This is a genomic window from Fibrobacterota bacterium (assembly GCA_019509785.1).
Classification (GTDB): domain Bacteria; phylum Fibrobacterota; class Fibrobacteria; order UBA11236; family UBA11236; genus Chersky-265.
Window position 1 is genome coordinate 1 of sequence record JAEKLQ010000069.1, and the last position, 84,777, is coordinate 84,777.

At 62.2% G+C, this 84,777-nt stretch carries 60 protein-coding genes and 1 pseudogene; 26 read left to right on the forward strand and 35 right to left on the reverse strand.

The annotated features are described in order from the left end of the window. From JF616_19680 to JF616_19690, 3 genes are all read right to left on the reverse strand, one after another. A partial coding sequence (locus JF616_19680) for a hypothetical protein (protein ID MBW8889982.1) occupies positions 1-628 on the reverse strand: 628 nt, incomplete at its 3' end. 19 nt (positions 629-647) lie between these two features. Continuing rightward, complete coding sequence (locus JF616_19685; GenBank protein ID MBW8889983.1) at positions 648-2,153, reverse strand: hypothetical protein; 1,506 nt, start codon at positions 2,151-2,153, stop codon at positions 648-650. Between the two features lie 47 nt (positions 2,154-2,200). Next, positions 2,201-3,880: a hypothetical protein gene (locus JF616_19690; protein MBW8889984.1), complete on the reverse strand. Its 1,680-nt coding sequence runs from the start codon at positions 3,878-3,880 to the stop codon at positions 2,201-2,203. 223 nt (positions 3,881-4,103) lie between these two features. On the opposite strand from JF616_19690, the gene JF616_19695 reads away from it, so the two are divergent. Next, positions 4,104-5,867, forward strand: coding sequence for a tetratricopeptide repeat protein (locus JF616_19695; protein ID MBW8889985.1), 1,764 nt, complete (start codon positions 4,104-4,106; stop codon positions 5,865-5,867). Positions 5,868-5,921: 54 nt separating this feature from the next. On the opposite strand, the gene JF616_19700 is transcribed toward JF616_19695, so the two are convergent. From JF616_19700 to JF616_19715, 4 genes are all read right to left on the reverse strand, one after another. Further along, positions 5,922-7,820, reverse strand: coding sequence for a hypothetical protein (locus tag JF616_19700; protein ID MBW8889986.1), 1,899 nt, complete (start codon positions 7,818-7,820; stop codon positions 5,922-5,924). Between the two features lie 44 nt (positions 7,821-7,864). After that, positions 7,865-8,746 carry a TIGR02147 family protein gene (locus JF616_19705; protein ID MBW8889987.1) on the reverse strand — a complete coding sequence of 294 codons (882 nt, stop codon included), beginning with the start codon at positions 8,744-8,746 and terminating at the stop codon, positions 7,865-7,867. 104 nt (positions 8,747-8,850) lie between these two features. Then, positions 8,851-10,572 (reverse strand): endoglucanase, encoded by a 1,722-nt coding sequence (locus tag JF616_19710; GenBank protein MBW8889988.1) that lies wholly within the window; start codon positions 10,570-10,572, stop codon positions 8,851-8,853. Positions 10,573-10,687: 115 nt separating this feature from the next. Continuing rightward, a complete protein-coding gene (locus JF616_19715) occupies positions 10,688-14,239 on the reverse strand; it encodes a fibro-slime domain-containing protein (GenBank protein ID MBW8889989.1) in 3,552 nt (1,183 codons plus the stop codon). 295 nt (positions 14,240-14,534) lie between these two features. Between JF616_19715 and JF616_19720 the strand changes: the two genes are divergently transcribed. Further along, a complete protein-coding gene (locus JF616_19720; GenBank protein ID MBW8889990.1) occupies positions 14,535-15,509 on the forward strand; it encodes a hypothetical protein in 975 nt (324 codons plus the stop codon). A gap of 2 nt (positions 15,510-15,511) precedes the next feature. On the opposite strand, the gene JF616_19725 is transcribed toward JF616_19720, so the two are convergent. After that, positions 15,512-17,956, reverse strand: a complete 2,445-nt coding sequence (locus JF616_19725) for a DNA polymerase II (protein ID MBW8889991.1) — start codon at positions 17,954-17,956, stop codon at positions 15,512-15,514. Positions 17,957-18,279: 323 nt separating this feature from the next. Between JF616_19725 and JF616_19730 the strand changes: the two genes are divergently transcribed. Continuing rightward, complete coding sequence (locus tag JF616_19730) at positions 18,280-20,403, forward strand: hypothetical protein (GenBank protein MBW8889992.1); 2,124 nt, start codon at positions 18,280-18,282, stop codon at positions 20,401-20,403. Between the two features lies 1 nt (position 20,404). On the opposite strand, the gene mgtE is transcribed toward JF616_19730, so the two are convergent. The 10 genes from mgtE to JF616_19780 form a co-directional block, all read right to left on the reverse strand. Continuing rightward, positions 20,405-21,787: a magnesium transporter gene (mgtE, locus tag JF616_19735; GenBank protein MBW8889993.1), complete on the reverse strand. Its 1,383-nt coding sequence runs from the start codon at positions 21,785-21,787 to the stop codon at positions 20,405-20,407. A gap of 428 nt (positions 21,788-22,215) precedes the next feature. Then, a complete protein-coding gene (locus JF616_19740) occupies positions 22,216-22,857 on the reverse strand; it encodes a dihydrofolate reductase (GenBank protein MBW8889994.1) in 642 nt (213 codons plus the stop codon). Beyond that, the gene (locus JF616_19745) at positions 22,854-23,669 is read right to left on the reverse strand and encodes a thymidylate synthase (GenBank protein ID MBW8889995.1); all 816 of its coding nucleotides are present in this window, start codon (positions 23,667-23,669) and stop codon (positions 22,854-22,856) included. Before JF616_19745 ends, JF616_19740 begins: the two co-directional genes overlap by 4 nt. Positions 23,670-23,739: 70 nt before the next feature. Continuing rightward, the gene (locus JF616_19750) at positions 23,740-24,558 is read right to left on the reverse strand and encodes a hypothetical protein (protein MBW8889996.1); all 819 of its coding nucleotides are present in this window, start codon (positions 24,556-24,558) and stop codon (positions 23,740-23,742) included. 150 nt (positions 24,559-24,708) lie between these two features. Further along, positions 24,709-25,401 carry a phosphate signaling complex protein PhoU gene (gene phoU, locus JF616_19755; protein MBW8889997.1) on the reverse strand — a complete coding sequence of 231 codons (693 nt, stop codon included), beginning with the start codon at positions 25,399-25,401 and terminating at the stop codon, positions 24,709-24,711. Between the two features lie 60 nt (positions 25,402-25,461). After that, positions 25,462-26,232, reverse strand: a complete 771-nt coding sequence (locus JF616_19760; protein MBW8889998.1) for a phosphate ABC transporter ATP-binding protein — start codon at positions 26,230-26,232, stop codon at positions 25,462-25,464. 71 nt (positions 26,233-26,303) lie between these two features. Next, on the reverse strand, positions 26,304-27,119 hold the full coding sequence (gene pstA, locus JF616_19765; GenBank protein MBW8889999.1) for a phosphate ABC transporter permease PstA: 816 nt from the start codon (positions 27,117-27,119) through the stop codon (positions 26,304-26,306). A gap of 29 nt (positions 27,120-27,148) precedes the next feature. Beyond that, positions 27,149-28,228: a phosphate ABC transporter permease subunit PstC gene (gene pstC / locus JF616_19770; GenBank protein MBW8890000.1), complete on the reverse strand. Its 1,080-nt coding sequence runs from the start codon at positions 28,226-28,228 to the stop codon at positions 27,149-27,151. A 167-nt stretch (positions 28,229-28,395) separates the two neighbouring features. Continuing rightward, complete coding sequence (locus JF616_19775; protein MBW8890001.1) at positions 28,396-29,217, reverse strand: phosphate ABC transporter substrate-binding protein; 822 nt, start codon at positions 29,215-29,217, stop codon at positions 28,396-28,398. 62 nt (positions 29,218-29,279) lie between these two features. Further along, positions 29,280-30,638: a hypothetical protein gene (locus JF616_19780; protein MBW8890002.1), complete on the reverse strand. Its 1,359-nt coding sequence runs from the start codon at positions 30,636-30,638 to the stop codon at positions 29,280-29,282. A gap of 498 nt (positions 30,639-31,136) precedes the next feature. Here JF616_19780 and JF616_19785 point away from each other — a divergent pair, with 498 nt between their 5' ends. The 4 genes from JF616_19785 to JF616_19800 all read left to right on the forward strand — a co-directional run bounded on the left by JF616_19785 (position 31,137) and on the right by JF616_19800 (position 37,810). Next, the gene (locus tag JF616_19785; GenBank protein ID MBW8890003.1) at positions 31,137-33,551 is read left to right on the forward strand and encodes a hypothetical protein; all 2,415 of its coding nucleotides are present in this window, start codon (positions 31,137-31,139) and stop codon (positions 33,549-33,551) included. After that, positions 33,544-36,327, forward strand: a complete 2,784-nt coding sequence (locus tag JF616_19790; protein MBW8890004.1) for a glycosyltransferase — start codon at positions 33,544-33,546, stop codon at positions 36,325-36,327. The genes JF616_19785 and JF616_19790 overlap by 8 nt, the downstream gene beginning before the upstream one ends. An 832-nt stretch (positions 36,328-37,159) precedes the next feature. Next, entirely contained in the window at positions 37,160-37,339 is a 180-nt protein-coding gene (locus tag JF616_19795; GenBank protein MBW8890005.1) for a hypothetical protein, read from the forward strand. A gap of 120 nt (positions 37,340-37,459) precedes the next feature. Continuing rightward, positions 37,460-37,810 carry a hypothetical protein gene (locus JF616_19800; GenBank protein MBW8890006.1) on the forward strand — a complete coding sequence of 117 codons (351 nt, stop codon included), beginning with the start codon at positions 37,460-37,462 and terminating at the stop codon, positions 37,808-37,810. 142 nt (positions 37,811-37,952) lie between these two features. Here JF616_19800 and JF616_19805 read toward each other — a convergent pair whose 3' ends face one another. The 3 genes from JF616_19805 to JF616_19815 form a co-directional block, all read right to left on the reverse strand. Beyond that, positions 37,953-40,283 carry a penicillin acylase family protein gene (locus tag JF616_19805; GenBank protein MBW8890007.1) on the reverse strand — a complete coding sequence of 777 codons (2,331 nt, stop codon included), beginning with the start codon at positions 40,281-40,283 and terminating at the stop codon, positions 37,953-37,955. Continuing rightward, positions 40,280-41,005: a 1-acyl-sn-glycerol-3-phosphate acyltransferase gene (locus JF616_19810; protein ID MBW8890008.1), complete on the reverse strand. Its 726-nt coding sequence runs from the start codon at positions 41,003-41,005 to the stop codon at positions 40,280-40,282. The genes JF616_19805 and JF616_19810 overlap by 4 nt, the downstream gene beginning before the upstream one ends. Positions 41,006-41,121: 116 nt before the next feature. Next, positions 41,122-41,979 carry a GNAT family N-acetyltransferase gene (locus JF616_19815; protein MBW8890009.1) on the reverse strand — a complete coding sequence of 286 codons (858 nt, stop codon included), beginning with the start codon at positions 41,977-41,979 and terminating at the stop codon, positions 41,122-41,124. A gap of 257 nt (positions 41,980-42,236) precedes the next feature. Between JF616_19815 and JF616_19820 the strand changes: the two genes are divergently transcribed. The 9 genes from JF616_19820 to JF616_19860 all read left to right on the forward strand — a co-directional run bounded on the left by JF616_19820 (position 42,237) and on the right by JF616_19860 (position 58,284). After that, positions 42,237-42,683, forward strand: a complete 447-nt coding sequence (locus tag JF616_19820; protein ID MBW8890010.1) for a hypothetical protein — start codon at positions 42,237-42,239, stop codon at positions 42,681-42,683. Between the two features lie 102 nt (positions 42,684-42,785). After that, positions 42,786-45,023, forward strand: coding sequence for a polyphosphate kinase 1 (ppk1, locus tag JF616_19825; protein ID MBW8890011.1), 2,238 nt, complete (start codon positions 42,786-42,788; stop codon positions 45,021-45,023). Beyond that, the gene (locus JF616_19830; protein MBW8890012.1) at positions 45,023-45,529 is read left to right on the forward strand and encodes a histidine phosphatase family protein; all 507 of its coding nucleotides are present in this window, start codon (positions 45,023-45,025) and stop codon (positions 45,527-45,529) included. Before ppk1 (JF616_19825) ends, JF616_19830 begins: the two co-directional genes overlap by 1 nt. Positions 45,530-45,580: 51 nt before the next feature. Further along, the gene (locus JF616_19835) at positions 45,581-46,552 is read left to right on the forward strand and encodes a hypothetical protein (protein ID MBW8890013.1); all 972 of its coding nucleotides are present in this window, start codon (positions 45,581-45,583) and stop codon (positions 46,550-46,552) included. Further along, complete coding sequence (ppk1, locus tag JF616_19840) at positions 46,552-48,834, forward strand: polyphosphate kinase 1 (GenBank protein ID MBW8890014.1); 2,283 nt, start codon at positions 46,552-46,554, stop codon at positions 48,832-48,834. Before JF616_19835 ends, ppk1 (JF616_19840) begins: the two co-directional genes overlap by 1 nt. A gap of 114 nt (positions 48,835-48,948) precedes the next feature. After that, on the forward strand, positions 48,949-53,859 hold the full coding sequence (locus tag JF616_19845) for a chitobiase/beta-hexosaminidase C-terminal domain-containing protein (GenBank protein MBW8890015.1): 4,911 nt from the start codon (positions 48,949-48,951) through the stop codon (positions 53,857-53,859). A gap of 77 nt (positions 53,860-53,936) precedes the next feature. Beyond that, entirely contained in the window at positions 53,937-54,659 is a 723-nt protein-coding gene (locus JF616_19850; protein ID MBW8890016.1) for a response regulator transcription factor, read from the forward strand. Positions 54,660-54,727: 68 nt separating this feature from the next. Beyond that, on the forward strand, positions 54,728-56,536 hold the full coding sequence (locus tag JF616_19855) for a PAS domain-containing protein (protein MBW8890017.1): 1,809 nt from the start codon (positions 54,728-54,730) through the stop codon (positions 56,534-56,536). Further along, complete coding sequence (locus tag JF616_19860) at positions 56,533-58,284, forward strand: response regulator (protein MBW8890018.1); 1,752 nt, start codon at positions 56,533-56,535, stop codon at positions 58,282-58,284. Before JF616_19855 ends, JF616_19860 begins: the two co-directional genes overlap by 4 nt. 24 nt (positions 58,285-58,308) lie before the next feature. On the opposite strand, the gene JF616_19865 is transcribed toward JF616_19860, so the two are convergent. Then, positions 58,309-59,316, reverse strand: coding sequence for an inorganic phosphate transporter (locus JF616_19865; protein ID MBW8890019.1), 1,008 nt, complete (start codon positions 59,314-59,316; stop codon positions 58,309-58,311). Next, complete coding sequence (locus JF616_19870) at positions 59,309-59,929, reverse strand: DUF47 domain-containing protein (GenBank protein ID MBW8890020.1); 621 nt, start codon at positions 59,927-59,929, stop codon at positions 59,309-59,311. Before JF616_19870 ends, JF616_19865 begins: the two co-directional genes overlap by 8 nt. Positions 59,930-60,037: 108 nt before the next feature. On the opposite strand from JF616_19870, the gene JF616_19875 reads away from it, so the two are divergent. Beyond that, the gene (locus JF616_19875) at positions 60,038-60,364 is read left to right on the forward strand and encodes a hypothetical protein (protein ID MBW8890021.1); all 327 of its coding nucleotides are present in this window, start codon (positions 60,038-60,040) and stop codon (positions 60,362-60,364) included. Positions 60,365-60,844: 480 nt separating this feature from the next. Here JF616_19875 and JF616_19880 read toward each other — a convergent pair whose 3' ends face one another. Further along, positions 60,845-61,828 (reverse strand): hypothetical protein, encoded by a 984-nt coding sequence (locus JF616_19880; protein ID MBW8890022.1) that lies wholly within the window; start codon positions 61,826-61,828, stop codon positions 60,845-60,847. Then, positions 61,825-62,781 (reverse strand): SGNH/GDSL hydrolase family protein, encoded by a 957-nt coding sequence (locus JF616_19885; GenBank protein ID MBW8890023.1) that lies wholly within the window; start codon positions 62,779-62,781, stop codon positions 61,825-61,827. Before JF616_19885 ends, JF616_19880 begins: the two co-directional genes overlap by 4 nt. A 420-nt stretch (positions 62,782-63,201) precedes the next feature. On the opposite strand from JF616_19885, the gene JF616_19890 reads away from it, so the two are divergent. The 3 genes from JF616_19890 to JF616_19900 all read left to right on the forward strand — a co-directional run bounded on the left by JF616_19890 (position 63,202) and on the right by JF616_19900 (position 66,741). Next, positions 63,202-64,347 carry a hypothetical protein gene (locus JF616_19890; GenBank protein ID MBW8890024.1) on the forward strand — a complete coding sequence of 382 codons (1,146 nt, stop codon included), beginning with the start codon at positions 63,202-63,204 and terminating at the stop codon, positions 64,345-64,347. A 110-nt stretch (positions 64,348-64,457) separates the two neighbouring features. Further along, entirely contained in the window at positions 64,458-65,549 is a 1,092-nt protein-coding gene (locus tag JF616_19895) for an alpha/beta hydrolase (GenBank protein ID MBW8890025.1), read from the forward strand. Between the two features lie 112 nt (positions 65,550-65,661). Continuing rightward, positions 65,662-66,741, forward strand: coding sequence for a prolyl oligopeptidase family serine peptidase (locus JF616_19900; GenBank protein ID MBW8890026.1), 1,080 nt, complete (start codon positions 65,662-65,664; stop codon positions 66,739-66,741). A 138-nt stretch (positions 66,742-66,879) separates the two neighbouring features. Here JF616_19900 and JF616_19905 read toward each other — a convergent pair. Beyond that, a pseudogene (locus JF616_19905) lies at positions 66,880-66,963 on the reverse strand (PEP-CTERM sorting domain-containing protein). Between the two features lie 719 nt (positions 66,964-67,682). Next, positions 67,683-69,512, reverse strand: a complete 1,830-nt coding sequence (locus JF616_19910; GenBank protein ID MBW8890027.1) for a carbohydrate-binding protein — start codon at positions 69,510-69,512, stop codon at positions 67,683-67,685. A gap of 434 nt (positions 69,513-69,946) precedes the next feature. Here JF616_19910 and JF616_19915 point away from each other — a divergent pair, with 434 nt between their 5' ends. The 4 genes from JF616_19915 (at position 69,947) to JF616_19930 (ending at position 73,359) form a co-directional block, all read left to right on the forward strand. Then, entirely contained in the window at positions 69,947-70,522 is a 576-nt protein-coding gene (locus tag JF616_19915; protein ID MBW8890028.1) for an AAA family ATPase, read from the forward strand. Between the two features lie 236 nt (positions 70,523-70,758). After that, complete coding sequence (locus tag JF616_19920) at positions 70,759-72,108, forward strand: InlB B-repeat-containing protein (GenBank protein ID MBW8890029.1); 1,350 nt, start codon at positions 70,759-70,761, stop codon at positions 72,106-72,108. Positions 72,109-72,166: 58 nt separating this feature from the next. Continuing rightward, on the forward strand, positions 72,167-72,598 hold the full coding sequence (locus JF616_19925; GenBank protein MBW8890030.1) for a hypothetical protein: 432 nt from the start codon (positions 72,167-72,169) through the stop codon (positions 72,596-72,598). 545 nt (positions 72,599-73,143) lie between these two features. Beyond that, entirely contained in the window at positions 73,144-73,359 is a 216-nt protein-coding gene (locus JF616_19930; protein ID MBW8890031.1) for a hypothetical protein, read from the forward strand. A gap of 73 nt (positions 73,360-73,432) precedes the next feature. Here the strand turns inward: JF616_19930 and aspS are convergent, their stop codons facing one another. From aspS to JF616_19950, 4 genes are all read right to left on the reverse strand, one after another. Beyond that, positions 73,433-75,280: an aspartate--tRNA ligase gene (aspS, locus tag JF616_19935; protein ID MBW8890032.1), complete on the reverse strand. Its 1,848-nt coding sequence runs from the start codon at positions 75,278-75,280 to the stop codon at positions 73,433-73,435. A 168-nt stretch (positions 75,281-75,448) separates the two neighbouring features. Next, positions 75,449-77,035, reverse strand: coding sequence for a caspase family protein (locus JF616_19940; GenBank protein ID MBW8890033.1), 1,587 nt, complete (start codon positions 77,033-77,035; stop codon positions 75,449-75,451). Beyond that, positions 77,032-77,769 (reverse strand): hypothetical protein, encoded by a 738-nt coding sequence (locus JF616_19945; GenBank protein ID MBW8890034.1) that lies wholly within the window; start codon positions 77,767-77,769, stop codon positions 77,032-77,034. Before JF616_19945 ends, JF616_19940 begins: the two co-directional genes overlap by 4 nt. A 3-nt stretch (positions 77,770-77,772) precedes the next feature. Next, a complete protein-coding gene (locus JF616_19950) occupies positions 77,773-78,342 on the reverse strand; it encodes a sigma-70 family RNA polymerase sigma factor (GenBank protein MBW8890035.1) in 570 nt (189 codons plus the stop codon). A gap of 128 nt (positions 78,343-78,470) precedes the next feature. On the opposite strand from JF616_19950, the gene JF616_19955 reads away from it, so the two are divergent. Beyond that, a complete protein-coding gene (locus JF616_19955) occupies positions 78,471-79,820 on the forward strand; it encodes an HlyC/CorC family transporter (protein ID MBW8890036.1) in 1,350 nt (449 codons plus the stop codon). On the opposite strand, the gene JF616_19960 is transcribed toward JF616_19955, so the two are convergent. The 4 genes from JF616_19960 to JF616_19975 all read right to left on the reverse strand — a co-directional run bounded on the left by JF616_19960 (position 79,756) and on the right by JF616_19975 (position 84,188). After that, on the reverse strand, positions 79,756-81,333 hold the full coding sequence (locus JF616_19960) for a DUF342 domain-containing protein (protein MBW8890037.1): 1,578 nt from the start codon (positions 81,331-81,333) through the stop codon (positions 79,756-79,758). The genes JF616_19955 and JF616_19960 overlap by 65 nt on opposite strands. Positions 81,334-81,655: 322 nt before the next feature. Then, a complete protein-coding gene (locus JF616_19965; protein MBW8890038.1) occupies positions 81,656-82,831 on the reverse strand; it encodes a hypothetical protein in 1,176 nt (391 codons plus the stop codon). Continuing rightward, entirely contained in the window at positions 82,828-83,631 is an 804-nt protein-coding gene (locus JF616_19970; GenBank protein ID MBW8890039.1) for a hypothetical protein, read from the reverse strand. Before JF616_19970 ends, JF616_19965 begins: the two co-directional genes overlap by 4 nt. After that, the gene (locus JF616_19975; GenBank protein ID MBW8890040.1) at positions 83,628-84,188 is read right to left on the reverse strand and encodes a CoA pyrophosphatase; all 561 of its coding nucleotides are present in this window, start codon (positions 84,186-84,188) and stop codon (positions 83,628-83,630) included. Before JF616_19975 ends, JF616_19970 begins: the two co-directional genes overlap by 4 nt. Positions 84,189-84,293: 105 nt before the next feature. On the opposite strand from JF616_19975, the gene JF616_19980 reads away from it, so the two are divergent. Continuing rightward, positions 84,294-84,777 (forward strand): 23S rRNA (adenine(2503)-C(2))-methyltransferase RlmN (locus tag JF616_19980; protein ID MBW8890041.1); only part of this gene is annotated, 484 nt, incomplete at its 3' end.

The following is an 84,777-nucleotide window of genomic DNA, read 5'->3' on the forward strand; positions in this document are numbered from 1 at the left end:
GGAACTCCCCCTGCTGAACCACGGTGGTGTCCTTGCCGTTGAAACTGATCCCTTCCATCACCGGATGGGTTTTCATGGCGGCCGGGACGAATATCGGCGCGCTCACGTCGGTGCGCGAGGATTCGCCCGTATAAATGCAGGGATGCCAGGTGCTATAGAACCAGGGCCAATTCGTCGATTGGCGCGAATCCCCGGATGAATGCATGACGAACGCGCCGTTCCCCCCGACTTCCACGAAATCCTGGACCGCTTTTTCGCCCTTGAACGACCCCGACTGCGCGATGCTGGAAATGAAGTTGGCGAAGAAGACCTGGTAGCCGCCCAGCTTGGCCGCGGTGACATCATCACCGTTGGTGGCAACATCCACCGTCCAGCCTTCGGCCGTGCCGATGCGCTTCAGGGTGGACTCCAGGTTGGGAGACCCGACAGTATGGTTGAAGCCGTAAGTGAAGCTGCCGATCAGAATGGCCTTCAGCCTGGACTTGAGCAAGTAGGACTTGCCATTTGCCGTAATGGTCCGCTCCTTAGCCAAAGGCGTAGTCTGCGCCATCGCCGTCCCTGTGGCCGCGACCACCAATGCGGACGCGAGGACGAAGCGCCCTATCCTTTTAATTTCCTTGCTTGCCATCAAACCCTCCTTAAACCCCTTACATTGCCCATTGGAACTGGAATAGGTAGTACCAACCCGATTTGGTATGGGTGACCGGCGTGAACGAAGGCCCCGCGTTCACGTCCTGTATCCGGAAATGATCATTCGCCGCCTGAACGAATAAATCCAACCCCGCATAGAGGTTTCTCCGCAAATACACCGACCACTTCACATCATCCTCGGAGTACAAACCCGCATCCCGATTTCTCGCATACAACGCCGGATTCCCCGCAGGGAATGCCGGCTGCGGAAGGCTATTAACATATTGCTGCATGCTGTTTTCCGGGTACGGATTTTTGAAGTATTCCATCTGCACCGAGGCCAGGCTCAATAAGCCAAAGGTGGGAATATGCATCCCGAGCATGAGCGGGATGCGCTGATTGATATTTTCGTAGAAATAGGGCTGGTTCTGCACGCCCAAGACGGCGGCTTCGGCGAAGATCTTGAAGGGTCCGACGGATTGCGCGTCCAGCCCGAGTAGGGCATCGAAGTCCACCGAAGCGCGCGCCATCAGTTCAATCGCCTTGAAGGTTAATTTCTCCGTTTTCCTGGGTCGCAAGGTATCTCCGGCCTGGGTCACGAAAAAACTACCGCGGCTATCCTGGCCCGTTTTCACCAAGGGCGTTCCGGCTTCATCGGTGTAATTTCCGATGAAGCCTTCCATATCCTTCAAGGTTCCGCCCGCGAAACCAAGCTGGTCCCGTTGGGCGACCGTATCGTGGATGGCCGGGATGGCGGGGAAATTATCGATCTCGACATACCGGTTGGCAGCGCGCCCGGGAGTGGTCGTGCTGGGCTTCACGGGCAAAAACCGATGCAAGGAGAAGCCCGCGCCGAATTCGAACGCCTGTCCGGCTTTGAAGGTCGCCACGTACGAAGGCGAGAAGTCGAAAATGGGTACTTCATTGAATTCGCTGAAGATGACCAGATCCTGCCGGAGCTTTCCGTCCAGCAAATCCCAGGTGACCTTGGTACCCATGGATTTGTACTTGTTGTCGTTCATCCACACCCAGCCGCCCGAGCCGGCCGTACGGACCAGGCCCGGATAGGCCTCGCTCCGGAGAAGATATTCGCCCAGGTTCATGGCATCAGGATTGTAATCGTATCCGAAAAACCCGAATTTCCAATTCAGGTTCTTCTGGAAATCGTACTGTACCGAGGCCTCCGAAATGCCCGGGCCGAATTGGATACGGGTGCTGGCGGGATTCGAGGTTTCCGGAATGGGCTTCCAGAACAGGCCGCCCACTCCGATGTTCACATGCAGGCGATCTTTCAAGGTACCGGAATAGGTCAGCGCAATGCCGTCACGATTCAGAAAGGCGCCGTCCAGCCCCAGGGCCGGGCGCGCTCCATCGTCCGTGACGAAGGAACCTTTCACGACCTGCCCAACGTCTACGAAGCCCATCACGGAAATCTTCCGGGTGATGTCGGAAGGGTTCGGCTCTTCACCATGGGCGCCGGCCACGAGCAAGGCTACGCATAAAGGCCAAAGGTTCGCCTTCATATTCCGCGCTCCCGCGGCTGCCATACCTGATTCATGCGTGTTGCTCCTCATAGCGCCCATTCCAAATGGGCCATGAAATACCATTGATCCTTCTTCGCCGTTTGCGGGTATGACGAAGGCAGGATTCCGGCGACATCGAAATTCTTGAGCCGCATATGATCATTGGCGACTTGAACCTTGGCCTTAAGGCCGGGGGTCAAGGTACGGACGGCATGCACGCTCCATTTCCAATCATCGCCATGGATAGCGGTTGGCTGGAAGCGAGGAGCGTCGTAGGCCCCTTGCGGCAGGTCCGGAAGGGGCATGCTCGGCCCCACCAGGGATTCATTCAGGTTGATGCTGAGCTCTTGCTGGCTGTCCTGATAGGGATTGGAGAGATATTCCGTTTCCACCGCGAGGAGATCCAAGAGGCCGAAGGTAGGCACGTGCAAGCCGACCATCACCGGCATCCGCTGCAAGCGGTTTTCATAGTACACGGGCTGGTTCTTGACCCCGAGCAAGGCGATCTCGGAATACAGCTTGAAGGGTCCCGTGGTCGCGCTCACCCCGAGCATTTCCCCGATATCCAGTTCCACGTGGCCCATGACATTGACGGCCGAACGCGTCAATTCCTCGGAACGGGTGATTTGGGCTGCTTGTTCGGACGCGGGGTCGGAGACGACATTGCCGTTGGCATCGGTTTGGACGACCATCCCGGATGTATCGTAATAGGACACGCAAGTCTGGGTCTGACCGTCATAGCAATCGCTGCCGTCGGACCATTTCGTGTTCATCAGGAAGCGCTGGATGCCTGAACGCGCGCCGGCGGGGCTGCCGTCTTGGATCATATCCACTTTCGTGACCTGCGCCCCGGTTTTGCCTCCAAGCAAGGTGCTCTGATCGAGGGCGGCGCCCCCACGCCAAACCGCGAAGGTATCCGCGCTGGCAAGCTGGCCGCTCCCATTGGTATAGGTATAATGGACCCGGGCCTGGTTTTGGACCTCTGGGAAGTTCGCTACCGTTACGTATCGGGTGGCCGTAAGAGCGCTGCGCGCTTCGGCCTTATTCCCGAAATAAGCGCGATTGTTTGAAATCCAACGGCGCAAGGCAATCCCGCCCCCCAATTCCAATCCTTTGGCCGGACGCCATGCGAAAAGGTAGGCCGGCGTAATGTCCCACAGAGGGGCATTCTCAAACTCAAGAAATAGTCCCAGCTCATGCCGGAAGGCGCCGCCGAAATGGGTGCCCATGAGACGCACGCCGAGTACCCGGGTATAGGCACTATCCACCCATTGCCATCCGCCCGTCGTGATGTAGGTAGGATAGGATTCCGAGCGCACCAGGTATTCACCCAGGTTCATGGCCGGAGAAGAATACTTGAGGGGGAAATATCCCCCTTCCACCGCAAAGCTCGACCCGAAACGGAGTTTGGTAGAGGCCTCGTTGATACCCGGCCCGAACTTGATGAAGTTTTGCCAGAAATCCCCTTCCGGAAAGGAATTCCAGAAAATGCCGCCGACGGTAATCCGCAAGGAAAGCCGTCCCCCTACGGTATCGCTCACTGTCAGGTTCGCGCCCAGGCGGTTCAGGTAGGTATCCTCAACCGGGACGCCCCCGGCATTGCCCTTAACGAGCTGCCCTATGTCGGTGTAGCCTTGTCCTTGTAGTTTGTCGATGGAGATGTCCGCCATAGCCGTTCCCGCCCACAGGGCCATGAACAACCAGGCGCATCCACTTTTACGAACCATCAGGTGATCTCCGCTCGCGACAATAGTAATCGCTCGCGCAAAAATGGAAAGGGCGCGGCATTTACCGCGTCCGGAGAAAACTTAAAGCTGAAAAGACTAAAATAGTGAAGGCCTCCCGCCAACTTCGTTGCCCTATGTGGTTCCCATGCTTTTACGCGTGAGAGAGGGGGAAGGCGATTAATCCGGAGATCCCAGGCCGAAGCGCGGCTTTGCTTGTACCTTTGTGCATAACTCCATGAATGCCAATGCCTTCAACGTTTCGCGGCCTTCGCCCTGGATCGTTTCAGCGAAATGGGACTTGCCCTTGTTCGTGCTCGCTCCTTTGTGGATTCTGCCCCTGGGTTTCGCCCTGATAAACCGGATATCGGTGGATACCGTCGGCCTCTATGTGCTGGGCATAGGGGGCTTTGGACATCATTTGCCCGGATTCATCCGGGCCTATATGGACCCGGGTTTGTTCCGAAGATTCAGGTTGCGATTCACGGTGGTACCCGCGGCCCTATTGCTCTTGGCGGCTGGTTTCGGCCGGCTGGATCTGAACGCCTTGGTCTGCGCCACCGTGATGTGGGGGGTTTGGCATGGCGCGATGCAAGTGAACGGGTTCCTGCGTATCTATGACTCCAAGGTAAACTCCGTCTCTCCTATCACGGCTCGTCTTGACTGGCTGATGTGCCTGGCTTGGTTCGGATTGGCGGTTTTCCACTCGCCGGCCAAGGAATTCTCGCTAGTGTCGCAGTACTATGCCTCCGGCGGACCCCTCATCCCACCGGCGGTCTTGCATTTCATGCGAACGGCGTGGGACCTCGGCACCGCCGGCATTACCCTCGTCTTCGCCGCCAACATCTGGCGGCAGTCCAAAGCGGGGTATCGGCCCGCAACCGGAAGCCTGTTGATCGGGATCGTGCTTTGGGAAATTTTCCATGATGTGCAATACAACGCCCTGGTCTGGGTATACCAGCGCCGTAGGGTGACGGCGAACATGCGGCCTTCCCGCCTGGAGGCCTGGATATTCGGACCCGGCGCCCTGGGATTCATCGCCTATGCGGCGGCCATAGCGGCCTACGGATGGATCGGCGTTGCCACATCCTTTAATTCTCTCCAGCAAACCGAATCGACTTTACTGAACGGAGCCGCCCCGCCCTGGATCATCCATCTCACCGTCGCATCGGCGCTTTTGCATTTCTATTTCGACGGCTTTATCTGGAAGGTGCGCGAGACCGAACTACGGCAAGGGCTCGGCCTGGGTAAGGGTGCGCCGCCAACCCCATCCACGCCGGCTTCCGCGCCTCGGGGCCTGGAGTGGCAATGGGCCTTCTTCCTCTTGCCTGTCCTATGGTTGGGCTTTTCGCAGCATGCCGGCAAAGCCCCTCCCTTTGAATCCCAGGTGGTGAACCTGTCCGAAGGCATCCCCGGCAGTTGGCTGGCCCATTTCCTGAGCGGCACCTACTTCAAAGGCAGGGCCGAATGGGAGCGGGCGGAAAGCGAGTACCGCGCTACGGTCGCCGCCAATCCCGGCTTGGCAATCGGCCACCTGTTCCTGGCCGATATCCTTAAGCGCAAAGGCGACGCCTCCGGGGCACTGGATGAGTTCCGCCGCACAACGGAACTCGATCCGTCTTCCCAGGAAGCACGCATCAATCTGGCCTTCGGCTATCTCCAAGCCGACCGACCCGAAGCCGCCGCGGAACATTTCGCGATCCTGGTAGCGGCGGAACCCGATGATCCCGATATGCAATTCGGCCTGGGTTCCGCCTTGGTGCGGGCACACCGTTTCAGCGAGGCACGCCCCCATTTGGAATCCACCTTACGCCTACATCCCGGGCATTCCGGCGCGCTGAACTACCTTGGGATGATCCAAGACCTTTCCGGCGATCCGGCCGGCGCCGCCGCCTTGTACCGGCAGGCCCTCGCGGCCGATAGCGGCAACGCATCCGCGCGCGCCAACCTCGCGGCGGTTTTGCCCAAGCTGAACTCCTCCCTCCCTTAACGGTTCCGGACGGGCCGGAGACGCGGCTTCGGCCCATTGTCCGAAGAAACGATCTTATGGAGGATTCAGTTCGATCCAATCCAACGAGGCCGATCCGCCGCCAATCGTAACGCGCAACACATGGTCGCCGGGATCGAGCGTCAAGGCGGGCACATCCGCCTCCGTCCAGTCCGACGCCGCCGGCAGGGTGAACGTGGCCGCGGGCGCGGTGGCATGGTCGAGGAACAGATCGACCTTGGCCCCCCCGGCGGAGTGGTACCGGAGCTTGGCCGCCAAGACGCCTCCCGCCGAAGTGATGCGATGATCGGTGTAGCCGCTGTCGGCATAGGTGGCCGACTCGTTACCGGTGGTGGAATCCGCGAACTGGACGGTCACTTTGGACATGGCGGTATAGGCTTCCGCCTCGACCCGGCCCGGAAGCGCGATCGGATGATAGGCTCCCGGACGGATCAGGGAGGCGTAGAATTCCGATTGGTAGCCGGCCCAATTATTGGCGGCCAGGGGGATGTCCACGAAATCGAAGGTGATGTCGGAGGCGGGCTGGACCTCCATGGAGCGGCTCACCTTCACTATGTTGGCGCTTTTCCAAACCGAAGGATTGAACAGGAAAGCCACGGGGGCGATATCGCCGTAGGGCAGGCTCTTGGCGTTCTGGAATAGGTAGCTGCGAAGGCGCTCGCCCATCAGCGTCGTGGGGATGGAACGGATTTGGGAGGTGTCCGCCTGGCCGCCCCAGACATAGCCCCGTCCCCATTGCACGAACCTGCATTTGCGGGCCACCAGGTAATTGGCGACCGTATCCTCGGGTTGCATGCTGTAGGTGAAGATGCCCGCCACGATCATGCGCGGGGCGATGGAAGGATCGGTCAGCCAGGCATTGGCCACCGTGGTGAGGGGGCCGCCCACCACCACCAGCAAAGGCTTTTCGGGCGTCGCCTTGCGGGCCTCCGCCACGATCAATTCGCTGCCGGCGCTCGGCGAGGGGACGATGTTCTCCAGATACCCGGAGTCGGGCCAGGAGAGCTTGGCCGAGGCCCCGGGGGTCATATCGGGCAGGTTGACGAAGCCGGCCGCGCGCGCTTCCCACAGTTCCTGGCGCGCCTTCCGCAATTGCGCATCCATGGCGCTCCCGTAATGGAAATCGCGCGTTACGATGGCGCCGCGCAGGTTGAGGGAGCCCGCCGAAGCTTTGGCCCATACGTATTCGTCATCCGGGCCGTTATCCCATTTCTCGTTATCGAAGATGACGGGATTGGTCGAATCGAGCCCGTCGATGCGGACCGCGCCGGAATCGGTGCGGAAGGTGAGCTTGGCTTCCTTGGCCAAGACGACCGAATCGAGCATCGTCCGCTGGCCCGCCGCCACCGGGACTTTGCGGCGGATGGCTTCGCGGCGGAACGGTTGCAGGCTGCTGAAGCGCACGTCGTAAGAGCCCTTGGGCATGCCGTACAGGATGAAGTTCCCTTCGGGGTCGGCCTGGACCAGCCTTTCCAACCCGTAGACCTGCACGAATCCGGAGGAGTGCGAATCGGTATCGGCCGCGATGGAGCCGGCGATGCTTCCGCGCGTCCGCAAGGTATCGGGGATCAGGACCTTGCCTTTGCCCGATTCGGGAAGGAAAAAGTCGGTGACCGCGCCGCCCGATTCCGTACCGCCTAATTCGACCCGGTAAGTCCCCGAAGGCAAGCGGGCGAAGCCATAGCGTCCCTGGCCATCGGTCACGGTATCGCGCACCCCCGGCGCGGCATGCTCGGAGGAAACGAGATCGGTCAGGTAATCCGCGGGACGGAGCTGCACGCGGGCATAGGCCACGGGTTCGCCGTTCTCGTTCACGGCCCTCCCGACCACCTTGTCCTCGGTCTCGGTCCCGCCGCCTCTGCCGTCGAGAAGGCAACCGGCAGCCAGGCCAGCAACGCACAACGCCCCGAGCCAGGCGGATAAACGGATCCGCACAGACCGCCGCGGCCGGCCGCTCGCGCGGGTCCGGGCGCGGCCTGTCATTCGTCCTTACCCTTCTTCGGAAGGGTGCGCAAGGGGGCCCGCGCAGCGGCGGGCGCGGCCGGCGGCAAGGCCGAGATCGGGAAGACGTGGAAGTTCATCTGGTACACGCGATCGACGTTCTCCGACTCCTGGGCCATATCCAAAAGCCGCCGGCGAAAGGCCCGCAGCTCTTCCAACATAGCCTCGTAAGTCGGACCCGACACGCTCATAGTGAGGGTGGAGAAGTTACGGGTGCCGCCGGGAAGGCTGTCCATCGCGTATTTCGCCAGCTCCATCGCCTGTATTTGGAAGGCCCCTATCAGCGCCTTGCTGATGGCGTCGCCGGCGGAGATGGCCGCATCGGTCCTTTCGTAGGTCCCATCGCTCCCTTTGCGGATCAAGCCCAAGCGTTCCAGCAGTTCGACGGACTTGCGCGTTTCCGGTACGGTGATGGGCGGATTCACCATGGCCGCCAAGGCCCGGAAATCCCCCCGGAAAGGCTTGATGGCGATCAATTCCCGCACCACCGCATGATGCCACTTCTCGAAATACTCCCACTGATGGGCTTCTACGCTTTTGACGCGCGTACCGCGTAAAGCCAGCAGGCGATCCAAGTACTCCTTCTTCTCCGAGGCTCCCGTCGACTTGTTGAAAAGCACCAGGGTTTCGAAGTATTCCCTTTCCTTGCGGCCTAGCTTGAACAGTTCCGCGAACTTGAGGACCAGCTTGAGGGAGATGTCCTTCTTGCCGGAAAGCACGTTGGCGAAAAAGCCGGGGGACGAGAACCCCACTTTACCCGCGATAAAGCGATAAGAAAACTTGGAGTTTTCCTTACGCCGTTCATCGTAGGCATCGCGCAGGTAGCGCCGGTAATCGATATACTCAAAAATGTTGGGCACGACGGATTTCCATCCCCAAGTTACCCTTCGGGGGCCGGCCTGGCCCAGGGAAATCGGGAAGGGGACGGATGAAACCGTTTACCGAGGGTATACGAAGGGCGTGCCTACTGCTTCCGGAAGACCGGAAGCGAAGCGGCTTTTTCCTTCAAAGCAGGCAAGAAAACCCGGCCGTCGGGCAGATAGGCCGGTCCCGTTACGGCGGACGCGGGACGGAGGAGCGGGGTCCGGATGGCTACCGAAGGCAATGCGCCGTCGGTCTTAAGCACGAAATGGGTCGCCGACCACGGAGGCAGGCTATAGGTGAAGCCGCTCCCGCTTGCCGTGACCGCGGTCTGAGCCGATACCTTGGTTGAGGATTGATCGAATCCATAGGCTTTGATGCCGGCGAGGGGAACCGGGCTGGTGACCGCGAAGGTGCCGGTAACGGTTTCGGTGGGACTCTTGTTGATGGCGATGATGTGGATCTCATCCCCGCCGGGATTGAAGGACGCGAAAACCGAGGCGGCGTCGCGGCTGGAAGCGGTCGCTTGCGCGGAAGCCGATCCGAAGGCGCCTTTTTGCCCGTCGTAATTGCGGAAGAGCCGGAAGGCGGTGGCCACGTAGGGGGACTTCGAAGTCAGGGGCCATATGGCCGATGCGTAAACGCCCTTGGAACCCATCACTCCCAGGAAATCGGCTTCGGCCAGGCCTCCGGTGACATGCGTAGGCTCGCCGTAATTGTATTCCGTGATGGCGATGCGGGTGCCGGGGAAATACTTGTCGATGGAGGACTGGATGCGGGGCAGCAGGTTGATGGGGCCGCCGGTGGATTGGGTGATCCAGCTCTTTTCCTTGTAGGTACTGTCCCATAGCGAGCGGGGCGCTTGCAGGCGTGCGGCGCGATCCTCCGCCGACGTCGCGGCGCCATCGGTGATGCGGGCCGTGCCCGTGGCTTCGGGATACCAATGGATGTCGAGCACGTCGATCAGCCGCTTGCCCGCCTGATCGGATTCTTTCTTCATGGCGTCGAGGAAGTAGTCGATATACCAATTATACTTGTTACCCGTATTGACCGTTCCCCAGTCCTTGGCGCTTTGCATGTTGGCGTACTCGGCGTAACCGTAGAACACGCCTCCGAAGATCTCGCATTGCGGATCGACTTTCTTGACGGCGGTGGCGAGGGCGGTCGTCTTCTGGACGAGTTCGGCGGCGCCGGTCGCGGCGGGATGGATACGCGGATGGGTATACGGCCACAGCGCCGGTTCATTATCCACTTCCCAACGCTTCACCCCGTTCTTGGCGGTGGCGTCCCCGTATTTCCCGTTCATGAAGGACACGAATTCGTCGGTATAGACCGCATCGTCGGTCGTATCGGGCGTTGTCGCGAAAGCGGATCCTTTTTCGAAAGCCACCTTGACCCAACGCGCCGAAGGCGCGGTTTGGCTCGAATCGACCGTGCCTTTCTTGTCTTTGGCGACGTACCCGGCAGCCTGCAGGGTGAGCACCGACTGTTGCCCCGCGGCCACCGACTTGTCATGGAAATCCGTCATGGCCTTGCCCGGAACCAGCCCTCCCCCGAGAAAGCTGTCGCTGGAGTTGAGGTAATCCGTGCCCGCGCTGGAAGCGTTGTTCTCCCAATTGTATCCCGTCAGGCGGTTGCCCCCGTAGCGCCGGAGGGTTACCCCGTCATCCGCGGTGATGCTGTCGTCGTTGCTCCCGTAGATCAGGGGGCTGATGAGTTTGACGTCCTTGGAGATGTCGATGTTGAATTGGACGGCGACGTCCGCCCCCGCCGCGGCGGCAAGCGCCGCGAAGGAGAGAATGAAAAAGCGATAACCGTTCAGCATGCTTTCCCCCGTATGCGGCCCCCGACCAGGCGGGCGCCGCTCCTATTGACTTCCGATATTATACAGCTGAGGGGCCGGCACTGGCCCCGTTCAAACGGGAAAAATCCCGTTCGAATCAGTGCCGCCGCAATACGCCCCAAATCTGGTCCAAGGTGCGGCTCTCCTTCACCTGGCCCGCGACCCGGATGACGTAATGGATACGCGCCACGTAGGCGCCGGTCGCGACTTTCTGGCCGTCCTTCGCGGTGCCGTTCCATCCGATGAACAGGAACCCGCGATGGGTCACGCAATCCCCCTGGAAAATCGCATCGGTACAGGCGACCGCGCGTTGCCCATCGGCCACGGGTTCCCCGTGATTGGTGAAGTAACTGACATGGTACTCCAGGACCACTTGGGCCGGGGTCACCTTGTTGAAGTCATCGCCAACCGCATAGGCCCCGAGATCGGTCTTGAGCAGATGCCCCATGCGGCCGGTACGATCCACCACTTCGGTCGCCACCGCGGTGGTCGGCTGCAAGGAGGGTTCGATGACGCCCTGGGGCCCGTTCATCCCGGGCAAGAGCTTATAGTAGGTCACCGTTTCGATATCCGACCGTTTGTCCCCGGTGATTACACGGAAGCGCGAGGCCGGCCCGGCGGTATTGCCGCTCTCATCGGCGACGAGGCCTTTGCCATCCTCGATGCGGACCAGGTTGCCCGCCCGCGGAACGCTGGCGGAGGTGTTGGAATAAATCAAGGTGATTCCATTTCGATCGTCGTCCATTTTCCCCGAGAGGGGGGCCACGTGCTCGATCGCCCCGTCGGAGGCGCGCTTGATCGCGAACCACAGCGCGGGGTCGCCCGTGGGTCCCGACTGGGAGAGGGCCTCGCTGAAGCGGATGCGCAAAGTATCCGCGGTCTTGCCGAGGCTGATCACCGCCTCCTTGATGATGGGCCCGATATGATCATCGAGATTCACGGTCTGAACCGAGTCCGCTTTGCGGGGATGATAAATCGCGGAGAAGGAGCCCACGCCCGCGGTCTGGATGCCGGAGGAGAAAAGCCCCTTGAGGGTCAGATTCTTTCCGGCCACGGCCTTGGCGACGTCGGCCCCGCTCACGTTGACCGCGGTACCGGTCGACGGCCACTTGTAGGCCGCCCCGGTGGGCAGGGCGGCGGAGATGTCCCGATCGAAAACGGCTTCGATGCGGTCGCCGATCCCGTCCCCGTCGTCATCATAAATGCCGGCCGAAACGAGCTTGGGCAAGTCGATGCCGGGCATATGGAAGTTGAGGGTGACGGTCGGGGCCGAGGTGGTGATCCCGAGGACATAGCTCTTATCGACCGGATCGGTGGAATCGGCGGTGGCGTAGATGATAGCCGAACCATCGGCCCCGGTGGTTCCCGAAGTGATCGGCACCGTTCCCGCGGCGTCGGAGAAGACTTTCAGGCCGGCGGGGATTTTCAAGGTATAGGGAAGCGGTTTGGCCTGCGGGCCGGTCTTGTCCACGGTTTGGAGTTTGATGGCGACGATCTTGCCGACCAAGGTATCGCGCGTCAGCGGCGGCTGGATTTCGACCCGGTCCGTTGGGACCGTGAAGGTCAGGGTGGGCGTTAGCTTGGCCGGAGCGGGCAGGGAAAGGATATAGGTCTTATCGGCCGTAGCTGCGGGATCGCCTGTGGCCCAAAGGGTATCCAGCCCGTCCGCATTGGTGGACAAGGTGGCAGGGACCGCCACGGTCCCGGCCGCATCGGTGTAGACCTTCAGACCTGGCGGGATATTGGGCGTATAGTTAATGGCCCCGGCCGTCTTCGCCCCGAGTTGATCTCGATTCGAAGCGATGATCATGACGAGCTGGCCGACGGGAACGGTGGCGGTGGGGGGCGAGTCGAAGTCCACGTAATTGCGGACAGGAACCTTGAACGGCACTTCTACCTTAAGCGTCGAGTTGCTGGGCTCGAAGGCAACCACGCGATAGGTGGCGCCCGGAATCAATACCGTAGTGGTGAGCTTGCTGGTGTCGATGGTGATCACGGGGGTGGCGATGGTGATGCCCCCGTAAACGGTCTTGCCGTTCTCCAAGGTCTCCACCAACTTGCCGGAGGCATCCAGCAACTGATAGGTTAAGTTGGTCGCCTTCGACGAATCATTGGTGTTTCCGACGGAGGCGCAGGAACCGGTTCCGCCGGTACGCTTCCATATCTCAAGATTGATGCTGCCCGGATCGGCGCCCGGGATATCGATTCCGTACAAGGCGAGCTGCTGCTTGAAATAGATGGAGGTCTTGATGCGGAGCGACGATCCGCAGGGCTGGCGATCGCAGTAGAATAGATCCCAATTGTAAGAATTGCCGGCTGTAAGGCCTTGCGTGGCCATGTTCACCGTAGCGGATTTGGGAACATGGACGCCGCCCAGATCCACCACCAGCTTGTTGTTGATGAAGACCCAGACATCGTCATCGCCGCGGAACTCGAAAGTCTGGCCCGGCTGGTAGATGAATTTGGCATGGGACTCCATGCAGAAATTCCCGTTGCGCTTGGGCCCGCCGGTCACCCAACTGGTGCTGTCCGGCGGAGGCTTGACGTAGCAGGACGCCATGGTTTCATTGAAGCGATTCTTGGTTCCCTCTACCGGCCAGAAGCCGTGATCGGGGCTGTCGCGGTAGCTATCATATTCCCAACCGCCATCGCTGGCTTTGCTCATGGTGATGTCATAACAGCTCTCGTAGTTCTGCAAGGGCGCGGGCCGCGTGGAATCGGTGACCCACCAATCGTTGAAGTGGGCGAAGGAGATGGTCGGATCCGGTTTGGGAATGGTTGCGCTGAGGACGGGCTTGCGACCGGGGTCCGGCCCGATGGTCGATTGCACGACGCCCAGGACGGAATGGTCTCCCGTCACGCTCCCGAAATCGAAATCCGGATGGGCCGACGAGAAATCCCGGACCGTCACGGCCATTTGATAAGTGCATTGGCCGACGACGCCCGGGAAGACGGCGGTCCACGCATTGGCCTGGGTGTTGAGCCAAATCAAAGGCCCGTTGGCGGTGAATAGGGTGGTGAAATCAAAAGGATCCTTGGAACCCAGGCCGCCCTTTCCGTAGGAATCGGTGTTGTTCACTTCCTCGAAATAGCCTTGGGTCATGGTGGTATCGAGGAGCATTGCCGAAAACCAGCCGCAGCGTCCATCCACCGTGGTCATGTTGCGGGTCTTGGCGCCCGAAATCAGTTTGGGGGCGGTGGTCGTCCAGGGATTCAGAACATTGATCGTATTCGGAGCATGCAGCATGATGACGGGCGGGGCCGTGGAGGGACCGGCAGGATCCACGATGATCCAGATTTCCTTCGCTCCCTTGAAATCGGCCAGGAGGAAACGAGGAGCCTCGGTGCCGCCTAGTCCCGACTTGGAAAAGAAGATGCGATGCTGGACGTCGGTGAAATAGAAGCCGTCGATGTTGTCGTACAGGCCCGACTTGGTGAAGGTGTAAGAATACCAGTACTGCGCATCCTGCTTCATGGTGATATTCAGATTCTGGATGACCAGGGTATCGATGGCCGGGCTGGGGAGGAAAACGTGCACCGTCCTCCCTCCCAGGGAATCGGTGGGATTCTGCGCCTGGGCGCGGGTCGCGCCTAAGGCGATGACCGACAGGAAGATAGGGATGGCTAGGAGCCAGGTGTTTTTACGCATGGTTTCGTCTTAGTGGTAAAAGGGAAGCATGAGGGTTTGGGCACAAAATACCCCCGAGGACCCGCGAAAGCTGCTCGAAATTGCAGGGCGATGGGCATGAATGCCCTTAATTAGGGATTCTTGATAGGGCCCAGCCGCCCATTTAAATGGGGATATCGATCCGGGAGGCCGTCGGTTCCAGCTGAAAACCCGGCGATGCTGGGGGCCGCTGTTCCGCCATACGGCATTGACGCGCAAGGGGGAAGCCGGTTTTCCTACCTTTTCGCAACCACAAACTCTGGTAAAAGGAATGTTAATGCCCCTCCTTCGAACCGGGATTCTCCTCCTGGCGCCGACCCTGTTTTTGGCTTGCGGTTCCGCCCGTATGGCCTCGCAAGAGCCGAGGCGGGAGGCTTCCGGGCTGGATTCTTGCAAATCGCGCGTCGTCCATAACGCCCTTGTCCCGGGGGTGAAGCCGGCTAATGTGATCCGGAATCCGCGGTACTCCGCGATGGCCTGCTACACCGCTTCGGGCATGGAGGGATTCGCCAAACATGTTGCCTGCGACAGCGGGTATGCCCTCGCGAACCTGATCAACATTCGCGAGCCCGGCTTCTGGTCGGGCGCTTGCTATCAGGCCGATCTGGAATTCTACCGTTCCGACTCGGGCGTGCAGGTTTCCGAAAGCCCTATCCGCAAGTTCGACAGCATCCCGGCGGAAGGCTTTCAGGCAGTGGGGATATTGGACGTGGGAGGCATGGCGGGCGGCCCGCAAGCGCATTCCGGACTCGTCAATGATAAGGGCGACAAAGCCAAAACCGACGAGGTCGGATTCGGTCTCTCTTTGCGGTACTATTTCCTGCCCTACCTGGGAATGGAGGCGGAAACGGCCGGCCGCTTCGGTTCCGCCAACGCGCCCGATACGAAATCCCTGAGTTTCACCCGGGCTTGGACCTCCCGACTGGGCGTATCCGTGATCCTCTGGCAGATGCTAACCTTGAGCGGCCGCATCCAGGCCGCGGTGGATGGCGGCCTCAACTATACGCGCCTGGCCTTCGCGCAGGATTTCAAGGATTTCGTGGAAACCCATGCGCCCGTGAAAATGTCCGACGACGCAGCCACCGGAACCGGATGGTACGCGGGCGCCCAATTCCGGACGATCACGCGCGTTGGTTTCGTCGGCGAGTTCGGCGGTCGCTACGAGGCGTCCTACCCGAAATTCCCGGGAGCGAAGGCGAGTTATTCCGGACAGAGCCTGATGTTCACGCTCGGGGCCGGATACCTTTTCTAAGGCTAGAACAAGTCCAACTGCGCCGCCTCCGCCGTCGCCCGCGCGAAGTCGGAACCGTAGAAGCGGAGCACCATGTCGGCGATGGGAGCCAATTGCTTCTCCGCGTAATGCCGGTAATCCGGACGGGCTCCCGAACGCATTTGCACGGGTTCCGGCCCTTCGAGGGTCATCAAATAGCGGATGATGCGTCCTTCGCGTCCCGATCGCTTGCGATCGGCGGCCAAGGCGCGGGCCGCGCGCACGTGCGGGGGGGCGGTGCCTTGGTATTCCTCCGGATCCTTGCTCAGCCCCTTACTGTAAACCAGGCGATCATCGAACTCGCCGGCGAACAGGCGATGGTTCCAATCCCGAGCCAAGGCCATCAGCGGCCCCGGGTCGTCGAGGCTTTCTTGCCGGAAGACCTGGGCAAGCAAGGCGGCCTGGAAATCCTTGGCCAGGCGCGTCCAATCGCTGCGCGCCGACTCCAGGCCCGTGAAGTGCAAGGCGCCCGAGGCCAAGAGGCCCGCGTACCGCTTCTTCGAGCCGCGGTCCTCCTTACGCAGGGAGGGCAGGAAGAAACGCAGGAAGATTTTATCGAATTGGATCGTCAGTTTGCTTTCGGCCCCGAAGCGGGCCCGTAAATCCGCTTCCAGATGCGCGTTCAATTCGGAAGCCAGGCGCGCGCCGGTTTCCTTGAGGCCGTCGAGGCCCTCCGCTTCGGGGGCGTGCACGAATAGGCTGTCGGTGTCGCCGTACAACACGCGATGGCCGCGGCCTTCCAGCCATCGTTTCGATTCCAGCAGCACCCACTGGCCGTTGCGGGTGATGGCGCCGGCCAGATCGGGATGGAAGAAGCGGCAGCCGGGATTGCCCAGCACGCCGTAGAAGGAGTTCATGATGATCTTGACGGCCTGGGAAAGGGAGGCGTCCTTGTCCCGCTTGGCCGCCTCGCGCACCTCCATCAGATGTTCGATGATTCCGGGGAGGATGGCCCATTCCTTCGCGAAGCGCGGCCCCGCCGGCCCCTGGATCCAGGTAACCGGCCCGTTACCCTCGGCCCAGCCATGCTGGCCGGCCGCCGCCGCGAGGGGATCGATCAGGAAGGTGCGGATGAGGCTGGGGTAAAGGCTCTTGAAATCGAGCACGAGCACGTTGCGGTGGATGCCCGCCTCGCCGTCCAGGACCAGGCCGCCGGGGACCGATTCCTCGCCGCCGCCGCGATTGGACGAATCGGCCACGAAGCCTTTCCGGTGCAGCAGCGGCAAGTAGAGGAAATCCAGGGCCGCCACGCTGCCGCCCATGCGATCGAGGGCCAAGCCGGTCAGCTGGGTTTTGCGCACCGCCAATTGCGCCAACGACATCTTGCGGAAGATGCGGTGGACGAGCACGGAATCGAGGAGGTTGTAACGGGCCAGCGCTTGCTTGTCTTCGCGGAAACGGCGCTCGATCTCCGCCATCTTCTCGTCCCCTTCCAGCTCGATGGCCTTGCGTTCGCCCAGTAGTTCTCCGGCCGCGGCGTTAAGGGAATAGCCTTCCAGGGGGATGAAGGCGGCCTTGAGCATGTTGATGCCATCCAACACGGCCCGGCCGGGCACGCGCGCCAGCCAATTCGATCCGAAGCGCCCGTAGCCTCCCGCGCCTTCCGGCTCGATCAAGTCCACGGGGCCGTCCACGCCCAAGCCCAGCTTCATCCCCGCCCGTTCGCAGCGGCCGGCCAGGTAGCGCAGATCGAAATTGATGACGTTCCATCCGATGAAGATGTCCGGATCGGTGGCGCGCACTTGCTCCAGGAAGGCGGAGAGCAAGGAACGCTCGTCGGGATAAGCGAAATAGCCCGCAGGTTCGCTAAAGGTCCGGGAGCTCTCGCCCTCCGAAGGAGCAGCCCCCTGCGGCACGAATACACCGGCCGCATGGCGGGGATCGAGCATCAGGACCCGGGCCAAGGGGGATGCGCCTTCCGCGTAAAGGGATATCGAGAACAGGCCGCCTTGGGGCGTGCATTCCACGTCCAGCGAGAGCAAGCGCGGGTCCAAGGTGAAATCCGATCCTTCCACGCGGCCGTCGCGGAAGTCCAGCAAGCCGGATTGTTCGGATACCGGCGGGTCCAGAAAGCGCACCCCGCCCCTCACTCCTCGCTCCATAAGATGCCGGGCGGTGGCGGACACGTCGGCTTCGTAGGCCGCGACGCCCATGGCTTCGGCCTGGCGGCGGGCGCGGGCCAGGTCCCCGGTGGAAGCGAAGTAGAGCGCATCGACGGGACTCCCGCGCAAGGTTTTCAACTCCAGGGGTCGGCGTTGGCAGGGGATGCCGAGGTCGAGGGCGTCGCGCTCGACGAAGAAGCATAGGCGCGGATGGGCCACGATCCAGCGGAAGCGCCGCCCGTCGCGCAACCGGCCCTGGAAGCCGAGACGCGTGGACTCGCGTCCCTGATCCAAGAAGGACGCGGAAAGGATGAAGCCTTCGATCATGACCTTGCGTTTTTCCAGGAATTCGGGTTGGCGACCGGAAAGATCCGTTCTTTGGGTCCCACCTGGCTGGAAATCCTTGTTTTCCGCTTTGCTCCCGCTACAATGAATCTACCAAGATGACGAATTCTCACGACGCTCGATGGGAAATTAGCTCCCGCTTTTCTAGGGAAACCCGCTCGGAAAGGCCCTCCTAACCCGGGATGAACAAAGGGTTTGAGGGGATAGGTGGCACTTTTGGCTTACGAGGCGAACCTGCCGGGAGTATATTCGCACACGGACGTAGCGGGTCGGCAGAACCTGTACTTGGCGGTAAGGAATAAAGCATGTCCCCATTAACTTCGCACCAGTTCCATGGAGGCCGGGCGGCTCTCCGGTTGGCGATTGCGTTTGCCCTGGCCGCTTCGGCCCAAGCGAAGGGTCCCAAGCGCTGCGATTGGCATGGCCCCCTTTCCAGCGGCGAAAACCCTTTCGTCAAATGCGTGGATTTTTCCGCCCTCAACGGCAAGGAATTGACCGCGCCCGGCAACGTCACCCGCATCGCGGCGGACGGCCTTTCTTTCTGCGTGCCGAACAGCACCGTGCCGGGTGCGACCGATGCGGACGTGGTCTTCATTTACGACAATAGCGGATCCATGAACACGGACGGCATCTTCGTCGGCGCCGGGAGCGACACGAGCTTCTACTTCCTGGATCGCTCCGCGGGAACCTGCATAAACAACGTCATCGCAGGCGGGACGGCGACCTATCAACTCAGCGAAGGCGGGACCCGGACCGTCAAGACCCTGAATAGCGAAACCGGCTGCGACGCATCCATCGCTGGCGATCCCTACCAGGCCCGCGGCTCGATCATCAAACAAGGGATCGATTTCCTCACCAAGTCGGCCCCGGGATCGACCGCCGGAGCGATGGGCTTCAAAACGAAGACCGAGTACGAAGTCGCCCCCATGCCCGTGAACAATGCGACCGCGATGGCGACCTTGAAATCGTCGATCAAATTGGATGACGATGACGGCGGTACGGAATACGGCCCCCCGCTAGTGAAGGCCAAAAGCTGGCTCACCGATCCCGCCGTCGTGAAGACCAAGAAACAGGCCATCATCTTCATTTCGGATGGCGAGCCGAACACCTACAACTACTCCGGCGATCTCGATGGCATGCCGACCATTTACTCCATCTATATGGCCAAGGACGACGCCCGGGCCCAGGCCGTAACGCGCCTGAAGGAACTGGCCGACAAGACCGGCGGAACCTATACCCGGGTGAATCCGAAGGATCCCGCCGGCTTCCTGAACGTCCTCAAGGGCATCATTACGTCGATCACGACCAGCCCCGGCGCGCCCAAGTCCGCGACCATCACCAACAAGACCCTGAAGCCCCCGCAAACCAGCCACACCCTGGCCGCCACGGGCAATCCCGACGGCAGTATCGGCATGAAGCTGGATAGCATCATCGCGCTGGCCGTGGGCAAGAACACCATCGAGATCAACCTCACCAAGGACGACAATACCACGGCGACCTATACCTTCACCATGAACGTGGCCGGGGATCCCGCTTCCGAAACCGCGGGAAACTACTCCTGCTACGATATGCCCACCCTCACGGCCATCGACAAGTCCACCGGGCAGGCTCCCGAAATCTACAGCACGGAAAAGACTTCCTATAACATGGTGTTGACCCGCTCCCCGTCGGACCTGGGTGCGGTCTCCGTGGCCGGTTCCACGCCCAATAACGACAAGGAATCGATCGATTTGGGCGCGGCCGACCTTTCCACCGGCATACCGACCCAAAGCGGGTCATTCAAGTACGACCCCAACAAGGGCAGCGCCACCGCCGGGAACGGCGTCCTGGAGGTGGACAACCACGGCGACCTCACCTTCACCTGGTCGCATCCCCGCGATGCGCGCGAGGCCGTAACCTATGTGTTACCTGGCCGCATCGTTCCCATCCTGCCGGGAGCGCCCGAGGTGGAATGGATCACCGACCTCACCAAGAAGGGCGGCGGCGACGGGGTGACCTTGAACAACGTCCCCAAGAACGGGGTGTTGATCACGGACTTGCAGGGCAAGTGCATACAGAATTGCTCGGGCACGGAGCCGTACCATAAGTCGGTGACAATCCCGTCGATGAAGGTCACCATCCGGTCGCCCATCACCTACACGGCGCGTATCTACGATAACTTCGCGCAGTTCGTGAACCAGCAAAGCGGCCAAATCGATTCGGCTGCCTGGAACGGCCTTTCCAAGAAAGGGGATTCCGCCGTGGTGGTGCTGAAGATCCTGCCCTTCTCCAAGGACGGGCAAGCCCTGGGGACCGGCGGTTATATCCTCAGGCTCAACGTCGAAGCGCTAGGCGACCAGGTCACCAAGAGCGCTTCCGGCGAGAGCATCATCGTCAAGAACGCCCACCGGCAGTACGTGAGCCGGTTCGGGTATCTGCGGGCGCATTAGGCTACAGCAGTTTCCCCTTCAGGATGATCATCGCGATATTGAAATAGATCACGATGCCGGTGACGTCGATGAAGGTCGCCACGAACGGGGCCGAAGACGAGGCCGGATCGGCGCCCAGCCGCTTGAGGATCAAGGGGAACAGGGCCCCGATCAAGGTTCCCCAGGCCACCACCCCGATCAAGGCGAAGTAGACGGTCACCCCTACCAGGAACCAATGCGTGCCGTACGTGTTGGTGAAGGCGGAGAACAACGAGATGCGGGCCAAGCCGATCAGGCCCAGCACACCGCCCAGGATGAAGCCGATGATGACCTCGCGGCGGAAAACCCGCCACCAATCCTTGAACGTCACTTCGCCCAGGGCGATGGCGCGGATGACCAGGGAGGCCGCCTGCGATCCTGAATTCCCCCCGCTGGAGATGATGAGGGGGATGAACAAGGCCAGTACGACCGCGCGCGAGATCTCCTTCTCGAAGAAACTCATGGCGGTGGCCGTGAGCATTTCCCCGATGAAAAGCACGGTGAGCCAGCCGCCACGTTTCTTGACCATCTGCCCCAGGGGCAGGGTCAGGTAGGGTTCCTCGATGGCGCCGACGCCGCCGAGCTTGTGGATGTCTTCGGTGGTTTCCTTTTCGGCCAATTCCATCACGTCATCGATGGTGACGATGCCCAGCAGGTAGCCTTCCTCGTCGACCACGGGCAGGGCGGTCCGGCTGGAATACTTCTTGAACGCCTGGATGGCTTCTTCTTCGGGCATGTCGGCGGGCAGGGCGGTGAATTGGCGATCCATGATGTCCTGGGTCACCCGATCGAGGGGGGAAAGCAGGAACTCGCGGATCCCGATATCGTCCACCAGGCGCCCGCGATCGTCCACCACGTAGATATCGTTGAGGGTTTCCTTGTCCTCCCCGTTGCGGCGGATGAAATCGAGGACCCGCTCCACCGTCCACTCCTGCTTAATGGCCAGGAAATCCGGGGTCATCAAGCGGCCCACGCTGTCCTTGGGGAAGTCCAGCAGGCGTTGGGCCTGTTTGCGTTCGCGCGGCTTGAGGAAGGAGAGCAGTTGGCGCGTGGCGTTATGGGGCAGCGCCTCCAGCAAGGCAGTGCGGTTATCGGGCTCCATCTCGTTGATGATGGAGGCGACGCGCTGGTTGCTCACCGCTTCGATGATGTCCTTCTGGACGGCCACGTCCAGCTGCTGGAAGATCTCCGTGGCCTTCTCGTCCGGGACCTTCTCGAAGAAGATGGCGCGATGGGTGTCATCGAGCCGCCCGACCATTTCGGCGAGATCTTCCGTCGCCAGCGTCTCGCAGATCACATTGAGGGCTTCGAGATCGGAGGTTTCCAGGGCCGTTTCCAGGTCCGGATAAAGCAACTCGGTTTGCAGTTTGCTCGTGGCCATGGTTCAACCTGCGGAAGCGCGCGGCCTCCGGGACGGGGGAAAGCTACTTAATGCGCCGATGGAAAACATCCGGCTGCCCGGATGGAAAACACCCGGCCGCGGCGGGCCAACCTCGGGGCAGCCTCGGGGCAACCTAAAGGTCGGGGACTCTCAATTGTAAAGCAGCCCGGCATGATGCAGGATCATGGCCGCGGCGGTGAAGGCGAGCGTGAGGGCCGCGGCGATAACGGCATCGGAAAAGAAGTCCTTCATGGGCGCCTCCGAAGCCCGCGGGGCGGGCGGGTACGCAATGAAAGAACGTTTTGAGGAAGAGGGGGACAATGGAAGAGTAGGGTACAGGGTTAAGGGTAAAGGGTACAGGATTGGGAAATATTCTTAAACCCTTTACCCTGTACCCTTAACCCTTTTTCAGGTTAGGCCCGGTCTAGTACCCGGAAGCGATACTTCACCCCGTCTTCTTCGATGACGGGCGAGGCCGCCGTTTCCCTGAAGCCCTGGGCAAGGCCGTCCAGGAAGGTGTCGCAGGGAAACTCGGCTTCGATATCGGTCAGGAAAACCCGGGAGCAGTCCGGGCGGCGCAGGGCTTCGGCGAAAATCTCCCCGCCCCCGGCCACGAAAACCTGCTTGAGGGTGGGGTCGGCGGCAAGCGCGTCGAGGGCTACCTGCAAGGAGGGCCAGATCTGATGGGACCCGTGGAAAACCCCGGGATGCAAATGCCGGCTTAAGACCCCGTTGAGCCGGCCGGGCAAGGGGCGGAACCGCGGCGGCAGGGAGTCCCAGGTCTTGCGTCCCATGAGGACGGCGTTGCGGGCCCCCGGGCTCCACTCCCGCAAGGGCGGCATGCCTCCGATGCGGGCGGTAAGGCTGTCCCAAGTATGCACGCGCTTATCCTGCAACCCCACGTCCAGGCGGTAGCGCGCGAGCACCTCGGTGGTGTCCGGACAAGTGGTGAGTTCGCGGAACCAGCGCATATCGCCCTTGAGTTTCCAGGGCAAGGCCCCGTCCTTGCCGATCCCCCCCTTGCGATCGGCGGCGACCACCACGGCGAAGCTCACACGGCCACCGGGAACTTGATGAAGGGCTCGTGCACGTAGTTGAGGATTTTGAAATCCTCGTAGGCCAGGTCGAAGAAGGGCTTGTCCGCGATCTCAAGGGTCGGCAAGGGATGCGGGGTCCGCTGCAATTGGGCCTTAACCCCTTCGATATGGTTGAGGTAGATATGCGCATCGCCCAGGACGTGGGTGAGGATGCCGGGGATGAGTTTGCATTCCTTGGCGAACATGGCCAGGAGCAGGGCATAGCTGGCGATGTTGAAGGGCACGCCCAAGGCCATATCGGCGCTGCGCTGGTACATCTGCATGTCCAAGCGTCCGTTGGCCACGTAGAACTGGTAAAAGGCATGGCAGGGGGGCAAGGCCATCTTATCCAGGTCGGCCACGTTCCAGGCGCTTACGATGATGCGGCGCGAATCGGGATTCTTCTTGAGGGTATCCAAGGCCACCTGGATCTGGTCCACGAATTCCTTGCGGACGGCGCCGGTTTCCGGGTCTTCGACGTACTTGGGCCACTTGCGCCATTGGTAGCCGTAGATGGGCCCCAGTTCCCCTTCGGGGCCGGCCCAGGCATTCCAGATGGGCGTATACTGCTTGAGCCCGTCGTTGATATTGGTCGAGCCCTTGAGGAACCAGAGCAGCTCGCGCAGCACCCCGTCGAACAGGACCTTCTTGGTGGTCAGCAGGGGAAAGCCCTGGCGCAAATCGTATTTCGCCTGCAGGCCGAACAAGGATAGGGTGCCGGTGCCGGTGCGATCCTGTTTCTTTTCGCCCTGCTCTAGGACCAGACGGAGCAAATCCAGGTATTGTTTCATGAGGGTGACCCAAAAGGTAAAAAAGGGTCGCCGGGGGGATGGATTCGACGTGCGTTTCCGCCGGCTTGGCCTAAGCCTTGCCCCCGCCCCATTCGCCGCTTTCCAGCAGCATATCCCGGGAGGCGACCCAGACGAACTCCAGGCTGGCATGGGCGGGATCATAGGCCGGCTCGCAGGCCAGGCGGCAGCCGCGTAGCAAGGCTTCCTGCAGGCCCGAAGGCCAGAAGCGCAGCGGTTCGGCATCGAATGCGGTGGCCCCGCGGCGGGCCTGGTCGCGTACGTTTTCCCAGGCCCGGAATCCTTGCCGGGCCTCGGTCTCCAGATCGGGATGCAGGCCGTGCTCCTCCATGAGGATCTGCCACCCGGCCGTTCCTTCCACAGGCACCGTCAGGACATCTCGGCCGATGACGAACCCCAGGCCGTTTCGTTCCAGGTAAAGGCCCATGCCCGCCCATAGGAGCCGCGCGGCCCGCGGGGCGGCCTGGGCGGCCGTGCCCGGGGCGAAGACGGGCGCCCCCATCTCCAGGATGCCTTCGCGGGAATACCGCAGCGCGGTCAATAGGGGCGACAACTGGAAGCGGACCGTGGCTAGAGGATTGGGAATGGGATTGCCTCCGTCCAGACGCATCAGACGGCAGACGGCGGCCAATTTTCCCTGCGGGCTCCTCAGCATCAGGAAATCGCAGTAGGGAACGGCTTGGGGCGAATGAATGCCCTCGCACGCCAGGACCCCCGCGGAGGCCCGCTCCAGGGCTAGACAGGCCTCCAGGGCCGGGAGATCGGCGGCCAGGGATAAGACATAGCCATCGAGGCGAAGGGCGGGGGGGAATTGACCGCCGGGGGCCGGGCAACGCGGCGCCCGGCGGGAGGCGGTGGATTGGGTTTCCATGGGTTAAGTCCTTATCGTGCGAGGGATGCTTAAGCTCCGACCAACGCTTGATAAGGTACGCGCGCGATATTGCGGATTGGTTTCGATGCCTTGGCGGCTGGGTGACGCGGGGATTAAAAGCCCTAACCTAGCGCTAGGGCTTCCGATGTTTTACGGCTTTTTCTCTTCGGCGGCCCGTAGCTTGTTGTCGTCGGCATGGTGCTTGACCACGCGCGCTTGCACGTGGAAAATCACCTCTTCGGCGACATTGGTGGACAAATCGCCGATGCGCTCCAGGTTGCGGCTGATGCGCAATAGCTCGAGCGCCATTTCGATGGACGTCTTGTCGGCCTTGACCAGGTTGATGGCCTCGCGGGTATTGGCCCGGTTCAACTCGTCGATGATATCGTCGGTCTCGAGCACGGTGCGGGCCAGTTGCAGGTTCTTGGTGAAAAAGCTCTCGCAGGCATCGTGCAGCATGCTCTGCCCGATATTGATCATCTTGGGCAAATCCAGCAATCCCGTCTTCTGGTGGAAGCCCGCCACGCTGATCGCCGACTGGGCGATGTTGATGCAATGATCGCCGATGCGCTCCATATCGTTGTTGATCTTCTGGATCGCGAGCATGAAGCGCAGGTCGATGGCCACCGGTTGGAACAAGGCGAAGAAATCCGCCACCCCGTGATCGATATCGATCTCCAGGTTGTTGATGGAGCGCTCATTGGCGAAGCACTTCTCCGCCAGGGTCTTGTCCTCCTCCAGGAGGGCTCGGGTCGCATAAGCCAGCGATTCCTGGGTCAGGCGCGTCATCTTCTCCAAGGTGGCCTTGAGATTGTTCAACTCTTTTTCAAAATGACGCTCCATTAATCCTCCATAGTGCGGTCGCCCGTCGAGTTCCGCAGGAACTCGGTAGGGCGGGCGCCTTTATCCGAACCTACCAGTTATATAATCTTCCGTTTGCTTTTCCTTGGGGGAGGTGAATATCCTCTCCGTGGCGTCGAATTCCACCACGGTGCCCATGTAAAAGAAAGCCGTGTAATCGCTGACCCGCGCCGCCTGCTGCATGTTGTGGGTGACGATGACTATGGTATAGGTGCTCTTCAGTTCGTAGATGAGTTCCTCGATCTTGGCGGTCGCGATGGGATCGAGGGCGCTGGCCGGCTCGTCCATCAGCAGCACCTCGGGCTCCACGGCCAGGGCGCGGGCGATGCACAGGCGCTGTTGTTGGCCGCCGGAAAGGGCCAAGGCGCTTTTCTTGAGTTCGTCCTTCACTTCGTCCCAGATGGCCGCCTTGCGCAGGCAGCTCTCCACGAGATCGTCCAGCCGGGCCTTATCGCGGATGCCGTGGATGCGCGGCCCGTAGGCGATATTGTCGTAGATGCTCTTCGGGAAGGGGTTGGACTTCTGGAAGATCATCCCCACCTTCTTGCGGAGCTGTACCTCGTCCACTTTCTTGTTGTAGACGTCCACGTTGTCCACGAATACCGAGCCTTCGATGCGCACGTTCTCGATGGTGTCGTTCATGCGGTTCAGGCTGCGCAGGAAGGTGGACTTGCCGCATCCCGAAGGCCCGATCAAGGCCGTGACCTTGTAGGCCTTCATGTCCAGGTTGATGCCCTTAAGGGCATGCTTGGAACCGTAATGCAGGTTCAGGTCCTTGGTGTAGAGCTTGGCGTAGGGCGATGCGGTTTCCATGTTGCTCCGGCAGTCTCGTGCCGATCCTGCCGGGTGCCATAAGCATCCGATAGGACCGACGCAGCTTTAAGTTATGCGAATACCCGGCGTTTGCGCAGGCGATACCTCAGAAAGATGGCGCTGAAATTAAGGGCGAAGGTGAGCAGCAACAGCACCAAGGTGGTGGCGTACTGGATGGGCATGGTCTTCTCCACGTCCGTGGACTGGGTGGTCATGATATAGAGGTGGTAGCCCAGTTCCATGAATTGATCGTTGAGGGCATGGGGCAGATGCGGCAGGAAGTAGGCGGCGCCGGTGAACAAGATGGGGGCCACTTCCCCCGCGCCCCGGGAGACGGCCAGGATGGCGCCGGTCAGGATGCCGCCCACGGAATTGGGGATGACCACCCGGCGGATGGTCTGCCATTTGGTGACGCCCAGGGCCAGGGAGGCCTCGCGCAAATCCTTGGGCACGGTTTTTATGGCCTCTTCCACGGAGACGATTACCACGGGCAGGGTCAAGAGCGCCATGGTCAGGGAGGCCCAGAGGATGTTCGGCTGCGCCCAGACCAACTTGCCGTCCGAGAACATCGCGTCCAGGCCCTTGCCGGTGAAGTTGACGAAGAAGCCCAGGCCGAAAAGCCCGAAGACGACGGCGGGGATGCCTGCCAGGGTATTGACGGCGAAGCGGATGAATTGCGCGAGCTTGGATCCCCTGGCGGTATATTCGCTCAGGTAGATGGCGGTGATGGTTCCCACGGGTACGCCCACCAAGGACATGATGACCACCAGCATGAAGGTGCCCACGATGGCGGGCATGATGCCGCCCTCGGTCATGCCCGCTTCCGGCGCATGGGTCAGGAAGGTCCAAGTGAGCTGTTGGTGGCCCCCCCAAACGATGGTCCCCATGATCCATAAAGACTCCCTATGGCCACGGCTTAGGCCCCTTTGAACTTTTTCATCAAGCGATTGCGCACGAAAAATTCGGCCACCGCATTAAGACTGAAGGAGATGACGAATAGGAGCGCGCCGACGAAGAACAGCACGCGATAATGGGTATCGCCGAAAACCACTTCAGCCATTTCGGCCCCGATAGTGGCGGAAAGGGTGCGTACCGGTTCGATGAAAGAGGGCGTCAGGAGCGCGGCGTTACCGGTGGCCATGAGCACGATCATGGTTTCGCCGAAGGCGCGGCCGAAGCCGAGGATGAGCGCGGCGAAGATGCCGGGCGTGGCCGAAGGCAAGATGACGAACAGGGCGGTCTCCCAGCGGGTGGCGCCCAAGGCCAGGCTGGCTTCCATCATCACCTTGGGCACGGCGGCCAAGGCGTCTTCCGATACGGTGTAGACGATGGGGATGACGGCCAGGGCCATGGCAACCCCGCCCACGAAGGCGTTCAGCCGGTATTGGTACCCGAACAGGTTCTGCAAAACCGAGGCCAGGATGACCAAGGCGAAGAATCCCACCACCACCGAGGGAAAGCCCGCCAGGATTTCGATGGCCGGCTTCATGCCTTCCTTGGCCCACTTGGGCGCGAACTGGGAAGTATAGAGTGCGGCGAAGATGCCGATGGGCCCGGCCAGGAGCAGGGCGATCAGGGTAACCTTGAGGCTACCCCAGAGAAGGGGCGGGATGCCGAATTTAGGCTCCAGGGAAACCGGCTGCCAGTCCTTGGCGACCAGGTCCGATGCCTTAAACGGCTTGACCTGCGTCTCCAGCTCGGGAGCCTCGGGGGTAGCGGGGGCGTTGGCATCCTCGCCATAGGTTTCTGATTGCCCTGTTGGTTCGATTTTCACGGCGGCCTGGACCTGGGCGTGGCCGGTGAACAAGGGGAGGGCTTCCTTGAATACGAAGACGAATATGAGGGTGATGAAAAGCAGGGAAACGAATGCGATGCCTTGGATGGACCGCTCGATGGCCATTTCACCCAGGCGCAAGGGCTTCTCCATGGTGAGAACCTTGCGGGAAGCGGTAGCGGCCGGCGCCTTCTCTTTAGAAGGGGAAGGCCCGGCAACCATCCCGTCGGCGGGTACGACGGGAGCGGCCCCGCTAGGGGTCTCGGACTGGGAATCGGAAGAGGCCGGGCTTTGGGACCCGGCCGGTGGCGGCGTGATCATGTAGTATCCTTTCGGGGAAGGCGGTTGCGCCTTCCCCTTCGCGGTCTTGATGTCGCCGCCCTTCTTCATCACTTGACCGGAAAGTACCCGACCTTGGTGACGATGTCTTGTCCTTCCGCGCCCAGGATCCAATCGATGTAATCCTTGAGGGCGCCGGTGGGACGGCTCTTGAGATACATGTACAGGTAACGGGACAACGGGTAGGTTCCATCCTTCACCGTCGCGGCGCTGGGAGCCACCCCGGGGGTGCCGGCGTCCTTCTTCACCTTGGCGAACTTGATGCCTTTCCCGTAGGCGGCGCCGCCGTATCCGATCCCGAACTTATCCTTGGCCACGGCGTTCACGACGGCCGCGGTTCCCGGAAGGGACTGCATGGTCGAAGTGTAATCCTTGCCCTTCAGGACGTTGTCGCGGAAGAATACGTAGGTGCCCGAGTTGTTCTCGCGCCCGTACACGATGATCTTGGCATCCGGCCCGCCAACGTCCTTCCAATTGGTGACTTCGCCGGTATAGATGGCCTTGAGCTGGTCCAGGCTCAGTTCCTCGACCGGGCTCGCGTCATTGAGGTAGACGGCCAGGCCGTCCTTCGCCGACTTGATTTCCACGCCCAGGCTCGCGAAGCGGCCTTTCAGCTGCTCGCGTTCGCTGCTCTTCATGGGACGGGAGGCGTCGCAGATGTCGGTGGTGCCGTTGATCAAGGCCGAGATGCCGGTGCCCGAACCGCCGCCGGTCACTTGGACGGTGACGTCCGGGTGGGCGTTCATATAGGCTTCGGCCCAACGCTGGGCCATGATGACCATGGTGTCCGAGCCCTTGACCGTAAGGGTGGTCTTGGCGACCGCGGCCGCGGCTAGGACGGCGATGGTGCCGGTAAGTATCGCTTTGCGCATTATCTTAAACTCCTTTTTCTTCATATCGATTTTGGATTAGTTCGGTTTCGGTTCCGTGCGGATCAGAATTTCACTTGCAAGCGCAGGGTGAACACGTTGTCGGGAATATCCTTGGTGATGGGTGTCAAAGTGTTGCTGAAGACGGTCTTGAGGGTAGCGGCGGTCTCGGGCGCCTTCTCGTTCATGGGCATATCGTAATAGGCGGTGAGGCGGGTGTTCGAATCCCAGTAGAAGTGCAGGCCGAAGCCGAGGGTTCCGTAAGCCAAGTCCGCCGCGCTCGTATTGCTGGATCCCAGCTTGATGTCGGCATCCTCCGCATCCGTATTCGGATCGAAGAAGTCGTAGCGGGCAACGGCCTGGAACCATTTCGTCAGGTTCTGGGTACCCATGAGGTACCAGCCCATGACGTTACGTTCTTCGATGGGGCCCGAGGCGCCATGGGGGGCGGCCAGGGACGTCGGGTTGTACAAGCTATTGCTGTTCTTGGGGGTGGCCACCTTGCCCCATTCGTATTCGCCCTTCAGGGAGAAACCGCCGACCACGGGCAAGTCGTAGTACAACTGGGCATCCACGCCCATGATGTTTCGATCGAAGGTCTGCAAGAGATTGCCGCCGTTGGTGGCCACGAAACCGGTATCGCCCCAGGTGAAGGAGGTATCGTTCACGCTGGTCGATTTGCCCAGGTACATGGAGAAGCCGCCGTCGATCGCAAGGTTGATATCGTTGAACGGGGCCTTGAAGCCGATACGGCCGATGTAATCGAACTCGTTGTCGATTTCGTCATATTGGCCAGGGGGGTTGGAGCCGGCCAAGGTAAGGCCGCCCATGCCCGTGAAGACGCCGCCCCGGAGATTGAAATATTGGAGGATGCCCATGTCCGATCCGGGCTCGGCGATCAGTTCCACGCCCAGATCCTTTTCCCCCGGGAAGTAGGTCTGTTCGAAGCGGGTACGCTCGGGAGCGTCGATGGAGGAGGAGGATACCGGCACTTCCCATCCGAAAGGACGGTCCATGACGCCGGCCTGGGCGGAGAAGGTCTTGAGCCAGGGTTCCATCACGGCCGCATAGGCGTCCTTAATGGAAATGCCGCTCGGAAGCATGTCGAACTCCAGGACGTACTTGCTCGTGAGCCCGGTGTAGGTGGTCTTGAGCCGGGCGCGCCGGATGTTGATGCGTTGATTGGTGTTGGGCTTGAAGTCCCCGCCGGCCTTGCTGGCGACGCCCTCGGTGTCGGCGTATTGGAACTGCGTCTGGATGTATCCGCCCACCTTCAGTTTGGAAAGGGCGTCTACGGTATTCTTGGTTTCGATATAGGACTCATTGAGCCCCTCGACCTGCCCCTTGACCTTCGACAGTTCTTCGTTCTCGCTCGGGGCTTGGGCTTGGGTGGAATCCCCCCCCTCGGCCCGGGCGGCGCCCATGGCTACGGTTAGGAGGAGGGCGGGTAGTAAGCAGCGACGCGGATGGGCCCGATCAAGGATTCCGGAAAGCTTTTCTTGACATCGGGATCGGAAATTGCGTTCTTCGCGCTTCGGCGCAGGGTAACTTACACGTTACCCATTCCCCTATCTCCCCATCCGGCCGATTTTCCGGACGCGCCGCGATCGAAGCCGCCTTCGTTTGCCTTCCGGGGAGGCAGAATAATCGATGATCAAGACGAAATGGCGGCTGCGGAATTGCAAAACCATTTCCAACCGGTTTCGGAGTCGTCCCATCGCCCCGACCGGAGCCGGGCCTTCTACCGTAACACATCCGATACGGTGACACCTGAGATACCCCGTATTGCAACGGTGTTTCGACCCGCCTTCCCGCGCCACCCCCGGGGGTTCGATGTTTATACTGTAAGCGAGCTATGAGGGAAACCGCATCCGCATGAGGAAAGGCCGCAGACCGGGCTTCTCAAGACCGGTTCCGGACCGATGTTAGAGAAAATCCTGCACGCATACCTGAAATGGACCGGCAAAGGCTACCTGGTCCGCTTCCTGGACGGGCTTTCCCATCTGGGACGGCCCGCGAGTGTGGCTTTTCCCTTGGAGCTGATGGAACAGGGCTTGGCCATCGTGTTGTCCGGGCTTTCCAATACCATGGCCATCCAGAGCAACCTGGATTGGGTTTGGCCCTTATGGGTCGAGCGCCAGCTCGATCCGGACGGGGAGGAGTTCATCCCCACCGCCATCAACCTGATCAAATCCAACCTGACCGCGCGCAATTGGACTTCGTTGGGCGTGGAGGACAGCCCGCGCGAGGCCATGATCGACCCCGTGGGGATGCTGACCTTGCAGCCCTATGGCTGGTCGGTGTTCCCCTTCCTGCGCCTGGAAGGGCGGGGATTCCAACCGCCCCGCTTGATCCCCGGTTGGCAAGCCAACCAAAAGCTGCTGGACGGGGCGCTACCCTGCGTGATCACCCGCTACGACGTGGACCCCGCGGTGGAATGGAAATCGGAGGCGGTGGCCATCTCCATCGCCGGCGAAGAGGCCGTGCATTTCACGCACATCCTGTGCAACCGATCTTCCGGCCATCTTTCCCTCCGCTTCGGATTGGCCCTGCGGCCCTACAACCCCCTCACCGTGGGACATATCAATTCCATCCGCTACCAGGATCGCATGTGGAGGGTCAACGGGCAGAACGGCCTCTTGCTGCTCGACGAACCCCAGCGCGTGGTCGTCTCCGACCGTCACCACGGGGACCCGTTGCTGCGCGACGTTTTGATCGCCGGGCGCAAGGGGCTTAAATCGAGATCGGGCATCGCCTGCGGGCAGGCGGAATGGGATCTGGAGCTTTCCCCCGGGGAAACGCGGGTCATCGAGGCCTTGGGCGTGATCGGGGGCCGGGGCGGCGCGCGGGCGGGCCAGGGCCCTTTCGCGGTCGCCACGCGCAAGCAGGCGGGCGAGGGCCGGGAGCGCCAACTACAGCGCTGGCGCGACCTGCAATCGGAAGGCCTGCGGGTGAAGCTGCCCGAAGCGCGCCTGGAAGAAGCCTTCCAGGCGGTCAAGAACCATTTGCATGTTTTCGACGACGGCGATCATTTCTCGCCGGGAACCTTCTTGTACCATAATCATTGGTTCCGCGATTCCGCTTTCATCGCCTTGGCCTTCGAGAACATGGGCCTGGCGGCGAAAGCGGAGCCGAAGTTGCTGCGCTACCCCCGCCTGCAAACGCGCGACGGGTTCTTCAGGAGCCAACGGGGCGAGTGGGACAGCAACGGCGAGGCCATGTGGACCCTGGTGAACCACGTGCGCCTGGGAGCCGATCCGCGGTTCCTGGAGGGATGCTACGCCTCTTTGATGAAGGGCGCGAGGTGGATCGAGCGGATGCGCTCGCGATCGCGCGGAACGCCTTCTCCCCACTACGGCCTGCTTCCCGCCGGATTCTCCGCGGAGCATTTCGGACCCAACGACCATTATTATTGGGACAACCTGTGGGCCTTGGCCGGATTGGAAAGCGCGCGTTGGGCGGCCCGCCAGTTGGGCCGCGCCAAGGATTCGGAACGCTTGGCGGCCGTGATCGACGATTACCGCGGGGATCTGGAAGCCTCCATGGATTGGGCCTTCAAGAAAAACGGGGGCCGGGCCCTGCCTTGCTCTCCCTATCGCTCCCTGGATTCCGCCGCCATCGGCAACCTGGTGGGCATTTCCCCGCTGGAGGTGATCGATCCCGCGGCGCCCTGGGTGGGCGGCACCCTCGAATTTCTGCTCGAGAACAACCTGCGCGACGGGATGTTCTTCCAGCGCATCGTACATACCGGCCTCAATCCTTACCTGACCGTGCAATTGGCCCGGGCCCTGATGTCCCGGGGCGATGCGCGCTGGTTCGGCCTATTGGAAGCCTTGCTCGAAAGGGCCACGCCGACCTGGACCTGGCCGGAGGCCATCCATCCGCGCGTGCACGGGGGTTGCATGGGCGACGGCGATCATGGTTGGGCGGCGGCCGAGTTCCTGAACCTGGTGCGGGACATGCTCGTGAACGATCGGGGCGGCATCGTGCGCTTGGCGGAGGCGATTCCCGCCCGTTGGTACAAGCCCGGGATGCATACGGAAGCCACCGGAGCGCCTACCCGCTTCGGAACGGTGAACTTCACGCTGCGCCAGGGACCGGTGGCCGGCCATTTGTCCTGGACGGTGCGGCGCGCGCCGCATCAGCCCGCCGCTCCCTTGTATTTCAACCTCCCGCTCGCCTCCGGCCTCGCGCCCGAATTCCCTTGCCCGGTGGAATCGGGAAGCTACCGCATCGCCCTTACGGGGGATACGGGGAGCCTCATCTTCCCCAGCGCCCGCCGCGCCGAAAGCGCCGCCGGGCCGGGACCCTCCCAACAAAGGATTTTGCATGCTTGAAGCCCGAGAATTCCGAGCCCGCATCCGCGGGGACCTGGAGGCCTACGTCCGCCACGCCGAGACCGGACTGGCGCGCGGGCAGGAGGATGATATCCTCCGCATCGATCTGCATTGCCACGATCGCAATAGCGACGTGCCCGACGAGACCTTGGCCCGTATCCTGCGCGTACCGGAAACCTGGCTGCCCACCGCCAGGTTATTGCGTACGCTCAAGGCCAACGGGGCGGACGCCCTCACGGTGACCAACCACAACAACGCCCGCAGCTGCTGGGAGGCCCGGGATCGCGACGTGGACATCCTGTCCGGCGCGGAGTTCAGTTGCACCCTGCCCGATCTGGACGTGGGCATCCACGTGCTGACCTACGGGTTCACGCCCGCGCAGGAAAGCAAGCTCATCCGCTTGCGCAAGAACTTGTACCGCTTCCTGGAGTTCACCACCGCCGAGGACATCCCCACCGTGCTGGCGCATCCGCTCAACTTCTTCAGCCCCAAGGGCCTGCCCTCGCTGGAACTGATGGACCGCTTCGCCGTGCTCTTCGAGCGTTTCGAAGGCGTGAACGGCCAGCGCGACGGCTGGCAGAACGTATTGACCTTGGCCTGGATCGAGGGATTGGACGAGGAAGCCATCGAGCTCGCCGGCAAGCGCGTTGGCATCCGCCCGGACGCCTTCTGCCGCAGGCCTTATGCCAAGCGCCTCACGGGCGGATCGGATTGCCATTTCGGGATGTTCGCCGGATCTACGGGGACCTTGCTCAAGGTGCCCGGCTGGCGGTCGGAGCGAGGGAACCTGGCTCCGCTGGTATTGGAAGCGTTGCGGAACGGGGAATCGGCTCCCTACGGCGCCCACTGCGAGGAAGAGAAACTGAACGTCGCCTTCCTGGAATACTTCTGCCAATTCGCCCTGCATATGGAGGATCCCGGACTGCTGCGACTGCTACTGCACCGCGGCACCACCGCCGAAAAGCTGCAGGCCCTGGCCCTCGCCAACGGCATGTTCGAACTCCGGCGCCATCGATATACGTCGCGCTTCCTAGGCCTGTTCCATGAGTGCCTGCAAGGCCGCAAGCCCGGATGGTTCGTCCAGATGATGGCGAGCCCGGCCTACAAGCCTTTGCTCGCCAAGATGGAGTCCATCGCCGCCGCGCGGGCGCACTCTCCCGAGCGCCTCGTGGCCGAATTGGGAACGGCCCTGCCCGGTATGGTCAACCAGCTCACGGCGCTGCTGACCGATCGGATCAAGGAGAAGGTGCGCAAGCTGGATGCCAGCGGGGCCAAGCCCGGCTTCGCCGAAATCCTGGGCAAGATCGAATTGCCCGTGCACGTGCGCGCCTTGTTCGGCCAAGAGCCTTCCACTCGGCCCAAGGATCAAAGCGGCGTTGACCTGGGGAAGGTGAGCGATGGCCTACCCTTCCCGGCCCTGGCGGCCGCCGCCTTATGCGGCTCCGCTTTCGCGGCGTCGAAAGTATTGTACGGCAAGCGCCCTTTCCTGGACGGCTTCGCCCGGCGCCTGGGCCGCTACGAGCATCCGCGCCGGGCCCTGTGGATCACCGACACCCTCGAGGATAAGAATGGCGTCTCCCACGTGCTCCAGGCCATGTTGGGCGAGGCCCGCCGCCGCGATCTGCCCATCGATTTCCTGGCCTGCGCCACCGGCAAACCGGGCGGGCTGCAAACCGGATCGCATCTCACGCTCATGCCCGCGATCTCGGAATTCACCCTTCCCTTCTACGCCGATCAGGTCATCCGCCTGCCGGGCTTGCTGGATTTGCAGAAGGTCTTCCTGGAAGGGGGCTACGACCGCATCATCTGCTCGACCGAAGCTCCCATGGGCCTTTTGGCCCTTTACCTGAAGCATGCCTTCAACGTACCGGCCTATTTCTACACGCATTCGGACTGGCTCGACTTCGCGCGGCGCGTGCTGCGCTACGATAAGAAGAAGGTCGATCGCTTGCGCCGCTTCCTGCGGGCCTTCTACCGCCGCTTCGACGGCGTGTTCTTACTCAACGCGGAACAGCGCGACAGCTTCGCCTCTTCGGCCATGGGGCTCGCGCCCGATCGCTTGTACCTGACCGCGCATTGGGCCGATGCGCGCTTCCACCCGCGCGCGATCGGCGCGATCGAAAAGGCCGAAATCTTCCCGGGCCAAGGCCCCGTGCTCCTCTACGCGGGACGCTTGAGCGAAGAGAAAGGGGTGATGGATCTACCGGACATTTTCCGTAAGATCAAGGAACGGATCCCGGGCGCGCGGCTGGCCCTGGCGGGCACCGGGCCTTGCCTCGATCGTCTCAAGGCCGCACTACCCGAGGCGATCTTCCTGGGTTGGGTGGGTCCAGATCGATTGGCCGAGGCCTACTCCGCCGCCGATCTGCTCTTGCTCCCCTCGTGGTTCGACACGTTCTCCTGTTCGCTCTTGGAAGCCCTCGGCTGCGGGCTTCCCGCCCTGGCCTTCGACACCAAGGGCCCGCGGGACATCCTGGCGGGGGAGAGCGGAGGGCTGTTGGCGGAATCCCCTGCGCAGATGGCGGATCTGGCGGCGCGCCTATTGGAGGATCCCGAACGGATGCGCATCCTCAAGACCCGTGCGCTGGAACGCGCGGCCGAGTATCGACCGGTACCGATCATGGACGGCATGTTGCGCGATCTGGGATTGTCGGAAACGGAACGGGTCGCACCGGCCCCCTCGCGGGGCCGGACCCGCAAGCCTCCGCGTGGGGAATCGGTTCCCTCGGGGGAGCCGGCCTTCCTGGGGGAATTGCTGGCCTTGATGGAAACCTGAAAACGGACACGCGATTCGTCGCTCCACGTTTCGTGGACCTGCATGTGCATCGGGACTTGCCCTGGGTCGGCGCCGCCTGGCGCCTTAGGGTCCAGGAATTCCGATTGGAATCTCTGGATCGCGTGGATGTTCCTTTCCCGACGGCTCCGGCGCGGATAGGCGAAGACGGTGCGGTGACGCCCGGCGTTTTCGGGGTCGCCTTCTACCGCACCTATCTGCTGCGACCCGCGAGGGCGCGGCGGGAGCTGTTCGCCTCCCTGGCGCGCTTCCGCCGCACGCTGGCATCCGCGGGCGCGCGCATCCTGGAAAGCCGTGCCGACCTGGAAGCGGGCGGTTACGATGACGGCCCAGTGCACCCTTCCCCGCACCGTCCCTCGTACGATGCAGTACAGGTTCCCGCCCACGGAGAAACCTTCCTGCTGTGCGTGGAATCCCTGCGTTACCTGCGGGATCCCATCGACGTGCGGCGACTCTGGGACCTGGGGGTGCGCTCGCTCCAGCCCATCCATTTCCTGGATACCTCCTGGGGCGGATCCTCGCGGGAGGGGTTCCTGCCGTCGGGCCGGGGCGGTCTGACGCCATTGGGTCGCGCCATGTTGGCCGAAATGGCCAAGGTGGGGATGATTTTGGATCTGGCGCATATGAACTCGCGTACGGCGCGGGAATGCCTGGAAGCCTATCCGGGGCCTGTCTTCTGTTCGCATACCGGTTTTTCGGGAGTGAAGCGTAGCGCGCGTAACCTGGATGCCATCCCGCGCGGGAGGCCTGGACGAGGGCCTTTTGCGCGACAGCCCATGCCCTGGCGGAGCTGGCCCCCGAAGGACGGACGCTGGTGGCGGTGGGATCGGACCGCGGCGCGCCCATCCAGGCGCCGTCTTGGTTCTTTTCGGCCGGGCATTTGGAGGAGATCGCCGCCGAACTGGTCCGAGGCGGATGGAGCGATGCGGAAGCCCAGGGGTTTCTGGCCGGGAATGCTTTGGATTTCCTGCGGCGATCCCTGCCTATATCTTGAACGGATGACGCTCCAATCACTCGCCTCATGCTTAGCATACGGTTTGTGCCTAGATTTATTTTCGGGCCAATCGGGTTTCCGCTACCCACCCAACGAACTACTGCTAGGAGCCGCTAAAATATGCCCAATAGAATCCAGGTCCGTTGGATAGCCTGCACCTTGCCGCTTTGGCTTGCCTTGATGGGATGCGACCCATTGCGCGGAAGCGGGTGCACCTGCTCATTGGAAGACCGGGTCAACGTCTGCGCGAAAGGCAAATACGATGGAATGGAATCCGTCTCCTACCGCCGGGAACGCGGCAACGGAGGGCTGGATAGCGTGTCTTCCGGCAGTCCGCGTTGTTTCGATGAGCTTTCCGGCAGGCAGCGCATCCTGGTTTACGAGAACGGCGCCCTCATCGATTCCTCGGCATGGTTCACCTTGCGGACGGTCGACTGCTGCCATGGGGAAGCCAAAACCGTCATTTTCTGATTGAGCCGTTGATCGCGGGCATCCCCAAAAACCGTGGCGCGCCAATGGCGCTCCCGGGGAAGCTACTTTGGCGCGCCAAGGATTCGCATTGGCGAGCCACCGAGGCGCTTCATTTGCGATTTCTGAGCGCTACATTGGCGCGTCATCGGGGGCTACATTGGCGCGCCGCGCCCAGATCGACCACATGGGGAAACGCCAAGGTTACCCCCTCGGCGCTGAGCGGCAGACGCACGTAGCGCCGGCGCTTCCAATCCTCCCAGAGGTCCAGGCTGTTTTCCGAGAGTAGCCACCCATCCTGGCCCCCCAACAAGGCGAACCAATTCCCGTCGGGGTCGGAGAGATCGGAAATGTGGCGGGCCACCGCGCCGTAGGTGACCGCGTGCGGGCCTGCCGAAACGGGATGCGCGGACTTGTGCACCGTCTGGGCCGAACCATCGGCAGGGGCGTCGTCGAATACGAAGAGGCGACCGATGGTAGGTAACGCGCGCAATGGGTGCGCGGGCCGCAACCGGTGCAGGAGGCCCCAGGCGGGGCGCCTGCGCCAGGCGGAATAGGCCTTATCCACGCCCGCCTCCAGGGCCTCGAGCAACTTGGGGCCGGGCTCCCGCGCCAGCTCTTCTTCCAAAACCCGATAGGCCGCCTCCGAGGCCAGCAGGTATTTGGCCAAGGCCTTCCCGTACCCGACCTCCAGATGCGGCAAGGCGAAATGGTATAGGATGAGTTGGAAGGCCGCCGCGCCCCGGGAGTTGGATTTGTAATCGCCGTCCCACTCCGCCAGGCACCGGAGCATCATGGGTAGTCCGCTTTTCCCTCTAGCGGCCCCGCCACCGCGGGAGGCGGAAGTCTGCCCGATGCGCAGTGAAAGCAGATGGCGCAGCCGATCGCATGAGGATGAATGCACGTCGGCCTGTATGGCCTTGATCCTTTCCAGGCCCAATTCGCGGGTCCCAAGCAGCAAGGCCCGGATGCGCTCATGGCGGTCGCCGGGAGGGAAGAGATAACCGATGGGGAAGCCGGTATCGGCCGGCAGGTTGTTGGCCGAGACCACGCATCCATCGGCGGGATCGAACAAGCCCGGCAAGCCGGCGGAATCGGCCAGGGATCGCCAGGCCCGATCGGAATCGGCGGGGGAAACCAGGAGATCGGCGGGGGCTCCCTGGCGCCGCCGCGGCAGGCGCACCGCCATCAATTGCCCCACGTGCCCGTCGGCGTCTGCATATACCACGTTCATGCCAGACACCGCGTAGGTGGCGAAGGCGGCGCGGAACTCCTCCCAGCCGCGGGATCGGCTGGCGGCCAGGAAGGCGGAGATCTCGTCGCTGGGCGAATGGCCCATCCAGCGCAGGCATATGGGCGGCCCCCGGTAACGCGCAAGATACGGTGCGTCGCTGATGACCGGGCCGTAAGCGGTCTCGCGAAGGCGGGCCTCCACGGGAAACCAGCCGCGCACGCGTATGATCTCGCGCCGCTCGTTGAAGGCGGACGCGGGCAGTCCGCCTGCGTCCACGAGATCGCTGCTGGCGGCGTACATATTGGTCGCGCCCCAGGCCACGCGCGGATTGCGGCCCAGGCCCACGAAAGGCAAGCCCGGCAGCATCAGCCCGACCACATGGTAAGAGGGCGATTTATACCCCGCCAAAAGCCACATGTTCGGGAACATCACGCTTAGGTGCGGATCGCTGGCCAACCAAGCCTTGCCGTCGCGCGCGCGCGCCGCGAAGGAATTGCTGCCGCTCCGGATCATGCTGCCCAATAGCCGCGGCAGGTAGGCGTCCCAGCCTTCCGGCGTGAAACTGGCCGGCGAGGCATAGCCCAGTTCTAGGATGCTGCCCCAGACCGCGCGCCAGGCATGCGCGTCCCGCAGCCCAAGGATATCCATCCAAAGCACCCAGTTCACGTCGGCGCCGGCGAGGCGGGAAACCAGCAGCACGTCGTCCATGCTCCAATCGCGTACGGGAATGCGCAGCAGGGTGAACTCCAAGGGACGGCGGCGCATGCCGCGCTGATAGGTATTGACCCCGGCCACGTAGGCCTCGATCCAGGCGCGCGTTCCGGGCGGCAGCGAGGCGCGCATGCCCTCCAAGGCCTTCCCTAACCCGAGGCTGCGCAGGGAATGATCGAAAGCGACGGCCGAAGGGCCCAACAGTTCGGCCAGGCGGCCCTGGGACAGGCGGCGCGTGATCTCCATCTGTCCCAGGCGCAAATGCGCGTGCAGCGCCCCTAAGGCCACGGCCGCGTCCCGATCGGTTTCCGCCTCCACGAACGGGATCTGATGATCGTCGAAGCGCACGCGCACAGGCTTTTCCAGGGGCAGCCCCGCGGTCGCGGCGATGAAATCGTCCAGGCGCGCGCGCAAGGAAACGCGCGGGCCGCGCAGGCGCCGCGGCAGGTCGAGCAAGCGCAGCAAGTGCGGCACGCCGATGACGATCAAGGCGGGAAACAATCTGGCCGCGCCGGCCAGCCATCGCCTCAAGCCAATGCCTCCGCCGCGCCCACCGCCCGCAAAGCCGCGGCGGCCCGGTCCGCGAGGGCGCCGGACCCCTCCAGGGCGTCCAGGCGTTCGGCCACCGCGGCGCGCAAAGCCGCCGCCAAGGCTTTCCGATCGGGATGGGTGACCGTTTCGGGCGCGAAAGAGAGATCGGCGCGCATGCCCGGCATGCGGAAGAGCGCCAGGAAATGAGGCAGGAATTCGGCTTCGCCCCACCAGGCCATGCTCAAGGCGGCGGGAGGATGCCCCTCGGGAGCGCGGTAGCGGAGGGCGGCGGCGTAGACCGGCAGGCCAGCGGCCGCGGGATACGCGAGCAGCGGAGAGCGGAACGGGCCGACCTCGAAACCCGGCGAGCTGGTGCCCTCGGGGAATACGACCAGGCCGCCGCCGGCGGCGAAATGGCCCGCCACCGAGCGGGACACGCGCTCGGCATCCCGTTGCGAGCCGCGGTCCACGTACAAGGTGCCCGCCAGGTTGGCCAAGAGCCCTAGGCCCGGCCAGCCCGCCACCTCCTTCTTGGAGACGAAGGTGACGGGGACCTGCGATGCCAGCACGGCGATGTCGAGATAGCCCAAATGATTGGCGACGAGATAGCAGGGAGGCCGGGGAGGGCGGCCATGCACGCGCAACTCCACGCCCAGGATCCGCAACACGCCCCGGCTCCACGCCTGCGTGAATTGGGCCGCCACCGCGGGCCGGGCGGACATGGGAACGGGAATCCGGCGGATCACCCAAGCGACTATGATTATCGCCGACCACGATACGAATGCGGCCAGCCGGGCCCCCGTTTCGGGAAGGCTCCGGCGGCGCGGGCGCGGGATTTTCAAACCAGCATTTTCCGGTACACGCCCGCGGGCATTTCCTGGGTATCCACCATGACCAGGAAATCGATGGTCTTGAAGCGCCGGTCCAGCGCGGGCTCGCCGCATACCAATCCGCCCAGGTTTAAGTAACCCTGGAACAAGCGCGGGATCTCGGGACGTACGGCGTCGAGGACGGCGATGGGCCCGGTCTCGCACAGGTATTCGGGCAATGGCAGGGCCCGCAGGGAAGGATGCATCAGATCGAGGGCGGCGAGATGGCGGAACAGGGCGATGCCTTCGGCCGGATCCTGGCTGGTGAGCGAGCAGCAGCCGAACAGGTAGCGCTTGCCGTTCCAGTCCATATAGCGCGCCAGGCCTTTCCAGAGCAATTGCAGAACGCGTCCGTTACGGTGTTCGCGGTGGATGCAGGCGCGTCCGACTTCGACGCAGCGGTTGGTGAATTCCTCCGGGAAGGCGGAGAGATCGAATTCCTGGGCGGAATAAAAACCCCCGCGCAAGGAAGCCATCGATCCGGTCTGGATGCGATAGGTTCCGACCGCTTGGCCGGTGGAACGGCGCTCCACCATCAGGTGATGGCATTGCGCGTCGAATTCGTCCACGTCGCGATGGGTGCGGTAAGACGCGTCCAGGCCCTCGTTAAGCTCCAGGTTGTAGACCTCGAAGCGCAGTCGGCAGACGGCGTTCAGATCGCGTTGATCCTTCGCGAAGCGGAGCAGGTAATCGCCGGACTCCTGCAGCAAAGGCGGAATGCCGCCCGCGTTGCAGGGATAGTTCCGGAGCGCTATCGGCAACGCCTCGGGCTCCGCGGGCGCGGAAGCGGGCAAGTCGATGGGCTTTTGCGTCAAGATGGTTTCCATGCCAATCCCCTTTCGGTGCTGCGGGCGCCGGTCCGGATCGATTCCGCCGGCGTCGTGGGAAAGGGTACCTGGGCCGGGTTCGGATCTTGTTTCACCCCGATTGCCGTCTTGTTCAATCCCCTCGACGGAGCAGGCGCAAGAACGGATACGATGGGCGAAATCCTTACTGGAACATTCCGCAAGCGCGCTGAAACGCATCGGCAAAGGGAACGCATTGCGGGATACGTATCCTGATTCGAATGGCTCGGAGGTTCCCCATGAGGTTCAGAAGTGGTCTCATCCCGTTTTCCGCCCTGGCGCTCCTGATTCTGGCGGGCTGCGAACGCGTCCGGATCCGTGAACATGCCTATCCCGATGGAACGCCCAAGTCCCGCGAAGGTTTCGTGATCCGCCACGGCGATACCCTGCCCCAGGGCCTGCGGACCACTTGGTATCCGAACGGCCAGCGGGAATCGGTGGAAGCCTACGTCGATGGGTATCTCCAAGGTTACTCCCTCCATTGGAATCCGAACGGGCGACTGCGGTCGGTGGAACGCTTTTCCGACGGCGAGCGCGACGGCCAGGCCAAGTTCTGGGACGAGGACGGGGGCCTGGTCGCTTGCTACGACTGCAAGGCCCGCGACTGCCTGCTGGCCTCCTCCCGGAATCCGGAACCGGAGCGGCTGGTGGCCCGTCCCGTCGGTCCTAACGGCGACGGCCCGTAAAGCTCGTCCCAAAATCGATACCCGGGGGAGGCCCACGGGCCCCCTGAAACCTGGCCGAAACATCCCCCTTTTATCTTTCCCCGCACTTCGGGAGCTTTTTCCATGTCCCAACATCCCACCCTGTTGCCCGGCGATGCCCGTTACATCGATCGCGATTTCTCATGGCTCGCTTTCAACCGCCGCGTGCTCGCGGAGGCGCGCGCCGCTGAAAACCCCCTGCTGGAGCGGCTCAAGTTCCTTTCCATCGTAGCCAATAACCTCGATGAATTCTTCGAGGTGCGCGTAGCGGGATTATTGCAGAAGGTGGAATCGGGCGTGCCCGTCGACGGAATCGCCGCGCTCGACTGCCGCGAGAAGCTGATGGGCCTTTTGCGGGTGGTGCATGCCATGGTGGCCCAGCAATACCGGTGCTGGAACGATGAACTGATCCCGGAGCTGCGCGCCAAGGGACTGCACATCTTGGGCCAAGCGGAATTGGGCCCCGCCGATATCTCCGAGCTGCGGCTCCGCTTCCAACGGGAGATTTACCCCCTCCTCACGCCCATCAAGGTCGATCCCGCGCATCCCTTCCCCTGGGTGCTCAACAAGGCCCTGTGCCTGGGCGTCTGGCTGGAGGAAGAGGGCCCAGTCGCCCGCGGCGGCCTGGGCGTTGTCGCCATCCCCAGGGCCTTGCCGCGCGTGCTGCCTTTGCCGGCCCAAGGCAAGGGCCACCGCTACGTATTCATCTACGACGTCATCAAGCTTTTCCTGGGGGAATTGTTCCGCGGTTACCGCATCCGCGGTTGCGCCAGTTTCCGGGTGACGCGCAACAGCAACCTCTACCTCAACGAGGACGCCAGCAATCTGCTGGAAACGGTGGAGACGGTGGTGCACAATCGCCGCAAGGGCAACGTGGTCCGCCTGGAGATCGAAGAGGAAACGCCCGCGCGCATTCGCCGCGGCTTGATGGAAACCTTCGACCTGGAGCCGGAACTGGTGTTCAGCGCGCCCGGCCCCGTCAACCTCAACCGCCTGATGGGCCTGTACCAGATGGCGCCCATGGGCGAATTGAAGTTCCCTCCGCATGTGCCTAAGCCCGTATTCCTGGGCCGCGAGCCGCAGGACATCTTCGCGCGCCTGCGCGGGCGCGACGTGATGCTCCATCATCCCTTCGAATCCTACGATCCCGTGGTCGAGTTCATCCGCGCCGCCGCCCGCGATCCCGACGTGCTTTGCATCAAGCAGACCCTCTACCGTACCAGCGCCGAATCGCCCGTCATGTACGCCCTCCTGGAGGCCGCGGAGCAAGGCAAGGAAGTGACCGCCGTGGTGGAACTGCAAGCCCGCTTCGACGAAAAGTCCAACATCCAATGGGCCCGGCAACTCCAGGACAAGGGCGGCACCGTCGTGTACGGGCTGGTGGGCCTCAAGACCCATTGCAAGCTGGCGCTGATACTGCGCCGCGAATCCGGCGCGGGCTCGGAGGGCCGCATCCGCGAATACGCCCACGTGGGCACGGGCAATTACCATCCCGGCACCGCGCGGCTCTATACCGACCTCAGCCTATTCACCGCCGAACCCACCCTCGTCTCCGACATCGCTTCGGTGTTCAATTACCTTACCTCGCATTCCCGTACGCCAACGTTCGCGCGCGCCCTGGTAGGGCCGATCAATTTCCTGGAAGAGACGTTGCGGCTCATCCGGGAGGAAGAGAAGAACGCCCGCGAAGGCCGGCCCGCGGCCATCGACGCCAAGATGAATGCCCTCATCGATCGCGAAGTCATCGAAGCCCTCTATTCCGCCTCGCAGGCCGGCGTGCGCATCCGCCTGTTGGTGCGCGGCATTTGCGCCCTGCGGCCCGGGGTGAAGGGCATGAGCGAGAACGTGGAAGTGCGCAGCATCCTGGGTCGGTTCCTGGAGCATAGCCGCATCTTCCGCTTCGCCAACGGGGGCGACTCCGTCCATTTCATCGGCAGCGGCGATTGGATGACGCGGAATTTGCGCGAGCGGGTGGAAGTGATCGTACCCATCGCCGATCCGGAGATCAAAGCGCGCCTGGACGAGATCCTGCGCGTGTATTGGGAGGACACCGCCAAAGCCCTGGTGATGCATCCGGGCGGAGGCTTCGCACGGGTGGCCTCCCGAGATGCCGGTGCGCGCGAGGGCAAAGATCGTTTCGAGGCGCAGGCCTGGCTCATGATGCATCCCGAAAGCCTGCCCTCGGAAAACCGGGCGGAAGAACGGGCGGAAAAGCACGAGGAAGCGCGGCCGGAAAACCAGCCGCCGGTCCCGGGAATGATCGCCCTGCCCGGCGCGCAAGGCCTGCCGGAGAGGTCCGCCAAAGCCTATATTGGGTCCTGATGGACCTGCTACTGGTGCGCCATGGCTTGGCGGGCAAAGCCGATCCCGAAGTTTGGCCGGATGATGATCTGCGCCCTTTGACTCCGAAGGGCCGTAAGGCTTTCAAGGCCGCCGCAAAAGGGTTGAAGCGCGCCGGACCCTTCCCCTCCCTGATCCTGACCAGCCCGTCCCTGCGTACGCGCGAGACCGCCGTCATCCTGGCCAAGGTCTTGGGATTGGGCGGACGCAGGCTCAAGGATTGGGACGCCCTGCATCACGGACACTCGCCGGAGAAGGCCCTCTCGCTCCTAGCGCGGCAACGGCTGCCGAAGATGGCCGCCTTGGTGGGCCACGAGCCCTGGCTGGGGGAATTCCTATCGCTCCTGATCTGCGGCCGAGCGGATGCGGGCTTAGGGTTCGAGAAGGGCGGGGCGGCTTGGGTGGAGATCCCGCCGAGTGGAAAAGCCAAAGGGCGCGGCCGTCTGCATTGGCTGCTGACCCAGGACCAACTCGCGACCTTGGGATGATGCGATGAAAGGATGCGGGGAAACGCGCGCGCGAATAGGTAGAATGGGATCATGCTGATCCGCATCGTCGACATAGGCAGCAACTCGGTCAAATCCTCCGTCTACGCGGTCGAGAAACAGGACCATAAGCTGCTGGCCAAGGACAAGCTCCCCTTCTCCCTGGGGGAAGAGGTATTCGCGACCGGGAACATCACGGAGTCCGCCCAGGACAAGGTGGCGCGCTTCATTTCCGATCTGCCGGACGCGGTGGGCGGGGTCAAGGTGCACTTCACTTTCATTCTGGCGACGTCGGCGGTACGCTCGGCGCGCAACAAGGAAGCCTTCGCGCGCCGCGTCGAGGCCAAGACCGGCACCGCGCTCCGCATCCTCAGCGGCGACGAAGAATCCTTCCTCATCCATATGGGGATCGCCAGCACCGCCGATGCGGGCAATAACGAGATCATCAAGACCATCGATATCGGCGGGGGCAGCGCCGAAATCAGCTGGAGCCGCGGCTTCGAGTACCTGGCGGGCCACAGTTTCGATCTGGGCGCCATCCGCCTGGCCCAGCGCTTCCTGAAGGGGAAGACCTTTTCGCGCGAGAGCTACGAACTCATCTACGAGCACTGCAAGCAGGAATTCAAGACGCGTTACTCCCTGATCGCCCCGCCGCCTTCGCAACGCGCCTTCGGCAGCTCGGGCAACCTGCGCGCCATCCAGCGCATGGTCCAAAACGTACGCGGCGGCCCTTTCCTCAAGCTCATGCCCGAAATCACCATCGGCAGCCTGGAGGACGTGGCCGAACTGGCCATGGGCAAATCGGCCCAAGGCCTGCAAAGCCTGTTCGACATTTCCCTGGACCGGGCGCGCATCATCATGCCGGCCGTAGTGGTGCTGGCCGCCAGCATGCGCTGGTTCGGCATCCCGCGGCTGTCCGTGAGCGAAGCCGGGCTTCGCGAAGGCGCGGCTTATTGGTGGAGCCGTCACGGGCATCTCAACCTTCCCTTCGAAGCCGCCGCCCACGAGCCGGCGGAGAAACGCTGATGGACTCCCAAGCGCCTGGGACAGCGGCCCCGCCGCCGAATGCGGGTCCCGTCCAGAACGGGACGGCCAGGAACGAGACCGCGGCCAATGGAACCAGACCTGTTCCCGCCTCTGCCGCCGCTCCCGCCGTTCCCGATTACCAGGGCAAAAACGCCTTCATCGATCGCGAGCTGTCCTGGCTCGAGTTCAACCAACGCGTGCTGGAAGAAGCCCAGGACCCGGCCAATCCCCTCTTGGAACGCATCCGCTTCCTGGCCATCGCCGCCAACAACCTGGACGAGTTTTTCGAGGTGCGCGTCGCCCGCCTTTTGCAAATGGTGGAATCGGGCGTACCCGTCGACGGCATCGCCGGCCTCGACACCGCGGCCAAGCTGGAGGCCATCCTCAGGGCCTGCCATAAATCGGTGAAGTCGCAATTCAAATGCTGGAACGAGGAGCTGCTGCCCCGCCTGAGCGAGCACAACGTTCACGTGAAAACCATGGCCTCGCTGGGCAAGGAAGAGGAAAAGCAGGTGCACGCGTATTTCCGCAAGGAAATCTATCCACTGCTCACCCCTATCAAGGTCGATCCCGCCCATCCTTTCCCCTGGGTGCTCAACAAGGCGCTGTGCCTGTTGGCCCTGCTCAAGGAAGATAAGCGACGCGAGGTCCTCGGCGTAGTCACCATTCCCCGCAGCCTGCCGCGGCTCATCAACGTGCCCGTCAAGGAAAAAGGCTGGAGCTTCCTTTTCATCCACGACGTGGTGCAGCATTACCTGCAGGAACTCTTCAGGGGCTACGTCATCCGCGCCAGCACGCCCTTCCGTTGCACGCGCAACAGCAACCTCTACGCCGAGGACGAGGAGGCGGGCAGCCTCATCGACGCGGTCGAGGCGGTGGTCCTGAACCGTCGCCGCGGGGACGTCGTACGCCTGGAGATCGACAAGAACGCCTCCAAGCGCATGATCGATACCCTGGTGCGCATCTTCGACGTGGAAGCGGGGCAGATCTTCAAGGTGGACGGCCCGGTGAACCTCAACCGCCTGGCCAGCCTCTACAACATGATCCCGCTCGCCCATCTCAAGTACCCTCCTTTGCATCCCAGCCACGCCACCCATTTCGCCGAACCCGAGGATATCTTCCACGAGATGCGCCAACGCGACATCCTGTTGCATCATCCATTCGACTCGTACGATCCCGTGGTCGGCTTCATCCAGGCGGCGGCCGGCGATCCCCGCGTGGCGGTGATCAAACAGACCCTGTACCGCACCAACCAGGATTCGCCCGTCATGTACGCCTTGCAGGAGGCCGCGGAGCAGGGCAAGGAAGTGATCGCGGTGGTGGAGTTGAAGGCCCGCTTCGACGAGAAGTCGAACATCCAATGGGCGCGGCAGCTGGAGGAAAAAGGCGGAACCGTCGTGTACGGGCTGGTGGGCCTGAAAACCCATTGCAAGCTCTCGCTCGCTATCCGCAAGGAGGATACCGGTTTCGTCAGCTACGCCCACGTGGGCACGGGCAATTACAATCCCGAGACCGCGCGCAGCTACACCGATCTGAGCATGCTGACCAGCGATCCCGAGATTACCGGAGGCGTATCCGAGGTCTTCAATTTCCTGACCTCGCATTCGCGGCCCGAATTCCAGGGCCTCCAGGTGGGCCCGGTCAATTTCCTCTCCGAGACCTTGCGCCGCATCCGCATCGAAGCCGATGCCGCCCGCGCCGGCAAGCCCGCCGCCATCACCGCCAAGATGAATTCCCTGTTGGACAAGGAAGTGATCGAGGCCCTATATGAAGCCTCCCGGGCCGGCGTGGCCATCCGCTTGATAGTGCGCGGGACCTGCGCCTTGCGGCCGGGGGCGAAGGGATTCTCCGAGAACATCCAGGTGAAAAGCGTGGTGGGCCGCTTCCTGGAGCATAGCCGCATCTTCCACTTCCGGAACGAAGCGGGGAACGCGCCGGCGGTCTTCATCGGCAGCGGCGATTGGATGGAACGCAACCTGCGCGAACGCGTGGAAGTGGCCATCCCCATCAAGGATGCCGCCTTGGTACGCCAGATCGAAGACATCCTCACCTTGTATTGGGCCGATACCGCCAAGTCCCGTTGGATGCGCGCCGACGGGGCCTATACGCGCGCCGCCCCGGCTCCCCAGGCGGGCGAAGGGTTGTTCAATACGCAGGAATGGCTGGTCCGCCGGGCCGAGAGCCCCGACGCCCCCTTTCCCGCCGTCCCCCGCATTTTCCCCGATCGCGTTCCCCCCGCCGATCGCGCTTCCGAGGCCGATAGCCTCGAACCCTCCCGTTGACGCGCCCGCGCGCCCCCATTCCCCCGCGTTTCCCGGAACATTCCTTCCCGAACGGCGTTGGTATGCCGTGGGATGGAAATGGGATGATCCAGTGGGGTCCAGTGGGGGCACGATATGGAAAAAGTCCCAATCCGGAAAATCACTTGCGCGTTCGTCCTGGTTTCATGCCTGGCTTCCATCGCGCGCGCCGAAGGCATCGACTTCGAAAGCGCCGCCTATACGACCGATAAGACCCTCGTTGGCGCGGACGGCTGGGTCCTTACCGCCACCGATCCGCTCTCCGCCCAGGACGACTTCAAGATCCAGGCCGGCCTCGCGGGCGAAGGCCGCTGGGCGCACGCCCAAAGCGCCGGCGCCGCCAGCATCTACCGGTCCCTCGGGAATTCGTCCAGTACAACCACCCTCGACATGCGCTGGCGTTGGCGCGGCCTTAGCGACAGCGCCCATTTCTGCGTGGGCATCTCCGGCAGCTCCGGATCCGCCCGCCAATCCAACCGCGCCCTGGCCTGCATGGAACCCTTCGGCGCCATTTCCGCGCAAGGCGCTTCGGCGCTGCCCCTTTCCAGCCTGGAAGGCTGGCGCAAAGGCGCCTGGCTCTATATGCGGCTGGCGCTGGATGCGTCTTCGGGTATCTATGGCAAATTCACCCTTTACGTTTCCGACGATTCCCTGCGAGCCTCCGAACGGGTCGCCGTCACCACGTCCATGGGCGGTAGCGGATCCCTGGCGCGCATCGTCCTACGGCAGGAGGCCGGAAGCGGGTTCGTCGATCTGGACGATTTCTCCTGGCAGCCGGTCGCCACCTGGCAGCCTCCCACGGTCGCCGACACGACGTGGAGCAGCGGCAAGAATTGGAGCACCGGTTCCCCGCCGGACAGCAATACCCGCGTCCACTTCCCCGATGGCGAAGCGCACGGCTGCCTCCTGGATCGAAACGCAACCGTGCTTTCCGTCACGGTCGCTTCCGGATATCTCGGGACGTTCAACCTGGGCGCGCAAACCTTGTCCGTCCTGGAAAACGCCGATTTCACCGGCGGCGCGGTAGCGACCGCCGCGGGGAAAATCCGGTTTCCCGGAGCGCGGTCCTCATCTTTGATCAGCCCCTCGGGCAGCCGCTCATTGCCCGCCTTGCGGCATGACGGTTCCGGGCTGGTACGCTTAGACGGCCGGGCTCTTTCGGTGGGGGACCTGACGCAATCGGGGGGGAGCTTCGACTTCAATGGCTTCGATCTCATCGTGGCCGGTGCCTGGCAGGTGACCTCGGGGCGGCCCGGAACCTTGCGCAACTTGGAAGGGCGTTCCGTCATCGTCACCCATGGGGCCCATCTGGAAGGCGCCGCGCCGGATACCTTGCTCGGCCTGGCGTCCTCGCCCAAAGGCTGGACCTTGAACTCGTCCGGGATCGATTCCTTGACGGCCCGTTATGCCCTGCTGGGCAACGTGCGCTCCACCGGCAATACCGGTTATGCATACCGGAGCAGCGATGCGGGCGGGAATACGGGCTGGATCTTCTTCAACGTTCCCGCCATCGCCGTCCAGCCGCGGGACACCACCTTGCGCCCCGGGGAAACGGCTTCCTTCCGGATCTCGCTGGCTTCCGCGGCGGGCGCTACCTTCCAATGGCTGCGCAACGACGTGGAGATAGCCGGCGCGCGTGATTCCGTATACACGCTGACGGGCCTGCGCAAAGCCGATAGCGGCGCGGTGTTCACCTGCAAGGCCACGAACCCGGCGGGTTACGTCTTCTCACGTTCCGCCATCTTGAAAGTGGTCTTCCCCGCCCCCACCTCGACCCCGGCGCCGCAAACCCTTTTGGATTCGCTATCCGTTCGCTTAGCCTCCGTCGCGCCGGGAGCCCGCATCGTCTATTCCGCGAACGGCGGGCCCTGGCAAGCTTATGCATCCGCCTTGGTCTTGCGCGATTCCACCGTGCTCAGGGCCTTCGCGGTGCTCGGGCCGGACACCTCCGCCTTGGCGACCTTGGCCTTCCCCAAGGCTTCCTTGCCGATCTTGCCCGCCCCCGGCATCCAACCCGAGGCCTCCGCCTTCGCCGACAGCGTAAGCGTGACCCTGGCGCCCCCGGTGGCCGGAGCCCGCGTCTATTACACCCTGGACGGCGGCGATCCCGATAGCCTATCGCATGCCTATCTCGGCCCCTTCACCTTGAAGGCCACGACTACGGTGCGCGCCATCGCCTACCTGGCGGGATATCGTCCCAGCCCCGTGGCCACCCGCCTGTTCACCTGGCAAGGCTCGCAAGTCTTGCCGCCGCCAACGGCGATGCCCCCTGGCGGGGATTTCTCCGATTCCGTCGTGGTCCATTTGCTGCCGCCGGCCGGATTCCCGGATGCGGCCGTATACTGGCTGACCGAGCCCGCGGGGACCGGGCTTTCCCCGTCCGCCGGCCCGGCCAAATACTCCGACTCCCTGGTGATCCGGGGGACGTGCATGCTTAAGGCCCTGGCGATTTCCGGCTCCCGCGCGAGCGATACCGCCCGGTGGCAATTCCACCGGCGCCTGGGCGCGCCGACCGTAACTCCCAAGGGACGTATCTTCCATGATACCCTCCGCATCGCGTCCTCGGCCGATTCCGGCGCCGCGGTGCGCTATACCGTGGACGGAACCGATCCCGTCGCCGCCTCCCCGCTCTTCCCCGCCCAGGGCATCCGGCTGGATTCCACCGTAGTCTTGAAGGCGATCGCGGTGAAAGGAACCGAAACGAGCGCCGCCATCGCGGAAACCTATACCCTGGTGCCGGACACACCGCAGGTTTCGCCCAGCGGGGGCGACTACAGTTCCCCCATCCGAATCGTCCTCTCTTCCTCGTCCTCGCGCGCCGTCCTCTATTACACCCTGGACGGCAGCACGCCCGGGCCGGAGCGGGGATTACCGCCTTATTCCGGCCCCATCGACCTGGACAGCAATGCCACCTTGAAGGTCGTGGCCGTGGCCGGATCGGGAGGCGGCGGCAGCGGCGGGCCGATCCGCATCGAGAACTACACCTTTATCGCGACGGGCAATCGCAGCTTGGCCCCGGGCCAACGCCTTTCCTTGTCCGGCAATTACTCCCTGTCCAGCCCGTATAAGGGAGCCTCGACGGTGGACGTGGAAATCCTCGCCGCCGATTCGGTGGCCGCGCAAATCCACGGCTTCCGCGACATCCTCTTCGGCATCCGCGTGTCCCTGCCCGCCGGCGCCTCCGCCTTCCCCAAGGTTTCCTTCAATGCCCCCGCCGGCGAGCCGCGCGCCCTGTACCGCTTGTCCCCTCCGGGGGTGGTGCGATGGATCGCTTCCGCCGACACCTCGACCCTGGACGCGCCGGGACTCTATTTCCTGGCCATCGACACCGCGGCCCCGGTGCTCCGTTTCGCGGGCGAAACCTTCGCGAGCGGGGATTCCACCCGCGTGGTGGTGACCATCGAGGACAACGTCCAGAACCTGGCCCTCGATATGGAACGCTCCGACGATAGCAGCGCCAATTTCGCGGGGCGCGAGGTGAATCCCGTCCTGGTGCTGGCGGTGAACGCCAAGAATCCGCCGGGCGCGCCCCGGCCCCTCACCCTTAAGCTGCGCGTGAGCGATCATACCCGAACCACCGCCTTCCCTGCCGACGGATCGGCGTATGCGATGGCGCAGAAGCTTTCCGCGGGAGCGCGTTCCCCCGCCGTCTTCCGCATCGGAGACGATCCCAAGTTCCCCTGGGATCTGATCGCAGTGCCCTTGGCAACGGAAACGCCGCTGACCCTAGCCCAACTCCGCAAGGCAAATGCGGCGCCCGGCCTGACCGGCTCGGTGCTCAATCCCGCCACCGGGAAATACCGCGCCTTGGCCGACAACGAAACCCTGGCCTCCGGCGCGAGCGTTTGGCTTGCCGCGCCGGTAAGCCTGCCTTCCTTGGCCTTTCCCGCCTTGCAAACGGCTACGCGCGGCGGAGCCTCGGCATGGAAACTCACCCTCCATCCCGGCTGGAACCAGGTGGCCGATCCCGATTTGGCGCCTTTGTGGTGGCCGGTGACGCGCACGTATCCGGAAAGCTATCAAGCCTCGCCGCTGAAGGGCCTGCATGCCTGGGACGCCGCGGCCGGAAGCTACGTGCATGCCGAAGTCCTGGAGCCATGGCGCGGCTACTTCGCCTACTTTTACGGAAGCCGCGATACCGTGATCAATCTGCTCGAGCGGGCGCCGGACCCGCCTCCGTCCCCCGCCCCGGCGGGCCCGGCCGCCAAGCGATCCGGATCGGGCATCGGTCTGCGACTGGCTTGGCCCCAAGGCCCCGATCTGCAGCTGGGCGCTTCCGAGGGAGCCGCCGATGGCTTCGGCCCTGAGGACGAAGCGCGACCGCCCGCCCTCGATCCCGCGGGCACGCGCTTATTCTCGGATCGCGGAGGCGCGCGCCTGGAAACCGACATCGCCCGTTGGCGGCCGGGAGCCGTCTATACCTGGAAGGTAGTGGCGGGGCTTTCCGCCCGCGCAGCCGCCAAGGCCGCTTCCCGCCAGGGTAACCCGGATGCCTCCCCCCAGGGTAACACAGATGTTACTGGGTCCCTGGCCGCCGGGGCCGAGTTCCTCCCCCCCGGTTACGCGGCCTGGGCGGTCTCCGCGTCGCGCGGGCTGCGATTCCCCATCCCGTCGGACGGCTCGGCCGCCGCCCTCCCCTGGCATCCCGGCTATGCCGATACCCTGGAAGTAATGGCCGGGCCCGCCGCGGAACTGGAGGCCAGCCTCGCCGACGTGCCCCTGAAGACCGGCCCCTTCGCGGCCCGCGTGCTCCCGTCACCGGGCGGTTACCTGCTGCGGATGGAATTGCCGGCCGCCGCGCGGGTACGCCTTACCCTCTTCAGCCTGGATGGCCGCGCCGTCGAGGATAGGTTCCTCGATTTGCCCGCCGGGCGCTATCGCATATCCCCCGCCGGCCGCTTGGCGCCGGGGCTCTACGCCTTGCGGCTCCTGGCGGCGGGAACGGCAGGGTCCTCGGGCGAAGGCGGGATACCCGCCCTGACCGCCCTGAAAGTGGCGATTCCCTGAATCCTCCGCGGACTGTAACAGCTTTGTAATCCCCCTTCCCTTGGCCGTCGGGGAAAGGCGGGGTACATTGGATGAACATGAACTCAACAAGCGTCTTGGTCACCGAGGACGATGCCGACATCCTGGAACTCATCACCTATAGCCTGGAGTCCGAAGGCTTCCGCGTGCATTCCGCCAAGAACGGGCAGGACGCCCTGTCCATCCTGAGCGATGAATCCGTGGACCTCGCCATCCTGGACGTCATGCTTCCGGACATGTCCGGCATCGAATTGTGCCGCAAGATCAAGCGGGAGGAGCGCCTGGAGAACATCCCGGTCCTCTTCGTGACCGCCAAGGACGCGGAAACCGACAAGCTGATCGGTTTCAAGGTCGGCGCCGACGATTACCTGACCAAGCCCTTTTCCCCGAAGGAACTGGTGGCCCGCGCCAAGGCCCTGGTCCGCCGCTCCAAGGGCGGCAAGGATCGCTTCCTCTACCGCGGAATCGAGATCCACTTCGATCGCCACATGGTGGAAGTGGAAGGCAACCGGGTCAATCTCACCCCGCGCGAGTTCATGGTCCTGAAGGTGCTGATCGAAGGCCAGAAGAAGACCATCGCGCGCGCGACCCTATTGGAGCGCGCCTGGGGCATGGAGTCCAAGGCGGGTCTGCGTAGCGTGGACGTAACGGTGACCCGGCTGCGCGAAAAAATCAAGCCCTACGGCAAGTGCATCCGCACCGTGACCGGTTTCGGGTACCAATGGGATCCGGACGGATTCGTCCCCGTCGAGCAGTCCGAGAGCCGCGCCACGGCGGGCTGACCCTTAGAAGCCGCCCTCCGTTTTCTATACTAACCCCTACCCGCCTGCCTTCCCGCGGCGGAAAACCCATGGCCGACCTGGAACGCGGATATCCTTCGCTACGTGCGAACCTGATCGGGATGTTGGGCGTTTTCGCCGCCCTTTTCCTGGCCCTCACCGTCTACCTCTACCTGGCCTCCCGTACCCTCTTCGCCGAAGGATTGCAGCGCGAGCTGGCCGGGGATCTGGAATGGCTGGCGGGCTCCTTAAGCGAACGCCCGGAAATCCTGACCGACCCGATCCGCGCCGACTCCCTTTGCCGGGCCATCGCGGGCTATAAGGGTTTCCGCGTCACCCTCATCGCCCCGGACGGCCACGTGTTGGCCGATTCCCACGTGCCCCGCGCCGAGCTCGCTTCCCTCGAGAACCACGGATCCCGCCCCGAGGTCCTGATGGCGCGGGAGCAGGGAACCGGCCACGCCTGGCGCTATTCCTCGACGCTGGGGCGCGGGATGCTCTACGTCGCGTACAAGCTACCGAGACCGGGAGGTTACCTTCGGATGGCCGCCGGCCCCGTCACCCTGAACGCCTTCCAGGTGGCCGCCATGCGGGTGTTCCTGCTTTTCCTGGGGCTGTTCCTGGCGGGTTCGTTGGCCGTAACCTGGTGGATCAGCCGCAAGATCAGCGTCCCGTTGCTGCATCTGACCGAGGCGGGGGCCTCGCCCGGGGGGGATCCCTTGCGTCCCGAGTCCCCCACCCCGCGCTGGGAGGCCCATTTCCGCGAGGCCGAAGTCCTCAACGCCGCTTTCCGCGGCTACGTCGATCGCATCCGCGCGTTGGGCCGGGAGGTGGAGCGGGAGCGCGATAAATTGGTCGCCGTACTGAACCAGTTGGACGAAGGCATCCTCATCCTTTCCCGCGAGGGCACGGTGGCGGCCGCCAATCCCTCCTCCCTGCGCCTCCTGGGCGTGCCGGATGCCGCCCCTTCCTGGATCGGCCGACCCTTGCGCCAGGCCCTCCCTCCTGGCCCCCTGTCCCGCTGGGTCGCCGAGGCCGCCTCCCCCGACCGTCCCCCCGTGATCCATATCGACAAAGGTCCCGAGGCGCCTTACGATCTGGTCTGCCACCTCGCCCCCCTTGATCCGGAAGGCGGAGGCGGCGAATATCTGCTTACCTTGCTCAACGTCACCGAGTTCCGCCATCTGGACCGGGTGAAATCCGAATTCGTTGCCAACGCCTCGCATGAGCTGAAGACTCCGCTTTCCTCCCTAAAGGGTTATGCCGAGGCGCTGGTGGAAGGCGCCATCGAGAATCCCAAGGTGCGGGCCAACTTCGTCAAGAAGATCCATGACAACGCTCTGCGCCTGGAACGGTTGGTGCAGGACCTGCTCAGCCTTTCGCGCCTGGAGTCCGGCGAGCCGCCGCGCGAGAACGATCCCCTCCCCTTGCGCGGCTACGTGAACGCGGCGGCCAACCACCACCGCGACGCCCTCGACGCCGCCGGCATACGCCTGGAAAACCATGTCGCCGAGGACGCGCGCGTGGCCATGGAGGCGCGCGACCTGGAACTCATCCTCGACAACCTGGTGGGCAATGCCGTGCGGTACAACAAGCCCGGCGGGAAGATCAAGATCTGGACCGAGATCGAAGCGGACGGCCTGAGGCTATCGGTGAAGGACACGGGGATCGGGATCGCGCCCGAAATGCTGCCGCGCATCTTCGAACGCTTCTACCGCGCCGACGCCTCGCGGGCCCGCAAGGACGGGACCGGCCTGGGCCTGGCCATCGTGAAGCACGCGGCGGCCCGCTACGGCATGACGGTCTCGGCGGAAAGCATCCTGGGCGAGGGCAGCCGCTTCATGGTGAAGATCCCGCCCAAGCGGGCACACCTCGCATGAGCCGAGCCAAACGGTTGCTCCTGGCCATCGGGGACTTGGGCGTCAAGCCCGGGATGGACGCCTCCCTCGCGCGCCACACGCGCATCTGCAATTACGCCGGCGTCGGCCACGTCTTCATGACCCTTCCTTATTACTGGGTGTTCCAATCCTTCGGGGCGACATGGCTGGGCTCTTTGGTGATCCCGCTTTCCCTTTTCATGGCCTCCATCCCGCTCCTGAACTACGCGGGCTTCACGACCCTGTCCCGCCTCTCGCTCCTGGCGGTCATCAACGTTTGCGTCTACGTGTACACCGCCTCCATGGGCATGCAGTCATCGGTGCAAAACGTTTTCTTCTACATGTTGATCGTGCCTTTGATGCTTTTCCACGTCCGGGAGTGGCGGAGCATCCTGTTTTCGGTATTGCAACCCATCGGTTTTTCCGCGCTCCTGGTTTGGAAAGGCGAATGGTTCATCCCGGCGACCCACTTAAGTCCGCACGCGTACGCTATCATGAGCCCGGCCATCACGGGCACCACCGCCATCATGCTGTTCGCCTGTTCCTATGTCCTCATCTGGTCCTTCCACGCCGCCAACGAAAAGCTGGTCCAAGCCAAGCAACTCGCCGAGTTCCATAGCCGGGAAAAGAGCCGGTTCCTGTCCATCGTCAGCCACGAAATCCGCACGCCCCTGAACGGCATTTTCGGGGTCATGCAGACGCTGGCGGCTTCCGAGCTGCCCCCTTACATCCAATCCGACTTAAGGCTCATGCGCAGCTCGGGCGAATTGCTGCTGGCCATCATCAACGATATCCTGGATTTCTCCAAGATCGAATCGGGCCGCATGTCGCTGGAAACGCGTCCCTTCCATTTCCGGGGGATGGTGGAGGAATGCCTGAACCTGGCGAGGAGGCCCGCCCAAGGCAAGGGTTTGGCCTGTTCCCACCGCTGGGAACCGGGATGCCCCGAGTGGGTGGAAGGCGATGAGACCCGCTGCCGGCAGGTGCTTATGAACCTGCTCAACAATGCGGTCAAATTCACCGCGGCGGGCGGTATCTCGACCCAGGTCTCCGCTATGCCGTTGGAGGGAGGGACGTTCGAATTCCGGATCGCCGTGAGCGATACCGGCATCGGCATCTCCGCCGAGGGACTGGCGCGCTTGTTCCAAGCTTTCAACCAGGCCGATTCCAGCACCAACCGGAAGTTCGGCGGCACGGGGTTGGGGCTCGTGATCTCGAAGAAATTGGCCGAGGCGATGGGCGGGGACATCCTCGTCGATTCCATCTACGGCCAAGGCAGTACCTTCACCTTCGCCACGCGCCTTAAAGCCTCAACCCCGTCCCAGGGCGAAGCGGCGCCGAACGTACCCGATGGTTCGATCCCGTATGCGGGCAAGCAGGCGTTGCTGGTAGAGGACAACCCCGTGAACCAGGTGGTAGCCTGCCGGTTCCTGGAGCGGATGGGATTCGAAGTGGTAATCGCCGATCATGGCGAATCGGCGCTGGAAAAATTGTCGCGGGACCGCTACGCGGTCATCCTGATGGATTGCCAAATGCCGGTCATGGACGGCTTCGAGGCTACCCGCCGCATCCGCGGCATGGAAAAAGGCCGGACCCGCCAACTGATCATCGCCATGACCGCCAACACCCATGCCGAAGATCGCCAGCGCTGCCTGGACGCGGGCATGGACGACTTCATCCCCAAGCCGATCCTGATCGGGCAGTTCATGGAGACCTTGCGGAAGCATCTCCCGGCCACGGGAACGGCTTAAGAATCCCGAACGGAACGCTTGCGCTCAGTCGCCCAGCAGCTTGAAGCCCCAGCCGAAGAGGCAGGCAACCAGGGCGGTAAAGGGGATGGTCAACACCCAGGCCACCGCCATCTGCCCGGCGATCTCCCAGCGTACCGCCGAAGCCCGTTTGGCCGAGCCCACGCCCATGATGGCCGAGGAAATCACGTGGGTGGTCGAGACCGGCGCGCCGAAGTGGGTGGCCGTTAGGATCACCGCCGAGGCCGCCGTTTCTGCCGCGAAGCCGTGCACGGGCTGCAAGCGGATCATCTTCACGCCCATGGTCTTGATGATGCGCCATCCGCCCGCCGAAGTCCCCAAGGCCATGGCGCTCGCGCAGAGGAAAATCACCCAGGACGGAATCGCGAAGTCCTTGCCCACGGGATGCAGGAAACCGGCGCCGACCAGGGCCATGGTGATGATGCCCATCGATTTCTGGGCATCGTTGCTGCCGTGGGAGAAGGCCATGAACGAGGCCGACACCAGTTGCAGATGCTTGAACCAGCGGTTCACCTTTCCCGCCGGGCTCTTGTGGAAGATCCACATCAGCAGGATCATGATGATCACGCCGCCGGCGAAACCCGCCAGGGGGGAGATCAGCAAGGACTCGATGATTTTCCATACGCCTTGGGCGTTAAGGGCCTTGAAACCATGATGGGAGACCGCCGCCCCGATGATGCCGCCGATGAGCGCATGCGACGAGCTGGAAGGGATGCCGTACCACCAGGTCAGGAGGTTCCAGAAGATGGCCGCCAAAAGGGCCGATGCCACGATGCCGTTGGTCACCAGGTGCGGATCGACGATGCCCTTGCCGATGGTCTTGGCCACCGCCGTGCTCGCGAAGGCGCCGCCGAAATTGAGGACGGCGGAAAGGATGATGGCTTTCTTGGGCGACAGAACCCGGGTGGACACCACGGTGGCGATGGCGTTCGCCGAATCGTGCATCCCGTTGATGTAGTCGAAGACGAGGGCCAGGGCTATCAGCCCGATCAGGATGGGCAAACCTTCAGCCATGCTTCAGCACGATCCCTTCGATGATGCCCGCCACGTGCTCGCACATGTCGGTGGCCGTTTCCAGGTTCTCGTAGATATCCCGCCATTTCATGACTTCCAGGGGATTGGGGCTGCCTTTGAACAGGTTGGCCACCGCCTCCCGGGCAATCCTGTCCCCAAGATTCTCCAGGCGGTTGATTTCGATGCAATGGGGGATGACCTTTTCGTACTTCAGGTCCTGGACCACCGGCATCACCTTGTTCAGCTCCGCCACCTGCTTGATCAGGACCTCCACTAGCTCGCGGACCGGTTGGGTAATCTCGACGATGCCGTACAGCACCATGCGCTCGGTCACCGCCTCCATGTAGTCCATGCAATCGTCGAGCCCCAAGCACAATTGGTGGATATCCTCCCGATCGATGGGGGTGATGAAGCTCTTATCGAGCCGGATCAGGATATCGTGGGTCAGGACGTCCGCGTCATGCTCCAGCCGTTCCAGCCGGGCCGCGCAACCGGCAACGTCCCCGGAAACGACCATTTCCCCCAAAACCTTCGCCCCCGCCTCCAGGATTTTGGCGCATTGGCAGAACATTTCGAAGAATTTCGCATCCGAGGGAATCAGCTTCTTAAACATGGGGGCAGCCTCCTAGGGGGTTTAAGCCGCATTCTTCGGCGGCCCGAAGGTAGAAAAAAACCCGGCCCCCTCCTTATAATGGACGATATGCGCATCCCCGTGAATTTGATGGTCTTCTTAACGGTCGGCGGGGTTTTCTACGGTTTCATTTTGCCGAAAAAAGCCGCCTTCACCCACGATTTGATCCGGGCCTTCCATGGCGGCCAGGTGTCGCGGGAGGATTCGGCCAAGGCCATGGTGGAGGCCCGCATCCTGGTCGACCTTTGCCCCAAGGCGGATTTGTCGGAATACCGGCCGTTGGCCTGGACGGATTACTATGCGGAAAGCGCAGAAGATGCGTCTATCACGCATTCGTTTTCCTGCGACGCGCAAGACCGGAAATTCCTTTTCCGGTTCCATGACGGGTTGATTACCGAAATCGTTGATTTGCGGTAGAGGTGGGTCCTAGGCCGGGCCGCCCCTCCGTTCCGGCTCGGACGCTCGCTGCCTATACTTCGCGGTCTATCCACGTCCTGGTAAAGCGGACGCCCGCGAAAGCTGGGTTGGGTCCTTCGCGACGGCGCGATTCGACCGAGAGGATCTTCCGCGCCTGATCCCGTCGCGGGCTTTCGACGGACTTTTGTCGATTCGCTTTCCCAGGACGTGACGCGCGCGAACTCGCCGGAGCGGAGGGTCGGACCGGCCTCGGCCTCGGGCCCTCTGCGGAAATCACGAGTTCGGAATACTTCGGGACGGGCCGGATAGGGATTTCCTTGGCGCGATGGATGGGGGATTGAGAAGGGATGGGAAAGGGATTGGGAGGGTCGTATTAGAAATACCTACGGGAGGAGGAAGACTGATCGGGAAGAGGAATACCTCTCGGGAGAGGTATTCCTACTGGGGCCGGCTTAACGGATGAGCGGGGGGGAAGGTTACCTAACGGGTAATCGGCAAGAGGGACTGACCATTGGCGGAGAAGCAGTCCGGGCCGGCGCAGAGGAATGGGGCGCCATCGAAGATGCGGACTTGGAAGGCGGGGGAGGCCGCGGCGGCGCGCTGGGCGGGGGCTTCCAGCCCGGTCGTGGGCGTGTTGTATTTGGAAAGCCAATTGGTGGCGAAGCCTTTCCCGAGGGCGATCATCCCGTCCAATTTATAGTGGGTCCCGTCGGTCGCGAAGCCGTAGGTGTCCACGGTGCTTACGTTGGGGACGTTCTTGGCCACGGCGCGTTCCGCCGCGCGGATGGTGCCGGCGTATTGCCATGAGCGGGAGGAATCGATCATGCCGATGATGAAGGGGAGGTTGGGCTCCTTCAATTGCGAGCGGATGTCCTTCACGAGGTTCGTCAAGTTGGTCTGGTATTCGTTCGCGTAACCTTGGTTGTTGCCGTCGAATTCCCCTTGCATCCATAACACGCCGGACCACACGGGCGTGTATTGCGGATCGAGCGCGGCCAGCCCGGCTTTCGCCGTCGCGAGCGCTGCGTTGAACAGGGAACCGGTCGTGCCTCCGGAGCTCGGCGGCCGCCAATCGGTGGCCAGGTAGGTGCTGCCCACCGAATGCTTGATCAAGGCGATCTTGGCGCCCGGCAGGGAATCGGACAACGTCTTCCCGAACAGAAGCTCGGGCCCGAAGTATCCGGCGGCATGGCCGAAGTCCATGCCGTTGTTCATCCACTTCTTCTTCTTCGCGTTGTCGATCTCGCCATCGGCGTAGATGAGTACGTTCGTCTGGCTCTGGGTATAGGCCGAAGGCATGCCGGTGGAAGGGGTCCAGCCGGACATATTGGATTGCCCCGCCAACAAGAAGACCTTGATGGGCGTAGCGGCCGCGGCGGGAAGCGCCGCCAGGCAAAGGGCGGCGAGGAACGGATGGGCGAAGGCGGGAAAGGGGGTTTTCGTGAAGATGGCAGGTCCTTTCAAGGCACCAGGACGGAGGCGCGGTGATGGGCCGAACCCGCCTGGGCATCCAAACGATAGATACCCGCGGGGATCGCCGCGAGCGGAAAACGCGCCATACGGAGTCCGGTTTCGGCCTGAGTCGTCCCGGTCATAACGGTTCGCCCGGAAAGGCTTGTCAAACGCACCGAAACCGCCGCGGGGCGGTCGAGGGAAAGGGAAAGCTCGAGGGCGCCGTTCGCGATCCGCTGCCCTTGGAACGCGCCCGCCCCGGGCCCGGTCCCGGCTTGGAGGCCGGTGGCCGCCAGGTCGAAGAAATTATTGTCCTTCGCGAACTTCCACCAGGCTTCGGCGGTGGCGGTTCCGCCCGCGGCGGTGGGGTGAATGCCGTCCGAAGTGTATTCGGCGTAGTGCCCGGCCCAGGTCGGCCGGAGATCGAACCAATAGCATTTCGGCTCCACGCTGGCCTTGCAGATCTTTTCGACTTCGGGATTGTACACGTCCTGGTTCGTCTTCAGGGTAGCCCAATTGCTGCCATAGGGATCGGCATAGCGCATCCATACCACCCGCTTGGTGCCGCTCGTCTTCATCGCGTCGAAATATTGCTTCACGGTGCCGAGCGCGCTTTTTATCTCCGCGCAATCAGCGGTCGCGGTCGCGCCGCAGCTATTCATCAGATCATTGCCGCCCCCGTCCGTGAACAGGAAAGTCGGTTTCGGGGTGCAGTCCTGGTATTGTTTCAGGATCCCGGTCATGACGGCGCCGGACACCGCGATTTGATGGACGCTTACGCTGGCGTCCATGTACCCGTCCGCCCGGGCCAGCCGGGTCAGCTCCGTGGCGATGTTGGCGAGCGCGAAAAAGGATTCGCCGTTCAAGACCAGGTCGTTGGCCTTGATCTTGGTCTGGGCCTGCGCGAACGATGTCGCGCCCGCGATCATGAGGCCGCTCAGGGAAAGTACGCTGATGAATCGCATAGGGATCTCCTTGGGAAAATGCAAGCCTGGAAATGGACTTCCGGATCCCCCTCCGAATCCAAATTCAACCTAACGGACGCCGACCCCGGCGGATCGGATTAAAGTGACGAACTCTCTTCCCGATCGCGCCCGTGTCGAATTTTTACGGTTACGTTCGATATCGGCCTGATCCGGCGTTTACCGCTTGTATACCGGCGGATTGGGGCCCGGAACCATTTAACACCATTTTAACTGGTGTTTTTAACGCGGGTCTACATCGTTTAACCGTGATATCGGTATCCGATCCAATCCGGTTGTGGTAGAGGAAGAATCGGTTAAATCGCGCAGTATTCCCGTTGGAATTTGCAATCGCCGGAATAGTGATGTACAATGGGCCCGACCCCCAACCGACCCTTCCTCAACCCAGACATAAGAGGTCCCATGTTCCAACTCCTTCCAAGCGGACTCGTTCTTCTATTGCTCGTCCCGCTTTCCGGCGTTGCAACCGCCCAGGGGGCCTGGACCGTGCAATCCACGGAATTCAACGACGACTTTTCCAAAGCCTCCTTTCCGGATGCCGATCATGGTTGGATTATCGGCGCGAATAAAGCCAATGACAGCGGGGTGGTGGTTTCCACCTCGGACGGGGGCGCCACCTGGACGCGCAAGCCCTTCGGCCGGCCGATCAACATCGCCGCCCAGCAATTCGTGACCGCCAAGATCGGTTGGATCGCGGGCAAATGGGATTCGACCCAAAGCGCCGGCATTTTCAAAACCGTCGACGGCGGGGATCATTGGGTTCTGCAGACGCCGAAGGATTCGACGCTCTGGAATGCCAACATCTATCCGGGCGGCCCCATATTCTTCCTGGATAGCAATACCGGCTGGGTGGGCGGCGGCCCGAATGCGATGCTCAAGACCACGGATGGCGGGGTAACCTGGAACACCCTGGGTACCGGGGCCGGCGGAATCATCTTCTTCCTCGATGCGGATACGGGTTGGATGAGCAACGGGATCACCAGCATCAGGAAAACCGTCAATGGGGGTACCACCTGGGTTACCTATCCCATCGGGACGGCCAATACCCAGAGCTCCCTCTTCTTCGCCGATAGCAAGCATGGTTGGATTACGACTTATAGCAGCAATACCAGCGACAAGGGAATGGTATTGGCCTCAACCGACGGAGGCGCCACCTGGTCGGTCCAGAACACCGGCGCCGCCGGAACCTTATATTGCGTCGATTTCCCGAGCCAGGATAGCGGCTGGGCCATGGGCCGGTTCGGCAACATCCTGCGTTCCGGGGACGGGGGAACGACCTGGATCCTGCAAACCAAGGCCGTCGATAAAGGCCTGCGCTCCATGGCCTTCATCGATGCGCAAACGGCCTGGGCCGTCGGAGACGGCGGCGCCATCCTGAAATTCGATGCCGATGCCGTGACCGGCATCCGGACGCGGTCCTTGCCCGGGATCCATTCGGAAGCCCGGATGCGGCGCTTCGATGCCAATGGTCGCTTGAAAGTCAGGGGTCGCTCCCTTGGAGGCGGTTCCCCGGCGCCAAGCCCCGACCTGCGGGCGAAAACCTTTTGATGCGGGCGATTTCCCTCCCATAAGCGGGCCTGTTGGCGATACTTTAAGGCCGGAACCACGGTCGCGCGTGAAGTCCGGAAAATCGCCAAACATAGGCCGGGAGGGGAATCGTGGATCGGAATCAGGTAGCGGGACGGACGCAAAGGACGAAGCCATTGTTTACGGCCATCGTCGGCCTGCTGCTAATGGGCGCCACCGGCTTTTCCCAACAGATCACCGACTTTAGCGCGTCGTTTTCATACCTATGCGATGACAGCTACTTCAACAAAGGCGATAGCTTATTGACTTTCCGGACCGTGGGATCCACGCCCCTGCGCATCCGCAGGGTCCGTCCCGCGGGATGGAGCAAAAGCAAACGCCTCCCTGCCCTCATCATGTATTTCGGCGGCGGCTGGACGGGGGATTGCGCGGGGGAATTCAAATGGATGAAGGATTACTTCAAGGATCAGGGGTTCGTCATCTTCATCGCCGAGTACCGCCTCGGCGCCCCCATCGAGCAGAAGGCGATACCCGATAGCAAGGCCGCGGTCCGATGGGTGCGGGCCAACGCCGACACGCTGGGCGTCGATCCGCAAAAAATCATCTCATACGGAAGTTCGGCAGGCGGGCATCTGGCCGCGGCCGTGGGCACGGTGAAGGGATACGAGCTTTCGGGCGAGAACCTTGCCATCTCCTCCCGTCCCAATTGCATAATTTCCCTGTGGCCGGTCATGGACCTGACCAAGAGCTTCGGGAACATGACGTCGGTGGATGCGAAGCTGGTCTCGCCCGCCTGGGCTCTGTCCGATACCGTTCCTCCCATCCTGGTCATGATGGGAAGCAACGACCCTTACATGAGCGGAGTCCAGCAATTCAACACCAATGCCGCGGCCTATAAGTTCGAGCACCAGTACAAGGAGTTCCCCAATGCCGGGCATGATTTCGGCTTCCGCCCGGTGGGCGCGACCGACAAGGGCAATGCCGGGGAAGATTCCACCATCGCCTGGACGATGGCGTTCCTGAAGCAACGTAGCTTGCTGCCCTCGCAGGTTACGTCGATAGGTCGCGAGAAGAAGGATGTCCGGGCCTTTCCGGAAGGGGCGGGAGCGGAAAACCCCAGACGCTTTACCGTGCAGGGCCGCTTGCTCCGTCCGATCTCCGGCGCGTCGGCGTCTTCGAGGCGCTCCGCTGTCGCATACCCTTCACCATCGGGACGTCCATAAAAATCCCGGCGCCGCGGGGAACTCGCGTCACTACGAATTGATTTATGGGATCACTCCTAAATCGTATTTTTCGCTACCTCCAACCCCATATACCGGACACAACCCAGGAAAAATGCAAAACTCCAACCGCATATCCGCGATAGCCATCCTCGCCTTCACGATCTTTTCCTCACCGCTAATCGCGCAGACCCCGTCGAACGTCATGCAATTGCGGAAGCAGACCGGCAGCGGCATGACCTTGTATTACCATCTTTATAAGCCGGAGGGATATTCAAGCAATGTCAAATACCCTTTGATCATGGCTTTCCACGGCGTCGGCGAGGACGGCGATTCCTCCAACACCCTGTACATCAACAACAACGGATTGGTCTCGGCTTGGGTAGCGACTGCATTCCAGAAGAAATATCCTTGCTTCGTCGTAGCGCCGCACAATCCGAGCGGGTCGTGGATCGATACCGACTGGACGGTGAGCAACACCAATGTCAAGTACAGGCAGGGCCCGATTTCATCGCGGCTCGCCGTTTCTATGAAGATCCTCGATTCCTTGATCCGCGAGTTCCCGATCGACACCAACCGCCTCTACGTCACCGGGCTTTCCATCGGAGGCTGGGCCACGTGGGATTTGGTGACGCGTTATCCCGATAAATTCGCCGCAGCCTTACCGCAGAGCGGCGGCGTGGATACGAGCAAAGCGGGCCTGCTCGTGCGGACCCCGATCTGGAGCTATAACGGCAAACAGGATGCCGTGGTCGCCCCCCTGAGCGTCAACCTATTCATGGATAACCTGGATAAATTGGATGGCGACAAAGGGGTGGTGTACACCCAATGCCAAGGGAATAATTGCCCTGCCAAGATGAGCGCAAACAAAATCGATTCGCTTATCAATGCCGGCATGACCCATTTCTATTCGCTGGACCCCGCTCATGGGCATGAGGGCTGGGACTTGTATTATGGAGACACCCTTATCCAGAAATGGATCATGAAGCAACAGCGCGATACTCCCGCTGCCGGCTTGAAACAGCGAACGCGGAACTCGGCGTCCCATGGGCCTCAGTCCGGATATGGTTTGATCCCTCTAGGCTCGAGGAACACGGAGTCGGAAAGCGGGTCCGGGCCGGAACTATTCGAAGCCAACGGAAAACGGGTCATGATCCAGGCATCTCCGGAAAATCCGCCGGGCCAGGCCGAATGACGAAGCCCCCGCTTACGGCGACAGCCCGTCGAAGTCCAACGGTGATACGGACGGGGGCGGCCGCGCCGTTGCCAGGCGCACCACGAAAAAAAAGCCTCCCGATTTAGGGAGGCTCGCTTCAAATCCGGATTTCAGCGCTTAGGCTTTGGGCTTGCGACGGACGAATCCGAGGCCGGCCAGGCCGAGGCCAATGCGGGCCAATGAACCGGGCTCGGGAACCGCGGGGGTATCGGGCGTGAAATCAATGGTCACGTCATATCCCGGGCCGCCATTGTCCGAAAAGATTCCGTCATTTTCGGCCAAGAACAGATAGGCCGATGGGCCGACCGGGGTGGTAAAAGAGGCGGAACTTCCCACGAAGAAGGCCGAACCCAGGGGGTCGATTGTGGTAGCGGAAGAAGACCAAATCCCGATCAAGGAGTAAACCGGCAGGCCTCGAAAATCGCCGGCCAATCCGTCAGGACCCGTGCAAAGCGAACCCGCGTCCACGGCGCAACCGGTCGCGATGGTGAGCAGTCCACCGGTGGCGAAATTGAATGCGGACCCGCCGGATTGAACCGCGCCCGCGTCCGTGGCGCCCGGGGTCGCAATTGCGGATGCATAGGGATTGGCGCCCCCGGCCCAAGCCGTGTTATAGAGGTTGTCGCTACCATCCACGTGTTGGGTAATCACGACGGCGTGGGACATGGAGGCCGCTGCCAGTAGACTGAGTGCGAAAGAACGAATCATGGTTGAATGCTCCTTTTCGCCATTTTAAAGCAAGATGCGGGCCTGGCACAATCAATTCCACAAAGAACGAAATTACCAAAAATCAGGGTATCCCCTTTTCCAATCTGTTCGATTCGCCGACATTTGTCGAAATACTTTCCACCCCGGTTCAAGCCTATCCCGAAGGCTTGAGAATCGGGCCGAAGGGTTCGGCCCGAATCGGTAGCGGGTTGTTACGGATTGATTTGGACGGCGAGAATCTTGTAAGCGCCGCTTGAAACGGCATTCTCGCCTAATTGCCCGCAAAATGCATGATCATAATTATCGTCGGTGAAAATCAGAACCGGCCGATTATTTAGGGATGCATCCTGAAGCGTCTTAAGCCAATTACTCGCGGATTCCGATCCGTTTAGGAGAAATCCAGCCAATCTGCTCGGAAACTGAGGTGACGTAACCGAGGCAACCGGAAATCCATTGGGATTCTCACACTGGCCTCCGATATAAGTCATAACCGTAAAAGAACCCGCGGGCAATAGATAACCAGTGGTTCTGGGTGAAACGATCAGCCGCACCGTGTTGAAGCCGGCCGAAACCGGGAAGCCCGCGGTCTCGTTGACATACTGAGCGCTGCCGATAAGGTTGGTTTTCTCCGCAAAACCCGAAAGGCTTCCGCCGGACGCGGAATTGAGCGTCACGAAGCTTTCCAACCCGCGTTGCTCATGGGTATAAGCGTTATTCGTCCCATAGAGTCCCGTCGCCACGACGGTGATGTACCCTGCGCTCGGGGCGGTAAAGGGTAGCGCGAGAACGACCGTATTCGAGGCAGTTACCGGGACCGGGCTGCTGATAGCGGCGTAGGTTACCGCGCTTGCGCCGACCGGTGTCGTTGCGGTGAAATTGGCCCGAACCGTGGCATTGCCTGTCAGGGTTACCGTGGTGCTGGCCGATGTCGCCGACGCGATCGTTGCGGCACTACCGGCCGGGATCGTCCAGTTCAGGAATTGATAGCCGCTGGCCGGGATCGCGGCAATGGAAGTCGCCACGCCGAAATTTACCGCTAGCGTGCCGGAGGGCGACGTTGTTCCATGGCCGTCATTGGTCATGGTGAGCGAATAGGTTACGGGCGTAAAATTCGCCTGTACCGCCGCATTGCCGCTCGTAAGGGTTAGCGTCGTGCTGGCGGAGGTCGGATTTGCGATCATGGCCGTGCCGTTGGTCACCGTCCAGTTGGCGAACGCAAGCCCGGCTGCGGGTGAGGCGGCGATGTTTATCGCAGCGCCATGATTCACGGTGATCGGGGAGGTAGCCGGCGCCGTTATCGATCCGCCGGTTCCCGCCGTGATCACCAACTGATAGGTCTTAAGCGCGAAGTTGGCCGCTATCGTGGCATTGCCCGAGTTCAGCGTGACCGTTGTCGAGGGTGAGGCCGGATTGGCGATGTTCGCCGCGCCGCTCGTCACGGACCAGTTGACGAAATTATACCCGATAGCGGGTGATGCCGCGATCGGAGTAGCCACGCCTTGATTCACTACCGTCGGCGAAGTCGCCGGAGCGATTATTGATCCACCAACCGATCCCACCAAGACGGTCAACGAGTACGTGGGGGTGGCCGTCTGAACCAGGATATTGTCCAGATTGATGCAGGTAGCGCTCGATGTCTCGGCTTTGTAAGCGATCGTGTTATTTCCCGCATTAAGCGGTACGGTTTCGGTTTCAGAGGCCCATGTGTCCCAATTTGAGGTGGCGTTGAAGGTGATATTCTTGATTTTGGTCCCATTGACATAGAGACCGGTATTGGTGCTGGTGCCGTTTCCGGCGGAATACCGCGTCGTGAGGGTAGCACTTCCAGCTGATGCCGCCGAAACGGTAAAAGCCGTTTGGGCCGTGGTGTTGTTGATGTATCCATCCACGAAACCCGTCCCCGTATATCCGGCATGGTTCGTATTTACATTGGCCCCTCCGGACCGCGTCGCGCTCTCGGCTTCGTACTGGGTAGCCGCCATTGTCAGACTTGGCAGAAAAAGGCAAATCGCCTTTGCCACAGTCCCTAATAAACCTTTCATTATTTCTCCTTTGATTGTTATCGCTTAATGCAAGACCAACGAATGTAGTTGAGGGAATATGCCGGGTATACGGCGGCTAAAACGCTCTTTTGCCACCGTATCGCGATGCGGAAGGCGAGATCGCCCTCCCAATTACTCGTAGATACTGATGTTATCTGCGGAGTACATGCCGTTTGAGGTCGTGGCATAAAACCCGAGCTGCATATACGGCATCGTTCTCCAATATCCATTCCAATATGATTCCTATTGAGGTTAAGAATCCAACCAGGATATCTGATTGGAATGCCTAGTTAGGATTCCTAAGCTGGCCCTTTTGTGCCAGTTATTTTCCATCTTCGCTGGAGAAGGTTGAGTTCCCGTACCGCGTCGCGCTTTCAGCATTTCGTCCCGCGGGAAGATTGTGCTTGGGGGAATGTGACGAACCCAATTCGGCCGTGGGAGTTAAAAAGCCACTTATCCTCAGAGGGGCGCGCCAGGTCGGCAAGACTTGGCTGATTCGGGATCCGGCCCAACGGCATGGGCTCGATCTGCTCGAGCTCAATTTCGAGCGCAATCCGGAATATCGGAAGCATTTTTCGGCGAACACTCCCCGCCAAGTGCTGGATGATCTCTCCCTGGTCCTGGGCAGATCAATCCAACCGCAACGAAGTTTGTTGTTGCTCGACGAGATCCAAGTCACGGGGGAAATGCTCGGTAAGTTGCGCTGGTTCGCGGAAGAATCGCCGGAGCTACCGGTAGTTGCCTCCGGCTCGCTGCTCGAATTCTCGTTTAAGAATCACTTATGCGCCTTCTCGACCTGGCGGGCACGGAAAAGCCTTCACCAGTTCATGCATGACAAGAAGCTGTCGCTCGCCGTGCGCTGCGACGCCAATCCGCCTGCCTTTGTACCTAATAAGGAATCTCCCGCAATTCCTGCCGGAGATAGGAGACCAAAAGGCCCCTATCGTACGATTACTTTTCCGATCAATAATCGAACCAGGCGGAACGTGGAATTTATTCTCCCGGATTGATCCGAATTCGGGACTCATTCCGCTGTAACACCCTTTCCACCGTTGGAGACCCAACACATTGGCAGAGTTCGCCCATGCGATTCACGAGCCAATAATAGACCATTAATACTGGTCTTATCGAGGAGCGCCCGCATGGCTATCGCGGGAAAACCGCTTGGTAAAAGGCCGATCAGTAGCCAATTTTTTTGTGATCGAAACATGCGGATTCGTTCAGTTACCACCAATGGAGGTTGTTGATGGGAAAATGGTTAAGGATGTGCGCGATCCTGGCGGGAGTTTTCCTGCAGGCATACGCTGCTGCGGCCACTCAATTCGAAGCGGAAAACGCGACGCTTTCGGGCGGCGCGAACAGGAACACGAATCATGCCGGGTTTACGGGAACCGGATTCGTCGACGGTTTCTTCCAGAGCTCCACCGCCCAAGCGAGCTTTGCGACCGTCTCCGCGACCGCGGCGGGACCCAATACGGTAACGCTCAGGTACTCCGCCGGGAATGGGACCAGTACCAATACCGGTCTCTATGTCAATGGCGTGAAAATCAAAAACATCACCTGCAACGCCACGGCCAACTGGGATACCTGGGCGAATGAAGTCGAAACGGTAACGCTCAACGCCGGGAACAACACCATCGCCTACAAAGCCGAAACCTCAAGCGCGAGCAGTATCAACCTCGATAACATTTCCGTCCAGGCCATCGCCCAAACCTTTACGGTTACCTATAACGGTAACGGATTTACCTCCGGTACGCTTCCTGCGTCCGCATCTTTTGCTCAAGGAGCCACGGTGACGGTAGCGGCGGCCAGCACCCTTGCGCGGACAGGATTCAATTTTTCGGGATGGAACACCGCCGCAAACGGTAGCGGAACCTCCTTTTCTCCAGGCTCCACCTTTATCATGGGTGCCGCGAACGTCACGCTGTTCGCCATTTGGACGGCAATCCCGACGCTGACGCTCACCATCGGCAACGACGGACATGGAGCGACCTCCCCCTCCGGCCCGGTTACGGTAACCGCCGGCGCAACGACTTCGATCACGGCAACGCCTTCCGCCGGGTTTCAATTCTCCAGTTGGTCCGTAGTTTCCGGTAGCGCCGCCATCGCCTCGGCAACCTTGGCAACCACCACGGTGACAACCCCGGGCGGCAACGCCACCCTTCAGGCCAATTTTACGGCAACGGCCCCGGCAGGCGGCAACGGCCTGTCCTTCGCTGAAATCAGCGGGCCGGTAACGGTAACCTCAGCCAACACGGTTGTCCTTGCCTTGCCCTTCACCGCCCCTTCGGCCGGATTCATCACGGTAACCGTAACCGGACTTTATGGCACCGCCAGCCCCTATTCCGATGAGCAACGGGGCCTGGAAAGCTTCATTACACTCAACGCCACTTCCGGCGGCAGCCTTTCCGGGTTTTTGGAAAAGCCCGTCCAGCAAGGAGGCGCGCAGTACGTGAGCGAGACGAAAGGATTTCCGGTTACCGCGGGCGCGAATACCCTGCGGCTGATCGCGACTCCCCGATCCACGCTGACCACGACGGTCTATCAATTCGCAAGATGCCGGATGACGGTCGTATTTTCGACGCAGAAGTTGTAACAGCAAACGGATCTATTAACTCAGGTTATCAGCCATTTCAAAACATAGGAGTGAGATTATGAAGAGAAGCGGATTTTCCACAGGTTTCGCGCTGTCGGCCCTGGTCGTTGCGGTATGCAGCTTGCGAAGCATGGCGGCGGTGCATTCCCTTTCATTCGGGGCGGGCTCGGTCGAACCCCTTCAATATTTGAGCGCATCCCAGGGCGGGTTAAACGATCCGAATAATCCGAATCGTTTTCCCGTTTATTATGTGGAGAGTTCAGTGACTGCCGTCAACCGTTTCGGGTTTTTGCTTGACGGATCGGAATGGGCGAAATTGTTGGTGAAAAAAATCGAAGACGCCTACGCAAACAAAACCATGATTACCATTTATTATGATGATTCCTTTCCAAAACTGATTAAAGTGGAGCATGCGCTTCTCGGCGCGAATGTATCCGCGCTCGCCAGCCCCATCATCTACATTACGACCTGGACGACATCCAGTTTCTGAATGCAATCCAGGTCATGAGCTTTAAAGAACTCTCGGAAGCCGATTCATGTGGTAGGCTTCCTCGCAGTTTCCCCGCCGGGCGATCGGCGGGGATTTCCGAAATAAACGGCGCATAGGAAACCAAAACCTCCGCGTACACCGCGACATGTGGCTTGGACGGCGGAACCAGGACCGCCATTCGTGTGATCGAGGTTTGGGGTTGGAGGCCGATGCTGCGCATCCCGTCCGACCAGGGACAAGCAGTCGCAGGGGCGTTGCGGGGGCGGTAAGCCCCCGCAGAGGGGGAAGCGAAGGCCACCGCAGGGGCGGGCGCGCAGCGCCCGCTACCGAGGAGGCCGGAGCGAGGGGGAGGCTTCCCCCGCTTTAGCCCTTCGCGGCTTCCGCCCGGGCCGCCGCTTCAGCCTTGAGCTGGGCCATCACCTTCGGATCGATTTGGATATGCAGTTCCCGCAATTGCTTGTCGGTGACTTCGCCCGGCCCGCCCATCAAAGTATCTTTCCTTGTCCGGAGCGCCGTTGAATCCGGGGTCGAATAAATGGGGTATCATGCCGCAGCCTGAAGAATTGAAGGGGATCCGCACCGTCATCACCGAATATGCCGACGGCAAGAACGTGTTCTCCAGCGGCACCAAGCGCGCGAAGATGGACGCCCTGTTCGAAGAGATGGGGAAGGAGATGTCCACGGCACGCGATGTGCCTCGCCTAGTGGCGGCCCTGACGGCCAAGTACAAGGCGCAAGTGGACAAGATAGCGGCGGGCTAGGTCATTTCCGTACGTAACCCCGTCGCGCCCGGTAACCGTCCTGCGCGAAGCGACCGAGAGGCCCTGCGGGCTCTCAGCCCTTCGCCGCTTCCGCCCGTGCCGCCGCTTCCGCCTTAAGCTGCGCCACGATCTTCGGATCGATGTTGATGTGCAACTCGCGCAACTGCTTGTCCGTCACCTCGCCCGGGGCGCCCATCATCAGATCCTGCGCCTTCTGGTTCATAGGGAAGGCGATGACCTCGCGGATGTTGGACTCGTCGGCCAGGAGCATCACCATGCGATCGACCCCGGGGGCGATGCCTCCGTGAGGCGGGGCGCCGAGCTTGAAGGCGTTGATCATGCCGCCGAACTTGCGTTCCACCACTTCGGGCCCGTAGCCGGCAATCTCGAAGGCCTTGTACATGACTTCGGGCACGTGGTTGCGGATGGCGCCGGAAGACAGCTCCACGCCATTGCAGACGATGTCGTACTGGAAGGCGTTGATCTCCAGCGGGTTCTTGGTCAAGAGCGCTTCCATGCCGCCCTGGGGCATGGAGAAGGGGTTATGCGAGAAGGCGATGCATTTGTTCTCTTCGTCCCATTCGAACATGGGGAAATCCACGATCCAGGCGAACTTGAAGACGTTGGGATCGATCAAGTCCAGATCCTTGCCCAGCTTCTTGCGGATCTCGCCGGCCAGCTTGGCGGCCACGTCCTTCTTGTCCGAGACGAAGAACACCGCGTCGCCTGCGACGCCGTTGCCGCCGCCGTTCACGCCGCATTGCGCCGCCAACGAAGCCATTTGCTCCGGGGTGAGGAACTTGGCCAACGGGCCTTTGACGGGCGCGGCCGCATCGCCGGTCCAGACCAGGTAGGCCAGGCCTTTGGAGCCGATCGACTGGGCGAACTCGACCAGCTTGTCGAAGAAGGAGCGGGGCTTGTCGGCGATGGCCTTTACGGGTATGGCGCGCACCACGGAACCGGCGGCCACCGCGTTCTTGAAGGCCTGGAATCCCGACTCGGCGAACAGAGCCGACACGTCGCGGATTTCGATGGGGATGCGCAAGTCCGGCTTATCCGATCCGTATTTGAGCATGGAGTCGGCATAGGCAATGCGGCGGAAGGGGATGCCGTCCGACTTCTTCGTGGAGAACTCGGTGAAGACGCCGTGGACGACCTTTTCCACCGCGGCGAAGACGTCGTCTTGGGTCACGAAGGACATTTCGATATCGAGCTGATAGAATTCCCCGGGCGAGCGATCGGCGCGCGCGTCCTCGTCGCGGAAGCAAGGGGCGATCTGGAAATAGCGATCGAATCCGGCCACCATCAAAAGTTGTTTGAATTGCTGGGGAGCCTGGGGCAAGGCGTAGAAGTGCCCGGGATGGATGCGGCTGGGAACCAGGTAATCGCGCGCGCCCTCGGGCGAAGAGCTCGTGAGGATGGGCGTCTGGAATTCCATGAAGCCGAGATCGGTCATGCGGCGGCGCAGGGAAGAGATGACCTGCTGACGCAAGATGATGTTCTTGTGGAGCTTGTCGCGGCGCAAATCCAGGAACCGGTATTTGAGGCGCAGATCTTCCGGGCTATCCTCTTTGCCATCCACCAGGATGGGGAGCTGTTCGGCCATGGACTGGACGGTCAGCTCATGGACCGTGATCTCCAGCTCGCCGGTGGCCATGGCGGGATTGACGGTGGCGCCGTCCCGGGCGATGACCTTGCCGACGATGGTGATTACGCTCTCGTAGCGCAGGCGCGTGGCGGCATCGAAGAAGGGGCGCTCGGGATGGAAGACGATCTGGGTGATGCCGTAATGATCGCGCAGATCGATGAAGAGGAAGTGGCCGTGATCGCGGCGGCGGAACACCCAGCCCGAGAGTTTGACGGTTTCGCCTACGTGGGCCTTGCGCAATTCGCCGCAGGTGTGGGTTCGATAGAGGTGCATACGCCTTCCCGGTTGCCGCGCGTCGCGCGGGCCAATCCGGCCCCGCCTAACGACTTGGAACGATAGGCCGGGAAAAATAGTAGAAAGCCCGGCCGGGGCCAAACCGGGAGGCCAAAGGGCCGCGCCTAGGCGGGTGGCGCCGGGGCGGGGCGCCGGGGCGGAGCGCCCTTAGAAATGCACCGCGGGGAGCAGGGTCAGGTATACCGGATTGAACTTTCCTTCGGCCCAGGTCCAGGCGGTTCCGTAGCTCATGGACAAGGAGACGCGGTTCCAGATCCACAAACGCGCCCCGAAGGTGGCGCCGGTCGCGCCGGCCAAGTCCCAAACGGAGTTGGCCACGTGGTCACCGACTACGCAAGTTCCCTCAACATCCAGAGGACAAAGACCGTATTCGTAAACCGTGTAGGCCGTGGCTTTGTGGGCGCGATGGAATACGGTTCCCGTGAACTCCAGGTTTTCCCCCAGGAACTTTCCCGTCTCCAGGCCCGCTTCGGCTTCCATGTCGTTGCCTAACGAGTTGAGGCGGCGATGCCAGGTCTTGTTGGTGGTGAAACTGGCGTATGCGCCCAGCCGTGGCCAGAAGCGGTATCCCAGCAAGGTCGTCAGGCTCAATTGGTCGTACCCGTTGATCCAGCCGAAGCCGACGCGCAGGGGGAACTGCGCCGGCAGTTCCGCTTTGCGCCAGGGCAAATCCACCTCTTCGCGTTCCGGGGTGCCCTTGGCGAGCCCCACGAGCTGAATCCCGCTGGAGAGATCCTCCGGACCCACTTCGCGCATTTCCTTGTCCTTGAGACGGGCCTTCATTTGCGTGGTCTTGCGGCCTTCCTTGCGAAACACCCGGTAGGTCCCCGGCGGCAACGCGAGGATGGCATCCTTGCCCTTCTCCTTCCGGAATTCCGCCATCACCAGGGACTTCGCGTCGGCCACCAGCAAATCGCCATCGAGATCGGGCTTGAACCGGAGGCCGCCGCGGCCCGAATTCAGATCGGTCAGCACCACGTCGCCTTGCACGTCCAGGTTGAGCGCCGCCATGGCATGCTGGGCCCCGCCGCGGGAATCCTCCGTTTCCACCAAGGTCTTCTGGAAGGCGTACTGGTAGGCTTCCATTAAGGTTACGCGCCGATCGCCGGACACGTCGCCGGCCCCGCGCAAGGCGGTCATCAGGTTATGGGTGAAGAACGATCCCTGGAATTGATCCGATTCCTGCGCGTTCTCGTCGGGGGCGCTGGACGCGATCAGAACCGAACCTTCGGTGTTCAGCTTATCCTCGACGAGGAAGGGCTCGACCAGCCGGGCGCCTTTCAGGCGCGTGATGGCCCCGCTCTGGCAGGCATCCAGGATGCCGATGCGCAGCTTGGCGGGGATTTTCTCGATATGCTCCTTCAGATCCTTGAGCGGATATTCCTTGGGCCCCAGTTTCAAGTGGGTACCGGTGCCGTGGCCGGAGTAGTAGAAGAGGAAGATCACCTCATCGGAGGGAGCGGCCGCCAGGCTCTTGGCGCGGATGTCCTCGAAAGCCCGATCGAGATCTTCCGGCCGCGGCGACTTGAGCAGGAGCAGGTTGTCCTCTTGCACGCCACCCGCTTCGACCAGGAGCTCGGCCATCTTCTGCGCATCGGCTTCGGCGTATTGCAGGCGCGGATCGTCGTCCAGCCCGCGGTTATGGCCGGCCACCAAGGCCAAGCGGACGGTCTTGGCGGAAGCCGGCAAGACCACGGCAGCGAGAAGGATGGCGATCAGGGTCGGCGATTTCATGGGCGTACTTTCTTGCGCAACAGGAAAAAGGAAACGCGGGATCCGGAAGGGGCGCCATCGGATAAAACCCGCTCCAGGCCGGGAAGATGGCGGGCGGATCGGCCCCAGGCCCCTCGCAGCCAGGCTTCCAAGGCGAGGGTGTCCGACGGCGAAGGCGTCCAGATTCCCACCAGAGCCTCATCGGCGGGATCGGCGTCCAGCTCCAGGGCGAACGGGAAGGTCTTGTCCTGCCCGGCGGGCGAGATGGAATCGGCTCCGGCGCAGGAAAGGCACCCGATACGGCCGTTGGCGTCGAGGGAAAAGAAACGGATGAATCCGCTCCGGTCGGCGGAGTAAAAGGCCTGCAGCCGATCGCCGGGCCGATACCATCCCCCGCTCTTGGCCGGCAGGATGCTCGCCCCGCGCTTAAGCAGATAGCCGATGCGGAAGCCCTCTCCTTTGATGCGGGTGGCCTCTCTGTCCATCCCCGCTCCGGCGGGGAAGTATCGAATCGCGAGCGCCGCCGCCAGAGCCAAGGTCGCGAAAGCCAAGGCCGGACGAGGCGATAGCAAGGTCCTGACCCATCCCGGCCATGTGGGCCGGGCCCGGGTTTGGGATCGGGTTTGGGTCTGGGTCCGGGCCCCGGCGCGCAACGATTCCATCACCCGGCGCGTAAACTCCGGATCGGGAGGCGCCGGCCGCTTCCTCTCTTCCAGCCATGCGGACCACTCGCGGTCCAATTCTTGGGCGTCCATAGGTTATCCCTTCCTCCCGAATCCGCGCAGCTTGACTTGCAGAGCTTCCCTCGCCCGGCTCACCCGCGATCGGATCGTCCCCGCATTCGTCCCTTGTATCACCGCCGCCTCTTCATAACCGAAGCCTTCCACCACGGTTAACTCGAAGGCCATCCGTTGCTCCGGATTCATGTCCTCCAAAGCGTCTTCCAACAGCATCCGGATGCGCAGCCGGCGGGCGGGATCGCCCGGATCGGGGGCGGGCAGGTTTTCATGATCCTCCAGCTTTTCCGTCGCCTTCCGTTTGCGGCTGCGCACCAAGTCGAGGCAGCCGTTGCGCGCGATGGCGAACAGCCAGGTGGAAAAGCCGGCCTGGTTGCGGCCCGTATAGCTCCCGAGCGATTGAAAGGCCTTCAAGAAGGCGTCCTGGGCCAAATCCCGCGCGGCCTCCGGATCCCGTATCATGCGGTTGAGGAACCCGATCAACGGCCCTTGGTAGCGATCCACGAGGCCGGCGAAGGCATCGAGGTCCCCGCCGCGAATGCGTTCCAGTAGGACTTCGTCCCCTTCCGAGGTGGCCAGGTCAGATTTCATGGGTATTCGATGTAGGACGCCGGAAATGTGGAAAAGTTCGCTTTTTCTTCCGAATCGGCGGTTGCTCAGCAAAGGACTGGGATTGTACTCTTTTTTAACTATTTTCGCAGATCCCCAATGTGGTTACCCTGAGTAGCGTAGGCTTCGAATTTTTCATCATCGCCGCTTTGATCCTGGTGAACGGTCTGTTCGCCATGACCGAGATCGCCGTGGTTTCGGCGCGCAAGGCCCGTTTGCAGCAATGGGCCAACGAGGGCAACCGGCGCGCCCAAAACGCCTTGGACTTGGCCAACTCCCCCAATCGCTTCCTGGCCACCATCCAGGTGGTCATCACCATGTTTACCTTGCTCACCGGCGCCTACGGCGGCAGCACCATCGCCGAAAAGATTTCCGCGCATTTGCAGGGCCTTCCCTGGGTGGGCCAGTATCACGAACGCATCGGCCTCTCCATGGTGGTGGTCGCCGTCGGATTCCTGCAAGTGGTCTTCGGCGAGCTCGTACCCAAGACCGTGGCCCTGAATCATGCCGAGCAAATCGCATCCATCGTGGCCTGGCCCATGCAGCTCATTTCCCGGCTGGCCTCCCCCATCGTTTCCTTCCTCGGGCTGTTCACCGACGCCATCCTGCGCATGGTGGGAAGCAAGCCCTCCACCGAGCCTCCCGTCACCGGGGACGAAATCAACGTCATGATCGCGCAAGGCACGGAGGCGGGGGTTTTCCAGGAATCCCAGCAGGACATGGTGGAAAGCGTCATCGAGCTGAACGAGAGGCGCATCAATACCATCATGACCCCGCGGCCGGAAATCGTATGGCTCGACGTGGAAGCGTCCTTGGATGAGAGCAAGGAAAAGATCCTGGGTTCATCCTATTCGCGCTTTCCCCTATGCCGGGATAGCCTGGACGAAATCCTCGGCATCGTGCACACCAAGGATTTGCTGGCCGATTGCATCGCAGGCAAACCGCTGGACCTGGTTAGCAAGGCGCGCAAAGCCCTTACCATCCCCGAAACCATTCCCGTGCTCAAGTCGCTGGAGTCCTTCAAGGAATCGGGCATCCATATCGCCCTGGTGATCGACGAGTACGGCAGCTTGCAAGGGCTGGTCACCCTTAACGATATCCTCGAGAGCATCGTGGGCAACATCGCGTCCCATGATCAGAAGGAAGAGAAGCCGGGCGCCGTGCGGCGCGAAGACGGGTCCTGGTTGGTGGACGGCATGCAGCCCGTGGAGGATTTCAAGGACCTGATGGAGATCGACGACCTTCCCGAGGAAGGCACGGACACCTACCAGACCCTGGGCGGCTTCGTGATGATGCAGCTAGGGCGCATCCCCAAGCCCGGCGATCATTTCCAGAGCGGCGACGTCCGCTACGAAGTAATGGATATGGACGGCAACCGGGTGGACAAGGTGCTCGTCAAGAAGGAGGAGCCCCCGCCGGATTCCCAGGCGGAAGATCGGGCTGGGGAGGAGAAGGGCTGAGGGAACGGGACTGCAGGCCTCCCTGGCCCCAGACCCATTCCTTCTTCGCATCCTCCGCTTCCAACTCCTTGGCATGCCCGTAAAAATCGAGGATGCCTCCCCAAATCAGCTTTTCCGTGACCGCGAACCGGCCCGAATGGCTGGAGGGGGTCAGTATGACGGAAGCGAGCCGCTGCTTTTCATCGTCCAGGTCCTTCTCGGCCTTCTTGAGGCCCGAGTACGCATCGGCCACCGCCTTGAGATCCGCCTTCACCCGGTCCGACATCACGGCCCCGTACTTGGCGACCATGGCCTTCATGTGCATCAGTTTCTTTTCCAGGGGCTCCAGCTTGTGCGGGATCTCCGCCTTGAGGCGCTCCACTTCGCGCAAGCGGATCTTGGCCGCTTCCGCCGCCTTATCCACGATGTGGATGTGCGTATGGCATCCTTCGGCCCCAAGATCGGCGATCTCGACCTCGCCGTAAGCGCGGATCTCGCCCCCGACCACGGCGCATCCCGGCTTTCCCGCCTTCAGGTGCATGGCCGTAACCTGGCAGTTACGTAATCCCTTGGCAACTTCCACGGCGCCGTCCCCGCACTCGATGCGGACGTCCTGGGCCGCCATCAGCTTGATCCCCGTTTTGGCGGCGACGCGGCCCTTGCCATGGCCGAAGACGCACCCTTTGACGGTCACCGTCGCCGAATGGGACACGACTTCCGCGCCCTCGACCGTCCCTTCCACGGTGATGTTCCCGTCGGCCTCAACCGTGAAGCCTTCCTTCACGTTGCCCAGCACCAGGATGTCGCCATGGTAATGCAGGTTACCGGTGTGGAAATCCACGTCGCCTTTCAGCGTATAGGTGACCCCGACGCAGAGGGCGCCCGCATTGTGGTATACGAACCCGCCCACGGCGGCCACCAGGCTCATGCCATCGGGGCTGACGGTGGTATTGGCGCCCAGTTTGAATTGAGCATCCTTCGCCGCCGGCGCCGGCAGAGGCTTGCCGAAGATGTCCTCGCCCGGCGCGGCCGGTACCATGGGCGTCTTTACCGCCAGCACGTCGCCCTTTTTCACCTGATGGATGTTATCCACGTTCTTATAGTCGGCCTTGCCATCCTTTTTCATCACCGGCGCCAGATCGCTATCGACCTTGATCGATTCCTGGATCACGGCGTCCTTGCCCGGTTTGGGAAGCAGGCCCTGGGCGATGACTTGCCCGCGATCGTACTGCTTGCCTTGGATCATGCGATCGACCGCCGACCAATCGACGCCCTTCACGACTTTCAGGCTTTGCAACTTCTTGGCGACGTCTTCCCGCGTCAGGGTCAGACCCGCGGCGGCGATGGCGCTCTTGATGGTCAAGACCGCGCGCTGGGGTTCGGTTTTGATTTCCAGGTAATCGCCAGGGTTGGCTACGGAGGGAGAGGCAGGTTTTCCGGCCTCGGCAGTTTTCCCTGCCACCGTAGGAGCGCTAGTGGCCCCGGGAGCGGTCGTTGCTTCCGAGGACGTACCCGATTTGGGGGCCTCGGCCATATGATTATTATAGGACAGGCCCTAAAAACAGGGCAATACCTTAATTCTTACCTATCGGTAATAATCAAGGTCGGGTGGTCATCTGCCTATTTGGGCGGATTTTGGAGGCCCTGAAAGGATACAGCCTCGGGCTCATGGGCACTCGGAAAGCCGCGGCGCGCCATTGGCGCTCCGTTGGGAGCTGCAATGGCGCGCCATAAATCCCGTCACAGTATCTACCCAAGCATGCGCATTTTCGCGCTATCGGACGTTTGGGTCGCTTAACCGTGGCGCGCCATTGGCGCGCCGACCGGCGCTACATTGGCGCGCCATGGGTTCGGGTTCACCCCACCGCCTCCCGATGCACCGCCGGGGATCGCAGCATATCCAAGCAGGCTGCGACCGCGACTGATGCCCCATCACCTGGACCCAGGCGGGTCTCCAGGGCGGCCAGGCGGCTTTCCCATTCCGGCGGCGAGGCCAGGCCGTCCCACAGGGAACGGAAGACTTCCGTGTCGGGACCGGGCGCGGTACCCGCCCACTCCGGGAAGATCGCCTCTCCCACGATCAGATTGGGTAGAGCCAAGCGACGACCCGCGAGAAGCCTCTTTCCCAACGCGTAGGTGAGGGGATCCAAAAGGGCCATGACCAGGGTGGGCACGCGATTGCGGGCCAGCTCGAGGGTGATGGTGCCGGGGAAGGCCAAGGCGCGCGGCGCATGGGCCAACGCCGCCGCCGCATCGCTGCGGACCCTCAATCCCGGCGCACCGGGTTCGCGGAACGCCGCCGCGGACGCCAAAGCCGCCCTCCTCCCCGCATGCCGTCTGACGATACGCTCCGCCTCCGCCTCCAGGAAGGCCGGCACGATCACGTCCAACGGGGCATCCTGCGGAAGCTCTGCGGCATCCAGCAGGCGCAGCCAGGCCGGCAGATTGCGTTTAAGGACCGGCAGGCGGCTGCCCGGGCATAAGGCGATCGGGCCGTCCTTGGTTAACACCGGAGTTACCGTATCCTGGAAGTGACCCTGGGTGACTTTAAGGCCCGGGACGCGCCAGGCATCCGACTCGAAGGCGTACAGCGCCTGCACCGAGCAGCCCGCCAGGGCCCTTCTGGCCTTGCGCAGCTTGCGGTCCGGATGGCGATAGGCCCATGCCTGGGGCGGGGCGATGAAATGGACGGGAACGCCCAGGCTGCGCGCCAGGCGGGCCAGACGCATGTTGAGGCCCGGGTAATCGACGAGCAACGCCAAATCGGGCCGGAAGTCCCGCAGGGCCCGGGCGGCCGCGAACCAAAGGCGTATCGCGAAGAGGCCACGCACGAGGGCGTCCCCCGCTCCGCTGAAGGCGGTCCGGGAGATGGGGAACAACGGCCGCAAGCCCTCGGCCTCGGCGCGGGGCCCGCCCAGGCCGGCCAACTCGAGGTCGGGCGCTTCCGCGCGCAGCCGCGCCAGCGTTTTCCCGAGGATGGCGTCCCCGGAGGCTTCCCCGGCCGACACGAATACTCGCAGGGGCCGGCTCATGATAAGGTGATGGGATCCAGACGCGTGAGCGATGGAACGACGCGATCGAATTCATCGCCGCGCACCGGCCCAGCGGTATGCGGATGGATCCAGATGGTGGTCCAACCCCGGGCCCGGCCCGATTCCAGGTTGTCCATGCGATCGTCCGCGAAGTGGATACGCGCCCCTTCGCCATGGCGCGCGCGCACGTGGGCGTCCACCTTGGCGTAGGCGGGGAGATTGGGCTTGCCTTCCCAATCCATATAAGCGATGTCGAAAATGCCTTCCAGGCGCCGCGGGAAAACCCGGCCCGCCGTTCCTACGGCGCCCGCCGTTCCTACGGCGCCCGCCACCTCTGCGCTGCCCACCGCGCCGCCGACCCCGGCCGCGTCCAACGCCGAGGCCGCGTCCCGCGCCGCGCCGGCCTCCGCCTCGGGCAACAAGCCCTCCAGGCCCATGGACCGCATCCCCCGCACGGCCCAGTCCATGCGGGCGTTGGTGAAGAGGTAGACCGGATGGGGCAAGCGCGCCAGCCAGTCCTGCAAAGCCGGATCGGGCGGCGGCAAATGCTCCGCGCCGATGGCATGGATGAAATCGCAATAATGGTTCCGGTCCACGCCGTATAGTTCTTCCAGTCCCTTGAGGGTGGTACCGTACTGGTCCCATAACTTGATCCGCAACGCATCGGCGGATTGGCTATCCATCCCGAGGAAGGTCTGCATGTACAGATTGATGCGCCCATCGACGGCGTTCAAGGTCCCGAGGGTGGAGGGATAGAGCGTATGATCGTAGTCGAGGAGCAGCACGGTGGAAGGCTTCAAGGCGACTCCCAGAAGGCTTCTAGCACCCCGAAGGTAAATCCCCAGATGGCCCCGCTGCCGTCCGCCACCTTGATGCAAGGGAAGGAAAGCTGCGGATGCTTTTCGCTCATGGCCGCCATCAGGCGATTGGCGGGGTCGCGCAAATAATCCTCCGGCAGCCAATGCGCTTCGGCGATTTCCCTTTCGTCCAAACGGACCTCGGGCTTGGCGGCCATTTCGAAAAGGAAGGGGGCCACGGCCATGGGAATGCCCATATGGTTGCCGGCGATGGCCAGGGGCAGGGGCCGCACCAGATGGGCCCGCTCTAAACGGACCCCGCTTTCCTCGAAAGTCTCGCGGATGCAGGTTCCTAAAAGATCAGGGTCCCCGGGCTCGCGACGACCGCCGGGCAGGGCGAAATGACCCGACCAAGGGTCCTTGGGATTGATCGCCCGGCGCAACAACAAGTACTCGGGATTCTCCCCTTTCACGCGGATTAGGGCCACTGCGGCGGCCGCTTCCGGCCCGGCAGGACCGGGTCCAGGGAGTGCCGAGAGAGGCGATTCGGAATGTGACATCGGTACTCCCAAACTATAAATATGGCTGGTCGGCTTCGTGCGGCAAGTCCCTCTGATAGTTGGAAAACAGGCCTTCCTGGCAATTTTTGTTAAATTTACAGGGATATGTTAAGACCGCCCAAAGCGCATCTCTTAGGCGCCAGCGTTCCCGATTTGGAAGCGCTCGTAAAGGAACTCGGCCAGCCCGCGTTCCGGGCACGTCAATTGCGCGATTGGATGTTCGGCCCCTTCGAGTCCGATTTCGGTAAAATGTCCAATCTCCCCAAGGCTTTGCAACAAGCGTTGGAGGAAAAGGCGACCTGCCGGGTGCTGGGCGTGAAAGCCAGCCAGACCTCCCATGACGGGACCACCAAGTGGGTTTTCGAAACCCACGACGGCCACTTCTTCGAGACCGTGCTCATCCCCAGCGAGGATCGCCGCTCCATCTGCGTTTCGTCCCAGATCGGCTGCGCCATGGGCTGCACCTTCTGCCGCACGGCCACCATGGGATTCATCCGCAATCTCACCTTAGGGGAAATCCTGGAGCAAGCCTGGTTCGTGAGCCGCCACCTGAAAGACACCGAAGGGCCGGAGGCGCGCCTTAGCAACG

Bases quoted from the DNA above. Each gene is read 5' to 3' on its own strand.
- JF616_19715 (MBW8889989.1), bottom strand. From the start codon at position 14,239: ATGCGTAAAAACACCTGGCTCCTAGCCATCCCTATCTTCCTGTCGGTC.
- JF616_19960 (MBW8890037.1), bottom strand. From the start codon at position 81,333: ATGGCCGAGGCCCCCAAATCGGGTACGTCCTCGGAAGCAACGACCGCT.
- JF616_19775 (MBW8890001.1), bottom strand. From the start codon at position 29,217: ATGCGCAAAGCGATACTTACCGGCACCATCGCCGTCCTAGCCGCGGCC.
- JF616_19950 (MBW8890035.1), bottom strand. From the start codon at position 78,342: ATGAAATCTGACCTGGCCACCTCGGAAGGGGACGAAGTCCTACTGGAA.
- JF616_19810 (MBW8890008.1), bottom strand. From the start codon at position 41,005: ATGTCCGCCCGGCCCGCGGTGGCGGCCCAATTCACGCAGGCGTGGAGC.
- JF616_19845 (MBW8890015.1), top strand. From the start codon at position 48,949: ATGGAAAAAGTCCCAATCCGGAAAATCACTTGCGCGTTCGTCCTGGTT.
- JF616_19830 (MBW8890012.1), top strand. From the start codon at position 45,023: ATGGACCTGCTACTGGTGCGCCATGGCTTGGCGGGCAAAGCCGATCCC.
- JF616_19920 (MBW8890029.1), top strand. From the start codon at position 70,759: ATGGGAAAATGGTTAAGGATGTGCGCGATCCTGGCGGGAGTTTTCCTG.
- pstC (MBW8890000.1), bottom strand. From the start codon at position 28,228: ATGGTTGCCGGGCCTTCCCCTTCTAAAGAGAAGGCGCCGGCCGCTACC.
- JF616_19925 (MBW8890030.1), top strand. From the start codon at position 72,167: ATGAAGAGAAGCGGATTTTCCACAGGTTTCGCGCTGTCGGCCCTGGTC.
- JF616_19975 (MBW8890040.1), bottom strand. From the start codon at position 84,188: ATGTCACATTCCGAATCGCCTCTCTCGGCACTCCCTGGACCCGGTCCT.
- JF616_19885 (MBW8890023.1), bottom strand. From the start codon at position 62,781: ATGCGATTCATCAGCGTACTTTCCCTGAGCGGCCTCATGATCGCGGGC.
- aspS (MBW8890032.1), bottom strand. From the start codon at position 75,280: ATGCACCTCTATCGAACCCACACCTGCGGCGAATTGCGCAAGGCCCAC.
- JF616_19780 (MBW8890002.1), bottom strand. From the start codon at position 30,638: ATGGGCGCCGCCCGGGCCGAGGGGGGGGATTCCACCCAAGCCCAAGCC.
- JF616_19835 (MBW8890013.1), top strand. From the start codon at position 45,581: ATGCTGATCCGCATCGTCGACATAGGCAGCAACTCGGTCAAATCCTCC.
- JF616_19945 (MBW8890034.1), bottom strand. From the start codon at position 77,769: ATGGACGCCCAAGAATTGGACCGCGAGTGGTCCGCATGGCTGGAAGAG.
- JF616_19965 (MBW8890038.1), bottom strand. From the start codon at position 82,831: ATGAGCCGGCCCCTGCGAGTATTCGTGTCGGCCGGGGAAGCCTCCGGG.
- JF616_19865 (MBW8890019.1), bottom strand. From the start codon at position 59,316: ATGGCTGAAGGTTTGCCCATCCTGATCGGGCTGATAGCCCTGGCCCTC.
- JF616_19725 (MBW8889991.1), bottom strand. From the start codon at position 17,956: ATGATCGAAGGCTTCATCCTTTCCGCGTCCTTCTTGGATCAGGGACGC.
- JF616_19930 (MBW8890031.1), top strand. From the start codon at position 73,144: ATGCCGCAGCCTGAAGAATTGAAGGGGATCCGCACCGTCATCACCGAA.
- JF616_19750 (MBW8889996.1), bottom strand. From the start codon at position 24,558: ATGGAAACCCAATCCACCGCCTCCCGCCGGGCGCCGCGTTGCCCGGCC.
- JF616_19790 (MBW8890004.1), top strand. From the start codon at position 33,544: ATGCTTGAAGCCCGAGAATTCCGAGCCCGCATCCGCGGGGACCTGGAG.
- pstA (MBW8889999.1), bottom strand. From the start codon at position 27,119: ATGGGGACCATCGTTTGGGGGGGCCACCAACAGCTCACTTGGACCTTC.
- phoU (MBW8889997.1), bottom strand. From the start codon at position 25,401: ATGGAGCGTCATTTTGAAAAAGAGTTGAACAATCTCAAGGCCACCTTG.
- JF616_19800 (MBW8890006.1), top strand. From the start codon at position 37,460: ATGCCCAATAGAATCCAGGTCCGTTGGATAGCCTGCACCTTGCCGCTT.
- JF616_19820 (MBW8890010.1), top strand. From the start codon at position 42,237: ATGAGGTTCAGAAGTGGTCTCATCCCGTTTTCCGCCCTGGCGCTCCTG.
- JF616_19690 (MBW8889984.1), bottom strand. From the start codon at position 3,880: ATGGTTCGTAAAAGTGGATGCGCCTGGTTGTTCATGGCCCTGTGGGCG.
- JF616_19815 (MBW8890009.1), bottom strand. From the start codon at position 41,979: ATGGAAACCATCTTGACGCAAAAGCCCATCGACTTGCCCGCTTCCGCG.
- JF616_19785 (MBW8890003.1), top strand. From the start codon at position 31,137: ATGTTAGAGAAAATCCTGCACGCATACCTGAAATGGACCGGCAAAGGC.
- JF616_19910 (MBW8890027.1), bottom strand. From the start codon at position 69,512: ATGAAAGGTTTATTAGGGACTGTGGCAAAGGCGATTTGCCTTTTTCTG.
- JF616_19745 (MBW8889995.1), bottom strand. From the start codon at position 23,669: ATGAAACAATACCTGGATTTGCTCCGTCTGGTCCTAGAGCAGGGCGAA.
- JF616_19875 (MBW8890021.1), top strand. From the start codon at position 60,038: ATGGTCTTCTTAACGGTCGGCGGGGTTTTCTACGGTTTCATTTTGCCG.
- JF616_19685 (MBW8889983.1), bottom strand. From the start codon at position 2,153: ATGAAGGCGAACCTTTGGCCTTTATGCGTAGCCTTGCTCGTGGCCGGC.
- JF616_19710 (MBW8889988.1), bottom strand. From the start codon at position 10,572: ATGCTGAACGGTTATCGCTTTTTCATTCTCTCCTTCGCGGCGCTTGCC.
- JF616_19890 (MBW8890024.1), top strand. From the start codon at position 63,202: ATGTTCCAACTCCTTCCAAGCGGACTCGTTCTTCTATTGCTCGTCCCG.
- JF616_19870 (MBW8890020.1), bottom strand. From the start codon at position 59,929: ATGTTTAAGAAGCTGATTCCCTCGGATGCGAAATTCTTCGAAATGTTC.
- JF616_19900 (MBW8890026.1), top strand. From the start codon at position 65,662: ATGCAAAACTCCAACCGCATATCCGCGATAGCCATCCTCGCCTTCACG.
- JF616_19940 (MBW8890033.1), bottom strand. From the start codon at position 77,035: ATGAAATCGCCGACCCTGATCGCCATCCTTCTCGCTGCCGTGGTCTTG.
- JF616_19760 (MBW8889998.1), bottom strand. From the start codon at position 26,232: ATGGAAACCGCATCGCCCTACGCCAAGCTCTACACCAAGGACCTGAAC.
- ppk1 (MBW8890011.1), top strand. From the start codon at position 42,786: ATGTCCCAACATCCCACCCTGTTGCCCGGCGATGCCCGTTACATCGAT.
- ppk1 (MBW8890014.1), top strand. From the start codon at position 46,552: ATGGACTCCCAAGCGCCTGGGACAGCGGCCCCGCCGCCGAATGCGGGT.
- JF616_19855 (MBW8890017.1), top strand. From the start codon at position 54,728: ATGGCCGACCTGGAACGCGGATATCCTTCGCTACGTGCGAACCTGATC.
- JF616_19850 (MBW8890016.1), top strand. From the start codon at position 53,937: ATGAACTCAACAAGCGTCTTGGTCACCGAGGACGATGCCGACATCCTG.
- JF616_19720 (MBW8889990.1), top strand. From the start codon at position 14,535: ATGCCCCTCCTTCGAACCGGGATTCTCCTCCTGGCGCCGACCCTGTTT.
- JF616_19730 (MBW8889992.1), top strand. From the start codon at position 18,280: ATGTCCCCATTAACTTCGCACCAGTTCCATGGAGGCCGGGCGGCTCTC.
- JF616_19860 (MBW8890018.1), top strand. From the start codon at position 56,533: ATGAGCCGAGCCAAACGGTTGCTCCTGGCCATCGGGGACTTGGGCGTC.